Source organism: Stenotrophomonas sp. EMP41, assembly GCF_047495535.1.
Classification (GTDB): domain Bacteria; phylum Pseudomonadota; class Gammaproteobacteria; order Xanthomonadales; family Xanthomonadaceae; genus Stenotrophomonas; species Stenotrophomonas sepilia.
Genome location: NZ_CP179923.1, coordinates 2,265,206 through 2,377,936, shown reverse-complemented (window position 1 = coordinate 2,377,936; position 112,731 = coordinate 2,265,206). Strand labels below are relative to the sequence as shown.

The window sequence follows — 112,731 nt, the reverse complement described above, 5'->3', positions numbered from 1 at the left end:
CCGGGAGGGTGTTGTGGATTTCAGCTTTACCGAAGAGCAGTTGATGCTGCAGGACGTTGCGCGGCGCATCGCGCAGGAAAAGATCGCCCCCAGTGCGGAGCACCATGACCGCACCGGCGAGTTCCCGCTGGACAACATCCGCCTGCTGGGCGAGAACGGCCTGATGGGCATTGAAGTGCCGACCGAATACGGCGGTGCGGGCATGGACCCGGTTGCGTACGTGCTGGCGATGGTGGAGGTCGCCGCCGCCGACGCAGCCCATTCGACCATCATGTCGGTCAACAATTCGCTGTTCTGCAACGGCATCCTGACCCACGGTACCGAGCATCAGAAGCAGACCTACGTACGTGCCATCGCCGAAGGTACGTCCATCGGCGCGTTCGCGCTGACCGAGCCGCAGTCCGGTTCCGATGCCACCGCCATGCGCTGCCGCGCGGTGAAGCAGGCCGACGGCACCTTCGTCATCAATGGCAAGAAGAGCTGGATCACCTCCGGTCCGGTGGCCAAGTACATCGTGCTGTTCGCGATGAGCGAGCCGGACAAGGGCGCGCGCGGCATCACCGCCTTCATCATCGATACCGACAAGGCCGGTTTCGGTCGTGGCAAGACCGAGCCCAAGCTGGGCATCCGCGCCTCGGCCACCTGCGAGATCGAGTTCAACGATTACGTGGCGCAGGCCGAAGACGTGCTGGGCCAGGAAGGCGAGGGCTTCAAGATCGCCATGAGCGTGCTCGATGCCGGTCGCATCGGTATCGCTTCGCAGGCCATCGGCATCGCCCGTGCCGCCTATGAAGCGACGATCGAATACGTCAAGGAGCGCAAGGCATTCGGCGCGGCCATCGGTACCTTCCAGATGACCCAGGCCAAGATTGCCGACATGAAGTGCAAGCTGGACGCAGCGCTGCTGCTGACCCTGCGCGCGGCGTGGGTGAAGGGCCAGGGCAAGCGCTTCAGCAATGAGGCTGCCATTGCCAAGCTGACCGCCTCCGAGGCGGCAATGTGGATTACCCACCAGGCCGTGCAGATCCATGGCGGCATGGGGTATTCCAAGGAAATGCCGCTGGAGCGCTACTTCCGTGATGCCAAGATCACCGAGATCTACGAAGGTACTTCGGAGATCCAGCGCCTGGTGATCGCCCGCAACGAAACCGGGCTGCGCTGAGTCGCCTGGCCGCGCCGCCGCAATGGCGGCGCGGCGGTAGGTCCACGCCATGCGTGGATGATGGTCATCCGGATGACGTCATTGCCGTTGGCCTGCGGAGACGCATGCTGCTCTAATGCAGTCCGTTTCTTCGAGGATGACGACGTGATCTATCGCGGTTGGGGAATCATGACGCTGGTGACGCCGATTGCAGCGATCCTGCTGCTGGCGTATTTCTTCCCGCACGAAGGCCCCAAGGGCAACATCCCGCTCTCGCAGGTGTTGCTGGGTGCTGGCATTGGCGCGGCGGTGAATGTGCTGCTGGGCCTGTGGCTCAACCGGGCACCCCGGCAGAAGGGCGAAGTGGCGCCCCATCATTTCTTCTTTGTGCCCATGCAGTGGGCTGCACTGGTAATCGTGGCAGTGTGCGTGGTGGTCGCGCTGTTGCGCTGAGACGTGACTCGAACAGCGCCAACCCAGGTTGACGGATATTGGCCATGCCGTTGTTCCGGTAGATGCCAACCTTGGTTGGCATGAATTTGACTGTGGCAAGAAAAAGGCCCCGGATCGCTCCGGGGCCTTTTCGTTCTCAGCGCACCGCCGGATCAACGATCCGGACGGTGTGCGGCATCCGCGTCGCGCTGGCGTTCCATGAACTCCTTGGACGGTTCGTCCAGCTTGTCGCCGAGCATGCGGCGCACGACGACGAAGAACACCGGGATCATCAGCAGGCCGAGCAGGGTGGCGAACAGCATGCCGCCGATCACGCCGGTACCGATGGCGTGGCGGGAGTTGGCGCCGGCACCGGTGGAGATCGCCATCGGGATCACGCCCATGATGAACGCGAACGACGTCATCAGGATCGGGCGGAAACGCAGGCGCGCCGCTTCGATGGTGGCATCACGCAGGTTCTTGCCTGCTGCGCGCTGCTCCACCGCGAATTCCACGATCAGGATCGCGTTCTTCGCCGCCAGGCCGATCACGGTGATCAGGCCGATCTTGAAGAACAGATCGTTGGGCAGGCCGCGCAGCATCGACAGGCCGAGGGCACCCAGCACGCCCAGCGGCACCACCAGCAGCACCGCCACCGGGATCGACCAGCTTTCATACAGGGCGGCCAGGCACAGGAACACCACCACGATGGACAGCACCAGCAGCAGGGTCGCAGCGTTGCCGGCCAGGATTTCCTGGTAGGACATGCCCGACCAGTCGTAGCCGAAGCCGGCCGGCAGGTCGTCGTTGACGATGCCTTCCATGGTCTGCATCGCCTCACCCGAGCTGGTGCCGGGTGCCTGCGAACCGACGATGTTGATCGCCGAGTAGCCGTTGTAGCGGCTCAGTGACGGCGGCGCCGACACCCATTCGGACTTGACCACCGTGTTGAGCGGGATCATCGCGTTGGTGCCATCGGCGTTCTGGGTCAGGGTGGAGGGGCTGTAGAAGCTCTTCAGCGATTCCTGGCCGGTGCGGTACGGGCCATCGGCCTGCATGGTCACGCGCTTGATGCGGCCCTCGTAGAAGAAGTCGTTGACGTACACCGGGGCCAGCATCAGCTGGATGGTGCTGTACACGTCCGACACCGACATGCCCATCGACTGCGCCTGCACGCGGTCCACGTGCAGCTGCAGCTGCGGCGCGTTCTCCAGACCGTTGGGGCGCACGCCAACCAGGTGGTCCGGCTTCTGCGCGGCCTGGCCGAGCAGGATGTTGCGGGCCTGGGTCAACTGTTCGTAGCCGGCACCGCTACGGTCCTGCAGCCACATGTCAAAGCCACCGAACTGGCCGAGGCCCTGCACGGTGGGCAGGTTGACCACGAAGATCTGCGCTTCCTTGATGCCGTAGAACGCGCCGTTCATGTTCTGGATGAACTCGGGCGCGGTGAACTTGCGTTCCTCCCACGGCTTCAGGCGGATGAAGCCCATGCCCACGTTCTCGCCGGAACCGACGAAGCTGAAGCCGGCCACCTGCAGCATGCCTTCATAGCCATCCTGCTTTTCCAGGATGCCACGCATCTGCGCGAACACTTCGTTGGTCTGGCCCTTGGTCGAGCCCGGCGGCAGCTGCACGATCGCCAGCGCATAGCCCTGGTCTTCTTCCGGCAGGAAGCTGCCCGGCATGCGGGTGAACAGGAATCCACACAGCGCGGTCAGCACCACGAACAGGATCATCCAGCGCGGCGCATGGCGCACCGCAGAGGTGATGTGGCCCACATAGGTGTGGCTGATCTTGTCGTAGTACTTGTTGAAGGTGCGGTAGACGATGTTCGGGTTGTCGTTGTGCGTCGGCTTGAGGAAGGTCGCGCACAGCGCCGGGGTGAAGCCCAGCGCCAGGAACGCCGAGAATGCCATCGAGATGGCGATGGTCAGCGCGAACTGCTTGTAGATCTCACCGGCGGCACCGCCCTGCAGGGCGGAGGGGATGAACACCGCGGCCAGCACGACGGTGATCGCCACCACCGCACCGGTGATCTGGGTCATCGCCTTCTGCGTGGCCGGCTTGGGCGCCAGGCCCTCCTCGGTCATGATGCGTTCGACGTTCTCGATCACCACGATCGCGTCGTCGACCACGATGCCGATGGCCAGCACCATCGCGAACAGGGTCAGCTGGTTGATCGTGAAGCCGATCATCCACATGCCCAGGAAGGTACCAAGCAGGGCGACGGGGATGACCAGGGTCGGGATCAGGGTCGCGCGGAAGTTCTGCAGGAAGATCAGCATCACCAGGAACACCAGCAAGACCGCTTCAAACAGGGTCTTGACCACTTCTTGGATCGAGATCTTGACGAAGGTGGTGCTGTCGTACGGCGAGAACCAGGTAACCCCGGCCGGGAAGCTGGGCTGCAGCTCGTCCATCTTGGCGCGCACCGCTTCGGCCACGTTCAGGGCGTTGGCGCCCGGCAGCAGCTGGATGGCGAAGGCGCCGGTCGGCTTGCCGTTGTACTGGGTGTCGAAACCGTAGTTGTTGGCACCGAAGGCAACGCGGGCGATGTCCTTCAGCAGCACGCGCGAACCGTCAGCATTGGCGCGCAGGATGATGTTCTCGAACTCCTGCGGGGAGCTGAAGCGGCCTTCGGCCGAGACCGTGGCGGTGAAGTGCTGGTCTTCCGGCGACGGGTCCGAACCCAGTGCGCCGGCGGCGAACTGCACGTTCTGTGCACGCACCGCGGCCAGCACCTGGCTGGCCGACAGGCCGTAGCCCTGCATCTTTTCCGGGTTCAGCCAGATGTTCATGGCGTACTCGGAACCGAACTGCTGCGTGCTGCCGACGCCGGGGATGCGCGAGACCTGGTCGAGCACGCGCGAACCGACGATGTCGTTCAGGGCGTCACGGTTGATGGTCGGGGTGTCGGACTGCAGCGCCACCACCATCAGGAAGCCGGCGTTGGCCTTGGCCACCACCACGCCCTGCTGGGTCACTTCCGATGGCAGGCGTGGCGTGGCCAGCGAGACCTTGTTCTGCACCTGCACCTGGGCGATGTCCGGATCGGTACCGGTCTCGAAGGTCAGGGTGATCTGTGCACGGCCGTTGGAGGCGGACGAGGAGCTGAAGTACAGCAGGTGATCGATACCGGTCAGCTGCTGCTCGATCACCTGGGTGACCGACTTTTCCGTGGTATCGGCACTGGCGCCCGGGTAGGTCGCCGAGACGGTGACCTGCGGCGGGGCGATGTTGGGATAGGACTCCACGCCCAGGTTGAGGATCGCGATCACGCCGCTGAGCGAGATCAGGATCGCTACCACCCAGGCGAAGACTGGATGCTCGATGAAAAATTTAGGCATGACGGAAGGTTCCCGTTACTGCTTGTTCGAATCGGTGGCGGCCGGCTTGGCCGCATCGGCCTGCTCGGGCTTGGCCGCGTCGGCCGGTGCCTTGCCTGCAGCCGGTGCAGCGCCCGCCGGGGCGGCGCCGCCTGCGGCCGGCTTGCCGTTGGCGTCCTGGCCCGGGGTCCACGGCTTGGCCACCGCCGGTGCACCTTCCTTGACCTTCTGCACGCCGGCCACGATCACCTTGTCACCAGCGGCGAGGCCGTCGCTGACCAGCCAGTTGCCGTTCTGCGCGCCATCGGTCTTCACGTTCTTGCGCACGACCTTGCCGTCGGCGCCGACCACCATCACGTAGCCGCCGGTGGTATCGCGCAGCAGGGCCTGCTGCGGCACCAGGAAGGCGTTGTTGCGCTCGCCCAGGTTGGCCTGGAAGCTGACGAAGGCGCCCGGCAGCAGGATCTGCTGCGGGTTCGGCAGCAGCGCGCGCAGCGACACGGCGCCGGTGGCCGGGTCGACCGTGGTCGAGGAGAAGTCCAGCGTGCCCGGCTCGCTGTAGGTGCTGCCATCGGCCAGCTTCACGGCCACCGTGGCCTTGCCGTCGCCGGACAGCGCCAGCGCGCCCTTGGCCTGCTGCGCACGCAGCTGGGTCAGCTCGTCCACGCTCAACGAGAAGTTGACGTACAGCGGGTCGAGCTGGTCGACGGTGGTCAGCAGGGTCACATCGCCCTGGCCCACCAGCGCGCCCTCGGTGACCTGCTGCTTGTTGGCCACGCCACTGATCGGCGCGGTCACTTCGGCATAGCCGAGGTTGATCCGCGAGGAGGTCACTGCCGCTTCGGCCTGCTTGACCGCGGCCAGCGCGGTGCGCTCGGCCGATTCGGCGTTGTCCAGGTCGGACTTGGAGACGAACTGCTGCGGGGCCAGCGAGCGTGCGCGGTCGGCGGCGACCTTGGCGTTGGCGTAGGTCGCGCGGGCCGAGGCCAGCTGGGCCTCGGAGGCGTTGAGCGAGGCACGCAGCGGCGCCGGGTCGATCAGGAACAGGGTCTGGCCCTGCTTGACCTGCGAGCCTTCCTGGTAGACGCGCTTGAGCAGCACGCCGGGCACGCGTGCGCGGACGTCGGCGCTGCGGAACGGCGACAGGCGGCCGACCAGCTCGCGCTGCAGCGGCAGGGTCTGCGGCTTGGCGTCGATCACGCCCACCTCCGGCGGCGGGGGCGTCTGCTGTTCCGGCTTCTTGCAGGCAGCCAGCGCGACAGCAACGGCGCACGTCAAGGCAAGGGTGCGGAGTGGGGCGGTCATCAGGAGGAACTCCGGGGTTGGTTTGTAGACGGGGCCGGCGACGGCTGAGGCGCGAAGGCGCGCAGGAAGCTGTCGACGGAGAACTCTGCCCAGCGCCGACGCAAGACCGCGTCATCACGATGGGGGGTATGGAAGCGCTGTTTGTCGAAATCCTGACCGGCGATCATGCTCAGCAGCAGTTCGGCCATGAAGTGCGGGTCGTCATGCCGGAGCTGGCCCTGCATGCAAACGGTTTCAATCCATTCAGCAAGATGAAGCGTCAGTGCGCCGGCGCCATGCCGGTACAGCGTACGCGCCTCTTCGGGAAACTGGGCCGCGTCGGCGGCGATCAGCCGGCAGGCCTGGCCCACGTGCGGTTGGTTGAAGTGCTCCAGGAAGTCGGTGGCGAACTGGAGCAGGCTGGCACGCAGGTCGTCACTGCGGAGTGCACGAACCATGGCCCCGGTGGCGTGGCCGACGTGGCGCTGCATTACCCGGCGCAGCAGTTGCTGCTTGCTGCCATAGCGCGAGTAGAGGGTCTGCTTCGAACAGCCGGCATGCTGGGCCACCGCGTCCATGCTCATCTGCATGCCCTGCTGGGCCAGCAGTTCGCGTACGGCGTCGAACACACGCTCATCGCGTGCATCGAGGGCAACGGGGAGGTAGGCCGGGTTCACGCGGTGGACTATACCGTCCAGTTCAGGATTGTGGAATCGCATCGGCGTCGCCGCGTGTGTCTTCCGGTAACACGTTTTGCCGATCCTGTCGGCAGTGCCGAAACAGGCGCCAGCACCATACCGGTGCGAACTGAATAGGCGTTTAAACCGCAGCAAACCCGAATCTGCTTATTCCGTCCTGCAGCAAGGCCTTTTCGTGCGGTAGGGCTACAATTTCATTTTCCCAACTGAGCAAGCGCATCGCTCTGCCATGAAACCGCAAAAAACCGCAGCCAAGACCGTGAAAAACAAGACGAAACCAGCAGAGTCGGAGGTCGCAGTGACCGCTGGTTTCTCCCTGGAGCCGGTGTACACGGCCTTGCGCAAGCGCTACCCCGCGGCCGCACAGGCCGAAGCAGTGGCTTTCGCCACTGACTTCTACAAGCGCATGGAGTCGGACGAGTTCCCGCACCACAGCGCTGAAGAGTGGGCCGCTCTCGCGGCTGAGACGCTGGAATTCGCCCGGGCCCGCAAGGCTGGCAAGGCCAACGTCCGCGTGTTCAATCCGACCGCGAAGGCCAACGGTTGGGAATCGCCGCATACCGTGCTGCAGATCGTCAACGACGACATGCCGTTCCTGGTCGATACCGTCACCATGTCGCTGGCCGAACAGGGCGTGGGTGTCCACGTGCTGGGCCATCCGGTGCTGCGCTTCACCCGCGACAAGGCCGGCAAGCTGGTCAAGGTCGGCGAGGGTGATGCCGAGTCGGTGATGCTGCTGGAAATCGACCGCCAGCCGGCCGATGCGATGGCTGCCATCGAGCAGGCCATCAACAAGGCGCTGGATGAAGTGCGTGCGATCGTGCGCGACTGGCAGCCGATGAAGGACAAGGCGCTGGCACTGGCCGACGACCTGGGCAGCCGCCAGCTGCCGGTCGACGACGCGTCGCGCAAGGAAGCACAGGAGTTCCTGCGCTGGGCCGCCGACAACCACTTCACCTTCTTCGGCTACCGCGAGTACCGCGTCGAGAAGCAGGGCAAGGAAGAGGTGCTGGCGCCGCTGAACGACACCGGCCTGGGCCTGATGCGCGGCAAGGACAAGTCCGCCGCCCGTCCGGTCAAGACCCTGGCCGCGCAGGGCCTCAACACCACGTCCGGGCTGAAGGACGCGCTGATCCTGACCAAGACCAATGCCCGTTCGCGCGTGCACCGCGCCGGTTACATGGACTACATCGGCGTGCTGGAGTTCGACGCCAAGGGCAAGATCATCGGCGAGCAGCGCTTCCTCGGCCTGTTCACCTCCAGCGCCTACAACCGCCGCCCGTGGGAAATCCCGCTGGTGCGCCAGCGCCACGAGCACGTGATGAAGCAGTCGGGCCTGGCCCCGGCCAGCCACAGCGGCAAGGCCCTGCGCCACATCCTGGAAACCCTGCCGCGCGAAGAGCTGTTCCAGTCCAGCGAGGACGAACTGTTCCGCACCGCGATGGGCGTGCTGGGCCTGCAGGAGCGCGTGCGCAGCCGTCTGTTCCTGCGCCGCGACAAGTACAGCCGTTTCATCTCCGCGCTGGTCTACCTGCCGCGCGAGCGCTTCAACACCGACGTGCGCCTGCGCATCGAAGCGATGCTCAAGGACGCGCTGCACGGCGAGTACGTCGACAGCTCGGTGGTGCTGGGCGAATCGCCGCTGGCCCAGGTGCACCTGATCGTGCGCCCGAAGCCGGGTGAAATGCTCGACGTCGATACCGCCGAACTGGAGCAGAAGCTGGCCCAGGTGCTGCGCAACTGGCAGGACGACCTGCGCGAGGCGCTGGTGGCCCGCCATGGCGAGACCGAAGGCCTGCGCATTGCCGCCCGCATCGGCAAGGCGCTACCGGCCGGTTACATCGAAGACAACAGCACCGCCGTTGCCGCCAATGATGTCAGCCAGCTCGACGCGCTGACCGGCCCGGACGACCTGCGCCTGAGCCTGCAGGCCGTGCCGCGCGAGGGCGGCGATGGCCTGCGCCTGAAGCTGTATCGCCAGCTGGACGACATCCCGCTGTCGGACGCGCTGCCGATGATGGAAAACATGGGCCTGCGCGTGATCGCCGAACGTCCGTACCGCCTGTCGGTCGACAACGCGCCGGTGTACGTGCAGGACTTCGAGGTCGAGTCGACCGCTGGCGCGATCGATGCCGCCAGTGTCGATGAAGCCTTCGGCGAGACCTTCGCCCGCGTTTGGCACGGCGACGCCGAGAACGACGGCTTCAACCGCCTGGTGCTGGCAGCTGGCCTGCACTGGCGCCAGGTCGCCATGCTGCGTGGCTACTGCAAGTACCTGCTGCAGACCGGCGTGCCGTTCTCGCAGGCCTACGTGGAAGGTACTTTCGCGCGTTACCCGCTGCTGGCCCGCCTGCTGGTCGAACTGTTCGAGGCCCGCTTCGATCCGGCCACCGGCCATGAGAGCAAGGACGACATCGCGGCCGGGCAGGCCCAGCTGAAGGCCCACTTCGATGTGCTGGCCGCTGGCGACGATGCCACCCTGAAGGTGCTCAAGAGCGTGGTCGATGCCCGCAAGGGCGACCGCGACGCGCAGATGCAGGCAGCGCGCGATGCGCTGCTGAAGCTGATGGATCGCGTGTCCAGCCTGGACGAGGACCGCATCCTGCGCTCGTTCATGGGCGTGATCGACGCGACCCTGCGTACCAGCTACTACCAGACCGATGCCAACGGCCAGCACGGCCATGTCATCAGCTTCAAGTTCGATTCGGCGCTGGTGCCGGACCTGCCGAAGCCGCGCCCGTACCGCGAGATCTTCGTGTACGGTCCGCGCGTGGAAGGTACCCACCTGCGCTTTGGTGCGGTTGCGCGTGGCGGCCTGCGCTGGTCGGACCGTCGCGAAGACTTCCGCACCGAAGTGCTGGGCCTGGTCAAGGCACAGATGGTCAAGAACACCGTCATCGTGCCGGTCGGCGCGAAGGGTGGCTTCTTCGCCAAGACCCCGCCGGTGAACGGCGATCGCGATGCGATCTTTGCCAATGGCGTGGCCTGCTACAAGCTGTTCATCCAGGGCCTGCTGGACATCACCGACAACATCGTCAACAACAAGATCGTGCCGCCGCTGGATGTCGTGCGCCACGACATGGATGATCCGTACCTGGTGGTGGCCGCGGACAAGGGCACGGCGACCTTCTCCGACATCGCCAACGGCCTGGCCATCGCGCACGGCTTCTGGATGGGCGATGCGTTCGCCTCCGGTGGTTCGGTCGGTTACGACCACAAGGGCATGGGCATCACCGCGCGCGGCGCGTGGGAATCGGTCAAGCGCCACTTCCGTGCGCTGGGTCGTGACAGCCAGAGCCAGGACTTCACTGCGGTCGGCGTCGGCGACATGTCCGGCGACGTGTTCGGCAACGGCATGCTGCTGTCGCGCCATATCCGCCTGGTCGCTGCGTTCGACCACCGCCACATCTTCCTGGACCCGAATCCGGATGCGGCCACGTCGTTCATCGAGCGTGAGCGCCTGTTCACCCTGCCGCGTTCGAGCTGGGCGGACTACGACACCAAGCTGATCAGCAAGGGCGGCGGCGTGTACCCGCGCAGCCTGAAGTCGATCGAGATCACCCCGCAGGTGCGTGAAGCGCTGGGCCTGGACGAGAACGTCAAGGCGCTGTCGCCGAACGATCTGATGAGCGCGATCCTGAAGGCTCCGGTCGACCTGTTGTGGAATGGCGGCATCGGTACCTACGTCAAGGCCACCAGCGAGCAGCACAGCGATGTCGGCGACCGCGCCAACAACGCGCTGCGCGTGAACGGTGGCGAGCTGCGCTGCAAGGTGGTGGGCGAGGGCGGCAACCTGGGCATGACCCAGCTGGGCCGCATCGAAGCCGCGCAGGCCGGCGTGCTGCTCAACACCGACTTCATCGACAACTCGGCCGGCGTCGATACCTCCGACCACGAAGTCAACATCAAGATCCTGCTCAACGATGTGGTGCGGGCCAAGAAGCTGACCGTCGAGCAGCGCAACAAGCTGCTGGCGTCGATGACCGATGAAGTCGCCGAGCTGGTGCTCAACGACAACTACCGCCAGAACCAGGCGCTGAGCCTGATGGAGCGGATGGCGGTCAAGCGCCTGGGGTCCAAGCAGCACTTCATCCGCACCCTGGAACAGCAGGGCCTGCTCGACCGCCAGATCGAGTTCCTGCCGTCCGACGCCGAGCTGTCGCAGCGCAAGGCACGCGGCCAGGGCCTGACCCGTCCGGAACTGTCGGTGCTGCTGTCCTACTCCAAGCTGGTGGCGTTCAACCAGCTGCTGGATTCGGATATTCCGGAAGACCCGTACCTGTCCAAGGAGCTGCAGCGCTACTTCCCGACCCCGCTGCAGAAGAAGTACGCCGACGCGATGGAGCGTCACCGCCTGAAGCGCGAAATCATCGCCACGGCTGTGACCAACCAGACCATCAACCGCATGGGCGCCACCTTCCTGATGCGCATGCAGGAAGACACCGGCCGTTCCATCGCCGAGGTTGCCAAGGCGTACACCATCAGCCGCGAAACGCTGGATGCGCGCGCGTTGTGGGCGCAGATCGACGCGCTCGACGGCAAGGTGCCCGAGTCGGTGCAGATCGATGCGCTGGAAGTGATCTGGAAGCTGCAGCGCTCGTTCGTGCGCTGGCTGCTGTCGCGCCCGGGCGCGATGCCGGGCATCACCGAAGCGGTCAACCGCTACCAGGGCCCGTTCAACGACATCCGCGTTGCCTCGGGCGTGCTGCCGGATTCGCAGCGTCCGACCTACGAAGCCCTGGTGGCCGAGTGGAAGGAAAAGGGCCTGCCGTCCGCGCTGGCGCAGCAGCTGGCCGAACTGCACTTCCTGGAGCCGGCGTTCGACATCATCGAACTGGCCCGCACCCGCAAGCTGAAGCCGGTGGACGTGTCCAAGGTCCACTTCCGCCTGGGCGATGCCCTGCAGCTGCCGTGGCTGTTCGAGCAGGTGGACGCGTTGGAGGTCAACGGTCGTTGGCACGCGGTGGCGCGTGGCGTGCTGCGTGACGAGCTGGCAGCCAACCACCGCAACCTGGCCGGGCAGGTGCTGGGCACCAAGGGCAACAGTGCCGAGGCCAAGGTCGCTGCCTGGATGGGCCGCGACGACAACAGCCTGCGCTTCACCCTGGCGATGCTGGCCGAACTGGCCGAGCAGAAGACCCTGGACTACCCGACCGTCTCGGTCGCGGTGCAGCGCCTGGGCCAGCTGGCCGCGCATGGTGCGTAAGTGAAGTAGTGCCAGGCCATGCCTGGCATGCGTGAACCGGAACGGCCCCGCGAAAGCGGGGCCGTTCTGTTTCTGCCCTTGATCTTTGCGACCACCTGACCCGACGCCGGCCGTGAACCTGCCAGGTGGATGACCGGCATATCCGCCGGGACCGTGAGCGCCATGGATGGCGCGATCGAGCCCCCAGGGATGGGTTTACGGCGTGTCCCGGCGGATATGCCGGTCATCCGCCCCACGGGGTCCAACTCCCGGCGCTCGGTTATGCTCTCCATCAAACCCACCCGGATCCACCGATGAGCGACACCCCCCGCATCGCTTTCCTGGCCAGCACCACCGAACCTGCACAGATGGCCCGCGCGGCGATGATCTCGCGTTATGGCGATCACGCGCCCGAGCAGGCCGACGTACTGTGCCCGCTGGGTGGCGACGGTTTCATGCTGCAGACCCTGCACCGGCACGGGCACCTGGGCAAGCCCGTGTTCGGCATGAAGCTGGGCACCGTCGGTTTCCTGATGAACCAGTACCGCGGCGACGATGACGTGCAGGCCCGCATTGCGCGTGCCGAACCGGCCAACCTGCGCCCGCTGGAAATGGTGGCGCTGACCGAGTCCGGCACCAGCACCGGGTCGCTGGCCTACAACGATGTCTCGCTGCTTCGGCAGACCCGGCAGGCGGCCCATATCGGCATCGACCTCAACGGCCAGGAGCGGGTGGCCGAGCTGATCGGTGACGGCGTGCTGGTGGCCACCCCGGCCGGCAGTACCGCCTACAATTATTCCGCGCACGGCCCGGTGTTGCCGCTGGGGTCGCATACCATCGCGCTGACGCCGCTGGCCCCGTATCGGCCGCGACGCTGGCGCGGGGCGATCCTCAAGGCCGACACGGAAGTGCGCTTCCGCGTGCTCGATCCCTACAAGCGTCCGGTCAGCGTCACCGCTGACTCGCACGAGACCCGCGATGTGGTCGAGGTGACCATCCGCGAGTCGAGGGACCGTCGTGTGACCCTGCTGTTCGACCCGGAGCACAATCTGGAAGACCGGATCCTGAGCGAACAGTTCGTTTTTTGAGGACAATAGGCGGCCGGCCCCGCCGACCGCTTGAAGGACCCCCACCGATGGGCGACAACTCCCCCCGTTTGCTGACCGTTGCGGTGACCTCGCGCGCGCTGTTCGACCTCGAGGAAAGCCATGCGCTGTTCGAGAGCGATGGCGTGGCGGCCTATGCCGAGTTCCAGCGCCAGCATGAGGACGACATCCTCGGCCCCGGCGTGGCCTTTCCCGTGGTGCGCAAGCTGCTGGCACTGAACCAGGGCGCCAGCCCGGAGAACCCGCGGGTCGAGGTGATCCTGCTGTCGCGCAACTCGGCCGATACCGGCCTGCGCATCTTCAACTCGATCCAGCATTACGGCCTGGGCATCATCCGTGCGACGTTCACCGCTGGCGAGCCGACCTGGCCGTATGTGAAGCCGTTCGGTACCGACCTGTTCCTGTCGGCCAACCCGGAATCGGTGCGCAGCGCGCTGCGCCATGGCATCGCGGCGGCGACCATCCTGCCCAAGCCACCGGGTGAGACCGCTGCGGCAGCGGCCGACCAGATCGATACCGGCCGCCCGGCCGGCCAGTTGCGCATTGCCTTCGACGGTGACGCAGTGATCTTCGGTGACGAGAGTGAGCGCATTTCGCGCGAGCAGGGCGTGGAAGCCTTTGGCCGCCATGAACGCGAACGCGCCCGCGAGCCGCTCAGTGGCGGCCCCTTCCGCGGCTTCCTGTCGGCCCTGCACACGCTGCAGGAAGTGTTCCCGGCGGGCGACAGCGCGCCGATCCGTACCGCACTGGTGACCGCGCGTTCGGCCCCGGCGCACGAGCGGGTGATCCGCACCCTGCGGGAGTGGGGCGTGCGCCTGGACGAAGCGCTGTTCCTCGGCGGCCGCCACAAGGGGCCGTTCCTGCAGGCCTTCGGTGCCGACATCTTCTTCGATGATTCGCAGCACAACATCGACAGCGCCCGCGCGCACGTGGCTGCCGGCCACGTACCGCACGGCGTCGCCAACGAGGGATAGGGCGGATTCGACCGGTAGGTGCCAACCGTTGGTTGGCGCTGCCGTCAGGCCACGGGTCCGATCAAGGGCTGCCCGACATTCCCAGCTGCAGGTCCACCACCTTCCAGCGCAGGCCCTGCGGCTCCAGCACCACCTTCAACGGCGGCTGGCCGGGGCCGCGATCGACATCGATCACGAAGCGGTCGAATGACTCGAAATGATGTTCGGCATTCTTCAACGGCCGCGCCGGTTCAGTCGCGCCGAAGGCGTCGCCACCCTGCAGTTCATTACGGCCACGCTTCCACAGCACGTGGCCCTGCAGCATCGCGCCGATCCCGGTCGGGGTCACCATGGTTTCCACCGCGGCGCCCCCGAGCTGGTCGCCGAGGCCGTAGAGGAGGGCACCGAACGGGCTGGCCGCCACGTCCGGCCCCGCCTGGCGCACCAGGTAATCATTGAGCTGCGCACGCAGGCTGCTGCGCACGCGCGGGAAATCCACGTAACGCTCCAGGCGCGCGGTGTCGCGCTGTTCGATGGCCTTGGACAGGCCGTTGACGGTCAGGTACGGGCCGCCGAACCACCAGGCTACCAAGGCCAGGACCAGCAGCACCACAAGCGCGGAGAGTTTCTTCATGGCGACCAGACTGCCGCAACCGCGGCAGTACCGGGTGAAGACTTACTGACTGGGCGAACCCTGTCCGTCGCCGAAGGCGTCCACCAGCTGTCGGCGCTCGGTCGGACCCAGCGCCTCCACGCGTGTTGCCAGCACCTCGTCCAGGCTGCCGATGCGGGTGGTGCCGAGGATGCCGCTGGCCACGCCGGGATGCCCCAATGCATAGGCGAAGGCGGTCTGGGCCGGACGCTGGCTGCGGATCGCGGCCACTGCCCGGCGCATCTGGCGGGCACTGCGCATCAGCTGGCGGCTGCTGGGCTTCAGCCAGGCGCGCGCCAGGTACCAGCCATCGGCCAGTCGTGGCAGGCGCGGGCGTGCGGGCAGCAGGTGGCCCTGCGCCAGCACGGTCCCGGCCAGCACGCCGATGCCCACCGCCTGCAACTGGTCGATCAGCGGTTCGCGGTCCTGCTGCAGGGCGTTGTAGTCCAGCAGCACCACATCGAAGGCGCCGGGATGGGCGATCATCCAGCGCAGGGTCGAGGCCGAGTGGGTGTTGATGCCGGTGTGCCGGATCAACCCGCGCTCGCGCAGGCGCTGCAGCGCGGCCAGCAGATCGTCGTTGATGTCGTGCTCGCTGGCGCCATGCAGCTGGTAGATGTCCAGGTGATCCAGGCCGAGGTTGCGCAGCGACGCCTCGCAGCTGGCGGTGATGGCCGCGGGCGAGAAGTTGCGTTGCTCGGCACCGCTGATGCCGGCCTGGCCGGTCAGCGTGCCGCCCTTGCTTGAGATCACCAGTGAATCGCGCGGGTACTGCTTCAGCAACGGGCGCAGGATGCGGCCCAGGCGCGGCTCGGCATGGAAGCCGGAATAGTTGTGACCCGTATCGAGCAGATTCACGCCATGGGCGAGCGCATGTTCGACCACGGCGGCCGCGTCATGCTCCGGGAAGCGGCGATGGCCCCAGAAGCCGGAGCAGCCCAGGCCGATCGGTGAAACGGCCAGGCCGGTGCGGCCGAGCACGCGCCGCTGGCGGGCCAGCGGAAGATCCTGCGACATCAGAACTCCAGATCCAGCGCGGCGCACAGGTAATCGACGAACGGACCGAGCGCGGCCAGGTCCTTGCCCAGCGTGGACAGCAGGCGTGGGCCGGTCATGGTGGCGTCGTCCAGCGAGCGCCACATCACCCAGTTGCGGTGCTTGAGGTCGTCGATGAACTCGAAGTCGGCCGGGAAGCCACGTGGGGGGCGCACCAGCTTCTCGCTCTCCTCGAAATCGAAGCGCTTGCGCAGGGCCGGCGCATGCGCGGCGGCCTTCCAGCTGCCCGGGTTGTCGAGGATGAAGTGGCGCACGCGGCGCTGGGTTTCCGGTTCCGGATGCCACAGGCCGGCGCCGACGAAGCTCTCGCCGGGTTGCAGGTGCACATAGAAAGACGGCGCGGCCACCTCTCGGCGGCGCTCATGGAACAGGCGCGCACCCTGCCAGGTTTTGTACGGTGACTTGTCGTTGGAAAAGCGCGCGTCACGGTGGATGCGGAACAGCGAGCCGCCGACGCCGCGGGTATCGGCGCGGAAGTGTTCGCTGACCTCGGCCAATGCCGGCTGCAGGTCACCCAGCAGGCGCAGGAACGGCTGCCGGACGTGGTCTTCATACTGTTGGCGGTGGTCGTTGAACCAGGTCTTGTCGTTGTGCCGCGCCAGGCTGCGCAGGAACCTGAAACTGGCGTCCGAGAAATAGGTGCTCACAGCGTCTCCTGCAGGTGCTGGCCCCAGTCGCGCAGCGATTGCAGCAGGGCCTGGCGCCGCGCGTCGCCGGGTGCCTCGGCGGCCAGTGCATCAAGCTGTTGCTGGTACTGGGGCAGGTTGAGTTCGCCCAGGCCGCCGTCGCCGAGCAGGCGCTGGCGGCGGTAATCCTGCCAGCGCTGGCGTTCAGCCGGCGCGAGGCTGCCGGGATGGTTGCGTGCGCGGTAGCGGAACAGCAGTTCGGGCAGGCGCGGGTCGCGGAAGCGCCCTTCCAGCGCGGCCAGCTGCTCCGGCGCGGTGGTGCGTGCCAGCGCGAGCAGCGGCTTGTCGCCGTTGCCGAGGAATCCGTCGTACAGCGAGGCATCGACATCGGCCACGGTCGCGACGCGGGGCTGGTTGTAGACCTGGCGTGCCTTCTCGGCCAGCTGTGGAGCGAACGCGCGCAGCCGTTCCACCTTGGCTTCGATCGCGGCCACGTCCAGGCCGAGGCGCGCATGGTCATCGGCGCGCAGGTGGTTCCATGCGATCAGTGCCGGCACCTTGTTCAGGTGCACTTCCTTCAGCGGCACGCGTGCCACGCCTTCGGGCAGCTCGCTGGCCCGCATGTACAGGCGCTGTGCGATCACCTCGGCCGGCAGCTCCAGCAGGTCGTCGATCTCGCCTTCCAGGTCGAACACGATGACCCGGTTGTTGATGGTCGGGTGCACGGCCAAGGGCAGAACCGGTGCGGCGCACAGGCGGCTGGCAGGGTAGCGCATGGAAATGTGCATTACCGGCTTCATCGCGGCCACGTCCAGCAGGCCGCCGACGAAGCGCTTGTCGCGCAGCTTCAGCGCGTACTCCCACAGGCGCGGCTGCGACTGCTTGAACAGCCGTGCCATGCCGATGGTGGCGCGCACGTCTGACAGCGCTTCGTGCGCATCGCCTTCGCGCACGTTGTTGGCCTCGGCCAGGTGCTCGAGCTTGAACGAGGTGGCGCCGTCTTCGCGCAGCGGCCACTGGATGCCGTCCGGGCGCATCGCGCGCATCAGCCGCAGCATGTCCAGCAGGTCCCAGCGCGAATTGCCGTTGCGCCACTCGCGCTCATAGGGATCGTGGAAGTTGCGGAACAGCCCGTAGCGGACGAACTCATCGTCGAAGCGCAGCGTGTTGTATCCCAGCGCGCAGGTGCCGGGGCGCGACAGCTGCTCGTTGATGCGGTCGAAGGCCTCGGCCTCGCTGATGCCCTCGGCCAGCGCCTGCTGCGGGGTGATGCCGGTGACCAGGGTGGCCATCGGCGAGGGCAGCAGGTCATCGGCCGGCCGCACGAAGAAGCTGACCGGCGTGTCGATCTCGTTGAGATCGGCATCGGTGCGGATCGCGGCGAACTGCGAGATGCGGGTGCGCCGCGGGTCCTGGCCGAAGGTTTCCAGGTCGTAGAACAGGAAGCTGTCGGCCATCAGTGCGCGCCCTCCAGGACCGGCAGCTGCGCGTGGATCTGCGCTTCCAGCGCGGCCCAGTCGATGTGGTCCAGGGAATCATGGCCGGTGGTGGCGGCCACCAGCATGTCGCGCTGCAGTTCGGTGCGGCGCAGCGCCTCGGCGTACGGTGTGTGCAGGAAGGTGACCATCGTGTAATGCGGCACGAAGCGGGTCGGCCAGCGCCGCTGCAGTTCCTGCTCCAGCTCGCGTTGCAGCAGGAATGCGGGGTCGGCCACGCGGTCGCGCATCTCCAGGTAGTTTTCCAGCGCCATCTGCTGGATGGCACGTGCATTCGGCTTGCGCTCGGCTTCGAACGCGGCGAACGCACCTTGCAGGTCATCCGCGTCCATCAGGTGGCGGGCCAGTGCGACGCAGTCCTCGAACGCGCAGTTCATGCCCTGGCCGTGGAACGGCACCATCGCGTGGGCGGCATCGCCGATCAGCACGGCGCGCCCCTGCTGGTGCCAGCGCTCCAGGGTGAGCGTGCCAAGCAGGCCCGGCGGGTGTTGCTCCCAGTCGGCGCGCAGGTTGGGGATCAGCGGCAGCGCATCGGCGAATTCGCGCGCGAACAACGCCTCGGCCTGCGCACCGGTATTGACCGTCGCGAAGCTGGGATCGCCCTGGTTGGGCAGGAACAGGGTGACGGTGAAGGTGCCTTCGTGGTTGGGCAGGGCGATGCACATGTAGTGGCCACGGGGCCAGATATGCAGTGCGTTGCGCTCGATGCGGAAGCCGCCGTCGGCGGCCGGCGGGATCTCCAGCTCCTTGTAAGAGTGGTCGAGGAAGGCGATGTCCTCGCCCAGCGGCGCGCGCCGGTTCATCGCCGCGCGCAGCGCCGACCCTGCGCCGTCGGCACCGATCAGGGTATCGAAGTGGATGTCGTGCGGACTGTCGTCGCGATCATCGATGAAGCGCGCATGGCCGGCATCGAAATCGACCGTGTGCAGGCGGCGGTGGAAGTGCACGGTGGCGCCGGCCCGTTCGGCCAGCTCCAGCAGCGTGATGTTCAGGTCACGGCGGTGGATCGACCAGATCACCTCGCTGTCGTCGCGGCCATAGCGCTGCAGCTGCGGTTCGCCGTCGCGTGGATGCACCATGCGTCCGCGCATCATCACCGCGCGCGCCATCACCTCGTCTTCCACGCCGGCCTGGCGCAGGGCGTTGCGCCCACGCTCGGCCAGCGCCAGGTTGATCGAACGACCGCTCTCGTAGTCGGCAATGCGGGGATCGCCACGGCGTTCGTACAGGGTGATGCGCCAGCCTTGCCGTGACAGCAGGATGGCGAGCAGAGACCCGGCAAGGCCGGCACCGATAATGCTCAACGAGCGGGAGGCGTGTGCGATCAACGAACTGTCCAGCAGCAGGGGAGGGGCTGGCTTACAGGCCGGCCCAGGCTTCCACTTCCTCGACGAAATGGTGCACGTCCAGGTAGCGGTTGTAGAGCGGGGTGGGCGAGATGCGGATCACGTCAGGCTCGCGCCAGTCGCCGAGCACGCCGATGCCGCGCAGGTGCTCGAACAGTGCACGGCCGCGCTCGCGGCCACCGATCACGCGCAGCGACAACTGGCAGCCGCGGCGCTGCGGATCGGCCGGGGTAATGATGTCCAGCACCTGCGGCAGGCGTGCGCGGACCAGTGCTTCGAGCAGGCCGGTCAGCGCCAGCGATTTGCTGCGCAGCGCCTCCATGCCGGCTCGCTCGAACAGGTCCAGCGAGGCGCGCAACGGTGCCAGCCCCAGAATGGGCGGATTGCTCAGCTGCCACCCTTCGGCACCGATGGCCGGGGTGAACTGCGGTGCCATCTGGAAACGGGTGGCTTCCTCATGGCCCCACCAGCCAGCGAATCGGGGCAGGGTGGTGTCGCGATGGTGGCGCTCGTGCACGAAGGCGCCGGCAACCGCGCCCGGGCCGCTGTTGAGGTATTTGTAATGGCACCACACCGCAAAGTCCGGCGCCACGTCATGCAGGCGCAGCGGCAGGTTGCCCACCGAATGCGCCAGGTCGAAACCGATGCGCGCCCCCTGCAGGCGTGCGGCGCGGGTGATTGCATCGAGGTCGAAGGCCTGGCCGGTGCGGTACTGCACGCCGGGCCACAGCACCAGCGCCAGGCGCGGGCCGTGCTCGGCGATGGCGCGTTCGATCGCGGCCAGCGAAATCGTGCCGTTGGCTTCGTCCGGCTGCACTTCCACCAGACACTCGGCCGGGTCGAAACCATGGAAGCGGATCTGAGCTTCCACCGCGTGGCGGTCGGTCGGGAATGCGCCGGCTTCCATCAGGATCACCGGGCGCTGCGTGGTCGGCCGGTAGAAGCTGACCATCATCAGATGCAGGTTCACGCTCAGCGTGTTCATCGCCACCACTTCGCTGGGCAGCGCACCGACCACGCGGGCCAGCTGCGCGCTCACCAGGCGGTGGTAGGACAGCCACTGGGTAGGGCCGGTGAAGTGGCCTTCCACCGCCAGCTCGCCCCACTGCTTCATCACTTCCTGCACCGCGGCCTGAGCGCCACGCGGCTGCAGGCCCAGCGAGTTGCCGACGAAGTAGGTCTGCTCGCCGCCGCCATGGCGCGGAATCAGGAATTCGTTACGCATCGGACGCAGCGGATCGGCGGCGTCCAGGGCGATGGCGTGGGTGCGGCTGAGCAGGTCGGACATGGTCGGGCAACAGGCTGCAACGGGACCGCCAGTGTAGCGCTTGGCACGGCGGGACCGACGCCCGGAATGCCTGCGTACCGCTATAGCTGTAGAGCCGAGCCCGTGCTCGGCTTCGCGGCCCGGCAGCCGAGCATGGGCTCGGCTCTACAGGGGCGGGTGGTCAGCCCGCCGCCGGCACCGGCAGCGGATCCACGTGCCCGCACTGGCTGCAGGTACGCAGTTCCAGGCTGGCGTGGTAGCGCGCAAACACCTTGGGCAGGTCGGTTTCGATGTTCTGCAGCGGGAAATACTCTTCGTGCAGCTTGTGGTTGCAGCGCTCGCAGTGCCAGATCACGCCGTCCATCTCATGCGGCAGCCGCTTGCGCTCGACCACCAGGCCGATGCCCCCGGGCGGGCGCCGCGGCGAGTGCGGCACCTTCGCCGGCAACAGGAAGATCTCGCCGGCGCGGATCGGAATGTCGCGTACCGCGCCGTCCTCCTGCACCTTCAGCACCATCTCGCCTTCGAGCTGGTAGAACCACTCGGGGCCTTCGTCGTAGTGGTAGTCGGTACGCGAGTTCGGCCCGCCGACCACCATCACGATGAAATCGCCGTTGTCGATCATCTTGTTGCCCACCGGCGGCTTCAGCAGGTGGCGGTTCTCTTCGATCCAGGCGTGCAGGTTGATCGGCGGAGCGAGCATGGTGGTCATCCGTGGGGGATCAGTCGCGACGGCCCTTGCGCGGCACGAAGGACAGCGCTTTTTCATACGCTGGCTGCAGCTCTTCCAGCGAACCGACGTCGATGCCCATTTCACGCACGCGACCGTCCTTCAGGCTGTACACCCAGCCATGCACCATCAGCTTCTGGCCGCGGGCCCAGGCGTCCAGCACGATGGTCGAGCGACAGAGGTTGGCGACCTGCTCGATCACGTTCAGCTCGCACAGGCGGGCGTGCTTGAGTTCATCGTCTTCGATCGCGTCGAGGATGCCCTGGTGCTTCTGCACCACGTCACCGACATGGCGCAGCCAGTTGTCGGCCAGGCCGACGCGGGTGTTGTGCAGGCAGGCATGCACGCCGCCGCAGCCGTAGTGGCCGACGATCAGGATGTGCTTGACCTTCAGCTGGTCCACTGCGTACTGCACCACGCTCAGGCAGTTGAGGTCGGTGTGGGCGACCACGTTGGCGACGTTGCGGTGCACGAACACTTCGCCCGGCGCCATGCCGATGATCTGGTTGGCCGGCACGCGCGAATCCGAGCAGCCGATCCACAGGTACTCGGGATGCTGCTGCTTGGCCAGCTGGTGGAAGAACTCGGGGTCCTCCTTCTCGATGCGGTCGGCCCAGTCGCGGTTGTTCTGCAGCAGCTTGTGGATGTCTTTCATGTTCGGGTCCCTGGCGTCGGGTGGGGGCGCACCGCAGCCATCCGGCTGCGACGTCGCGGGAATCTGGGGTGTTCAGCCGCTGCGGGCGGCCTGTTCGCGGTGCCAGCGCATCCACTGCGCCAACTCGGTGGAGGAAGGGGTGCCCAGCTGTTCCAGTTCGGCGACCACGGCGCGCTGGTTGGCGTCGGGATGGTTCTGGCTCAGCTTCAGCTTCAGCTGCACGTGTTCGACCTGGAAACGGAAGCCGACGATGGCACGCAGTTCCGGGCCATGCTCGGCACGCGTGGCATCGAACCGCCAGGCCTGGCCAACGCTGGCTTCGAAGTGGTCGCTGATCGCACCGACCAGCCCGGCCAGCGCATCGGCATCGTCGAACGTGTGCAGCTGCCCGCGCAGCTCGGCAGCCGCATAGTTCCAGGTCGGCACCCGCGCAGCAGGCTCCTTGTCCGGGTACCAGCTGGCCGAAACATAGCCGTGCGGTCCATCGACCAGCACCTTGGCGGTGCCGCGGTGGCGCGACTGCGGGTTGGCGCGGGCCCAATGCCCGCACAGTTCGATGCGATCGCCGTCACGCCGGTACAGCACCGGCATCCGGGTCAGCTCCGGCAGGCCATCGCCGCCGGTCGTGAGCACGGTGACGAACGGGTCTCGTGCCAGCAGGCGGTCCAGCCAGAGCAGGTCGGTTTCGGCGAAGGCGCGTGGAGTGAACATGCCTGGATCAGGCGCGCGCGCCCAGCGACTGGATCATGCGGCCGCGCAGGCCCTCGTCGCTGTCGGCCTGCGGCGGCTGCACTTCGTGCAGGCTGAAGCCGCGCACCAGCGCGTCTTCCTCGTCCAGGCCGTCATACTCGACGAATTCGGCGTCGAACAGCTGCGAACGGGCGGTGTCTTCGCTGTCATAGCTCAGCGTGTTGCCATCGCTGTCGAGCACCTCAGCGGTGCCGGCCGGGCGAACGCGCAGGCGCGCCCAGATCAGGGTGTTGCCGAGGCTGGCCAGCCACCAGCTGTCGCGCGAGGCGGAAATGTCATTCATGGGGGTTACCAGAGCGAGGCCAGCCAGAGCAGGGCGGCCATGCCCAGTCCGGCCAGCAGGGTCAGCAGCGAAACCCAGGCCGGCGTCGCCAGCCCGGACAGCGAGCGGTCCGGCTGCTGGCGATAGTCGCGGCGCAGCAGCCAGGCCAGGGCATCGGGCTTGAGGAAGGCGCCGCTGCCGAAGCGCTCGGCGAGCGCCGGATGGCGGTCGCGCACGTGCACCAGGGTCAGCGGCCAGAAGATCACGAAGGCACTGAACCCGGCCACTGCAACGCCGACGAAACACAGGGCGAAGAACAGGGTCATGGGAGTCGTACCTCCGTGGTCGTGTGGGGCTTAGAAGTCCGCGCTGCCCGGGGCGCGCGGGTAGGGGATCGCGTCGCGGATGTTGGACAGCCCGCAGACGTACACCACCAGGCGTTCGAAGCCCAGGCCGAAGCCGGCGTGCGGCACCGAGCCATAGCGGCGGAAGTCGCGGTACCAGCTGTAGTGCTCGCGATCCAGGCCGAACTGGGCCATGCGCGCGTCCAGCACGTCCAGGCGCTCTTCGCGCTGGCTGCCACCGATGATCTCGCCGATGCCCGGGGCCAGCACGTCCATCGCGGCAACGGTCTTGCCGTCGTCGTTCAGGCGCATGTAGAAGGCCTTGATGTGCTCCGGATAGTTGGTCACCACCACTGGGCGGCCGACGTGTTCCTCGGTCAGCCAGCGCTCGTGCTCGGTCTGCAGGTCCAGGCCCCATTCCACCGGGAAGTCGAACTTCCTGCCGGACTTCTGCAGCAGGCTGACCGCGTCGGTGTAGTCGATGCGCTCGAACGGTGCGTTGATGAAGTCTTCCAGCTTGGTGATCGCGTTCTTGTCCACGCGCTCGGCGATGAAGGCCAGGTCGTCGCTGCGCTCGTTCAGCACGGCGCGGAACAGGTACTTCAGGAACTCTTCGGCCAGGCGTGCGTCTTCGGCTAGGTCGGCGAAGGCGATTTCCGGCTCGATCATCCAGAACTCCGCCAGATGGCGGGTGGTGTGGCTGTTCTCGGCGCGGAAGGTCGGGCCGAAGGTGTAGACCTTGCTCAGCGCCAGGCAGTAGGCCTCGACGTTCAGCTGGCCGGACACGGTCAGGAAGGTTTCCTTGCCGAAGAAGTCGCGGCTGAAGTCGATCGCGCCCTTCTCGTCACGGGGCAGGTTCACCATGTCCAGGGTGGAAACGCGGAACATCTGGCCGGCGCCTTCGGCGTCGGAGGTGGTGATGATCGGTGTGCTGATCCAGTTGAAGCCGTTCTCGTGGAAGAAGCGGTGCACGGCCTGGGCCAGGCAGTTGCGGATGCGGGTGACTGCGCCGAACAGGTTGGTGCGTGGGCGCAGGTGCGCCACTTCGCGCAGGAACTCCGGCGACATCGGCTTGGGCTGGATCGGGTAGGTGAGCGGGTCTTCGACCCAGCCGACCACTTCCAGGGCGCTGGCCTGGATCTCGAACGACTGGCCCTTGCCCTGCGACTTCACCAGGGTGCCGGTGCCGATGACCGAGCAGCCGCTGGTCAGGCGCTTGATCTCGTCGAAGTTGGCCAGGGTGTCGTTGGCCACGACCTGGATCGGGGCGAAGCAGGAGCCGTCGCTCACATTCACGAAGGCCAGATTCGCTGAACCGCGCACCGTGCGCACCCATCCGCGTACCGTGACTTCGCCGCCTTCCGGGATCTTCCCGGCAAGCGCATGTTCAACGCTGACCACCGTCATGACTTGAATCCTCTGCTGATCGACTCGATCTGTGAACACGGGAGTTTACCGGTTGCAGCGTTCTGCTTGCGAGGCATTTTTCGCAGCCACAGCTCCTTATAATGTCCCCGTACCTCTGGAGTAGCCCCATGGCCGTCAGCCTGACCCCCGTTGCCTTCGAGCGCGTGCAGCGCTTTGTCGCCCAGACCCCCGGCGCGCTGGGCCTGCGTTTCGGCGTGACCAGGACCGGCTGCTCCGGCTGGGGCCACATCACCGACCTGGCACGCGACGAGCGCGAGGGCGATACCGTGTTCGAGCAGGACGGCGTGAAGATCTATGTCGACGCCAAGAGCCTGGCGCTGGTGGACGGCACCGTGATCGACTTCGGCAAGCACGGCCTGAGCGAGACCTTCACGTTCAGCAACCCGAACGCCACCGCCGAGTGCGGCTGCGGCGAGAGCTTCACCACCGACGCCGACAAGGCCTGACGGCCGGCCGGGGCCTGATCGTTCTGGTGGCGCCCAACCCGGGTTGGCTGGGCGCTCGCCCCGGCTCAGGGCGCCAGGTGGCCCAACGGTTGCCCGGCCACCCCATCTGCGCCATAATGCGCGGCTTCCTGCCTCCCCGGCGGGAATCCTTGCCCCACCGCGGTGTCAACGGCGGGGGGCTGTCCGGCCGCAAGGCCACATCCGAAAGGTAGAAAAAACATGAGTCGTCATTACGAAATCGTGTTCATGGTCCACCCGGACCAGAGCGAGCAGGTCCCGGCCATGATCGAGCGCTACAAGTCGCTGGTCGAGAACGGCAACGGCACCATCCACCGTCTGGAAGACTGGGGCCGCCGCCAGCTGGCGTACCCGATCCAGAACCTGGTGAAGGCCCACTACGTGCTGATGAATATCGAAGCCGACCAGGCCGTTCTGAACGAACTGACCGAAAGCTTCCGCTTCAACGACGCCGTGCTGCGCAACCTGGTCATCAAGCGTGACGAGGCTGACACCGAGCAGTCGCTGATCATGAAGAGCAAGGACGAGAAGGGTGACAAGCCGGAGCGCGGTGAGCGCCGTCGTCGTGACGACGAAGAAGGCGAGTCCACCACCACCGCTGACAACGAAGCCGGCGACGACGCCGCTTCCGCCGCCTAAGGAGCCTTCCCATGTCCAAGTTCTTCCGTCGCCGCAAGTTCTGCAAGTTCACGGCTGAAGGTGTGAAGGAGATCGACTACAAGGATCTCAACACCCTGCGCCAGTACCTGACCGAGAACGGCAAGATCGTGCCGAGCCGCGTCACCGGTACCAAGTCGAAGTACCAGCGCCAGCTGGCGACCGCCGTCAAGCGCGCCCGCTTCCTGGCCCTGATCCCGTACACCGACAACCACGACGTCTGATGCCCGGCGGGGCGGCCCGGTGCCGCCCCCGCTGTGCCAGCTATTCGGACAGCCTTTGTTGCGGGGCATCGCCTCGCTAACGAATAACTTATCTGGAGCAATACCATGCAGCTGATCCTCCTGCAGAAAGTCACCAACCTCGGCAACCTGGGCGACCTGGTCGACGTGAAGCCGGGCTACGGCCGTAACTTCCTCGTGCCGCAGGGCAAGGCCGTTCCGGCCACCGAGAGCAACAAGGCCGAGTTCGAAGCCAAGCGCGCCGAATACGAAGCCAAGGCCCAGGCCATCCACGCCGAAGCTGACGCCCGCAAGGCCAAGCTGGACGGCGCGAGCGTGACCATCCCGGCCAACGCTTCGACCGAAGGCAAGCTGTACGGCTCGGTCGGCGCCCGCGAAATCGCCGATGCCTTCACCGCTGCCGGCCTGCCGGTCAGCAAGAGCGAAGTCATCCTGGGCGAAGGCGCCTTCCGCAACATCGGCGAGTACGACGTGCTGATCCACCTGCACGCCGACGTCGAGACCACCGTCAAGGTCGTCGTCGTCGCCGAAGCCTGATCCCGCGCCGCAAGGCCTGGCATCACCGCAGAACGGGCGCCCGCAAGGGTGCCCGTTTTGTTTTGGGCGATCGCCGGGTATGTAGAGTCGAGCCATGCTCGACTTGCCGTCCGTCCTGCACCACTGCTTGCTAGACAGCCTCACCCAGGAAGTAGCGTTCGAAATCTGCAAGCGCATTGGCAACGTCCATCCGTAGTTGATCGAGTTGCAGAAGTTCTCCTGCGCGATGTGCCCGTTCGATCATCATGCCGATACAGGTCGCCATATCTGCAGATACGACGGACACGAGGGCGTTCCTGTCGACGGTTTTCCAAGGCTGGCAGGCGTAGACCATATCCATGGTCAGCAGCTGCCTTTTGAGAAACAGCATCAAGCGGTCTGGTCCATCCGGTTCGAATGTCCAGATCGTCCCGGAGACCCGAAGAACGATTCCGAATTTGGTGATGGATCGAAGATAGTTCCCCTTCACATGACGCTCGAAGCAGATATTCAGTTGTCTCTGGAGCGGGGCAAAAAGGGCACCTGACGGCGAATCGCCATACTGGCCGCTGATCTGTATCTGCATGGGCGGCTCTCAAGTGGTCTGGATGACGAATCGACCGCAGTCCATCGAAGGTGAAGGAATGTTGCGATCAAGCAACAGATAACCCATTCCGCCGACCAGAATTCCTCGGTGGGTGGGTGCTGCCCGGTTCAATCGGGAGCCGTTGATCTGGAGGATGAATTCCCGTCCATCAGTGCAATCGTCCTGAAGCCAAGCGGGAATTCCGCCAATCTTGGCGATTCCGTTCTCGGCGTCATCCGGGATGGAGGCCGTGGCAGTGGTGATCAGGCGCGGATCAAAAGGGGGCGCTGCGCTGTCTGGGCCGGATTCGTGGGGTGCGTAAGCGATGACACGTCCGCCAGTCAGTAGAGCGGTTTCGATGTAGCTATCATCAAGAACGTCATAAGGCGTGAAGATTGACACGCAGAGATGCGTTTTGATGGCGACCTTCGGGGCATGCGTTTGAATGAAAGCGGCAGGCAGGCTCGCAAGATGGAGCATTGGCTTCCCATTTGCGTCGCGCGGCCAGGGGGTATCGGCAGGCAGGTACGGGGCGCCTCCCAGGAAAGCGCAGCCCAGAGCTTGGCCATAGCTTTCGAATACAAGTTCTCTATACATGGATGAGTCCTACGGTATTGAGGGTCGAGCCAGTGATGACCTGGTCTACTTCAGCCTGATGAGTCATAGCCGGCCGAGATCGGGTAACTGACTTGGCCTGTCTCTCAAGTGGTTTGAATGACAAATCGACCGCAGTCCATCGAAGGTGAAGGAATGTTGCGATCAAGCAACAGATAGCCCATCCCGCCGATCAGGATTCCTTGATGTGTCGGGGCTGCCTTATCAAGATCGAAGTCGTCGAACTGAAGGACGAACGCCTGGTCTCCCGATTCGTCATCCTGCAGCCAGTAAGGCCGTCCACCAATTTTCGAAGTTCCGTGAGGTGTTTCGCCCTCCCTCAGCGCCATCCCGGCACAAATGCGGAGTGGCCCAATCGGCGCGCAGGGAGAGTCTCTTGGTTCATTCCCAGACCAGTGAACGACCACGCGACCGCCCTGGTCCATGGCTTCTTCGAATCTCTGCTCGCCCGAGGTGATATATGGCGTGAACACCGAAATGCTCAGCCCATGCGCGATGTACAGTCCGGCGACGTGGCTTCGAATGAATGCGGCTGGAAAACTGGCCAGGTGAAGCAGTGCGTGTCCATGGAGGCTGGTTGGCCAAGGGGTACGGGCATCCAGCCAAGCGGTCCCGCCGAGCACGGGAGCGGTCATCGCGTCGTTGGCGGGGGTAAATAAAAGCGGTCGATGCATCCCCCCATCCTGCACGGCTTCTGATGTGCAGGGCTGTGCTTCGGTCCAACAATCAATAAATATCAATGACTTGCGATTTGATCGGTGGCTTGGAAATCCGTCGCCCCAGGCGCAAAGCGACATCTGGACCCATTTCAAGCGCGCTCCGAGCCGGTCATCCCGCCCGTGGAACATTCGCGCCGTTATACTCATTCCATTGTGTCACCCTTGGCTTCATTGAATTCTTTTGAAATCAATGGCTTGAGGTGCTGGCTGACCTGACATCCACAATACGGACGCCCTCTGGGCGCCTGTTGGAACCCAATCACGCCATGCGTCTTTCCACGATCAAGCTGTCCGGCTTCAAGTCGTTCGTCGATCCGACCACCCTGCACCTGCCGACCAACATGACCGGCGTGGTGGGCCCCAATGGCTGCGGCAAGTCGAACATCATCGATGCCGTGCGCTGGGTCATGGGCGAGAGTTCGGCCAGCCGCCTGCGTGGCGACTCGCTGACCGACGTGATCTTCTCCGGGTCCAATGCCCGCAAGCCGGTCTCGCAGGCCACGGTCGAGCTGATCTTCGACAATTCCGACCACACGATCTCCGGCGAGTACGCCTCGTTCAACGAAATCTCGGTCAAGCGCACGGTCAGCCGCGACGGCACCAGCAACTACTACCTCAACGGCACCAAGTGCCGTCGCCGCGACATCACCGACCTGTTCCTCGGCACCGGCCTGGGGCCGCGCAGCTACTCGATCATCGAGCAGGGCATGATCAGCCAGATCATCGAGGCGCGCCCGGAAGACCTGCGCGTCTACCTGGAAGAGGCGGCCGGCATCTCCAAGTACAAGGAGCGCCGCAAGGAGACCGAGACCCGCATCCGCCACACCCGCGAGAACCTGGACCGGCTGGGCGACCTGCGCGATGAGATCAGCAAGCAGCTGGAGCACCTCAAGCGCCAGGCCAGGCAGGCCGAGCAGTACCAGGCCCTGCAGGAAGAGCGCCGGGTCAAGGATGCCGAGTGGAAGGCCCTGGAGTTCCGCGGGCTGGACGGTCGCCTGTCGAAGCTGCGCGAAGGCCTGTCGCAGGAAGAGACCAAGCTGCAGCAGCTGATCGCCGACCAGCGCGACGCCGAGGCCCGCATCGAGACCTCGCGCGCGCGGCGCGAAGAGGCCGCCGACGCGCTGAACACCGCGCAGGCTGCGGTCTACCAGGTCGGCAGCACGCTGGCGCGCCTGGAACAGCAGATCCAGCACCAGCGCGAGCTGTCGCAGCGCCTGCACAAGGCGCGCGATGAAACCCAGCAGGCGCTGGCCGAACTGGGCCAGCACATCAGCGGCGACGAGGCCAAACTGAGGGTGCTGCGTGAGGCGGTGGAGGCCGCCACTCCGCAGCTGGAAGAACTGCAGGAAGAAAACGAGATCAAGCAGGAAAGCCTGCGCGAGGCTGAAGAGCGGCTGGCCAGCTGGCAGCAGCGCTGGGAACAGCACACCTCGCAGAGTTCGGAAGCCTCGCGCGCCGGCGATGTCGAGCGCACGCGCGTGGACTACCTGGACAAGCAGATCCTCGACGCCGACCGGCGTCGCGAGGCCCTGGCCGCCGAACGCGCAGGACTGGACGTGGACGCGCTGGAAGAAGCCTTCGAGCAGCTGCACCTGCAGCACGACAGGCAGAAGGCCGCGCTGGATGAATTGAGTGAAGACGTCGAGCTGCGCAAGCAGGGCGTGGCGGCGGTGCAGGAACAGCAGCGCAATGGCCAGAACGAACTGGCCGAACTGCGCAAGCAGGCCAACGGCCTGCGCGGTCGCCTGGCCTCGCTGGAAACCCTGCAGCAGGCCGCGCTGGGCCAGGAGCAGGGTGCAGCCGTGGCCTGGCTGAAGGCACGCGGCCTGGATTCGGCGGCGCGCGTCGGCGAACGCCTGGACGTGGATGCCGGTTGGGAAAACGCGGTGGAAAGTGCGCTCGGCCAGCTGATCGAAGGCGTGCTGGTCGATGACCCGGGCAGCCTGGTCAACGCCCTTGGCGAACTCGGCGACGGCCACATTGCGCTGGTCGCCAGCGCGGATGCCGAGGTCAAGGCTGCACCGACGTCGCTGGCCGCACGCGTGCGTGGCCCGGCGGCGATCCGTCGCCTGCTCGCGCACCTGCATGGTGCCAAGGACCTGTCCGAGGCGAAGGCCCTGCAGGCCAGCCTTCCGGAAGGCGATTCGATCATCACCCAGAGCGGCGAGCGCCTGGGCCAGGGCTGGCTGCGCGTGTCGCGCTCCGGTGCAGCCCAGCAGGGCGCGCTACTGCGCGAACGCGAGATCAACGAGCTGCGCGAGCAGATCGAGCAGCTGCAGGACCGCGAGGCCGAGCTGGAAGAACAGCTGGCCGGTTTCCGCGAGCAGCTGCAGGCGGCTGAACAGCAGCGCGAAGACGCGCAGCGCGCGCTGTACCAGGCCCACCGCGCGGTGTCCGAGCTGGCTGGCCAGCTGCAGGGCCAGCAGGGCAAGGTAGAGGCTGCACGCACGCGCATCGACCGCATCGAAGGCGAGCTGAAGCAACTGCAGGAAACGATTGAAGCCAACAACGCGCAGGCGCGCGAAGCGCGCTCGCGGTTGGAGAACGCGGTCAGCAGCATGGGTGATCTGGAGTCGACCCGGCAGCGGCTGGAGGGCGAGCGCCGCCAGCTGACCGAGGCGCGCGACCTGGCCCGCGATGCTGCCCGTGCAGTGCGCGAGCGCTCGCATTCGCTGGCCCTGACCCTGGAATCGCAGCGTGCGCAGCTGGCCTCGTTGAGCCAGGCGCTGGAGCGCATGGGCACCCAGCGCGGGCAGCTGGATTCGCGGCTGGGCGAGCTGCATTCACAGCTGGACGAAGGTGATTCGCCGGTCGAATCGTTGCAGGCCGAGCACCAGAATGCACTGGAAGAGCGCGTGCGCGCCGATCGCGTGCTGACCGAAGCGCGTACGTTGCTGGACGGCATCGACGCCGAGCTGCGCAATTACGAGCAGACCCGTCACCAGCGTGACGAACAGGCGCTGGCCCAGCGCGAGCGTATTTCGCAGCGCAAGCTGGACCAGCAGGCGCTGGTGCTGAGCGCGGACACCCTGCAGGCGGCGGTGGAAAAGGCCGGCTTCGTGCTGCAGGACGTGCTCAACGCACTGCCCGAGGATGCGCGCCTGGGCGACTGGGAGCAGGCCGTGCATCAGATCGACGCACGCATGCGCCGGCTGGAGCCGGTCAACCTTGCGGCCATCCACGAGTACGGCGAGGCTTCGCAGCGCTCGGATTACCTGGATTCGCAGCACACCGACCTGACTACGGCGCTGGAAACCCTCGAGGATGCCATCCGCAAGATCGACCGCGAGACCCGCGGCCGTTTCAAGGACACCTTCGACCGCGTCAATGCTGGCGTGCAGGCGCTGTACCCGCGCCTGTTCGGTGGCGGCCACGCCTACCTGGAGCTGACCGGTGAAGACCTGCTCGACACCGGTGTGACCATCATGGCGCGCCCGCCGGGCAAGCGCGTGTCCAGCATCTCGCTGCTGTCCGGCGGCGAGAAGGCGATGACGGCAGTGGCGCTGGTGTTCGCCATCTTCCAGCTGAACCCCGCGCCATTCTGCCTGCTGGACGAGGTGGACGCGCCGCTGGACGAAGCCAACGTCGGCCGGCTGGCCAACATGGTCAAGGAAATGAGCGAGAAGGTGCAGTTCCTGTTCGTCAGCCACAACAAGGCGACGATGGAGGCCGCGCACCAGCTCTCGGGCGTGACCATGCGTGAACCGGGCGTCAGCCGCCTGGTCAGCGTGGACCTGGAAGAAGCCGCGCGATTGGCGGGCGCGGCCTGACGTGCCATCCTAGTTACCTGAATGAACTAGCCGGAGAACCTATCGAATGTCCGACACGGCACTGTTGCGCATCGGCATCCTGGCCGCCGGCCTGCTGTTGATCGCCGCGATCTTCCTGTTTGGCCGTCCGAAGAAGAAGCCCCAGGGACGCCGCGTGGAAAGCGCGGAACCGGCCAGCGGCGAGCGCCGCGAACCGGTATTGGGCGAGGACGGCGTTGTCGTGGCCGATGGCCGCGTCGAACCGGGCATGGGCACGGAAGGCGAACAGGCCGAACTCGGCCTGGGTGATACCGACCCGGGCGCCAGCGATCTCGGCAAGCGCGCCACCCAGGATTTCGACAAGATCGTCTCGCTGTTCGTGGCCGCCCGTGCCGGCGAGCAGCTGCGCGGCGAAGACATCGTGGTGGCGGCCGAGAAGACCGGCCTGGTATTCGGCCACATGAACGTGTTCCACCGCCTGGTGGAAGGCCACCCCGAGCGCGGCCCGATCTTCTCGATGGCCAGCATCATGAAGCCAGGCAGCTTCGACATGGCCAACATCCGTGCCATGGAAACCCCGGCCATCGCCTTCTTCCTGACCCTGCCGGCGCCGCTGACCGCGCTTGATGCCTGGGAGAAGATGCTGCCGACCGTGCAGCGCATGGCCGAGCTGCTCGATGGCGTGGTGCTGGATGACAGCCGCAATGCCCTGGGCCGCCAGCGCATCGCGCACATCCGCGACGAGCTGCGTGCCTACGACCGCCAGCACCAGGCACCGCCGCTGACCAAGACCCCGCGCTGGTAAAGCCTGTTGTGCCGGCCAACGGTCGGCACCCACCCCGGTAGATCCACGCCATGCGTGGATCGGGTCTACGCCGGTACGCCGGCCACCTTGGCGAACGCACGGCGGAATGCGGCCATCTCGTCTTCGGTGCCGACGGTCACGCGCACGCGCTGTGGCCAGATCGGCCAGCTGCGGCCAATGATCACGCCGTTGTCCGCCATCGCCCTGGCAAAGGCGGCACCGTCGCGCTGCACATCCACCACGAAGCAGTTCGCTTCCGACGGCACGCAGCTGAAACCACGCTTGCCCAGCCACGCGATGGTGGCCTGCCGCACCTTGGCATTCTGCAGGCGGCGCTGCGCGATCAACTGGGTATCGTGCAGGCTGGCCAGTGCGGCGGCCAGTGCCGGCACGGGCAGGGGGTTGTCACCCAGGCTGGCCAGTTCGCGCAGGCGGTCGGGATGTGCGGCTGCCACGCCCAGGCGCAGGCCGGCCATGCCGTACAGTTTGGAAAACGTGCGCAGCACGATCAGGTCGTCGCGCTGCGTCACCTGGGTGATCAGGCTGGCCTGCTCGCTGTACTGCAGGTAGGCCTCGTCGACCAGCACGCGGGTGGAGGCGGGCTTGTGGGCCAGCAGCCAGGCGAGCTCATCCGGTGGGCTGATCGAACCGGTCGGGTTGTTCGGGTTGCACACGTACAGCAGCCCGGTCGGGCGCGCGTGCGCGGCGGCGACCATTGCACGCAGGTCATGTGCGCCGTCGTCGCGCAGCGGCACTTTCTGCACGTGCGCACCATGTGCGGCAGCGACCTCGCCCAGGGTCTCGAAGGTGGGGTCGGCCACCACCAGTCCCGCCTGCGGGCCGGTCCACAACGTGGCGGCGCGGTTCAACGGTTCGCTCGAGCCCGGATAGAGGCGCACATGGTCGGCCGGGATACGGGCCTGCTCGATGAAGGCATCGCGCACCTGTGCCGCCAGGGCGAAGCGGTAGCGGCCGCAGCTGGCGATGCTGTCGCGCGCCGCCTGCTGGGCAGCGGGGGAGGGGCCGTAGGGGCATTCGTTGAAGTTCAGGAGTACCGCGCCTTCGGCAGGGGCCGCACCGACGGTGGCCGCGGATTGGGCCTGGCCACGCAGCGGCAGGCCGCTGCCGGCGACGGCAAGGCTGGCACCGGCCAGCTGCAGGAAGCGTCTACGGGAGTCAGGCAGGGTCATGGGCAGGATTCCGATGGGGCCGTCGCACGCTAGCGCCGACGTGAGCGGGCGGCAAGGTGCTTTTTGTGGCGTCGAGCCATGCTCGACTACAGACGTGCCAACCAAGGTTGGCACCTACCGGAGCGGGGAGTGCCCGTCGAGCACGCTCGACGCTGCAAGGGCGGGGCGTTACAGGGCCTGACGGCCGGGCGCGGTAGAATCCCCGGCCATCCCAGAACCACCGGATTCCGATGAGCCCCAGCCCCGCCGAACGCGCCGAAGATCTCCGCCGGCAGATCGCCCAGGCCAACCGCGCCTACCACGAGCTGGACGCGCCGGAGATCGCCGACGTCGACTACGACCGGATGGTGCGCGAGCTGGAAGCACTGGAGCGCGAACATCCCGAACTGGCCCGGGCCGACAGCCCGACCCAGCAGGTCGGTGCGCGTCCTTCCGGCCGCTTCGCCGAGGTGCGCCATGCGGTGCCGATGCTGTCGCTGTCCAATGCGTTCAGCGACGAGGAAGTGGCTGACTTCGTGCGCCGCATTGACGAACGCCTGGGCCGTCGCAGCCTGCAGTTCTCGGCTGAGCCGAAGATGGACGGCCTGGCGATCAGCCTGCGTTACGAGGATGGTCATTTCGTGCTCGGCGCGACCCGCGGTGATGGCAGCACCGGCGAGGACGTGACCGCCAATCTGCGCGAGATCAGCGACATTCCCAAGCGCCTGCACGGCAAGGACTGGCCGGACGTGCTGGAGGTGCGCGGCGAGGTGTACATGGCCCGCGCCGATTTCGAGGCCTACAACGAACGGGCGCGCCTGCACGGCGGCAAGGTGCTGGCCAACCCGCGCAACGCGGCGGCCGGGTCGCTGCGCCAGCTCGACCCGAAGATCAGTGCGCAGCGCAGGTTGAGCTTCTTTGCCTACGGTACCGGTGAAGTGCAGGGCGGCGAGCTGCCCGATACCCATTCGGGCACGCTGGCCCAGCTCGGCGCCTGGGGTTTCCCGGTCAGTGCGCTGTGCAAGGTGGTGGAAGGCACGGATGGTCTGCTCGGCTACTACCGCGATATCGGCGAGCGCCGCGACGGCCTGCCGTTCGATATCGACGGCGTGGTCTACAAGCTCGATGACCGTGCCGGCCAGCAGGCGATGGGCTTCGTCTCGCGCGCACCGCGCTGGGCCATCGCGCACAAGTTCCCGGCGCAGGAGCAGAGCACGACGGTGGAGGCGATCGAGATCCAGATAGGCCGCACCGGTGCGGCCACACCGGTCGCGCGGCTGGCACCGGTGGCCGTGGCCGGCGTGATCGTGTCCAATGCCACGCTGCACAACGCCGACCAGATCGCACGCCTCGACGTGCGCATCGGCGACAGCGTGATCGTGCGCCGCGCCGGCGACGTGATCCCGGAAGTGGTCAGCGTCATCCTCGACCGGCGCCCGCAGGGCACCACGCCCTGGCAGATGCCGACGCGCTGCCCGGTGTGCGGCTCGGAGATCGTGCGCGAGGAAGGAGCGGCCGCATGGCGCTGCTCGGGTGAGCTGTCCTGTCCGGCGCAGCGCAAGGAAGCCATTGCCCATTTCGCTTCGCGCCGCGCGATGGACATCGACGGCCTGGGCGACAAATACATTGAAACCCTGGTCGACGCCGGCATCGTCAAGAGCGTGGCCGACCTGTACCGGCTCAGTCGTGACCAGCTGCTGCACCTGAAGCTGGTGCTGGACGCTGAAGATCCCTCGGCGCTGGCCGCCGCACTGAAGCTGCACCTGCCGGCCGAAGGCAGTGGCGCGGTGCTCAATGCGGTGCTCAGGCTGGACGGCAACGATCCGGGCTGGCGCGCGCAGGCGCTGGCGCAGCCGGCCCGGTTCGAGTGGAACACGAAGAAGATCGCCACCAAGTGGGCCGACAACCTGATCGCGGCCATCGACGCCAGTCGTGCCGCCACGCTGGAACGGCTGCTGTTCGCGCTGGGCATCGAGCACGTGGGCGAGAGCACGGCCAAGGCACTGGCGCAGTGGTTCGGTGACCTGGAACTGATCCGCCACCTGCCGTGGCCCTTGTTCAAGCGCGTGCCGGACATCGGTGGCGAAGTGGCGCGGTCGCTCGGCCACTTCTTCGAACAGCAGGGCAACCAGCAGGCCATCGATGACCTGCTGCAGGTCGGCCAGGTCCGCATCAGCGATGTGCACGCGCCCAGCGCCAGGCTGCGCGAGGGGCTGGATCTGGCGCAGCTGTTGGTCGAATCAGAGATTCCCGGCATCACCCGCCTGCGCGCGGAAAAACTGGTGGCCGCGTTGCCCGGTGCGCAGGCGGTGCTCGACGCCGAGCATGGGCAGTTCGTCAACGCCGGCCTGCCGGACGACACTGCGCGCGGTCTGGCCGACTGGCTCGATGCCGATGGCCATGGCGCGATGCTGCTGGCAGCCGAGAAGGCGATGCAGCAGATCCTGGCCAAGGCACCGGCGCTGGCCGAGATCGTGGCCGGCCCGCTGGATGGGCAGACCGTGGTGCTGACCGGCACCCTGGCCCAGCTCACCCGCGATGCCGCCAAGGAGCGCCTGGAAGCGCTGGGTGCCAAGGTCTCCGGCAGCGTCTCGAAGAAGACCAGCTTCGTGGTGGCCGGTACCGAGGCCGGCTCCAAGCTGGACAAGGCGCAATCGCTGGGCGTGCCGGTATGGGACGAAGACCGCCTGCTGGCTTATCTGGCCGAACACGAGTGACGATCCCGCCGGGTGTCACCGCGCCCGGCATGAAACACAAAGGAACACCGATGCAGACCGCCCCGCTGGATTTCCGCCTGGCCACCCGTGCCGACGAGGAGTTGTTGATCGCGCTGATGCGCGAGTTCTACGCCGAAGACAGGATCGACTTCGATGACGCGCGCGTGCGTCGCGGCGTGGGCGCGCTGCTGGCCGATCCGCGCAATGGCGAAGTGCTGTTGTGGCTGGACGAGGCGGGCGAGGTGGTCGGCTATGCGGTGATCGCGATGGGCTTCAGCCTGGAGCAGGGCGGCCACTTCATGCTGCTGGACGAGCTGTACCTGAGCCATCGCGCGCGCGGTCGTGGCCGCGGCAAGCAGGCGCTGGCCATCTGCGAACAGCGCGCTCGCGGTCGTGGCGTCAGCCGCCTGCGCCTGGAAGTGAACCACCACAACGAACTGGCACGCCGCCTGTACCTGGCCAGCGGCTACATCGACGATACGCGCGATCTGCTGACCCTGCCGCTCGACCATCCGCGCCCGGAGGGCATCCTGTGAGCGAGGCCCTGCTGCGCGCGCTGCAGCAGCGCGCCGCGCTCAATGCGCTGGTGCGCCGCTTCTTTGCAGAGCGCGATGTGCTCGAGGTGGAGACGCCGATCCTGTCGGTCGCGGGCAACACCGAGCCGAACATCGACAGCTTCCATACCGACTTCACCGGGCATGTCGATGCCGGCGGACGCCGCCGCTGGCTGCGCACCTCGCCGGAGTATCCGCTCAAGCGCCTGCTCGCTGCCGGCGTGGGCGACTGTTACGAATTGGGCCGGGTGTTCCGCAATGGCGAGGCCGGTGGTCGCCACAACCCGGAATTCACCATGCTGGAATGGTATCGGGTCGGTTGGGACCACCATCGGCTGGTACAGGAAACCGCCGAGCTGATCGGACAGGCGCTGGCCCTGGTGGGACGCCGTGCGACCCTGCGCGTGCTGAGTTACCGCGAGCTGTTCCAGCAGCACCTTGGCGTGGATCCGTTCGAGGCGGATGAGTCCGCGCTGCGTGCCGCGTTGGGCGAGGTGCACATTGACCCGGTCGGATTGACCCGTGATGACTGGCTCGACCTGCTGATGACCCATCGTATCCAGCCGCATTTCGATGACGCGGTCATGACCGTGGTGCATGACTGGCCAGCCAGCCAGGCCGCGCTGGCACGCATCCGCGCCGGCACGCCGCCGCTGGCCGAGCGTTTCGAGCTGTACCTGGGTGTAGTGGAACTGGCCAACGGCTATCACGAACTGAACGACGCCGACGAGCAGCGTGCCCGCTTCCAGCGCGACCAGCAGCGCCGCCACGAACGTGGGCAGGTGCAGCCGCCACTGGATGAAGCGCTGCTGGCGGCGTTGCCAGCGTTGCCGGCCTGTGCCGGCGTGGCGCTGGGGGTCGACCGCCTGCTGATGGCGATGAACCGCACACCGCGCATTGCAGATGTGTTGGCCTACGACTTCGCCCACGCGTGACCATCACGCGTTGCTGAACATCCCAGGCTGAACGAAACGCGGGTTCTGCGCGCTTGCGTCGGTAAGCGGGATGATGCTTTTATCACGGCCAATGCCGGACACTGGCATGCAGTTCATCCATTCCTGCTGGGGAAGGCTTTGGTCAAGTGGTTTGCGGTTGTCGCTGCACCGATGTACTCCATTGCGCTCTGGGGTGCCTGGCTGCCGTCGCCGGCGTCGGCCCAGCAGGTGGGCTACGACGATGAAGTGGTGACCTGCGAGTCCCGCGACATGGGCTGGGTGCACTGCGATATTGATGTGGCCAACGGCGTCGATCTGGTGCGCCAGCTGTCCAGCAACAGCTGCATCCGCGGCAGCGAGTGGGGCACCGACCGCAGCGGCGTGTGGGTCACCCTGGGCTGCCGCGCCGAGTTCCGTGCGCGCCGTGCGCAGGGTACGGCACCTGCGGCAACGGAAGGCAAGCGCCTGGTGCGCCGCGTGGTGCGCTGCGAATCCAATGGCCGTCCGCAGAGTTGCCCGGTACGCCTGGATGGCGCGCCGGTGCGCCTGCTTCGCCAGTTGTCGGTGCTGCCGTGCCGGGAAGGCCAGGGATGGGGCTACAAGCGCAATGAAGTCTGGACCAGCCGTGGCTGCCAGGGCGATTTCGAGGTGGCCGACGAGGACGGCCGCTTCGTCGATGTGCCGCGCCGCCTGACCTGCGAATCGAAGTCGAAGAAGCGCCGCTTCTGCGGCGCGAGCATCTCGGTGGGTGCTGTGGTCTCCGAGCAGCTGTCCAGCACGCCCTGCGAGGAAGGCAGCACCTGGGGCTGGAACCGCAACGGGATCTGGGTGGACGGCGGCTGCCGCGCCGAATTCTCGGTGAATTGAGCCGGGGCAGGCTCCAACCACGCGGGGCGTGGCCCTACAATGGGCCCATGAACACTGCCTCCGACATCGACTACGCCCGTTACGACCACATCCGCCCGATCCTGTGGACCGGCGATGCCTTGCAACTGCTGGACCAGCGCAAGCTGCCGTTCGTGGTCGAGCACGTGGTCTGCCATGACAGTGACGAGGTTGCCAGCGCCATCCACGCGCTGACCGTGCGTGGCGCGCCGGCGATCGGCATTGCCGCTGCCTGGGGCGTGGTGCTGGCCGCGCGCGAGGTGCAGGCCGCAGACGGTGCGCACGCGCTGCAGCAGCTGGAACCGGCACTGCAGCGCCTGAACGCATCGCGCCCCACTGCGGTCAATCTGGCCTGGGCGCTGGCACGCATGCGCCGTTGCCTGAACGCTGCCGGCGCCGACTGGAAGGCGTCGCTGGAGTCCGAAGCGCAGGCCATCGCCGAGGAAGACCTGGCGGCCAACCGCCACATGGGCGCACTGGGCGCTGGCCTGATCGAGGCCGGCAGCGGTGTGCTGACCCACTGCAATACCGGCTCGCTGGCCACCGCCGGCTTCGGTACCGCGCTGGGCGTCATTCGCGCCGGCATGGCCCAGCACCGCATCGCCCGCGTGTTCGCCGGCGAGACCCGGCCGTGGCTGCAGGGGGCACGCCTGACCGTGTGGGAGCTGCAGCAGGACGGTATCGATGCCACCCTGATCGCCGACTCGGCGGCCTCGCACCTGATGAAGACCGGTGCCGTGCAGTGGGTGATCGTGGGCGCAGACCGCATCTGCGCCAATGGTGATACCGCCAACAAGATCGGCACCTACCAACTGGCCATTGCCGCGCGCCACCACGGCGTGAAGTTCATGGTGGTGGCGCCGTCCTCGACCGTGGACATGGAAACCGTGGACGGCAGCCAGATCGAGATCGAGCAGCGCGACCCGGGTGAGCTGTATGGCGTGGGCGGTACCCGCACCGTGGCCGAAGGGATCGCCGCCTGGAACCCGGTGTTCGACGTCACCCCGGGCGAGCTGATCGACGCCATCGTGACCGAGCGCGGGGTGATCCTGAACCCGACCGCCGAGAACATGCGCGCCGCCTTCGGCGGCTGAGGCGCAGGGGAGGGTGGCGCGACCGCCGCCCCGGTAGTGCCGGCCGCTGGCCGGCAACTCCCTAAGTTCCTGATTTGTGCCGGTAAAATCCCCGTAAAGGGAGGCGGAAAACGGCCTGTTGTGGTAGTATCCACAGGTTGAATCGAGGTTCCGGCGCGACCGCCCACGGGCGAATGCGCCGGACTGGACCGCTACCAGACAACGGAACCCGAATGGCAGAAACCGCCAAGGAAATCATCCAGGTCAACCTGGAAGACGAGATGCGCAAGAGCTACCTCGATTACGCCATGAGCGTGATCGTGGGCCGCGCGCTGCCGGATGCGCGCGACGGCCTCAAGCCGGTGCATCGCCGCGTGCTGTACGCGATGAACGAGCTCAACGCGCACAGCAACAAGCCCTACTTCAAGTCGGCGCGTATCGTCGGTGACGTCATCGGTAAGTACCACCCGCATGGCGATCAGTCGGTGTACGACACGCTGGTGCGCCTGGCACAGCCGTTCTCGCTGCGCTACATGCTGGTCGATGGCCAGGGTAACTTCGGCTCCATCGACGGCGACTCCGCCGCGGCCATGCGATACACCGAAGCGCGCATGTCGCGCCTCGCGCACGAGCTGATGGCGGACATCGACAAGGAAACCGTCGACTTCCAGCCCAACTACGACGAAAAGGAACTGGAGCCGACGGTCATGCCGACCCGGTTCCCGAACCTGCTGGTCAACGGCTCGGCCGGTATCGCGGTGGGCATGGCGACCAACATCCCGCCGCACAACCTGAGCGAATCGATCAACGCCTGCATTGCGCTGATCGACAACCCGGAGATCGACGTCGACGGCCTGATGGAGTACATCCCGGGCCCGGATTTCCCGACCGCCGGCATCATCAACGGCACCGCCGGCATCGTCGCCGGCTACCGCACCGGCCGTGGCCGCGTGCGCATCCGTGCCAAGGCCGATATCGAAGTGGCCGACAACGGCCGCGAATCGATCATCGTCACTGAAATTCCTTACCAGGTGAACAAGGCGCGTCTGATCGAAAAGATCGCCGAGCTGGTCAAGGAAAAGAAGATCGAAGGCATCAGCGAGCTGCGCGATGAGTCCGACAAGGACGGCATGCGCATCTACATCGAGATCAAGCGCGGCGAATCTGCCGAGGTTGTGCTGAACAACCTGTACCAGCAGACCCAGATGGAATCGGTGTTCGGCATCAACATGGTGGCGCTGGTCGACGGCCGCCCGCAGTTGATGAATCTGAAGCAGATGCTGGAGGCGTTCGTCCGCCACCGTCGCGAAGTGGTCACCCGCCGCACCGTGTTCGAGCTGCGCAAGGCGCGCGCCCGTGCCCACGTGCTGGAAGGCCTGACCGTCGCGCTGGCCAACATCGACGAGATGATCGAACTGATCAAGACCTCGCCGAACCCGAACGAAGCCCGCGAGCGCATGCTGGCGCGCGTGTGGGAGCCGGGCCTGGTCGGTGCGATGCTGGGTGCCGCCGGTGCCGAAGCCTCGCGCCCGGAAGACCTGCCCAAGGGCGTCGGCCTGGTCGAGGGCGGCTACCAGCTGACCGAGATCCAGGCCACCCAGATCCTGGAAATGCGCCTGCACCGCCTGACCGGGCTGGAGCAGGACCGCCTGACCGACGAGTACAAGCAACTGCTGGAAGTGATCGCCGGGCTGATCCACATCCTGGAAGATCCCGACCGCCTGCTGCAGGTGATCCGCGAGGAGCTGGTCAACGTCAAGGCCGAGTTCGGCGACGAACGTCGCACCGAAATCCGCCACAGCGAAGAAGACCTGGACATCCTGGACCTGATCGCGCCGGAAGACGTGGTGGTCACCGTGTCCCACGCCGGCTACGTGAAGCGCCAGCCGGTCAGCGTGTACCGCGCGCAGCGCCGCGGCGGCCGTGGCCGCAGTGCGGCGGCGACCAAGGAAGAGGATTTCATCGAACAGCTGTGGCTGGTCAACACGCACGATACGCTGCTGACCTTCACCAGTTCGGGCAAGGTGTTCTGGCTGCCGGTCTACCAGCTGCCGGAAGCGGGTTCCAACGCCCGTGGCCGTCCGATCATCAACTGGATTCCGCTGGAACCGGGCGAACGCGTGCAGGCCGTGCTGCCGGTGCGCGAGTACGCCGACGGCCAGTTTGTGTTCTTCGCTACGAAGAACGGTACGGTCAAGAAGACCCCGCTGGGCGAGTTCGCCTTCCGTCTGGCCCGCGGCAAGATCGCGATCAACCTCGATGAGGGCGATGCCCTGGTCGGCGTCGGCCTGACCGATGGCCAGCGCGACATCCTGCTGTTCGCCTCCAACGGCAAGACCGTGCGCTTCGGCGAGGACAAAGTCCGCTCGATGGGCCGTACCGCAACTGGCGTGCGTGGCATCAAGATGCCGGCCGGCGAGGAAGTGGTCAGCCTGATCGTGGCCGAAAGTGCCGGTGGCATCGAGGACGAGAACGAGGACGACAACGGTGTCGAGGAAGCCGCCGCCACGGGCGATGCGGTGATTGACGGTGCCGATGACAGCAGCGTGCAGTACATCCTGACCGCCACCGAGAACGGCTACGGCAAGCGAACTCCGCTGCCGGACTACCCGCGCAAGGGCCGTGGCACGCAGGGTGTGATCGGCATCCAGACCACCGAGCGCAACGGCAAGCTGGTCGCCGCAGTACTGATGGGCTCCCGCGACGAAGTCCTGCTGATCTCCGACGGCGGTACGCTGGTGCGTACGCGTGGCTCGGAAATCAGCCGCGTCGGCCGCAACACCCAGGGCGTGACCCTGATCCGCCTGTCCAAGGACGAGAAGCTGCAGGCGGTGGAGCGCATGGATGCCTCGATCGACGAGGACGAGGACGAGGTGGCAGTCGCCGCCCCGGCCACGACCGACAGCGCCCCGGCTGCGGCCAGCAGCGAGGACGCCGCACAGGAGTGATCCTGCCGCGAGCTTGAGGCACCCGACGACGCCGGCCCTGTGCCGGCGTTGTCGTATCCGGATGCCACGCATACGCGCGCGCTTCACGCAGGCGGTGGGATAACGGCGCATGCTGCCCCCGGAGATCGACGATGTCCGCCACGCCGCAGTCCGCTCCTGCTCCCGTCCGCGCCTCCCGGCATCCTCTCGTTACCGTGCTGTCGCTGCTGCTGGTCGTGCTCGGCCTGGTCATCGGCGGGCTCGGCGCGTGGCTGCTCAGCCTGGGCGGGTCGGCGTACTACGCCATCGCCGGGGCCGGCCTTCTGGCCAGTGGCCTGTTGTTGTTCGGCAATCGCCGCAGCGGCGCGCTGCTGTATGCGCTGGTGTTCGTCGGCACGCTGCTGTGGACCTGGTGGGAATCGGGCAGCGACTACTGGCGCTGGGTGCCGCGGCTGGGCCTGGTGACCGCGCTCGGCATCGTGCTGGCGCTGCTCGCGCCGACCCTTCGCGAACCGGTTTCAAAGCGCCTGTCGCGCAGCGTGGCGGGCGTCCTGATGCTGGTGTTCGTCGCTGCCTTCGGGTTGGCGTTCGCACCGCATGGTGAAGTGGACGGGCACCAGCCGTTCCCGGAAGGCGCAGTCAGTGCCGGGCTGGAACCCACGCGGGATACCACCGGCCTGCAACCGGCCGACCAGCCTGCCGAGGGAGACTGGCCGGCGTGGGGCCGCAGCAATGCTGCCACCCGTTATTCGCCGCTGCAGCAGATCACCCCGGCCAACGTGGGCACGTTGCAGCTGGCCTGGCAGTTCCGCACCGGTGACCTGCCGAAGAAGCGCTGGGGTGCGGAAACCACGCCGCTGAAGATCGGCGACCGCCTGTACCTGTGCACTGCCCGTAACCGCCTGATCGCGCTCGACGCCGCCAGTGGCAAGGAAGTGTGGCGCTTCGATCCGAAGGTGAAGGACGCTTCGATCCCGTACACCGCCGCCTGCCGCGGCGTGAGCTACTACGAGCAACCGGCGACGCCGATCCTGGCCGATGCCACGCTGGCCGATGCCGCGGCCGATCTGGCGTTGCCCGAGCCGCCGCCCAGCGTGAGCCGCCGCGCCGCGCCGGGCAGCCGTCCGGCCTGCTGGGCACGCATCATCGAAGGCACGCTGGACGGGCGCATCATTGCAGTGGATGCAGACAGCGGCCGTCCCTGCGCCAACTTCGGCAACAACGGCCAGGTCGACATCACCCTGGGCATGGGCGAGGTCCCGCCGGGCTATGTTTCGATCACCTCGCCACCGGCGATCGTGCGTGGGGTGATCGTCACTGGTCACCAGGTGCTGGATGGGCAGCGCCGCGATGCACCGTCGGGCGTGATCCAGGCCTACGATGCGATCACCGGCAAGCTGCGCTGGGCATGGGACATGGACCAGCCTGAACGCAGCGGCCTGCCGCCGCATGGGCAGACCTACACGCGCGGCACGCCGAACATGTGGACCACGGCCACCGGTGATGAGGCGCTGGGGTTGGTCTATCTGCCGCTGGGCAATTCCGCAGGCGACTACTGGAGCGGCTCGCGTACCGAAAGCCAGAACCGCTATTCGACATCGCTGGTGGCCCTTGATGTGGCCACCGGCAAGCCGGCCTGGCATTTCCAGGCCGTGCGCAAGGACGTGTGGGACTACGACCTGGGTTCGCAGGCCAGCCTGATCGATTACCCGACGGCGGCGGGCAAGGTGCCGGCGATCCTGTTGCCGACCAAGCAGGGGGACCTCTATATCCTCGACCGCCGCACCGGCCAGCTGCTGACCGCTGCCGAAGAGCGCAAGGTACCGGTGGGTGGGGTCGAGCCCGAGCAGCGTTCACCCACCCAGCTGTTCTCGCTGTACCACACCCTGCGTCGCGAGCATGACCTGACCGAGCTCGACATGTGGGGCATCACCCCGATCGACCAGCTGGTCTGCCGCATCCAATTCCGCAAGGCGTATTACGAAGGTTTCTACACGCCGCCGAGCAGCGAGCGCCATTCCATCGAGTATCCCGGCTACAACGGCGGCTCGGACTGGGGCAGCGTGTCCATCGACACGCGACGCGGCGTGATCGTGGCCAACTACAACGATATGCCCAACTACAACCGGCTGGTGCCACGTGCGGAGGCGGACCGCAAGGGCTGGGTGCCCCGTGAACAGGTGCGCGCCGACAAGGGGAGGGGCGAGGGGGCCGGCGACCCGCAGGTCGGCACGCCGTACGCTATCGACGTCAACGCAGGCTGGCGCCTGCCGTTCACCGGCCTGCTGTGCAAGCAGCCGCCCTATGGCGGCATCCGTGCCATCGACCTGCGCACCGGCAAGCTGCTGTGGGATCGGCCATTTGGCAGTGCGCGCGGCAATGGTCCGTTCGGCATCCGTTCCGGCCTGCCGATCGAGATCGGCACGCCGAACAACGGTGGTTCGGTGGTGACCGCGAGCGGACTGATCTTCATCGCTGCGGCCACCGATGACCTGCTGCGCGCCATCGACCTGAAGACCGGCAAGGAGCTGTGGCATGCCAAGCTGCCCGCGGGCGGGCAGGCCACGCCGATGGTGTATGAACAGGACGGACGCCAGTTCGTGGTGATCATGGCCGGCGGCCATCATTTCATGGAAACCCCGAACGGCGATTACGTGATGGCCTTCGCCCTGCCGAACTAGCGATCGCCAGCCTGAACACGCACGCGGGGCTGTGACCGCTGTCGCTGAAGTTGCGCTGGCGACCGGGCAGCATCCATCATCGGAACAGGACGGGGCCGGCCAACGCCCCCAGGGAAGGAAACGCATGCTGAACTCTGAACGCCTGCCGGGGCGTGCCACCCGGTTGCTGGCAGGACTGCTTCTGCTTGGCCCCTGCCTGTGGGCAAGCGCGCAGGCGTCGCCCCAGCCCGCCGCACGCAAGGTGCCCAGCGGTGCCGAACTGATCGCAGGCGATGCGCGCTATCTGAGCCCCGCCCATGCGCCCTGCATGGCGGCCGCAGGCACCGCGCTGGACGCCCGTCGCCGTTGTGCCGACGCTGAATTCAAGGTGCACGACGATGCACTCAATGCCGCCTACAGCGCGGCGCGCGCCACACTGACCGCCAGTGATCAGCAGGTGCTGCGCGATCTGCAGCGGCAATGGCTGCGCCAGCGCGACAGCCGTTGCCCGGAAGGCGGCACGGCCGTTGCCCAGCTGGATTCACAGCAATGCCGCACGCACATGACCCTGCTGCGTGCCCGCCAGTTGCAGGGCGGCGGTGCGGCGGCGCTGGTGGCGGAAGCCAAGGCGGCCCCGGCGCCGGCGCAGGCCGCTGTGCATACCGCCGATGCCGCGCCCGACAAGCAGGGCAGGATCGTCCTGCGGCCCGGCGAGGGCAGGCTCACACCGGCACTGCAGGTGGTCTTCCAGGTGACCGATTGCAGCCGCACCGACAACGTGACGACCTGCCAGGTGCGGAGCATGGGCGTGACCCGTGGTGGGCGCAACGTGGTGGTCACGGACGTGCAGCCGCGCCTGACCCGCGCCGGCACCGGTGCCCAGGGCGCGACCGCCGTGCTGCTGACCGTTTCGGATTTCAATGGTGATGGCGTGCCGGACCTGCAGGTGTGGCAGGACAACAGCGGTGTCTACAACGTTCCGGTGCATGCGTTCTACCTGTTCGATCCCAAGCGCAACCGCTATGTGCGTGCCAAGGCGTTGGAAGCGGCCATCGGTGGGCGCGACATCGACCATATCGACAATGGGCGGTTCGTGCTTCGCGCGAAGGTCAGCCCGTGCGAGCGCGAGGACAAGGTCATCGAGCTGCGCGGAACCGAGCCGCGCACGCTGCTGCAGCGCCGCTATGACACCTGCAGGGGCGAAGCCCCTACCGAATCGGACCTGCTGAAGTAGGTCTTCCCCGACGAACGGATGCGTTCCGGAACTGGAGAGCTGAAGGATGAGCGAAGGCTATGGAAAAGGCGGGGTGGGCTTCGGCCTGACCCGGGACCAGTCGGTCCAGATGATCGTGCGTACCTGCATCGACAACGGCATTACCGACCATCGGCAGATTGCCTATGTGCTGGCCACGGCGCAGCACGAGTCGCGTGATTTCGCCGCGCCCGAGGAAGACTGGGGCAGGAAGCAGGCGGTGGATCTGCGCTACTTCGGCGGCGAGGAGTACTTCGGCCGGGGCTTTGCCCACCTCACCCACGTCAACAACTACGAGCGGCTGGGCGAGGCGCTGGGAATGGGCCGCGAGCTGGTCGAGCATCCGGAACGGGCTGCCCAGGCAGACATCGCCACCAAGGTGCTGGTGGTGGGGATGCGCGACGGCCTGTTCGGTGCGCGGCTGTCCGACAACGTCAACGCCAACCATGCCGACTACCGGCAGGCGCGGGCCTCGGTCAATGGCGGTGAGCTGAACAACGGCAGTCCCTATCCAGACGCCATCGCCGCACGGGCCACTGAATGGGAATCCCAGGTTGCCGGCCTGGTCCAGCGTGTGCAGCAACCAGGCTTCCAGATGCCGGTGCCGACCCCCCAGGCGCCCACCGGGGCGATGGACCTGCACCGGGGTGACGCCAACCAGCACGTGCTGGAAGCGCAGCAGTACCTGCAGCGCATGGACATCCGCAACAACGCCAATGCCGCGATCAAGCCCGACGGTGATTTCGGCGCCTCCACCGAGCAGGCCGTGCGCCGCTTCCAGACCGAGCGGGGTATCAGCCCGGCCAATGGCCGCATCGACGATGCGCTGCTGGAACGCATGCGCAGCGACACGCTGGCGGTCGATCCGGACTTCAAGCGCCGGACGGTGACCGACCTGACCGGCCCGCTGGCCGACGGCAACCTGGGCCCCGGTGAGAAGGGCGAGCCGGTGTTCGAAATGCGCCGGCAGCTGGAGGCGTTGGGGTACCTGACCGAACCGAACCCACGTGCCGAACGCGATGCGCGCACGTTTGATGCCGGCATGCAGGCGGCCATGCGCAACTTCCAGCAGGACTATGGCCTGCCGCTGCGCCCCGGCGGCGTCATCGACGCGGATGCGCGCCGGCAGTTGAACGATGCCGCCGTCGCTCGCGAGCATGCGCCGACCACCGAGTTCGACCGCGCGGAGAACTGGCCGCCGCAGCGTCCGCCCTATACGCGGGCGGAGTTCCAGCCGGAGCAGGTGCAGGCGCGGCAGCAGGCAGCGGCGAATGCACCGGTCGCTGGTCCGGCCGCGTCGGAGCCCGCACCGCAGCCCAATGGCGTGGGATCGATTTCGCCCAAGGACGCAGCGCTGTTCGAGCGCATCCGCCAGGGGGTACCTGGCACCATCGGCGACGAGCACGTCATGCAGGCAGTGCTGGAGTCCAAGCGCAACGGCATCGATGATGCCGCGCGCGTCGACCGGGTGATGATGGCTGGAGATCGCCTGTGGGTTGCCGGGTTGATTCCCGGTGAGCGCGCCAGTGTGGATACGGCACAACCCGCGCGCTCCATGGAGGAAACGGTGAATGATCTGGCCGGTGACAACCGGCAGCGCGAGCACCAGCTCGCCCTCGAAAGCCGCCAGCATGAGAACCGCGGGCCTTCAATGGCCTGAGCCTGCGGCAGCGACGTGCCCGCTGTGGGCCCGTCGCTACCGGCAGGGTGTTTACAGCGTCACCACCACTTTACCGATCTGTTCGTTCGATTCCAGGTAGCGGTGGGCGTCCTGGATCTGTGCGAAGGGGAACACCTTCGCGATCTTCGGCGCCAGCGTGCCCTTGTCCAGGCCATCGACGATGAACGCCTTGGCACGCGCCAGCGCGGCATCGTCGGAGACGATTTCAGAGTACAGGTAGCCCTTCAGCGTCAGCGACTTGCCCAGCACGTTGAACAACGGGAACGGGGTGGGTTCGCTGCTCAGCGCGCCGTATTCCAGCAGGATGCCGCCACGGGCCATTGCCTCGGTCAGCGGCACGAACTGCGGGCCACCGATCGGGTCGAACACCACGCGGGCGCCGGCACCGCCGGTGATGCGCGCCACTTCGGCTGCCAGGTCCTGCTCCTGGGTGGCGATGACATGGGCGGCACCGGCATCGAGCAACGCCTGGCGCTTGCGCGAGCCACGGGTCACCGCAATCGGCGTGGCACCCACTGCATTGGCGATCTGGATCGCGGCCAGGCCGACGCTGCTGCTGGCAGCGGTGATGATGACGAAATCCCCGGCGGCCAGCTGCGCCTGCTCCAGTAGTGCGCCCCACGCGGTGACGTACTGCATCCACACCGCAGCCGCCGTTTCGAAGCCCAGCGCCTGCGGGTGCTTGACCGCCAGTCGTGCCGGCACGTTGGCCAGCTCGCCGTAGGTGCCCCAGCGGGCGATATCCAGCGGCGGCACCACGCTCACCGCATCGCCAGCAGCGAATCCGCTCACGGCACTGCCGACCGCCTCGATCATGCCGGCCGCTTCATAGCCCAGCCGGCTGGGGAACTGCGCCTCCTGCAGGTAGGCGCCGTTGCGGAACATCACCTCGGCACGGTTCAGGCCGATGGCCTTGACCCGGATCTGGACCTCGTCGGCAGCGGGGGCGGGAACGTCGATATCGTCGATGCGCAGCACATCGGCGCTGCCATATTCGTGGATGCGGACAACCTGGCTCATGGGGGACTCCGAGGAAGGGCCGACGAGGGCGCCGGCGAAAGGGTGAGCGCTACTGTGCGCGTAGTCTGCAACCACAATAAGGGGTAATCTGGCGTTTCATTGAAAAACAATTGTTTGCAATGGACCTGATCGTTCCCCTGCGGACCTTCGCCAAGGTGGCCGAGGTCGGCTCCTTCGCCGCCGCTGCCGAGGCATTGGACCTGTCGCCGCAGCTGGTCGGCAAGCACATCCAGGCGCTGGAGCATCACCTGGGCGTGCGCCTGCTCAACCGCACCACGCGCAAGCAGAGCCTGACCGACTTCGGTCAGGCCTATCTGGCGCGGGCACGGGTGATCCTGGAGGAAGTGGAGGGCGCCGAGCAATTGGCGGAAGTGGCGCGTGGGCGGCCGATGGGACGCCTTCGCATCAGCGCACCGGTCACCTTCGGCGTGCACGCACTGGGCCCGGCGGTGGTGGTCTACATGCAGCAGTACCCGGACGTGCAGGTCGATCTGAATCTGTCCAACAGCCTGGTGGACATCGTCGAGGACGGCTACGACCTGGTATTCCGCACTGGCGATCTGGCCGACAGCGGGCTGGTGGCGCGGCGGTTGGGGCCGTATCCACTGGTCCTGTGCGCCTCGCCGGACTATCTGGCTTCGCGCCCGGCCATCACCCATCCCAATGACCTGAGCCGGCACGAGTGCCTGGGCTTTGCGCATTCGATCATCCGCACGCGCTGGAGTTTCCGCGATGCCGGTGGCAGCGTGCTGACCGTGCCGGTGTCCAGCCGCTTCATGGTCAATCAGGCCGAGCCGCTGCTGACAGCGGCCGTGGGTGGTCTGGGATTGATCCTGCAGCCCTACGAAATGCTTGCCGCCGCGCTGGCGCGTGGTGAGCTGGTGGAAGTGCTCCCGGACTACGTGCCGGTGTCGACGTGGATCAACCTGGTGTACCCGCGCGACCGCCAGCTGACGCCCAAGCTGCGCAGTTTCCTGGACTTCTGCGTGGCACGCTTCAGCGAGCAGACGATGGCACGGCGATAGCACGGCATCGGTTGGCATTCCTGCGACTGCCTGCGAAGGATCGCCCTGAGACGATTGGCCGGTTGCCGCTGCGTAGCGCGCGCTTGCTGCTGGGGCTGGCGGCATTGCTGTTCGCCGCCAACGTGATTGCGCAGCAGACGCCTGCGCAGGCGCTGGCCGCGTGGGAAGTGCAGGGGCGAGCGGACGGCCTGGCGCGACCGGATATCGAATGCCAGGATTTCCTGCAGGCGATGGGCCGGAAGCCTGCGGGCCTGGAATACAGCGGCTGCAGCCAGGACGACGCGTCCTGCATCAAACCCATGCAGGCCCACTACCGCGTTCCAGGTGCCCAGGCAGTGAAGGTGGAAGCCTATCTGCGCGAGACCTTTGTCATGCCTGTATTGCGCTACGTTGCGGCTGGAGCAATGGCGCGCCGTACTACTGGCGCGACGGCCCGGATGCGGTGAGGTGCCAGATCGGCATGGGCGTGGAATCGCTGCCGCATGAGCGGGGCGATTGGCATCGCATCGAGGCGTTCATCGTCACGGTTGAGGTGCTGCGGCAGAGTCCCTGGCGTGGATGCAGCGGGCGGTTCCATGATCTAGGATGCGCCCAGGGATACCCGCAAAGGAACTGCCATGAAGGCTGTTGGATGCCTGCTGCTCTGCAAAGTACTGGCCTGTTCGGTGCTGATGACGCTTTGGGCTGTTCCGGCAGTGGGCGCCCCCTCCAGCGTGCGTGCACATCCGCGTGCGCAGGACGCCATCGGTGACTGGCTTGCGGCCTTCAATGCGGGCAGCCTCGAGGGGTTGCAGGCATTCGCCGATAGATACGCGAAGAAGCAAGGCAGCGGTCCCAAGGACTATCTCGAATTCCGCGAAAGCACAGGCCCCTTGCGCGTACTCGAATCAACCGAGAGTGCACCCGGCCAAGCGAAGCTGCTGGTGATGGGCCAGATGAACGAACGCGCGATGTGGGTGACCGCCGTCATGGACCCGGCCAATCCGTCGCACCTGATGCAGTTCCAGATCGAGGGCACTGAAACGCCGGACAAGCACAAGCCGGCACGGGTTGCATTGCCTGCCCTGATCGCCGACGTCACAGCAAAGCTGGAGGCGCTGCGGGCACAGGATGCGCTGTCGGGCGCGTTGCAGGTGGCACAGAATGGGAAGGTGCTGCTGGACTGGCGCGGTGGTGATGCCGATCGCAGCACTGGAATTGCAGTGGGCGTGGAGACGCAGTTCCGCCTTGCGTCCTCCAACAAGATGTTCACCGCCGTGGCCATCCTGCAGCTGGTGCAGGATGGCAGGCTCAGTCTCGATGACACGATCGGCAAGCACTTGCCGGACTATCCGAACAAGGCTGTCGCCAACAGCGTGACCGTGCGCGAGTTGCTGTCACACACCAGTGGCCTGGGGGACTTCTTTGGCGATGATTTCGAACAGTATTCCGCGTCCCTGAAGACGCTGGATGACTACGTGCAGCGCTTCGCCAGGGATGCGCCGCAGTTCACGCCAGGCAGCCAGGACAGCTACTCCAACTATGGCTTCATCGTATTGGGACGCATCGTCGAGGCGGTATCGGGGCAGTCGTACTACGCATATGTGGAGGAGCACATCCTGCACCCGGTGGGCATGACCGGCACCGGCTTCGAGCCGGAAACAGTGAGCGTTCCACAGCGTGCCGTCGCTTACACGAAGCACGATGGGCAATGGGTCCGTGAAACGAAGTCGCTGCCCTGGCGCGGCATGTCGGCCGGTGGTGGCTACAGCACGGTGGCCGATATGGTGAAATTCGCCGAGGCACTGCAAGGCGGGAAGCTGGTTTCACCTGCATTGCTGCAGCAGGCCACAACGGCGCAGAACCACAAGGGCTGGTATGGCTTTGGTTTCGTGGTGCAGGGCGAGGGCAGGGAGCATCAGTACGGCCACGAAGGCGGTGCGCCCGGATCGAACAGTGCCATCGTAGTGCTGCCGGCGCAGGGCTATGTGATCGTTGGCCTGGCCAATGTCGATCCGGATGCGATCGGTAATGTGGTCAACTACGTCGCGCGAAGGTTGCCACTGTGAACGCGGCAGGTGCCGTTCATTCCGGTACCCGCACCATCTTCGTCATCAGGTGTTCCACCACACCCGCCGGATCGGCAGTGCGGCCGACATGCGTGCTCGACATCTGCACAACCGAACTGCGCTTGGCGGTGAGGAAATGAAAGCGGGCGCGCGCCGGCAACTGCGCGATCGGTCCGGCGCTGGCGTCGCCACGGCAGATGGCCACGATCGCGTCCAGCCATGGTTGCAATGCATCCTGATCAAGCGCTGGCGCGAAGGCACGCAGGCGCGCAGGATCAATCTCGATGGCCGCTTCCAGATGGCGCGCGCCAGGGCAGGAGACGATCACCCCGACGTTGATGAATTCCTCGCGTTCCACCCGCGGTACCACGCGGATGACCGCATAGTCATACGTGTGCAGCGTGGGCACGGATGGCCTCCTGCACGAACACCGCACGCACTTTCAGGCGGTGCTTGAGATAGTTGATGTAGCCCTGGCGGTAAGCCTGCGGGCTGTCGAACGCCGGCTCGTCCACCAGCCAGCTGTCCGGCACCAGGCCGACGATGCGCTCGATCTCGGCATCGGTCAGGCGCGCAGCCAGTTCTGCATCCACATCGGCGATGCGGCTGGCGAACGACAACAGCACGTGGTCGCGGATCAGCACGAACGGTTTCTCGCAGGCATCGCCGGCGCTGGCCCAGTCGTGGTGGAAATACATGGCCGCGCCGTGGTCGATCAGGTACAGCTTGCGGTGCCATACCATCAGGTTGGGGTTGCGGGTGGTGCGATCGACATTGCTGGTGAACGCATCGAACCAGACGATGCGCGAGGCCAGGTCGGCGTCCACTGGCATCGCTGCAGGGTCGTAGTTGATTGCACCCGGCAGGTAGTCCAGGCCCAGGTTCAGGCCCTCGCTGGCACGGATCAGCTCCTGGATCTCCGGGTCGGGTTCGGTGCGGGCGAACTCGCGATCCAGCCCGACGAACAGGATTTCCGGAATCGGCAGGCCCAGCGTGCGTGCCATCTCACCGGCGATCAGCTCGGCGATCAACGCCTTCGGGCCCTGGCCGGCACCACGGAATTTCAGTACGACCATGCCGTCATCGTCGGTCTCGACGACGGCGGGCAGTGAGCCGCCTTCGCGTAGCGGGGTGATGTAGCGGAGGGCATGTACGGTGCGCATGGACGCATTCTAGCGTGGGTGCAGGCAGAACCCGGTGGCCCGATCGGGCGGACTCGGCCTTCACCTGTCCGTTCCGTCTGCGGTGGCAGCATCGGTGTCACGAACCCTCGGGTTCCGGGCGTGCTGGCGCTCCCATGCGGGTGCTTCAGCCGGGCATGTGCCCCGGTGCTGGCGATGCGCGCACTGCGAAGCGGAAACCTCATCCACGATGTCCTGCAGGCTACGGAGGTGCACCGATGAGCGACGAATTCATTCCCATGCTGCCGCCCTTGGACGACGCCAAGGTGGAAGAAATGATCGGCAAGGTCGTGCTGGTCGGCGTCACCCGCTATGGCGGCGACGGCCAGGTGCAGGGGCTGGAGCAGTACGCCGGCACTGTGCTGCGCATCAGTGCCGACGAAGGCGTGGTACTGGCTGACGAGAATGACGGCCATGAGCGCTATCTGCCGCCGATGCTCGACCAGTACCTCCCCGCCGAACCGGGGGAGTACTGCATGCGCAGCAGCGGCATGATCGTGGTCGACCCGGACTACCTGGCGACCTGGGACCTGCACGCGCAACAGTAGTGCCAGGCTGGGCCTGGCAAAGCTGGAACGGCTGCCGGACTGTCACTTTGCCCCATCCGGCCACTAGTCCTTCCGGCCCATTCACGACATCCCCTGCGGTGCTAGATTCGGGTCCATGCCCGATTCCGGGTACCCATTCACACCTAGGGGATAAGGATGCTCATCCGTCGAACCTCTCTGGCGGCGGCCGTTGCCGTTGCCACCGTCGGCCTGCTGGCCACTGGCCCGGCGCTTGCCGACTACGCGAAACCGCCGGAGCACCTGCTCAAGGTGCTGAAGGCGCCGCCGCCGCCGACGCCGAACGTGGCCCCGGGCGGCCAGCGCCTGCTGCTGACCACCGCGCAGACCTACCCGTCAATCAGCCGCGTCGCCCAGCCTTACCTGAAGCTGGCCGGCGTGCGCCTGGAGCCGAAGAACCGCAGTCGCCATGACACCCCCGGTGGCTACGGCATTCCGGCCTGCGTGGCCGACTTCACCCTGGTCGACATCGGCAGCGGCAAGGAGACCAAGGTCAACCTGCCGCAGGGCTGCGCCACCGGCGCGTTGTGGTCGGCCGATGGCAGCCACTTCGCCTTCCAGAATGCGGTCGATACCAGCGTGCAGCTGTGGGTGGGCGATGCGGCCACCGGGCAGGTGAAGCAGGTGCCGAATGTGCAGCTGAACCCGATCTTCGGCTACACCGTGCAGTGGCTGGGCGGCAGCCAGAACCTGCTGGTGAAACTGGTACCGGCCAACCAGGGCCCGGCACCGTCCAACGGCGGCGTGCCGACCGGCCCGGATGCACAGGAGTCGCTGGGCAGCAGTGGCGAGAGCAGCACCTACGAAGCCCGCGACACGCTGACCAGCGTGCATGACGAGAAGCTGTTCGCTTATTACGGCGCCTCGCAGCTGGCCGTGGTCGACACCGCCGCCAACAGCGTGCGCCGGGTCGGGCAGCCGGCACTGTTCAGCGAAGTCAGCGCCGCGCCCGATGGCGTGCACGTGCTGACCGAATCGATCAAGGCGCCGTACTCTCATGCGGTGACCTACCAGCGCTTCGCCAACGATGTGGCCGTGCTGGACATCAGCAATGGCCGCAGCACGCTGATCGCCAGCCTGCCGCTGGCCGACCGCGTGCCGGTGCACGGTGTACCGGAAGGCCCGCGCGGTTTCGACTGGCGTGCCACCGATCCGGCCACCCTGGTCTATGCCGAAGCGCTGGACAAGGGCGACTGGAAGGTCAACGTGCCGCATCGCGATCGGGTGCTGATGCTGAAGGCGCCGTTCAACGGCAAGCCGGTCGAGATCACCCGCACCGCACAGCGCTTCGAAGGCTACGCGTGGACCGCCGATCCGGCCGTGGCGTTCCAGTTCGAGAACGACGAGAACCGCCACTGGATGCAGACCCGCATCGTCGATGTGGACCAGCCGAAGACGGAAGGCCGCCTGCTGTGGGACATGTCCAGCGATGAGCTGTACGGCAACCCCGGCAACCTGGTATTCACCCGCCTGCCGAATGGCGCGCAGGTCGTGCGTCAGGACGGCAACCACGTGTTCCTGAGTGGCCGTGGCGCGTCGCCGCAGGGCGACCGTCCGTTCCTGGACCGCCTCGACCTGGGTACGCTGAAGAGCGAGCGCCTGTTCCGCAGCAGTGCCGATGCCTACGAACAGTTCCTCGGTTTCAGCAGCACGCCGGGCCGTTATCTGACCTGGCACCAGTCGGTGATCGATCCGCCGAACGCCTTCATCCGCCAGCAGGGTGAGGCGGTGGCCGATGCGAAGGCCGGTGAGGCACAGTTCGCGTCCACCGCGACGGTGCTGACCAAACTGGTCGACCCGACCCCGGAAGTGCGCCAGATCAAGAAGCAGCTGGTGACCTACAAGCGTGCCGATGGCGTGGACCTGTCGTTCACCCTGTACACGCCGCCGGGCTACAAGCAAGGCCAGCGCGTGCCGGCGATCCTGTACGCCTATCCTGCCGACTTCGCCAACGCCGCGCAGGCGGGGCAGGTATCCGGTTCGCAGCAGACCTTCACCCGCCTGCAGCCGTACCGCCTGATGCTGCTGGCCGGCTACGCGATCATCGACAATGCCTCGTTCCCGATCGTGGGTGACCCGAAGAATGCCTACGACACCTACCTGGAGCAGCTGGAAGCCGATGCCAAGGCCGCAGTGGACAAGGCGGTGGACATGGGCGTGGTCGATCGCAACCGCATCGGCGTCACCGGCCACAGCCATGGCGGCCTGATGACCGCCAACCTGATCGCCCATACCAACCTGTTCAAGGCTGGCGTGGCGACCAGCGGTTCGTACAACAAGACCTTCACCCCGTTCGGCTTCCAGAACGAGCGTCGATCGGTCTGGCAGGCCCAGGATGTCTACCTGAAGGCGTCGCCGTTCTTCTACGCCGACAAGATCAAGCTGCCGCTGCTGCTGGTCCACGGCGAGGACGACGCCAACCCGGGCACCGAGCCGTTCCAGTCGCGCAAGCTCTACCAGGCAATCCGAGGCAACGGCGGCATCACGCGGCTGGTGATGCTGCCGAACGAACCGCACTGGTACACCGCGCTGGAATCGAACGAGCAGCTGGTGGCGGAAATGCTGAACTGGTTCGATACCTACGTGAAGAACGCCAAGTAAGGGAACAGGAAGGCCGCCTCAGGGCGGCCTTCCTGCATGCTGTAGAGCCGAGCCCGTGCTCGGCTGCCGTTCGCCTGTAAATGGATTGAGGTGCTCTGCATTCAACTGTGGAGACTCGGTAACGGCGTGTTACCGGCACATTCCTGCGTCATGCAAATGGGCTAGGCTGAGGCTGTGTGCTCGTTCCAGGTCGGTGCAATGAAAGCCATCTTCCTCGCTGCAGTGCTGTCGTTGGCCCTGGTCGTCACTGCTCATGCAGAAGCGCTTGTTCGACGGACCTAAGCTGGCCCACTACCGCGAGGCCAACGCACGCGTGCCGGCCAAGCAAGCCGGTGTGTCACGCATGTTTTTCACGGCAATTACATTGCTTAGCTATGGGGCGAGAAGGATCCCTCCACCTTCTTCACCAGCAGTGGCTACCTCAATAGCGGCATCAGCGGGCACGCCAATCCGCAGCAACTGCTACGTTTCCGCCAGGTCATCATCGCGCTGCAGCCGGAAGTGGTGGTCATCCCTGCTAGCAGCAGTGAGATCGCTGGCAGCACTGGGCGCAGCACGCAGGAGATGATCGAAGGCAACCATGCACAGCATGGTCGAGCTGGCCTGCACACGGCATCCGTGTGGCGCTGGCAATGCGACCGGCGGCTTGCACCGCCACGGAATGATGGCTTCCGGACTGCCGTAGCGCTCAGACTTGCGCAAAGCTGACCAGGCGGCATCGATTTGAGACCTCCCTGTGCAGCTTCATTAGGCCGCATTTGGAAAACATAGATAAATGTGTGGCGGGCTTTCCCATGGAGACCATGCATATTTCCCATTCGACTGATCGTGGCGGGGAACACAGCCAAGAGGGATCTATTGCCGGATGCGCCTCGGAAAATTTGTGGCGGAGCTGGCCTAGGTAGTCCTCGTTGGACCCAAAGAACAGTTCCACGGTTCTGCGAACCTGTTCGTAGAGATGACTCATTCCGGCAGCGGAGCTCGGATTCTTGACGAAGTAGAGAATTTTCTTGTCTATGTCCAAGAAGTCGCAGAATTCGAACTTTGACTGACCTCCCCCGTACATCAAATTTCTGGCGTCCATATGGACGAAATTTGGTGATGAGGAGCAGCAATGTGTATTGTAATCTTTCTCGATATCTATGCCATTCCATGCAGGGGGTGGCTGGCTCGGAGCGCTGAGTGTGGCCAGGAAATCAATGATTCGTTTTTGAAGGTTGGGTGATGCTATGTACCACTTTCCTGAGAAGGTGACGAAGTGTCCGTCTCTTCTTGATGTGTCAAACGAAAAGCAGTCGCGTGGAGAGATGCTTGTTCTCTTAATGGATGTTGATGAGTCGACTACGCTGATTGATGGCCTTTTTGCTAGTTCCAGCGTGGGAGGCGCTCCCTTTAGGGAGCTCAGCCAAGCCGCGTAGTTGAGTGTCCACGCTTTGGCGTGGTTTTTTTTGTTCCATTTCTCGTAGGTAAAAAACAGATCCTGATCAATCGTCTCCAAGCTTATGGGGGGTCCCATTGTCAGTGTCGGGTTGGCTGCTCTCATGTCAGCCTCCAGTGAGAGCTCTAGGTCATCTATGTCTTTACTGTTTGTCACGGCGATCAAGTTATCAATATCAGGAAATTTTCTTTGATATCCCAGGCCCTGTTTTTTGCATAGCAAATGAAGGGCTTTGCCAAGGCGCTCAATTGGAATGTCAAACCTGATTGGTGCGCCGCCACGGACGTTGCCCGAGATCAGTTTGTGTCGACTTTCGCCTTCCACTGAAAAGACCAAGTCTCGATCACTTTCGAAGTTGAAACTTCCGAGACTGGAGGTGGTTGGGGATCTCTCAACCTGCCGGTGCCTCTTTGCAAGGACTTGCTCGAGACGGATCTGCTTCAGATCATCAACCTCGATTAGGTTGAGGCATGCTCGGCGGCCGAAGTCATCGTGGTACCAGTCTGTCTGAAGTCTCATCCAAGCGTGACCGAAAGTGATCAGTACTATTCTCTTCGCAATGCGGAGTTTGATCAGGCCGGCCGCAGTTTGTGAGAAGAGTTGCTCAGAAGGTGGATGGGATAGCAGTTCGGTTTCAACGGTTTGAGCCCAGCCGGGTTGCCTCTTCGGTGATGGGATTGGATAGAACGTCCCTTCAAGAGGTGGCTTTAACGGCACTGACTCGGGCAGTGATCGCAGGAACTCAAATACATCCGGAGTGGCGTCTCTTCTGATGAGAAATGCGGTTACGGAAATCCGAGTCATAAATGCTGTTTATCGATCCGATTGCTGGATTATTGTTTGTGGATTTAATTCTTTCAAGCGGATTGACCTAGGATTTGCTGTATTTCAGGGATGAGGCATGCTTTGGCAAGCATGTTCTTCCGCAGAAATTTCACTGAAGCCATTGATTTTCGGTGGTTTTCATGTGGTGGGCGATGGTCGGCGGAGTGCTTTTTGAGCCCAGGCGGGTCTACAGCAATCCTTAGGCTATCTCCGGGCAGGTATTCGATGCAGAGTTGCGGAAGTACGATCAGGTCTGACGATGGCGGCTGTTTCCAACAAGGTGGTCGAGGCTTTGGCGCACGCCGGGGCCAAGCGCAGCCCAGTGTTGGTTACCGAACTTTACTCACGCGCGGGGCCGTGGACATTGACGTGGTCGACCGCAACCGCTTTGCAGAAGCCGCCTCAGGGCGGCCTTCCTACATCCTGTAGAGCCGAGCCCGTGCTCGGCTGCCGTTCGCCTGTAAACGGATTGAGGTGCTCTGCATTCAACTGTGGAGACTCGGTAACGACGTGTTACCGGCACATTCCTGCGTCATGCCAATAGGCTAGGCTCAGGCTGTGTGCTCGTTCCAGATCGGTGCAATGAAAGCCATCTTCCTCGCTGCAGTGCTGTCGTTGGCCTCGATCCCAACGGCCTATTCTCAAGCGTTGCCCACAGAGCTGACGCAGCTGGGCATCGTCGCCGGCATGCCCTACGCCAAGGCCAAGCGCCTGATGGATGCGGCAGGGTGGCAGGCGAGTCCGGTTCAGGGCGCGCTTGAGTCACTCGAGGGCTTTCCGGAAGTCGGATGCCAGAAGGGCGGAAAGCAGTGTGCGACCACCTTCAGAAAGGACGGTCAACAGATCGCGGTGCGCCTGGGCACCACCCTGGCAGGGCAGCCGTTCGTGCAGGGCGCGGACTGAGCGCGCCCGTTGCGCTCAGGCAAGCGGTAACCGGTCCTGCGCGCGTGACAGCCGGTCATGCAGGTCACGCACATGCTCGGCCTTGGCATGCACCCGGGCGGTGTCGCCGAAGCTGCGCAGGTAGGTGCACGCAGCAAAGCCGGCACTCTTCTTTTCATAGTCGGCAATCCAGGCCAACCGGTCCGGGTTGTTGGCTTGTTCGGCTGACCACGCGGCCACCGGCGGCCGGATGCGATAACGCAGACCGACGCGCCACGGCTTCGGTGTCAGCCGTGCACGGAAGCAATGCTGCAACCGGCACATGCGCGCGTAGAGCGGATCGGTACCCAGCGCCTTGAAGAAATCCTGCGGCAGCGTGTCTTCGGGTGAGAACGTGGCATGCATCGCCAGCACGCGCAGCCCGGCCGGCGTACGGTAGGCACGCAGGTGCCAATCGGGGTGCTGTGCGCTGAAGGCCTCCACGCGCTTCAACGCAAGTCCTTCAACGCCGCCGGCGGCGGCCAGGCGTTGCTTCCGCCGCATCAGCACTGCCGCGTTGACCAGCAGCACTGCCGCCACGCCCAGGACCAGGCCCAGCAGCCAGTGCCAGAGCAGGGTGCCGATGACTGCACCGGCAAGCAGCACGACCGCAGCGACGATCGCCGGTATCACGCAACCGGCTGGTGGCTGCGCATGGTCGATGTCGGCAAACAGCACGTCGGGGCTGTTGAGGCACAACGCGCCGTAGCTGTTGCGGGTGATGATGACATCGCCATCGCGCTGCACGATCTGCTCGCGGATTGGCACACCCTCCACGCCATAGTTGCTGCGGATTTCTCGACGCGGCAGCGCCTGGCCGGCGAGGATCGCGTTGAGTGCCTCGTTGGCGCGGCGGTCGGCATGCGCCTGCGCCTCTGCAGGGCCCTCGTCGGACCAGCCGAAGCGGCGCACGACCACCGGCCGGCCACGAAAACGGGCCTGCAGGCGGGCTTCGGCCCAGTACGCGGGAACGATCATCATCGTGCGGTGCTCCATCATCCATGGCAGGTGCCTGAGTGAGTCTGGCACAGCCCCGAAGGGCCTGCATGTGCCCGCTGCGGTGGCCGGGCCGGAGTGATAGATTGCGCGCTTCGCATGCACTCCACCAGGGACGGAGCGATGTCCAGTTTCCCGCGTTGCCTGCTTGCCCTGGCCTGTGCCGGGGCGGTCGGCGCGGCGTCGGCGGCTACCCCGCCGGGGCCGCAGATCCTCACCACAGATGCCAGCCGCTTCTACGCGCTCTACGACAGCGCCGGTGGCAAGCCCAGCGTTGCCCAGCTGGCCGCTTACCTGGCCGAAGGCAGTCCGGGCCTGGGTGAACTGGCGAAGGCGCGCCGGGTCACGCCCGAACGCATGGCCGAAGCCATTGCCAGCCAGCCCGGGGTGTATGCGCAGGGCCGCAGCTGCCTGGCGGAGCTGCCGGCGGTCAAGCAGCGCCTGGTGCAGGTGTTTGGCAATCTGCAGGCGATCTATCCGCAGGCCGCGTTCCCGCCGGTGACCCTCGCGGTCGGCCGTGGCCGGCCGGTCGGGTTGACCTCGAAGAGTGGGGTGATCATCGGCCTGGAAGCGCTGTGTGCAGCCGATTTCATGAATCCCAACGTGCAGGACCGTTTCGTGCACGTGATCGCGCACGAGTACGTGCACATCCAGCAGACCGGCCTGATCGATTTCGAGCCCGGCGACCCGCATGCGACGGTGCTGCGTGTTTCGCTGGGCGAAGGCATCGCCGAATTCATCGCCGAGTTGATTTCCGGCAACGTCGGCAACAGTCGCCATGCGGCGTGGACGCGCGGCCGCGAGGTCCATATTGAAAGCGCCTTTGCGCTGGATGTGGACAGTACCGATCTGTCGCCGTGGCTGTACAACTACAAGCCCGGTTCGCAGGAGCCCTATGACCTTGGGTACTGGGTGGGCTACCGCATCGCCAAGGCCTATTACCTGCAGGCCAAGGACAAGCGCGATGCGGTGCGTGCGCTGATCCAGCAGGACAACCCGAAGGCAATCCTGGCTGCCAGTGGCTGGACGCCCGGCATGTGGATGCCGGCCAACGTGACCGGCGTGGCCGCGCCGTCGGCGGCACGTTGAACGCAGGCCGGGGCGCTAGACTGCCGCCCTGAACCGGGAGAGTCTCCATGCGTATTCCTGTTGTGCTTGCCGGAACGTTGGCCATCGCCTTCGGCATCGGCGTGACCGTTCCGGCCGTGGCCGCCGAATCGGGCGCGGTCAATCCGTTGCTGCTCAAACCTGTAGAGCAGCTGCGCCCTGATGAGATTCGTTTCATGCAGCAGCGCCTGGCCGATTGGCCGCAGCTGCAGCACTATCGTGAAGCCAACGCACGACTGCCTGCCGCCGTACCGGGGCAACCACGCGTGGTGTTCTTCGGTGACTCGATCACCGAAGGCTGGGGCAGGGAAGGCAGCGCGGCGTTCTTTCCCGGCAAGGGCTGGCTCAACCGCGGCATCAGTGGCCAGACCACGGCGCAGATGCTGGTGCGGTTCCCGCAGGACGTGCTGGCACTGAAGCCGCAGGTGGTGGTGATCCTGGCCGGCACCAACGACATTGCCGGCAACACCGGCCCGTCCACGCAGGCGATGATTGAAGACAACCTGCACGCGATGGTGGACCTGGCACGCGCGCATGGCATCGCCGTGGTGCTGGCATCGGTGCTGCCGGTCAGCGAGTACCCATGGATGCGGGGCATCACGCCTGCGCCGAAGGTGCGCGCGTTGAATCATGCACTGAAGCGCTATGCCGAGGCGCAGCAGCTGGTCTATCTGGACTACTACACGCCGATGGCCAATGCCGCCGGCGGATTGGATCCGCAGCTGGCCGAGGATGGCGTGCATCCCACCGCAAAGGGCTATTCGGTGATGGCACCGTTGGCGGAGGACGCAATCAGGCGCGCAATGGCGCCGGAGTAGGCACAGCGCCGCAATGCACAGCATCCAGCCCGTCGAGGTAAAGTGGCCCGAAGCCGGCCACGCAGCGTGGCCTCCAGGGACGATGGGGTGGGTGATGCGGAAGGGAATCCAGGGATGGCTGCGCCGCAGCGGCGCAACGATGGCACTGCTGCTGGCGGCCGTGCCGGCGTTCAGTGCAGACACGGCAGCGCCTTCGCCGCTGACGCGTGAGCCGGTGGCCGGAGTTTCACTGGCCGAATGGACCGCCCGCTGGTGGCGCTGGACCGACAGCCTGGGCGGCGCGCCCTATCTCGACCCGGATGGACGAGTCTGCGATCTGGGCCAGGAGGGCCCGGTCTGGAACCTGGCCGGCACCAATGGCCGTTTCCGGCCACATCGCGAATGCGTGGTGCCAGCGGGCAAGTACCTGTTGCTGCCGATCATCAACATGGCGCAGTTCCAGACAGACGAGCAGGTGCCCTGCAAAGAGCTCCAGGCAGGAGCGGCGGTCAACAACGATTACCTGATCAGTGCGGTGGTGCTGCTGGATGGCCAACCCCTGGGCGACATGCGCATGCATCGGGTCCGCAGCGAAGGCTGCTTCCGCATGGATGCCGATGACGCAGACTCACGGCTGGCCGCCGCCGACGGTTACTGGGTGATGCTCAAGCCGTTGCCGCCGGGCCGGCATACCCTCAGCGTGGGCGCCAACTACGGCGTGCCGGAGGGTGGCGCGTACAGCCGCATGCGGCAGTCCTTCGAGTACGTGCTGCACGTGGGAGGGCGCACCCAGGTCGTATCGCGCGAACTGCACGCGGTGCCGCTGGCCGCCCCCTGAAGCTCAGGCATCGTCCTGCTTCAACGCCGCATCGGCCGCCAGCAGCGCCTCGGCGGCTGCACTGAGCGGCGGCGAGGGCGGGGCAACCACGCCGATCGCCTCCATCATCTTCGGCATGCCCAGGAACTGGCGCGCGCGACGGTCGTAGATGCCGGTGACCAGCAGCGCACGGGTGGCGATCTTCTGCTCGGGTCCGATCAGCACGCGCTGCTCCATGATGCCGCGCGAGCCGACCCAGCCCACCAGGCGCGTTTCCAGGGTGAAGCGCTGGAACGGCTTCAGCTCGCGACGGAACTGGATGGTGCCGGCACCGACGATCGGTGCCCACTTCTCGCGCAGTGCCACCCGGCCCAGACCCATGCGCAGGATCAGGTCCAGCCGGCCCAGGTCGAAGATGTTCCAGTAGCGGCCGTTGGTCATGTGTAGGTTGCTGTCCAGGTCGTTGGGCAGTACCCGGAACTGCAGCCGCGAGACCCCGAACGGCGCCTGCAGCTTCGGCCGGAACAGGCTGCACAGCAGCAGGTGGAGCAGGCGGAACCAGAGATTCATGGCTATGACGACTGTTATAGAATCGCCGGTACGCTAATCTATGACGATTGTCTTAGCAAGGAGCCCGCCGTGAGCCCGCGACCCTCTGATGCGCCACAACGGGTGATGGATGCCGCAGCACAGATGCTGGCGCGGGTGGGCCTCAATGCCACCAGTATCCGTGAGGTGACCAAGCTGGCTGAGGCGCCGTTGGGTTCCACCTACCATCACTTTCCCGGCGGCAAGCAGGAGCTGCTGGCGCGCGCCACCCACATGGCCGGCGACAAGGTGGAGGTGCTGCTGATGGAGCTGCTGGAGGGTGGGGCGGTGCAGGGCCTGCAGCAGTTCCTGGCGATCTGGCGCGAGCGTCTGCTGCGCTCAGAATTCCGCGCCGGCTGCCCGGTGCTGGCCGCTGCCGTGGAGGAACCGGTCGAGGCGGTTCCCAGCCAACCGCGCGCGGCCGCCGCAGCGGTGTTCATGCGCTGGCAGGGGCATCTGGCCGCAGCCTTCATTGCCGACGGCCACCAACCTGCTGTGGCGGATGGGCTGGCCAGCCTGGTGATCGCCAGCGTGGAAGGCGCCGTGGCAATGTGCCGCGCACTGCAGGACATTGCCCCGTTCGACCAGGTCGCAGCGCAGTTGCTGAAGGCCGCCGCGCCACCTGCGCGCTAGAATGCAACCGAACGCGCTACTGCGTGCCCGGCAAGGATGTCCGCATGTTGCACCACCTATCCCTCGGCGTTCGTGACCTTGATATCGCAGGCCGCTTTTATGACGCCGCGCTCGCCGCACTCGGGTACCGCCGGGTGTTCGAGGACGAGACCGCGATCGGCTATGGGGTGGTCGATGATGAAGACGCGTTGTGCCTGAAGCTGCGTGATGACGCCGCAGCGCCGGGCCCCGGCTTCCACCTGGCGTTCGCTGCAGCGTCCGCAGCGGCGGTGGATGCCTTCCACGCAGCAGCCATGGCCAACGGGGGCGCTGACAATGGTGCGCCCGGACTGCGCCCCGATTATGGTGACTTCTACTACGCCGCGTTCGTGGTCGACCCCGAGGGCCATCGCATCGAGGCGGTGACCAAGGCGCGGCCGGCGTGAAGCAGCCGGGCATTCCGGCGCCAGCCCGCTGAAGCTGCCAATCGCATGCCGTAGCGCGGCATGGCCCATACCGGGCTGGCGATCGGCCAGCGCCCGTCCGGCCCTGGTACTCCCCAAGCCGTAGAGGCACGCGCAGTTTTCGATCCTGCCCGGCTCTGCGCTATGATCCGCCGGGGGCCTCGGAACGTGGCCCGGCATCAACCAACCCTGACAAGGACAAGCGCATGGATGTCGCTGCACGCAGGAACAGGACGTTGTTTCGTTGGATCATGGCGGCACTGCTGGCGGTACTGATGCCGTTTGCAGCGCTGGCACAGCCCGCAGCCGGGCAGGCCGATGGCGCCGACGCCGCCACTGCCGCGGATGAGGCGCAATGTCGCGCCTGCACTTATGAGCGCATCGGGCCCAAAGTCGATATCGGGCTGGTTGCACTGGTGTCGCTGCTGGTGGTGGGTCTGCTGATCGCAGCGTCGCGGGAATGGGGCACCACGTCGCAGCGCTGGACCTGCCGCACGCTGGCTTTGTTGCTGGTGGGCATCGGCCTGGCGTTGTTGTGGTGGGCTGGCAGCGTCGTCTACCTGGGCTACAACCCGTGGCAGGAAATGGCCGCCCCCGGCGATGGTTCCCTTGCCTCGACACTGCTCAACACCTCACCGAAGTGGCTGGCGGCGCTGGTGTTGATTGGTTTCGCGCCTTCCATCTGGAAGCGCAGCGAACGCTTGCCGGCGTGGCGTATCGGCTGACCCTGGAACGATGGCGCCGGATCACGCCCGGCGCCGCCTGCTGCGATCAGTCAAAGCGCCAGCGCACGCCCGCATAGACGCCACGGCCTTCACCCGGGGTCGAGCGGGCGACATCCCTGCCGGCATCGTCGTAGCCCGGCGTGACTGTGGCCGCGTAGTGGCGGTTGCCGATGTTGCGCATCTCGGCCCAGGCCTGCCAGCGGCCACCGGGTGCGTCGTAGCCGATGCGGCTGCCGAAGATCACATGGCTGTCGGCCCAGTAGCTGTTGGCATAGTCCACGGCAATGCGCGAGGCGTATTCGGTATTGAGCGCAGCGTACAGGCCGGACGCATGATCGAAGCGCAGCTCGGCCTGGTAGGTGTGGCGCGGCAGGCCGGGCAGGCGGTTGCTGCCGAAACGCGCGTCGTGGCGGTAGCGGAAATCGCTGAAGGTGTAGGCCTGGCGCAGCGACAGGCGGCCCGGTGCAGCCTGCCACAGCGTGCTGTCCAATCCGGCCTCGATGCCGCGGTGAACGGTGGGGCTGGCGTTGTTTTCTGCGATGAACAGGTTCGGCACCGGTTGCAGTTCCACGCTAAGCAGCTCGTGATTCACATGCGCGTAGTAGCCGGTCAATTCCCAGCGACCCACCGCCGCATCACCGCGCGCGCCCAGTTCCAGCGTCGTAGCTGTCTGGTTCTGCATCGGCACCGGCGCGCGCTGGCGGCCGGTAGACGGGCCATTGCCCGGCCCGAAGTACTGGTTCGAACCCCAGATCATCGACCACGGATGTGGCGCCTCCACCGAGCGGCTGAGGTTGCCGAACCACTGCGTCTGCGCGCTGTGCTGCCAGGTGAAGCCCAGCCGCGGCGCGTAGTCCCAGTCGCGGTCGCGCAGGCGGCCGCCGCTGCTCGGCCAGGTCACCTGAACATCGCGGCGGGTGTTGATCAGTGCCAGCCCAGCCTGCATGCGCAGGCGGTCATTGAAGGCGAGGGTGTTGCTGACGTGCAGTGTGCTGTCGGTGCCGTGGTGGCGGAAGTCACGCGTGCGCGTGCCGGCGGCATAGCCGTTGCTGGCAAAGCGCAGCGACTCGCGCACGTCGGCATCCAGGTCGTGGGTGACGCGCAGGCCGACCGTGGTTTCGCTGTCCAGGCCGAACAGCCTGTGGCGGCGGCGGTAGTCCAGCGTGGCGTTGAGGTTGGCGTAGTCCAGCTGCTGCCGGTACAGGCTCTCGTTCAAGTCCATCGGGTAGGTGTGGTAGACCAGCCCGGCCTGCAGCGAGGAGTCCTCATCGATCTGCAGCGTGGTGACGTTTCCCACCCAGGTGCTGCCCGGCTGCGGGCGATGCGCATCGATGGCCAGGTTGGCCGCGTTCGCGGCGCGCGGATCGTTGCGGATCTGATCGCGGGTCAGGCGGCCGGGCGTTTCATGATTGGTTTCGCGATAGCGCACGAAAAAGCGCGTCTGCAGGTCGGGGGTGATCTGCCAGCCGATGTTGGCCATCGCACCCTTGCCGTCGCCGCGCGCATGGCGCTGGTAACCGTCGAATTCGGTATCGGTGTAGGCCATGAAGTAGTCGACATCGCCGCTGACGCCACCCCAGCTGAGGCCACGCTTCTGATAGCCACGGCTGCCGGCTTCGTAATGCAGCTGCACGCCCGCCGAATCGCGACCGCTGCGGCTGACGTAGTCGATGGCACCACCCAGCGCGAGCGCGCCGCGCTCGAAGCCGTTGGCGCCGCGCAGGACTTCCACGCGCGACAACCACAGCGGTTCCAGCAGCTCGTATGGCGTGCCGCCCGGGCCGGTCAGTGGCAGACCGTCGATCGACACCGCAATGCCCGAGGCATGCGCGCCCGGGCCCCGGTTGATGCCCGAGCCACGGATCGAGATCTTGGTGCCTTCGTTGCCCGGCGACTGCGCGCTGATGCCCGGCTGGAAGGCCAGCACATCCGCACTGGTGGACAGTCGGCTGTCGGCCTTGGCCACGTCGATGACGTTGCTGGCGCCGGCTACGCGCTTCAGCGTCTCGCGCGCCTGCGCGCTGGCATCGGCGGCAGCGGTGACCTGCACGGCATCGAGGGTGGTGGCCTGCGGGGCGGCGGCGGCGGTGGAAGCCAGGGCGAGGGAAACAGCCAGGAACAGCAGCGACGGGTGAGGGCGGTACGACGGAAGCGACATGCGGGAATGCTGTAAACCACGAAAGTGGCGCGCAAGTTAACAGGTCGGCGACCCCGCGTCACCAGCCGGCGGCGTATGGGCTGCCCGCCGTGTCCTGTAGAGCCGAGCCCACGCTCGGCCATCCTGCGCAGCGCGGGTTGTCTGCCATCGCGGCGAAGAGCAGCCGAGCATGGGCTCGCCTCTACAGCAGGGTTCATGGCGAGGGCTTCGCCAGCGTCTTCGACTTTGCGTAGAACTGATCAGCTGCTTCCTTCTCGCCCAATGCCGCATGACATTCGGCCAGGCTGTCCCACGCATTGGCCGAATCCGGATACAGCTCGCTGTTGAGGGCGAATACCTTCAACGCCCTGCGTGCACCCAGGCTCTGGCGGATGGCATAGCCGCTGGCGTTGATCGCACGTTCCAGCTCGCTGCCCGTCACCCGGTTGTTATCGCGCAACCAGCTGCGTATCGCCTGGGCGGCGCCTGCATCATCATCCAGCGCATACGCGACCAGCCGCTCGGACAGCACCGCGTGCGGAAATTCCTGCGGCGCCGCGACCGCCATCGTGCTCTCCACCAAGGTGCTGGACCAGACATTGCGGGCGCTGCCGTTGGTCAGGTACACGAACACCCAGTAGCCGTCGGCCAGCGTGCCCTTGTAGGCGAGCCGCGCACGTACACGGGTGCCGCCATCATGGCCGACCTGGGTGTAGCCGTCGCTGCGGGTGGTATCCCAGCCAGTGGAGAAGAAATTGCTGCCGCCACCGCTCAGTTTCTGCGACTGCCAGAGCTTTTCCAGGGTCGCCGTGCGCACCAGCTTGCCGGTCGCCAGCGCCTGCAGGAAACGGTGCATGTCGCCCACGGTGGTCTGCAGGTCGGCATGCCCCCAGCCGTAGTTGGGCCAGGGATCTTCATTGGCAGGCTGCAGTTGGCCAGCCTTGCCGATGTACGGCACCGCCGCGCGACGGGCCGGCACGCGGGCAACGCCCCACGAGGTGCTGGTCATCTTCAGCGGCTGCAGGATGCGTTCGCGTGCGATGGCCGGGTAGGGCCTGCGGTAATGCGCTTCAAGCAGCGCCGTCAGCACCAGGTAGTTGGCCTGCGTGTACTGCACGCGGCTGCCGGTGGCGAACTGCATCGGTGCGGCGGCGGCCACCTTCAACGCAGCCGCAAGATCGGGGGCTACTTCGGCATAGCCCTTGCTGACCCAGCGGTTGTCCACGCGGTCGTAGTACTCGGCGATTCCGGAGCTGTGGTTGAGAAAGTCGCGTACGTGGATCGCCTGCCATGCGGTCGGCAGGTCCGGCACATAGCGGCTGGCCGGCGCATCAGGATCCACCTTGCCCTGATCGACCAATTGCATCACCAGCGTGCTGGTCAGCAGCTTGGCCATCGACTGCGCGGCGAAGATCGTATCGACAGTGGCAGGCGCATGGGTGGCGGGGTCACGTTCGCCGCTGGCGCCCTGGTACAGCACCTGACCGTTGCGGGCGACCAGTACGGCTTGGCCGGCGATGCCGTAGCGTTCGCGGTTGGCCTGCAGCTGGGCGTCGAGCCGGGTAGAGAGAGCGGTGGGGACGTCACGCGCCGAAGCAGGCGGAATCACCCATAGCGTGCAGAGCAATGCGGCAGCGAGCGTGCGGTACATCGCGGTGATCCATCAGCGGTGATGGCGCATGTTGGTGACGACGGAAGAGCGGGTCAAGGGCACCGATTCCCGCATCAGGGAGAGCCGGCCAGCGGCCGGCACTACCACACGTTCCGGTAGTGCCGGCCGCTGGCCGGCACCCCTGCGATCAGCCCAGGATCCCCGGCAGATCCAGTCCCTTTTCCTTCGCGCAGTCGATCGCGATTTCATACCCCGCATCCGCATGGCGCATCACGCCGGTGGCCGGGTCGTTCCACAGCACGCGGCCAATCCGCTTGGCGGCCGCCTCGGTGCCATCGCAGACGATCACCATGCCGGCGTGCTGCGAGAAGCCCATGCCGACGCCGCCACCGTGGTGCAGCGATACCCAGGTCGCGCCGCTGGCGGTGTTGAGCAGGGCGTTCAGCAGCGGCCAGTCGGAGACCGCATCGGAGCCGTCGGCCATCGCTTCGGTTTCGCGGTTCGGCGAGGCGACGCTGCCACTGTCCAGGTGGTCGCGCCCGATCACCACCGGCGCCTTCAGTTCGCCGTTGGCGACCATCTCGTTGAACGCCAGGCCGAGTCGATCACGATCACCCAGGCCGACCCAGCAGATGCGCGCCGGCAGGCCCTGGAACTTGATCTTCTCGGCCGCCATGTCCAGCCAGCGGTGCAGGTGCGGGTTGTCCGGAATCAGTTCCTTCACCTTGGCATCGGTCCTGGCGATGTCTTCCGGGTCGCCGCTCAGCGCCGCCCAACGGAACGGGCCGATGCCACGGCAGAACAGCGGGCGGATGTAGGCCGGCACGAAACCGGGGAAGTCGAAGGCATTGGCCACGCCTTCTTCCAGCGCCATCTGCCGCAGGTTGTTGCCGTAGTCCACGGTCGGCACGCCCAGCGCGTGGAAGCCGAGCATGGCGCGGATGTGGTTGGCCATCGAAGCACGCGCTGCCTTTTCCACTTCCTTCGGCGCAGAGACACGCTTCTCATCCCACTGTTCGACCGTCCAGCCCTGCGGCAGGTAGCCGTTCACCGGGTCGTGCGCGGAGGTCTGGTCGGTCAGCAGGTCCGGCTTCACGCCGCGCCTGAGCAGTTCGGCCAGTACGTCGGCAACGTTGCCGAGCAGGCCCACCGATTTCGGCGTGCCGGCCTTGCACGACTCGTCGATCAAGCGCAGCGCTTCGTCCAGATTGTCGGTCCAGGTGTCCAGGTAGCCGGTGCGCAGGCGCATGTCGATGCTGCTCTTGCGGCACTCGACGGCCAGGCAGGAGGCGCCGGCCATCACGGCAGCCAGCGGCTGTGCGCCGCCCATGCCGCCGAGGCCGCCGGTGAACAGCCACTTGCCGGTCAGGTCGCCACCGAAGTGCTGGCGGCCCATTTCCACGAAAGTCTCGTAGGTGCCCTGCACGATGCCCTGGGCGCCGATGTAGATCCAGCTGCCGGCGGTCATCTGGCCGTACATGGCCAGGCCCTTCTTATCCAGCTCGTTGAAGTGGTCCCAGTTGGCCCAGCGCGGCACCAGGTTGGAATTGGCGATCAGTACGCGCGGTGCATCGGCGTGGGTGCGGAACACGCCCACTGGCTTGCCCGACTGCACCAGCAGGGTCTGGTCATCGTCCAGGCGCTTGAGCGTTTCGACAATGGCATCGAAGCTTTCCCAGTCGCGCGCGGCGCGGCCGATGCCGCCGTACACCACCAGTTCCTGCGGGCGTTCGGCCACGTCCGGGTGCAGGTTGTTCATCAGCATGCGCAACGGCGCTTCAGTCAGCCAGCTCTTGGCGTTGAGCGTGGTGCCGGTCGGCGCGGCGAGGGTGCGGGACGGGTCGTTGCGGGTCATGCGGCGCTCCGGTTCGTAGCGAATTCAAGGCAGGCGTTGAGCACCTGCGCCAGGGTATGGCGCAGCGGTGCGGCGTGGTCGGGGTCGAGCGGGGTGGGCCAGCTGTGTTCGTCCACCTGGTCCGGCAGGGGCTCGTGCATGTAGCCACGGCAGGCCAACTCCATCTGCAGGCTGTGCACACCGCCGGCGATGTTGCTGTAGTGGCGGGTGATCCAGCCGCCCTTGAAACGGCCGTTGCGCACCTGGCTCATGCCACTGATCTTCAGCAGGTTCTCCACCACGTCGCTCAAGGCGTTGTCGCAGGACGTGTCCGGTGCACCGGAGGGGCCAGCGGTGCCCAAATTGAACTGCGGCAGCTCACCGTCGAACAGGTGCGGGATGTGCGAGCGGATCGAGTGCGCGTCGTACACCACCACGGTGCCGTGGCGCGCACGCAGGCGCGCGATCTGCGCAGCCAAGGCATCGTGGTAGGGCAGGAAATAGGTGTCGCGGCGACGCGCGATCTCCGCGTCGTCCGGTTCGCGCCCGGCGTGGTACAGCGGCTGGTTGTCGAAGGTGGTCAGCGGGCACAGGCCGGTGGTGTTCTGGCCCGGGTACAGCGACACGCCACTGGGATCACGGTTGAGGTCGATCACCGAACGCGAGATCGCCGAGCGCACCGTGGTCGCGCCCATGCCGCGCACGAAGTCGTACAGCTCGTGTACCCACCAGTCGGCATCGCGACGGGCCAGCCACGGCGAGTGGTAGTCGCCGATCAGGTCGTGCGGCAGCTCGCTGCCGGTATGCGGGAAGCTGACGATGAGGGGGGCATCGCCCTCGTGCACCGTCGGCCATTCGGGATGGGCACTCATGCCCGTGGTTCCACAGTCGGCAACAGATCGGCAAGGCCCTGCGCCAGCGCGCCGCTGCGCACCAGATTCGTGGCGGTCACCATGTCCGGATGGAAGTAGCGGTCTTCTTCCAGTGTCGGCACCTGCGCACGCAGGGTGGCGCGCACGCTTTCCAGCGCGGCACTGGAGCGCAGCGGGCCGTGGAAGTCGCAGCCCTGTGCGGCGGCCAGCAGTTCGATACCGATCACGTTGGCGGCATTCTCGGCCATCTGCATCAGGCGGCGTGCGCCGTGCGCGGCCATCGACACATGGTCTTCCTGGTTGGCCGAGGTCGGGATTGAATCAACGCTGGCCGGGTAGGCCCGCTGCTTGTTTTCCGAGACCAGCGCCGCGGCAGTCACCTGCGGAATCATGAAGCCGGAATTCAGGCCCGGGCGCGGGGTCAGGAACGCCGGCAGGCCGGACAGCGCCGGGTCCACCAGCATCGCCAGGCGGCGCTCGCTGATCGAACCGATCTCGCACACCGCCATCGCCAGCATGTCGGCCGCGAAGGCCACCGGCTCTGCGTGGAAGTTGCCACCGGACAACGCTTCGCCGGTATCGGTGAACACCAGCGGATTGTCAGAGACGCCGTTGGCTTCGATTTCCAGCGTGGTCGCGGCCTGGCGCAGGATGTCCAGCGCCGCGCCCATGACCTGCGGCTGGCAGCGCAGGCAGTACGGATCCTGCACGCGCACGTCGTTGTCACGGTGCGATTCGCGGATCTCCGAGCCCTGCATCAGCGCGCGCAGCGTCGCGGCGGTGGCGATCTGCCCGCGCTGGCCGCGGATGGCGTGGATGCGCGGATCGAACGGCGTGTCCGAGCCCTTGGCCGCTTCCACCGACAGCGCGCCGGTGACCAATGCGGCCTGGAACACGGTCTCGATCTCGAACAGGCCGGCCAGCGCGTAGGCGGTGGAGAACTGCGTGCCATTGAGCAGCGCAAGGCCTTCCTTCGCGCCCAGTTCGATCGGCTGCAGGCCGGCACGTGCCAGCGCATCGACCGCCGGCACGCGCTCGTCACCGATGAAGGCTTCGCCCACGCCCAGCATCACGCTGGCCAGGTGCGAGAGCGGCGCCAGATCGCCCGAGGCACCCACCGAGCCTTGTGCCGGCACTACGGGCAATACGCCCTTGACCAGCATCGCTTCGAGCAGCAGCAGGGTTTCCTCGCGAACGCCCGATGCGCCCTGCGCCAGGCTGACCAGCTTCAGCGCCATCATCAACCGCACCACGCTGGCCGGCATCGGCTCGCCCACGCCGGCGGCATGCGAGAGCACGATGTTCCGCTGCAGGGTGGCCAGGTCTTCGCGCTCGATGCGCACGCTGGCCAGCTTGCCGAAGCCGGTGTTGATGCCATACACCGGTGCGCCCTTGGCCACGATGGCGGCCACCGCCGCAGCGCTGGCGCGCACCACCGGCAGCGCGGCCGGGTCCAGTGCAAGCGGCGCACCGCGATAGACCTGCCGCCACTGGGCGAGAGTGACATGGCCGGGGCGAAGAACCAGGGTGTTGCTCATGCGTTGCTCCAGGAGGCAGGCAGGTCGGGCTGCCCGCGCACCACGCGCGCGTGCAGCGGGTTGAATCCAATGCGATAGACCAGGTCGGCGGGCGCATCGATGTCCCAGATCGCCAGGTCGCAGTCCAGGCCCACGGCCAGGCGGCCGATGCGCTCGCCGTGGCCCAGTGCGCGCGCCGCTTCACGGGTGAAGCCGGCGATGCACTCGTCCACGGTCAGGCGGAACAGGGTGGCGCCCATGTTCATCGCCAGCAGCGGGCTGGTCAGCGGCGAAGTGCCCGGGTTGCTGTCGGTGGCCAGCGCCAGCGGCACGCCGGCTGCACGCAACGCCGCGATCGGCGGCAGGGTGGTATCGCGGGTGAAATAGAAGGCGCCGGGCAGCAGCACGGCGACGGTACCGGCAGCGGCCATCGCGGCGATCCCGGCATCGTCCAGATGTTCGATATGGTCGGCCGACAGTGCACCGAAGCTGGCCGCCAGTTCGGCACCGTGCTGGTTGCTCAGCTGTTCGGCGTGGATCTTCACCGCCAGTCCGTTCGCGCGGGCGGCCTCGAACACCTGCCGCGCCTGCGCGGGCGAGAACGCGATGTTCTCGCAGAACACGTCCACCGCTTCGGCCAGGCCTTCGGCGGCGACGGCCGGAATCATCACCTCGCACACCTCGTCGATGTATTCCTGCGCCTCGCGGCCCGGCGGAGTCGCGTGCGCGCCAAGGAAGGTGGTGACCACGTTGACCCGGCATTGCTCGCCCAGCGCGCCCGCAACCTGCAGTTGCTTGCGTTCGTCGGCCAGGGTCAGGCCGTAGCCGGACTTGATCTCGAGGGTGGTTACGCCCTCGGCGCGCATCGCCAGCAACCGTGGCCGGCTTTCGCGGGCCAGCTGTTCCGGCGTCGCGGCGCGGGTGGCGCGCACGGTGGAGACGATGCCGCCGCCGGCACGGGCGATCTCGGCATAGCTCACGCCCTGCAGACGCTGCTCGAATTCGTTGGCGCGGTTGCCGGCGTAGACCAGGTGGGTGTGGCAGTCGATCAGGCCCGGCGAAATCCAGCGGCCTTCGCCATCGATGCGGGTGGTCGGCTGCAGGTGGGCATCGCTGCCGGCCGCGCCGACATGGACGATGCGCCCGTCGGCGCAGGCCAGGACGCCATCGCGGATGACACCCAGCCCTTCGCCGTCGAGGGTGATCAGGTGGACGTTGGACCAGAGGGTATCGACGTGCATGGCATCCACAACGCGGCTGTGCTTATATGTCTATACAATATAGGCGTCCATTTCGGGTTGTCCAGTCATGTCCGATTCGCGTTCCCCGCACTCTTTCCATGCCGCCCACGCCCTGCTGGGCGAAGGCTGGGCCCGTGATGTCCGCCTGCAGGTACAGGACGGTCGTATTGCGGCGATCAGTACGGGGCAGGGCGCCCAGCACGGCGACACCCGGGTCGGCATCCTGGTGCCGGGCCTGCCCAACCTGCACAGCCACGCGTTTCAGCGTGGCATGGCCGGCCTGACCGAGATCGGCGGCGGTGACGGTGACAGCTTCTGGAGCTGGCGCGAGCTGATGTACCGCTTCCTGGCCCATCTGCGCCCGGACGCGGTGCAGGCCATCGCCGCCCAGGCCTATATGGAAATGCTGGAAGGCGGCTTCACTCGCGTCGGCGAGTTCCATTACCTGCACCACGATGCCGACGGCCGCGCCTATGCCAATCGTGCCGAGATGAGTGCACGGATTGTCGCCGCCGCCGACCAGACCGGTATCGGCCTGACCCTGCTGCCGGTGTTCTATGCCCATGCCGATTTCGGCGGGGCGCCGCCGAACCCCGCGCAGCGACGCCTGATCCACGACGTGGACGGCTTCGCGCAGCTGCTGGATGCCGCAAAGCCGGCATTGGCCACGCTGCCTGACGCGGTGCTCGGCATCGCCCCGCACAGCCTGCGCGCGGTCACCGGCGAAGAACTGAGTGCGTTGCTGCCGCTCACCGATGGCCCGGTGCACATCCATATCGCCGAGCAGGTGCGCGAAGTCGAGGCCTGCCTGGCCTGGAGCGGCCAGCGCCCGGTGCAGTGGCTGTACGACCACGCGCCGGTGGATGCGCGCTGGTGCCTGGTGCATGCCACCCACATCACCGATGACGAGCGCGCGGCCATCGCCGCCAGCCAGGCCGTGGCCGGTCTGTGCCCGATCACCGAGGCCAACCTGGGCGACGGCCTGTTCCCGATGCAGGCGTTCGCGCGCGAGGGCGGTCGCTTCGGTGTCGGTTCCGATTCCAATGTGCTGATCGATGCGGCCGAAGAACTGCGCCTGCTTGAGTACGGCCAACGCCTGACCCTGCGCGGGCGCAATGTGCTGGCCCCGGATGCCACCCGCAGCACCGGTCGCTTCCTGTTTGAAGGCGCCCTGCACGGTGGCGCACAAGCCCTGGGCGTGGCCGCTGGCCTGCAGATCGGTGCCAGTGCCGACCTGGTCGAACTGGACGCCGCGCACCCGGCGCTGCAGGCGCGACAGGACGACGCATGGCTTGACAGCTGGGTGTTCGCCGCACGTAATGGCGCGCTGCGATCGGTCTGGCGCCATGGCCGCCAGTGCGTGGCCGAGGGCCGCCACCTGCAGCGCGAGGCGATCACCACCGCCTTCGCCGCCGCCCTGCGCGGCGTGCTGGGCTGATCGCCTCCGCCACCGGGACCTCATTACGTGAAGGCAAGCAAGTCCGCCACGCTCAACCAGCGTATCCGCAGCGATCTGGAAAGCCGCATCCTCAGCGGAGAGTGGGCGCCGGGCTTCCGTATTCCGTACGAGCACGAGCTGATGGAGCAGTACGGATGCTCGCGGATGACGGTGAACAAGGTGCTGACCGCACTGGCCGAGAGCGGCATGATCGAGCGCCGCCGTCGCGCCGGTTCATTCGTGGCGCGTCAGCCGCCGCACCTGGAGCAGGTGGCGCTGGAGATTCCGGATATCGCGATGGAGGTTGGCTCGCGCGGCCACCAGTACGCCTATCGCCTGCTGCAGCGCGACCTGCGCCTTGCCGATGCCGGCAATGCCGGTGAAGTCGAGCTGGCCGGGCCGGAAAACCTGCTGGCGATGCGCTGCCTGCACCTGGCCGATGGTCGCCCGCTGGCGCTGGAGCATCGCCTGATCAGCCCGGTGGGGGTGCCCGAGGTACTGGAAGTCGATTTCAGTACCACCGCGCCGGGCAGCTGGCTGCTGCAGAACGTGTCCTGGACGCGCGCGCAGCATCGCATCAGTGCCTGGGGTGCGGACACCGCCACGGCCAGGCTGCTGGACGTGAAGCCGGGCACCGCCTGCCTGGTGATCGAGCGCCTGACCTGGCGTGGCGATCAGCCGATCACCCGCGTGCGCCAGGTATTCCTCGGCGACGCGTGGGACCTGGTCGCGCGCTTTGCGCCAGGGGCACGCTAGGGGTTCCATCCACGCATGGCGTGGATCTACTGGTCCGGAACGGCTGTCGTCTTGAACTCTGTTGGTGCGTGTGTACGATGTGTATCGTCCCTGCATGAAGAGCAGGGACCTCATCCGGGATCTGAAGGCGGCAGGTTGGACCTGTTGCAGGATTCGTGGATCCCATCATGTATTCGTGCACCCGCAGCGGCCTCACATCATCACCGTGCCTCACCCCAGAAAGGATCTGGGCAAGGGGCTGGTGCTGGCGCTGCGGAAGCTGGCAGGACTGACGTAGGAGGTCCCATGCGCTATCCAGTCTTGATTGAGGCGGGCGATGAACGCACCGCGTGGGGTGTCATCGTTCCCGATCTGCCGGGGTGCTTCTCGGCAGCCGACACGCTTGACGATGCACTCAGCGCGGCCGAGGAGTCTGCGCTTGCCTGGATCGATGCGGCCCTGGATGAGGGGCGCTCGATTCCCAGTCCTTCTGCGCCACAGAAGATCGTCGCCGAGGCTCCCAGTGGTACGGCCTGGATTCTTGCCTACATCTGCATTGATCCATCTCTGCTGGACGACACCATCGAGCGGGTCAACATCAGCCTGCCGCGTCGCATCCTGGCCAGGCTGGATGCGCAGGCCAGGGCGGCCGGCGAATCCCGCTCCAGTTACATCGCCCATCTCGCAGCATTGGGCTGAGCGGGCGCCTTGTAGAGCTCAGCCCATGGTCGGCTGCTGTTCGCGCGTTGCGCGATGAGTCGAGCGTGGCTCGACTCTGCAAAGGCATCCACGCATGGCGTGGATCTACCAGAGATTCGTGTGTCGGGATTCAGTAGATCCACGCCATGCGTGGATGCTGCCCCATCAATACGTGGCGCACTGCCGCCAGCGTACCGGCTCATCCACGCCGGGCCGGGCATTGAGCTGGATGCGCACGTTGCGAAGGGCGGGGTAGTGCAGCACTTCCTCGCAGACCAGCGGCCAGACCTTTTCCAGTTCACCGGTGCGGTTGATCGCCAGCGTCTGCCGGGTCAGCCAGACACCGCTGGCGATGCCGGGCTTGCCGGCCAGGGCGCGCGCCAGATCGGCTTGGAAGCGCTCCAGCGTGGCGGCATCCGGATTGGGATTGCTGCGCGCGTCGGCCGCCGGGGCGACGGCAGGCGCGGGAGCGGGGGCGGCCGGGAGCACTGCCGCGATGCCAGCAGGTTCCGCCGCGGGCGCGGGCGAAGGCGTCGCCACCACCGGTGCCGCAGCAACCGGCGCGGCCTCGTCCACACGCAGGCCCTGCAGGCCCAGGCCAACCAGCAGCCCCAGCGTTGCCGAACCCAGTGCGGCGATGGCGATGCGGCGCAGCGCTTCGTGCCGGGCGCTGGCGCGCACGCGCGCTTCGATGTCGCCGGGCAGGTAAGGCTGCAGCAACGGCCACAGGCGCGGGCCGTCGAGCACTTCAACCGCCTGCTTCTCGGCGGCGCTGCGGCCGTCGCGCTCGATGCGGCCTTCAGTCAGCAGCACGCCGCCCTTGGCCCCGGCCAGACGCGCGGCCGCACCCAGCTCGTTCACCGCGGCGGTGCCGATGCGGTAGGCCAGGCCATGCTTGCACGACACCAGCCAGTGGTTGGGGCCATCGCTGAGCATGAAATCGCTGCTTGGCTCGCGGGCTTCTTCCGCCGGATCGATCAGCTCACGCAGGCCGCGCTGTTCGCGCAGCATGCGCTTGACCAGAACCGAGAATTCGCGCCAATGCATGCCCGCCAGGGCCTGCAGGCCGAGCTGCATCTCCTTCTGTCGCCGCTTGACCCACCACAGATAGACAACGGCCAGGGAACAGCTAAGCAGGGCCGACAGCAGGGCCAGGATCCAGGGGAGCATGCAGGAGTAGGGCGGAAGGGGCGAAAGCGGAGAACGACAGTGTAAAGGTCGCGGTGCCTGGCCGGGTCAGGAGGTTCCTGACAGAAAGCGTGATGGAGCGCGCAGATCGGCGCACAGCGGGCACGAAAAACCCGCCAATCCTGAAGCCGTGAGGGGAGGGAACAAACGGCAGCCGAAGCGATTGGCGGGTTGCTCGCGATTGTCAATCAAATTTTATTGCATTGCAACAATCGTGGTCAGGGCACGCTGTCCGGCGACTGATGGCTGCCCGGAGCAGGGGCGTCGGCGCCGGACGCGGCGCGGTTTTCCAGCTTGGCCAGGCGCGCGTGCAGGGCATCGATGCGCGCCTCCAGCGCGGTCACTTCATCGGCGGTGGGTACATGCAGGCGCTTGAGTACGCCCTGCACCTGGTCATCGAAGGCCTTCTCCACCTTGTTCCAGGTGCCGGAGGCCTTCTCGCGGGCCTCGTCCAGCGAGGTCTCGACATTGTCACGCCAGCCCGGGCCCTGGTCGCCGTTGCGTTCACGGCGGCGGGCTTCCCAGGCTTCGCCTTCCTTCACCAGGCCATCGAAGAAGCGGCTGCCCTCGGCCTGGGCGCGACCCAGCGCACCCAACCCGGCCAGCCAGACCTGCTGGGCCGAATCGCTCAGCTTGCGCGAGAAGCGCTCGGCCTGGTCACTGAAAGAGGCATCGTCGTTGCGGCGGTCGTCGTTCTCATAGTGGTTCATCGCACTTCCCGTGGGAGTTGGGCCTGCCCCCGAGAGTAGCGCGCAGCGGCGTTGCACGGCCGTGACGGCCGCCGCCGGGATTCAGCCCAGCTTTTCCTTCAGCACACGCTGGATCTCGCCCTCGACCATGCCCTTCATCGCCGACAGCAGGAAACCCAGCTTGGCGGTTACGCGCACGGCGCCCGGCTGCAGTTCGATCGCACCGTCCACGCCGCTGCCGGAGAAGTTCAGTACGTCGGCGGTCCAGGACGACTTCAGGCCAAAGCGCTCGGACAGCTTGGCAGCGACCTGTTCGATCGCGGCGCGCGCCTGTGCATCGGGCAGGGCGTGGGCGTGGCGGACATCGATGGTGGACATGCAGGCTCCTGGCGCAGGGCGGGGTTGATCGAAGAGGGCAAGCATTGTGCGCATCAAGGGCCGCCGCGCCAAGCACTCATCGTGGGTTCTTCTTCGTTGGCGACCAACCTGCTAGGCTGCGCCGCGTGCAGAACCTGCTTGTTCACTTCAGTCAACAACAACAGCCCGACCAGCCCTTGCGGCCCGGGGTGCAGCGCATCGTGCGCCAGGCCAACGGCAGCGTGCGGCTCGGAGATCCCGGCCACGGCGCACTGCTGCTGGCCCAGTTCTGCATGGATGATCGCGGCCTCTGGCTGCAGGTCGGCAACGGCATCCGCGGCGTCCACGTCAACGGTCGCCCGGTACGCCGGATGGCCCTGCTGCGTGCAGGCGATGCGGTGTATGTGGATGGCGTGGAGATGCTCCTGCAGGGCGAGGTCGAAAGCCTGCTGCAGGCGCCTGCGCCGAAAACCGAAGGTGGCAGCGACGAGCAGCAGCGGCTGCTGCGCGGTGTCGGCGGCCTCCATCATGGCCGCAGCTTCACCCTGTCGCGGGCCCGCCTGATCGGGCGTGGCAACGAGGCCGACATCGCCATCGATGACCCGGCTTTTGCCGAGCAGCATGCCCGCGTGGAAGTGCACGGCGAACGCGTGCTGCTGCGCGACCTCGGCAGTGCCGACGGCACCCGCGTCAATGGCGTGGCCGTGCGCCATTGCTGGCTGCAGGCCGGCGACCAGGTGGTGTTTGATGGCCAGCACCGTTTCGTGCTGGAAGTGCCGCATGATCCGCGCCGGCGGTCGTTGCCGGTCGAGGACGAGTCGGGCGAGGACGTGGAACAGGCGCCGGTGCTGCCGGCTGCGCCGCGCAGGGTGCGGCGCTGGCCCTGGCTGCTGGTCAGTGCGCTGCTGCTGGCCGCGCTGCTCAGCCTGCTGCTCTGGTTCGGCGCGCGCTGACGGTAGTGCCGGCCGCTGGCCGGCAACCGCCGCCCCGAATCCGTTAGGTTGCCGGCCAGCGGCCGGCACTACCTGGTCGCGTTGCCGATGGATTCCAATGAAACCAAATTTCCCTTGCCGCACAAGGCCGCAAGGCTGGTGCACTGCGGCATACTAGGGGTCTTGCCCCACAGGTGTGACATGACGCGCGCGTTCAACTTCAGTGCCGGCCCTGCGACCTTGCCGGAATCGGTCCTGCGCCAGGCGCAGGCGGAAATGCTGGACTGGCACGGGTCCGGCGCTTCGATCGTGGAAATGAGCCATCGCGGCGCGGAATTCATGTCCGTGGCCGCCGAGGCCGAGGCCGATCTGCGTCGCCTGCTCGATATCCCGGAAGACTATGCGGTGCTGTTCCTGTCCGGTGGTGCCACCACCCAGCAGGCGTTGATCCCGCTCAATTTCGCCGCCCCGGGCCAGCGTGCCGACTACGTGGTCAGTGGCCACTGGGGCAAGACCGCGGTCAAGCAGGCCGGTGTCTACGTGGACGTCAACATCGCCGCCAGCAGCGAGGCCGATGGCTATCGCACGCTGCCGGCGCGTGCCGACTGGCAGCTCTCGCCCAATGCCGCCTACGTGCACATCACCGCCAACGAGACCATCCACGGCGTCGAGTTCCGTGATGTGCCCGATACCGGCAATGTGCCGCTGGTGGCCGACTTCAGCTCGTCCATTGCCAGCGAGCCGCTGGACGTGCGCCGCTACGGCGTGATCTATGCCGGTGCGCAGAAAAACCTGGGTCCGGTCGGCATCGCGGTGATGATCATCCGCCGCGACCTGCTGGAGCGCAGTGGCCAGCCGCGCGCGGACATCTTCGATTACCGCTCGCATGTCGCCCGCGATTCGATGCTCAACACTCCGCCGACCTGGAACTGGTACCTGGCCGGCCTGGTGTTCAAGTGGATGCTGGCCGAGGGTGGCGTGACCGAGTTCGCCAGGCGCAATGCCGCCAAGGCCGCGCTGGTGTACGGCGCCATCGACGGCTCCGGCGGCTTCTACCGCAATGAGGTTGCACACGCGGCCCGTTCGCGGATGAACATCCCGTTCTTCCTGCCCAACGCCGATCTCGATGCCCGTTTCGTGGCCGAGGCCAAGGCCGCAGGCCTGCTGGCGCTGAAGGGCCACAAAGTCGTCGGTGGTATCCGTGCCTCGCTGTACAACGCCATGCCGCTGGCCGGGGCCGAGGCGCTGGTCGCCTTCATGGCCGATTTCCAGCAGCGTCACGGCTGAGCAATGAACGGCGCGCACCGTCGGGTGCGTGCCCCGCAACAGGGAATTCCGATGGCAAGCAGCAAATCCAGCAAGAAGGCGCCGAAGAAGGCCGAACCGGCCAAGGACAGCGTGCCCACCAAGGCGAAGGGCAAGGCCAAGGCCACCTCCAACCCGGCGCCCACGTTGGCGCCGCTGGCGCTGGCCGATGTGCGCTCCAAGATCGATCAGATCGACCGCGACATCCAGAGCCTGATCGCCGAACGCGCGCGCTTCGCCCACCAGGTCGGCAAGGCCAAGGGCAAGCTGGCCGCTGCCGTCGACTACTACCGCCCCGAGCGCGAAGCGCAGGTGCTGCGCATGGTGGTGGACCGCAACGAAGGCCCGCTCAGCGACGAGCTGCTGGTGCATGTCTATCGCGAGATCATGTCGGCCTGCCTGGCCCAGCAGGAGCCGCTGAAGATCGGCTACCTCGGCCCGGAAGGCACCTTCAGCCAGCAGGCGGTGCTCAAGCACTTCGGCCGCTCCGCGCTGGGCCTGCCGATGGCCAGCATCGAGGAAGTGTTCCAGGAAGTGGAAGCGGGCAACGCCGATTTCGGCGTGGTGCCGGTGGAAAATTCCGGGCAGGGCACCATCCAGATCACCCTGGACATGTTCCTGACCTCCAACCTGAAGATCTGTGGCGAAGTGGAACTGCGCGTGCAGCAGTTCCTGATGTCGCGCAGCGGCCGCATCGAGGACATCGAGCGCATCTACGCGCATCCGCAGTCGTTCATGCAGACCTCGGCCTGGCTGCGCGCCAACCTGCCGAAGGCCGAGAAGATCCCGGTGTCGAGCAACGCCGAAGGCGCGCGCCGTGCGCGCAACGCCGACGACGCGGCGGCCATCGGCGGCGAGAGTGCCGGCCACGTGTACGGGCTGAAGAAGGTGGTCACCAAGCCGATCCAGAACGATGCCGACAACACCACCCGCTTCCTGGTGGTGGGTCGCAACATTTTCCCGACCTCCGGCCACGACCGCACCTCGGTGCTGGTGTTCATCCATGACAAGCCCGGTGCGCTGTTCGACGTGCTCAGCCCGTTCGCCCGCCACGGCATCAGCATGAACCGCATCGAATCGCGGCCGTCACATCACGGCAAGTGGGAGTACGGTTTCTTCATCGACCTGGCCGGCCACATCGACGACGCGCCGATGCAGGCCGCGCTGGCCGAACTGGAAGCGCACTCGGCGCAGATCAAGGTGCTGGGCTCCTATCCGGTGGCCGTGCCCTGAGTGCTGCTGCGGCGGCAACAGCCGCCGCTCCCTGATGCATCGCCGGCGCTGCCGGTGTTTACGGAATGATCGAACGATGAGCAACGCGCAACACTGGATTGCCCGCAAGGGCCAGCCGCTGCAGGGCAGCCTGACCATTCCCGGCGACAAGTCGGTCTCGCACCGCTCGGTGATGTTCGCCGCGCTGGCCGATGGCACCTCGCATATCGAGGGCTTCCTGGAAGGCGAGGATACCCGTGCCACGGCGCGCATCTTCAGTCAGCTGGGTGTGCGCATCGAAACGCCCAGCCCGTCGCAGCGCGTCGTGCACGGCGTCGGCATCGATGGCCTGAAGGCGCCGGATGCACCGCTGGATTGCGGCAATGCCGGTACCGGCATGCGCCTGCTGGCTGGCCTGCTGGCGGGGCAGTCGTTCGACTGCACGCTGATCGGCGATGAATCGCTGTCCGGCCGCCCGATGCGCCGCGTCACCGGCCCGCTGTCGCAGATGGGCGCAAGGATCGATACCCAGGACGACGGCACACCGCCGCTGCACGTGCATGGTGGCCAGACGCTGCACGGCATCGATTTCGCCTCGCCGGTGGCCAGCGCGCAGGTCAAGTCGGCGGTGCTGCTGGCCGGGCTGTATGCGCAGGGCGAAACCTGCGTGACCGAACCGCACCCGACCCGCGACTACACCGAGCGCATGTTGTCCGCGTTCGGCGTGGACATCGCGTTTTCGCCGGGCAAGGCCCGCCTGCGCGGTGGCCAGCGCCTGCGCGCCACCGATATCGTGGTGCCCGCCGATTTCTCTTCGGCCGCGTTCTACCTGGTCGCCGCCAGCATCATTCCCGGCTCCGAGCTGCGCCTGAAGCAGGTCGGCCTGAATCCGCGCCGCACCGGCCTGCTGCACGCGCTGCGCCTGATGGGAGCGGACATCACCGAAGAGAACCCGGCCGAGCAGGGCGGTGAGCCGGTGGCGGACCTGGTGGTGCGCTACGCCCCGTTGAAGGGTGCACGCATTCCGGAAACGCTGGTGCCGGACATGATCGACGAGTTCCCAGCGCTGTTCGTGGCGGCCGCGGCCGCCGAGGGCCAGACCGTGGTGAGCGGTGCTGCCGAACTGCGGGTAAAGGAATCCGATCGTCTTGCCGCGATGGCCACTGGCCTGCGCGCGCTGGGCATGCAGGTGGACGAAACTGAGGATGGCGCCACCCTGCACGGCGGGGTTCGGCTGGGGAGTGGCACCATCGAAAGCCACGGCGACCATCGCATCGCCATGGCATTCGCCATTGCCGGCCAGATCAGTGATGGCGAAGTGCGTATCAATGACATCGCCAACGTCGCGACGTCCTTCCCGGACTTCGACGGCCTGGCGCGCAGCGCCGGCTTCAACCTGGCCTGACCGGCCGATCAGGTTTTCCGGTAGGTGCCAACCTTGGTTGGCACGCTTCTCCGCAACGCATAAAAGGACGGAGGCCGAAGCCTCCGTCTAAACATCACGAACCCCTCGTCCGCGATCAACGCTGTCCGGTACGGAAATCCACCGGGACCCGCACCACACTGGCCACCGCACGGCCTTCGTGCATCGCCGGCTGGAACTTCCAGTTCTGCACGGCGCTCAGCACCGCGCGATCCAGGTCACGGCTGCGCTCGCCGCTGCGCGAAACAATCGCAGCATTGGTCACCTGGCCGCGGGCATCGACATTCAGGCTGGCGATCACGCTGCCCTGCACGCCATTGCGCAGCGCGGCAGCGGGGTAGGTCGGCTTGCTGTTGCCTGCCAGCGGGCGCGCCTCGCGATTGCGTACGGCAGGGGTGGCCTTGCGCTGGTTGCCGGCCGCTGCGGCCTGGCGGGCCGCAGGCTGCTGTACGTCGGCGACCGGCGCCTGCTCGGGGGCGGGCAGCATGCGCTCGCCGACCGGTGCCGGCGCCACGTCTTCCTGGTTCGAGTGACGCAGCCAGAGCAGCGCGGCAGCAAACATCGCCACGATCAGCGCGATCCACATCCAGGGTGACGTGGGCTTGTGCTGTTCGCTGGCATCGCGCTGCAGCTGCGGCGAATGAAGGTCTTCGTGGGTGGTGGCGGTCATCGCGAACTCCTTCCGTCAATTGGACGATGGGGGAGAGTGTTGCGCGAGCCAGCGGCGTGAAGTGTCAGCGTTGCGTCAACGCGACCGGCAGGGTTCAGTTTGCCTGCCGGGAAACGTTCAGTTACTGGGTCTTGAAGTCGAACGGCACTTCAATGCTGCCCGGTACGGCCTGGCCGTTGCTCTGTGCCGGGGTGAAACGCCAGCGGCGCACCGCTTCGGTCGCGGCACGGTCGAGCTCGCGTGAGCCGCTGCGCTGGATCACCGTGGCATTGTTCGGATAGCCGGTGGCATCCACATCCACGCGCACCACCACGCTGCCGGTCTCGCCGGCGCGCAGCGCGGCGGCCGGGTAGGCCGGCGGTGGCGACTGGCCGGCAATCGGCATCGGCTGGCTGTTGCCCGTGGCAGCCGGCGCGGGAGCCGGTGCGGCCGGGGCCGCTTCGGCGACGGGCGCCGGCGGTGGCGGCGGGGTTTCGACCAGCTTCGGGGCTTCCTCCTCGACCGGGGCCGGCTTGGCATCGGGCATGTCGCTGGAACCGGCGGCCGCCGCCAGCGGTTCGGGCAGCGGTTCCACCTGCGCCGTCTCCTGCGGGGTCTGTGCGGCCGGGTCGGCGCGGAAGAATTCCTTGTCGCGACCGGTGAACCAGACCAGCACGAACAACAGCACGCCCACGCCGAAGGCGATGCCCGCGATCTTCAGGGCGTTGCGCGGGATATGCACGGTAAACGACTTGGCGGACGGCGAACGGGGTGCAGACATGGACCGGACCAGTACGGAATGCCCCGATTCTGCCACGGCGGGAATGAACCGGGCGGCAGAAATCCGTATAACAAGCGATAATCCCATCCCTGATACCCACCACGACACCTGCCATGCTTGATCCAGCCCTGCTCCGCCACCAGCCCGCCGACCTCGCCGAACGCCTGCGCACCAGCCGTGGCTTCGAGCTCGACGTGTCTGCCCTGGAGTCCCTGGAGGCGGATCGCAAGAGCATCCAGGTGCGGACCCAGGAGCTGCAGAGCCTGCGCAACAGCCGTTCCAAGGCCATCGGCCAGGCCAAGGCCAAGGGCGAGGACGTGTCGGCCATCATGGCCGAGGTCGCTGCCTTCGCCGACGAGTTGAAGGCCTCGGAAGTGGCGCTGGACGAGCTGCGCGAGAAGATCGAAGCGATCTCGATGGGCATCCCGAACCTGCCGGCCGATGACGTGCCGGCCGGGGCCGACGAGAACGACAACGTGGAGCAGGCGCGCTGGGGTACCCCGCGCCAGTTCGACTTCAAGGTGCTCGACCACGTCGAACTGGGCGCCCGCAATGGCTGGCTGGACGGCGAGACCGCGGCCAAGCTGTCCGGTTCGCGCTTCACCGTCCTGCGCGGCCCGATCGCGCGCCTGCACCGCGCCCTGGCCCAGTTCATGGTCGACCTGCACACCAGCGAGCACGGCTACGAGGAAACCAACGTGCCGCTGCTGGTCAACGCCGATTCGCTGCGCGGCACCAGCCAGCTGCCGAAGTTCGAGGACGACCTGTTCAAGACCGCCGTGGGCGACTCCACGCGTTACCTGATCCCGACCTCGGAAGTGCCGCTGACCAACATCGTGCGCGACGAGATCGTCGACGCCGAGCGCCTGCCGCTGCGCATGACCGCCCACTCGATGTGCTTCCGTGCCGAGGCTGGCAGCGGCGGCCGCGACGTGCGCGGCATGATCCGCCAGCACCAGTTCGAGAAGGTCGAGCTGGTCTCGATCAGCCGCCCGGAAGACAGCGAGGCCGAGCACCAGCGCATGACCCGCTGCGCCGAAGTGGTGCTGGAAAAGCTGGGCCTGCCGTACCGCAAGGTGCTGCTGTGCACCGGCGACATGGGCTTCTCGGCGGTGAAGACCTACGACCTGGAAGTCTGGCTGCCGTCGCAGGAAACCTACCGCGAGATTTCCTCGTGCTCGAATTGTGGTGATTTCCAGGCTCGCCGCATGCAGGCGCGCTGGCGCAACCCGGCCACCGGCAAGCCGGAACTGGCGCACACGCTGAACGGCTCGGGCGTGGCCGTCGGCCGCGCGATGATCGCGGTGATGGAGAACTACCAGAACGCCGACGGCAGCATCACCGTGCCGGAGGCCCTGCGCCCGTACATGGGGGGCCTGGAAACCATTGGCTGACAGCCGGCGCTTCGCGCTGCCGCCCGAGCATAGGCTCGGGCGCTACCGGGTTTATGCTGCCCGCAGCTTCTCCAGCGGTACCCATCCCGGTTCGCCGGTCTCCGGCACGCACCACGCCCAACCATTGAGGGTGCGCAGCCCGCGCAAGATCTGCCCGGGGTCCACATCCAGCTCCCGCGCGCAGTAATCCTCCGTGGCATAGGCGTCACCCTGCGCATTGCGACCGATCACCGGCGCCGGCACGAAACCGGGCTGCTGCCCTTCGGCTTGGCACAGGAACCAGTCTTCCCAGCCCTCCGGGCCTTCATAACGTTCGCCCACCACCAGCGCCTGGCCACGGCGCAGGGTGATCGGGTGCGGAAATTCGCTGCGGTGCGCAGCCGTCACGATGTAGTCCATGGCCCCAGCCTAACGCGCCCACAAAAAACGGCCCCGCAAAGCGGGGCCGCCAGGGTGGGCCGGGATGGGGGAGGGGATCCCGGCCCGCGCTCAGCGCCCAGACGAGGAGAGAGGGGCGCCGAACGTTGGAACGCTTTACGCCGCGACGGCTTCGGCCAATTCGTGCGACGGCAGTGCCGCCAGAGCACCGGCGATGGCGTCTTCACGGTGCTGCGGCGAGTAGGCGATGCCTTCGGCGCGCACGAACTCGACCTCGTTGATGCCCATGAAGGCGAACACCTGGCGCAGGAACGGCTCCTGGAAGTCGGCCGGCGAGTCGGTGTAGATGCCGCCACGGCTGCTGGCGATGATCACGCGCTTGCCACCAGCCAGGCCCACCGGGCCGTTCTCGGTGTACTTGAAGGTGCGGCCGGCCACGGCCACGCGGTCGATCCAGGCCTTCAGCGTGGACGGAATGCTGAAGTTGTACATCGGCGCGCCGATCACCACGATGTCGGCCTCCAGGAACTGCTGCATCACCTGTTCAGCATCGGTCGCCTCGGCGGCGTCGGTCCTGGCCAGCGAGCTGCTGCGCAGGTGCGGTACCGGATTGGCGTCAAGATCGCGATAATCGACCTGCAGGCCATCGATCTGGCTGGCGAAGCGGGCGACCACGGCGGCCGACAGCTGGCGCGAGACGGAGTTGTCGCCAAGCACGCTGGCGTCGAGATGCAGAAGCTTCATGGCAGTCACCTATGTTCTGGGAGGAAGGGGCGGGGTGGCCCCGCCGACGGAGAGAACGATAGGTTGTTGCAAAGGCGGAATAAAGGTGGTTGAATGCCACGTATTGTTCTAGATATGGAACTCGGGTATGCATGACCTGAATGACCTGTACTACTTCGCGATGGTGGTCGACCATGGCGGATTCGCCGCCGCCGAGCGCGCACTGGGTATTCCCAAGTCGCGCCTGAGCCGCCGCATCAGCCAGCTGGAAACCGACCTGGGCGTACGCCTGCTGCAGCGCTCCACGCGCCGTTTCGCGGTCACCGATGTCGGCACCAGCGTGCATCGCCATGCGCAGACGATGCTGGCCGAGGCCCAGGCCGCCCGCGAAGTGGTGGACCGCCTCAGCGCGGAGCCGCGCGGCGTGGTGCGCGCCAGCGTGCCGGTGTCACTGGCGCAGATGCAGCTGCCCAAGCTGCTGCCCAAGTTCCTTGAGCAGTACCCGAAGGTGCGGCTGCAGCTGAACATCAGCAACCGCCGCGTGGACATCATCAACGAAGGCTACGATGTGGCTCTGCGCGTGCGTTCGCGCCTGGATGACGACGGCAGCCTGGTGATGCGCAGCTTCGGCCAGGTGCAGGAACTGCTGGTGGCCAGCCCCAAGTACCTGGACCGCGCCGGTCGCCCCAAGGACCCGGAAGAGCTGACCCAGCACGTCACCCTCAGCATCAGCGAAGACGAAGCCCGCCAGCGCTGGGAACTGCATGGCCCGGAAGGCGAAGTGCGCCGGGTCGACCTGCAGCCGCGCGTGGCCGGTTTCGACTTCCCGCTGCTGCAGAGCATGGTGAAGGACGGTTTCGGCATCACCATGCTGCCGGAAACCGTGTGCGCCGACGCCGTGCGCAACGGCGAGCTGGAAGTGGTGCTGCCGGACTGGTCGCTGCCGCAGGGCGTATGCCACGCCGTGTTCGCCTCGCGCCGCGGCCTGCTGCCAGCGGTGCGCGTGTTCATCGACTTCCTGGCCGAGCATCTGCCGCCGCAGCTGGAGGCCTCGCGCCTGGATTGCGGTGGCGCCTGTGAAAAGGCCAAGGAGCGGATCAAGGCCAGTGCACTGGGTGCGCTGGCGGTGGATGCCGGCTGAGAGGTCTTGAAGGCAGCGCCGGGCGATGTCCGGCGTTGCTGTTCTACGGCGAAGGCCCCACCGTGCCGGATGCGGAGGGCAGGGGCATGGTGGTCTTGGGCAAATGCCCGTCACGTGCGAGAATACGGCGCTGCCCGGGCGACCGGGACCCGATTGGAGAGATGGCCGAGCGGTTTAAGGCACCGGTCTTGAAAACCGGCGAAGGGTCAAACCTTCCGTGGGTTCGAATCCCACTCTCTCCGCCAGTTGATTCAAAGAGCCCCTGGATTCAGGGGCTTTTTCGTCTCGTCAGTCCACGCCATCGATCTGCACGCGAGCCGGGGTAGCACGGCGGCCTTGCATGAGGAGCCCGACGCCGGCCACGAGGCAGGCCGCCAGCGTTGCGATGGAGAGCGGAAGCAGGAACTCGTCACGACCGGCCGCGGCGAAGCCCACATGAATCATGGCGGTGCCGGCGCCAACTGTCCCGCACAGGCTGGCATACGCCCGCGCGGAGGGCTTGGCCAGCACAACCTGGCGATAGCCATGCAGCAGGGCGCCCACAGCGATCAGGTTGAAAGCCAGAAACCCCTGGATGCCGCCGGGAACGCCGAACATGGCCCACTCGTGCCAGAACGCTGCATCAATCTGGTGCAGGACCAACGCCAGCAGTGTTGCCAGATACCACCGTTCCATGGGGTCGTCCATTTGAATGTCGGCAAAGTCTAGCAGCCGGAGTGAGTAGTCGATCTCCGCCTGGGCGAAGCTCACGGTGACGGTGAGGGCAGTGCGCACATCGCCAGGAAAGCGCAGAGAATACGCTCACCCACGACGCCCACCCTTCGGCTTGTTATGGCACAACGGGTAACTCGAGCACGACCGGAAAGCCCCATGCGGCCCATTCCGGTCCACGAACACGCCCACCCTGCACACCGGGCAGCGCTCTTCGTGGATGGCCGCGCCTGAAATCGCGGTCACTTCCACTGCTCCGTCCTTCACCAGCTCATCCAGGAACGGCGAGTGCCTGCCCTGCAGGGTGAATATCGCAACCGATCGTCGCGCACGCGTCAGCGCGACATAGAACAGCCGCCGTTCTTCGCTCAGCGGATATGTATCGCCATCCGGCATTGCCAGCGATAGCACCGGGTCATCCGCGCGCAGGCTCGGGAAGCTGCGGTTGATCATGCCCGGCAGGATCACGTAGTCCGCCTCGCGTCCCTTCGATCGATGGGCGGTCAGGAACTCGACGTCCATCGTGCTGCCAAAGGCCCTCTTCCAATCCGAAGGCACTGCACCGCGATCCGCGCGATACCGCCCCAGAACAAAGACCGTCACGCGTCCATTGCGCCCCTGCGCCACCGCGCCTGACAACAGTTGCTGGTGCAGCTTCGAAAGGTACTGGCGAACGCCATCCTGCACCTCCTCACGCCGGTTCATCTGGAACGTCTGCAGCACCGGGCCCACTGCCGGCGCAGCAGAGCGGACCTTCTTGGCCATCTGCGCGGGGTTGCGGCTGATGAAGCGGCTGGACACATCACACAGTGCCTGCGGGCAGCGGAACGTCTGCTCCAGTTTCAGCACCTGGCCATGTCCCATCCATTCACGGAAACCGGTCATCACCGAAACGTCGGCGCCAGCGAAGCGATTGATCGACTGCCAGTCATCGCCCACCGCAAACAGATGGCGGCCCGGTTGGCTGACCAGCGCACGGCAGAGGCGCGCACGGGCGCGCGAGGCATCCTGGAATTCGTCGGCCATCACCAGATCGTAGGGTGATTCATAGTGGCCCTGTTCCAGCAACCCGGCGGCCATGTTGAGCATGTCTTCGAAATCGATGCTGCGCTCGTCAGCCAGTGCATTGTCCCAGGCCTGGAAAACCGGCCGGGCGATCTCCAGGAAGCGCCGGTAGCGTTCCTTGAACTGATCCTCGGGCATCTGCCGCAGGCGCGCCGCCATATCGTCCAGCGTCAGGCAGTTGCTCTTGGCATGCGCAATGAAGGTGCGCATCAGGCCAATCAGGTCTGCGTCCGGCATCGGCTTGGCGCCCTGATCAGGCAGCTCGCGGTCCGGGTTCGGGTCGAGTTCGACGCCAGACGCACCCAGCCGCTCGGCAAGGTGTTGCAGGGCCTGTCCACTGCGCAGGCCAAACGAGGTCGTCTCGACCAGGGCAGTGCCGCGCGCCATATGCCGCTGGCGCTTCCAGTGCATGCCTTCGCTGTAATCGGCAAAGTGCTGCGGCGGCTGGCCATCGGCATCCAGCGCGAAGTGCTCGTGATACAGCCGGGCGTCCGGGTAGTAAAAGTCTGGACGATACTGGCGGTGGGTGTCTGTCGCGGTATCGAACTCGTAGCGCCGCTCGTAGTCATACGCCACGCCGTTGTAGAACAGCCAGTCAGCGATCACGCACTCTTCCAGGCTCTTCACCCGCTCGCCCTGCAGGGTACGCATGTAGGGCGCACCATCGCGGTCGTAGCCATCGGCCATCATGTCGGCACCCAACGGCGGAAGGTCGCGTCCGAACACCAGGCGGAACATGTCCCACTGGGTGCGGAAGTGGGTCGAGCGGTCCTTCAGGTCGTCCACCAGTTCGGCCAGCTTGTTGAAGCCCAGCGTCGCGTCGATCGCCCATTCCGGGATATCAGGCTTGCGTCCCGTGGCCTTGGCGATGATGGCCAGGCCCAGGGCGTGGAAGGTCCGCGCCTCGACCACGGTGTCGCCCATGCCGAGCCGGCCGAAGCATCGCCGCGCGCGCTCCTCCAGCTCCTGGGCGGCATCCTTGTTGAAGGCGAGCATCACGATCCGTTCGGGTTCGACAAAGCCGCGGTCGATGGCATAAGCGGCCTTGGCGACCATCGTGGAGGTCTTGCCCGAGCCGGCCGCGGCCACGACCTGCACCCGGTTGTCGAAGCAGATGACCGCGCGGGCTTGTTCCTCGGTCAACGGTCTGCTCTCGACCCGGTCCAGGAAGGGCTTGGCCAGACCCAGTTCACGGGTCGCCATTGCCTCATTGGCGTTCGCCCACACGGCGGGCCAATCCAGCTGCCAGTCGTTCAGCGCGTCCAGCGCCATGCGGTGGCGGTGCGCGTGCAGGTCGTCATGCACCTCCTCGTCGAGGAACAGCTGCTCGAGCTCGGCTGGCGGGAGGGGCAGGGTGGGGCGGTCGGCCAACAGCGCCTGCTGCTGTTCGTGCGTGATCCAGCGGCGGCCGGTGGTGCCTCGGTCGGTAAGCGCATCTGCCTCGGCCAGCCACGCCTGGATCTGCGCCAGAACGCGCTCAAACAGTGCCTTGCGCCCCCGCCTGGAGCGCGCGAAAAGCACGTGCTGCACGGCAGCCGCAAGCCGGGAGCCCTGGCTGTTGGGCAGCCCATCCACGGACAGTGCCTCACCGCGCTCGGTCGTCAGTTCGACCCGGGACCAGAGTACGCCGCGAACGACCCGCACGCTGTGTTCGTTCGCCACATGCTGGCGGTACTGCCTGCCGTCGATCAAAAGCGCGAGCTGTTCGCCATCCAGCCGCAACTGCCAGTCCGGCGAGCGGGTCACACGCTGGCCCCAGCCCGAGGGGCGCCATTCCATAGACATCCAGATACTGCCTTGCGTACGTCAACGGGCGTAAAGGGCCCTTGCCGCCCCATGATAAGGCGGCTTGGCGTGGCACGTTGCGTTTTCCGGTCAGTCGCGCGCGTGAGCCAGCGATGCCATTGCACCCTCGCCGGCGCGGCAGGCGTCAGGCGTTCACATCCACAACGATGCGGCCGCGCACCTTGCCGGGAATGATCTGCTCATAGACATCCAGTACCTCGGCGAGGCCGATCTGCTGCACGGTGCTTTCCAGCTTCTGCGGGTCCAGGTCAGTTGCAAGCCGATCCCAGGCGCGCTGGCGAACCTCTTGTGGGGCATTCACCGAATCCACGCCGGCCAGGGTCACGTTGCGCAGGATGAAGGGCAGCACCGAGCCGTGCAGTGCATCGCTCTGGGCCAGGCCACAGGCGGCCACGGCACCGCGGTACTTCGTTTCGGCGATGGCATTGACCAGCGTTGGGCCGCCGGCCACATCCACCACGCCGGCCCATCGCTCGGCACTCACCGGCCGCTCGCGCGGTTCGGAAAGCTGCGCACGATCGATGATCTCGGCAGCACCCAGGTTGTGCAGATAATCAGCATGCTCCGGGCGTCCGGTGGCGGCCACCACGCGATAGCCCAGCTTCGACAGGATCGCCACCGCAATCGAGCCGACGCCGCCATTGGCGCCGGTCACCAGCACATCGCCCTTGTCGGGCGTCACGCCGGCATGTTCCAGGGCCAGCACGCACAGCATGGCGGTGTAGCCCGCGGTGCCGATGGCCATGGCGTCGCGGGTGCTCAGGTTGCCGGGAATCCGGTTGAGCCATTCGCCGCGTACGCGGGCGCGCTGGGCCAGGCCGCCGTGATGGCCCATGCTCAGGTCCCAGCCATTGAGCACGACGCGGTCGCCTGGCGTGAAGTCGGCCCTGCTGGATTCCAGCACCACGCCTGCCAGATCGATGCCGGGAATCAGCGGAAACGTCCGGATGATCGGACTCTTGCCGGTGAGCGCGAGCGCATCCTTGTAGTTGAGCGTGGAGTACTCGACCTGCACCAGGACGTCACCGTCCATCAGATTCGCCTCATCGAAATCGACCAGCTCGGTCGAAAGCTGGTTGTTCGTCTTGCCGGTCAGCAGGGCTTTGAACGTCATGGATGGCCTCACATTCATGGGATGGGGCCATGCTAGGCTCGTGCCTCTATTGCAACAAGAACGATGATTTTCCGTAGGTACTATGGTTTTCCGGAGTATGCATGCGTAGCAAGCGTTGGGATGGCAAGAGCGGGTGTGCGGTGGAAGTCACGCTGTCCGTGATCGGTGGCGTGTGGAAGCCGATCATTCTGTTTCACCTGATGACCGGCAAGCGGCGTTTCATGGAACTGACGCGGCGGGTGCCCAATGCTACCCAGTCCATGCTCACCAGCCAGCTGCGTGAACTGGAAGCCGATGGCGTGGTGATCCGCCACGTGTACCCCGAAGTGCCGCCGAAGGTGGAATACGAGCTGTCCGAGTTCGGCCGCACGCTGGTGCCGGTGCTGCTGGCGATGCGCGAGTGGGGCGAGACCTATCGCGGCCATGGAAGCACGGAAGGCGATTGCCAGAGTTGAAGACACTTTTGGCTCTGCGCGAGCGCATTCTGGATGCGCCCGCGCCTGGATGGCTCAGGCCGGCTGCGCTTTCCGGCCCTGCACCACCCGGGTGGCCAGCAGCGCCAGGGTGACCAGCCCGGAGGCGATTGCCAGCCACAACAACAGCAGGGAGTTGTCCGTTTCGCCAACGGCCATCGCCACGGACGGGTCTTTGGCGTTGTAGCGGATATCAATCTCTTCCGCCTCGTCGGTGGCACGCATCCGATTGCCAAGGTCGTTGGAGACCGCGATCTTCTCGACGCGTGATTGGCCGTCTTCGGTTTCGAACTCGACATTCAGGACGAAGTTGCTCTTTCTGCCCCTTTTCTCATCCCAATGCACCTCGGTGACGAGGCCCACTGCATCGCGCCCTTCGGCACCGTCAGTGAGGGCATGACGGTGATGGTCGTTGTAGGCGGCCACGGAAAGTGCGACCGCCACGCCGGCGGCAACAAGAATGTTGCGCCAGGAAGTGAATTCCATGATGAGCTCCTGATCCATTGAGGTCGGCGACTATAGTCATCACCTCGCGGATCTCGTACGAAAACGGTGTGGCGCAGACATTCCGTTGTGATCGGGTCGCGCTCGAATGTGCCTGTGGGCTCCTCTACGCAAGCGTTCCCGGTGTGTATCCAGCGCGGAACGCCTGTGCTCGAGCTGAAGACGGAGGCCGTGCGTATTGCGACTTTCTGCGCGACCGCCATAGCCGGTGTGTCGTGTTCGGCTTGATGTGATCCTTGCGTAGCGTGCGCAGGCAGGCGCGATATACCAACGAAGCGCGTCAGTCGGTGGGCGGTTCGCCATCTCGTGACGCAACCAGCGTAGGAACGCGTCAGCGCGGACTTTTCCTACTTTGCATCGGCGATGGAGTGCGCCCATCATCGCCGCGCCAAGGCACTCGCCCTGGCCGGGATTGGCGTCCCGAACTTACGTACCGCTACCGGTCGCGATTGCAGCCGAAGCTGCAACCGCGACAATGCACCGCCCACCGGCTCATGGTGGACGGTGCGTGGGGATCTTCCGATCCGCCGGCTTTAGCGGTACGTATCCGGCACGCCAACCCGCACCGTCCGCCACCTTGCATCTGCAGGTGGCCACATCGTGAGGTTGCCGTCATGCCCGAACGTCTTCCCGACCATCCCCGCCTGCACGCGCTGCTGGGTGCCGCCGTGCGCGATCTTCCAGCTGCCTTGGCCGAAACGCTGGAGGACGCGCTCCGCGAATCCGCCGAGTTCGTTACCCCATCGGCGTTCTTTGCACATCTGAAAGGCCACGGCAGGAACCTGCGTGCCGATGGCGAGGCCTGGAGTGAAATGTGCCTGAGCCCCGGCCGCGCCTTCGACATGGCCCTGGCGACCCGAAGCGTTTCGGGCATCACGGCGTTGACTGCGGTGCTGCACGCTGCGCATGTGGCGCGGGAGAGCGACGATCCCGCCTGCTGTCCCTCCGCCGCCGTGGTCGAGGGCCTGTTCAATGCCTGCCAGGTGCTGTCACTGCAGGTGGAGCGCTGCCTGGTTCCATGAAGGGCTGCGATGCGGTTCCTGTTCCGTTGACGCCCGGTTCCCTATAGTGGCGCTGGAACCCTGCAATGGAATGCCCATGCACGTGATGTCCCCGAGCCGTTGCCTGGCGCTTGCACTTGCCGTCGCGGCGAGTGCTGGCGCGTGTGCGCGGCCGCCATCCACCGAACACGAAAGGAATCCCGCCATGTCCGGCGCAACGCAGACCGGCCGCACGATCAACGGTCACACCTATACCGACGCCCCCGTGGACGTGAAGCTGGGGCCGAACACCTTCCGCATTCCGGCCAACTACCTGGACAGCCAGATCGCACCATGGCCGGGCGAGGGCGTGACGCTGGTCATCGAGTGGCCGGACATGAAGCCGACGGCGCCGGGTGCGCGGGCCAATCCGCGTACGAATGATTTCCGGAAGGAGATTCCCATCCGGATCAACTACGTTGATCGCGTTCCCGTTGAAACACTGCTTTCAAGGCTGTCGTCAAATGAAGCCATCACGGAGGACGGCTCTGTGGAAAGGGAGGATCCCAGGGATCGTCTCGATCAACGCGTTGCAAAGCCGCAGATCTTGGGCCTGACGCCCTATGCAATCGATGAAGCGAAGATGGTGGTGTACGCGAAGCAGTATGAGGCGCGGTACGGGAGGCCGCCTGTGCGCAATCCCGCCTACGAGAGAGACTGGTACATCGCACGGCAGGGTGACGGCCGGATCAGCTCATTCATCAAATGTGACGGCGAGGAATTCCGACGCGACGGCGTGCGGCTGGAGGGGCGCGAGGTGATCAGTGAGCCAGGGGAAGTGGCCGCGGGCTGCGTTCATTACTTCGTGGACATCGACAACAAGCTGTCCGTCAGCCTGGACTACAAGAGAGCGTTTCTGAAGGACTGGAAGCGCATGGAAGAGGCCGTCAGGGACATCATCGCGCGCACCCGGTCCAAGTGATCGGTGATTCAAGGAAGAGAAGGGGCAGGGTATGAGTGGATTGACCGAACGCGATCTAAGCATCCTTGGCAGCTATGCCAGAGACGGCAACCGCGAGCTTTACTGGAACTACCTGTCGCAACTGCCGGGAGCCGATGGATACGGGACACTGGCACTGGGTGTTGTACGCAATGACAGCCTGCCGGGACGCGTCGCGAACGCGTATGCACAAAGCTACGCAAAGACCCAGCAGGAAGAGGGATCCCGGTTTTCAAATGCACAGTTGACGGAGCGGCAATGGGAGTCCTTTGGGCAGACCCTGCTCGAAAGAGATATTGAGTTGCGGCAGCAGTGGATGAACGAGCGCCGTCCAGACCTGGCACTGAATCTTCCCGGCAAGGACGTGATGCTGGCTCACGACCGCGCATTTGAACGGCATGAACTCGATCCCAACTGCTGGACGCCGCGCGTGTTGCTGCAGGCGGCTGAGCAGAAGAGCGGTCCCGAGAAGCTGGAACAGATCTGGACCAACATGCTCAACAATGACTACGCCGGAGGCCCGCGCGTAGGCAACACCAGTGTCGATGCCATCAGCCAGATGGGATGGACGAAAGGCGGCCAGTACCTGACCCGGTTGAGCGTGCTGGAAGCCACCCAGGCACTGGAAGGGCGCTCGGCGGTCGATCCGAACGTCATCGGTGGCAACAGCTACTACGCGATGTACTTCGAAGCGGACAGGAAGTGGGCCAGTGTCAGCGCGGGTGGCGGCCACGTGTCGATGCGCGAGATTACCGACCCCGCACGCATCGCCGAGCTCAACGACGCGCGCGAGGTTCGTCTGGAGCGCCAGGAAAAACGCACCCAGTTCCACCCGGACGACCCGTACCGGACCATCACCCGCAGCCCGCTGACCGCAGCCGTGGACGATGTGCCGGATCCCGCGCAGGCACCGACCCGCCTGGCCGACATTGGTCCCGGCCACCGTGAGTACGCACTGCTGCAGCAGGTGCGCGAAGGCGTGGCCGCGATCGATGCCCGCGCCGGGCGTACCCACGACGAGAACAGCGAGCGCCTCGTGGCGAGCGTGATGGCTTTGGCCCGTCGCAACCAGCTTGAGCGCGCCGACCATGTGCTGCTGAGCACGCAGACCGCCGAGCATCCGGCCGGCCGCAACGTGTTCGTGGTGCAGGGCGAGATGAGCGATCCCGCGCATCTGCGTGCCAGCATGCCTACCGATGTTGCGGTGCAGACGCCGGTTGCACAATCCCTGCAGCAGATCGAGGCTGCCAGCCTTGAGCGCCAGCAGGCGGCCATGCAGCGCCAGCAGGATATCGATCTGCAGGCGCGCGAGAGTCACGCGATACGCATGGGGTGACCAGGCCAGGCGCCGAGCCGAGCGTGGGCACGGCGCTACAGGAGAGGCTCGTCAGAAGCTGTAAGCCGCCTGCACGTACACCCGTCGCGGCTCGCCCGGGAAATGCCCGTTGCGCTCGATGAAGCCGCTGGCCGCGTACACCTTGTCGAACAGGTTCTTGACGTTGGCCTGGAACTGCCACTGCTTCCACGTGGTCTTCCAGCTCATGTCGAATACCGTGTAAGCCTTGACCGTCTGCCCATCCAGGCTGACACGCTCGCCCACATGGTCGGCGCCGAAGCCGATGGCCGAATTGATCGACGGCAGGTCGTAACGTGTCCACAGGCCGATCTTGTTGCGTGGCGCATTCGCGAAGCGGTCGCCGGACGCATTGGTGATGCCGTTCGGTCCGGCGTCCTTCACCCGTGCGTCGTTGTAGGCGTAGGTCAGGTTCACCACCCAGCGCTCGGTCACGTCGGCCAGCAGGTCCAGTTCCATGCCCGTGCTGCGTACCAGGCCCAGCGCGGCCAGCTGGTTCACGCCGTCCCGCACTTCGCCGGTGGCCTGCACGATGTTGCTGCGGTCGATGCGGTAGGCCGCCATGTTCAGGGTCACGCGGTCGGCCAGCAGGGACTTCATGCCGACTTCCCACTGCCTGCTGCGCTCGGCGTCGAACGGGCCACCCGCTGCCGGGTTCTGGTTGGCCGCGCTCTGCGGCACGAAGCCGCTGGCGATGTTGGCATACAGGTTAACGCCGTCCCGGACGGTAAAGGTGCTGCCCAGACGCCAGCTGAGCGCGTTGCCATCCACGCTGTTGCCGCCCATGCGGTCCTCATCCTTGAAGCCATCCCAGCGCAGTCCGGCCAGCACGTGCCAGCGCGTGCCCAGCGCCAGCTCATCCTGCAGATAGCCGCCGTAGCGCTTGCTGCGGGTGGCGGTGCTGCGCCACGGCAGGGCGGCCAGGTTGTAGTCATGCCAGGTGCTCGCGCCATAGACCGGGTTGAACAGGTCGATGCCGCGCACCGGGCCGGCGCCGCGTGCCAGGTCGGCACTGTTGGCGGTCTGCGCGGTGAAGTCGGCGTCGAGCTGGTACACGTCGGCGCCGAACAGCACCTTGTGTTCGATACGGCCGGTGTTGATCCGCCATACGGCATTGCCGCTGGCGGTGAAGGCCTCGTTGTCGCGGATCTGGTTGCGCAGCTGGCGCGTCATCCATTCGGCTACGCCGTCGCGGTCACGATCAATCAGCCCCATCGGCTCGTGGTACATCTGGTGCTCGTTGTTGCCGAACCAGCGCGCAGCAATGTCCACGTCCAGCGTATCGAGCGGTGCGAAGCGGTACTGCGCCAGTGCAACCCTGGCGCGCATGTCGAGGAAGTCGCTGGCCTCGTTGTGGTTCCAGCGCCGGTCGGTCAGGAAGCTGCCGGCATCGTTCACCGGCACGCCGCGCAGGCGGTTGCCGCCCAGGTTCTGGGTGATGTCGGTGAACTGCAGCACCAGCTCGCCGGTCTGGCCAACGTCGAAGGCCAGCGAGGCGTCGCCGATCACGCTTTCGCTGTCGGCATTCCAGCGCACGCCCTGCTCGCTGTCGGCATAGAGGCCGGCGCGATAGCGGATGCTGCCGCTGGCATTCAGCGGGCCGGTGCCTTCGATCGACCCGGCGCGGAAGTCCTTGTCGCCTGCCTGCAGCTCGATGCGGCGTTCGGCCCGCGCCTTGGGCTTGCGCGTTACATAGTTGATGACGCCGCCCGCATCACCACCGCCGTACAGCGCACCGGCCGGACCCTTCAGCACTTCCACGCGTTCGATGTTGAACAGCTGCGGCACCGAGAAGCCGGCATAGGGATCACCGCGCAGGCCGTCGTAGAGCACGTTCTCCTGGCGGAAACCGCGCAGTGTGACGCCGGCATAGCTGAAGAAGCTGATGCCGCTGATGCTGCGGTACAGATCGGTGACCTGGCGCGCGGCCTGGTCGTCGATCAGCTCGCGCGGCACGACCTGGATCGACTGCGGCACCAGTTCCAACGGGGTATCGGTGCGGGTGCCGACGGCCGCATCGTTGGCGCGGTACAGGGTCTGCGCGCGGCCGCGGACTTCCACTTTGTCCAGATCCTTCGGGGCATCAGCGGAGGTCTCGGAGGCCAGTGCAGGTGTAGCCAGGGAAAGAGGCAGCACCAGGCAGAGGGCGTGCTTGAGCGGGGTTGGAAGCGGCATGAGGGGGTCGGGGCGGGCTGCAAATGAGAAATATTAGCATTTGCAACGCTTCGTGACCTATCCCCCGAGTGCGCTATGGACGCAGGCCCGGGTCGGTATATGGGGTGCCGGCCAAGGCCACCAGCACGCCGGTGCCACCGCGCACGATCAGCTGCAGCATCGCCTGGCGCGGATCCTCGCCCTCCTGCTGGCTGGCCAGTCCGTTCTGATAGGCCGCCACCATCGACGCCAGCAGCATCGCCGCACCCAGGCGTGCCTCGGCATCATCCGCCGACCGCCCGACGGCGCTGGCCATCAACTGCGCGAGGTCGTCGGCCAGCTGTGCCTGCAGCCGTCGTGCATGTGCCACCAAGGCCGGGCTGCCGGCCACCGTGGCCCAGAAGGTCGCTGCACCGGCATTGATCCGCAACAGGGGATGGCCGCTGTCGAGCAGCTCCCTCACCAGCGACTGGAAGGCGGCCAGCGGAGTCATGCCGCAGCGCGCAGTCATGCCCTCGCGCAGCAACGCCCGCGCTTCCTCGTCGCGGTCGAATACCAGGTCCTCCTTGCTGGCGAAATAGTTGAAGACTGTCTTGCGCGAGACCCCGGCGGCCTCGGCGATCTCGGACATGGACACGGCTTCGAAGCCGCGGCGGATGATCAGTTCGGTGGCGACGTCCGAAATGGTCTGTCGGGTCTCGGTCTTGCGCTGCTCGCGGCGGCCCGGAGGCGGGGTCATGGGCGGCTCACTTGTGTAAAAGTACACCGAGTGTAACATTGGCGTCGCCAGAGCGCCGCCCCGGGGCTGACAGGGAATTGCCATGTTGTACGACGTCGTCATCGCCGGGGCCGGTCCGGTCGGTCTGTTCCTGTCCGGCGAACTGGCCCGGGCCGGCTGTTCGGTCATGCTGCTGGAGCAGGCTCAGTCACCCGATTCACCCCTGAAGCGCTTGCCCTTCGGCCTGCGCGGCTTGAACGCACCCACGCTGGAGGCAATGGACCGACGCGGCCTGCTGGACGCGGTGGCCGCCCGCCAGGTGCTGAAACCGGACAAGGGCGCGCCGCCGTCCGGCACGGCCCACTGGCTGGCGCAACCTCGTCCGTTGGGAGGCCACTTCGCCGGCATTGCTTTTGCTCTGGATGACGTGGACAGCGCGCGCTGGCGTGATCGCCTGCCGACCCCGGTACCCACCCGGATGGCGGTGGAGCTGCAATCGCTCGAGGCGGTGCTGGCCGCGCATGCAGCGTCACTGGGTGTACAGATCGAGCGTGGCTGCACAGTGCAGGCGGTGCGCGCACACGAAGCACAGGTGGAGGTGCAGACCTGTCGCGGGCTGATGCGGGGCCGCTGGCTGGTCGGTTGCGACGGCGCCCGCAGCACCGTGCGCAAGCAATCGGGCTTCGTGTTCGCAGGGACCGCGCCGGAGTTCACCGGGTACACGCTGCAGGTTGAACTGGCGGACCCGTCGGTGCTCGTCCCCGGGCGTCAGTTCACCGAACACGGCATGTGCAATTTCAATCCGCCGGGCATGCTGGCGCTGGCCGATTTCGACGGTGGCGCCGGCCATCGCACGCCGCTGGACCGGCACACCGCCCAGGCGCTGCTGCGGCGTGTGTCCGGGCGAGAGGCAACGATCACGGCGTTGCATCTGGCCACCACATGGACCGATGCCGCGCGCCAGGCCACGGCCTATCGCAGCGGCCGCGTGCTGTTGGCCGGTGATGCCGCGCACATGCATTCGCCGTTGGGCGGGCAGGGGCTGAACCTCGGCATCGGCGATGCGATGAACCTGGGGTGGAAGCTGGCCGCGGTGGTGCGAGGTGATGTGGCAGAGTCGCTGTTGGACAGCTATCAGGCTGAGCGCCATCCGATCGGCGCCCAGGTGCTCGACTGGTCACGTGCGCAGGTGGCGTTGATGCGACCAAGCCCCGGGCAGCGCGCGCTGGCGGCGGTCTTCGCCGACCTGGCCGCGACCCGCGACGGCGCCACCTATCTCGCCGAGCGGTTGTGGGGCGTGGCGCAGCCACCGGTGTTCGATGGCGGCCACCCGCGGGTTGGCCGAAGCGTGCCTGACGTCCATCTGGCCGATGGCCGCCGCATGGGAGAGCTGCTGCGTGCAGGGCAGGGCGTGCTGCTGGGGCTCGATACCGGCGATTCGCTCGGTCCGATCATTGAGCGCTGGCAGCGGTCAGTCACCTGCGTGATGTCCACGGCGCGCGACACGCTGGGACTGGGCGCCGTGCTGGTCCGCCCCGACGGTATCGTCGCCTGGGCCTGCGATGCTGGCGGTGACACGTCGGGGCTGGAGCCTTCGCTGGAACGCTGGTTCGGTTCGCTGCGATGACCGCCCGCTAGGGCGACGCCACCACGGCCTGCGCGCAGCGCCCGGCTTCGGTCATCACCGAGGCCAGCTGTTTCAATGAGTAAGGCTTGCGCAGCAGGGTGAAGCCATGGCCAGGGTCCCGGGCCAGCAGTTCGCTGTAGCCGCTGGTAAGGATCACTGGAAGCCCAGGCAGGCGGCTGCGGATGGTACGGGCCAGATCCAGGCCGTTCATGCCAGGCATCACTACGTCGCTGAACACTACATCGAAGCGGGAGGCATCCCGTTCCAGCTCGACCAGGGCCTCGTCCGCATTGCGTGCAAGGACCACGCTGTAGTCGAGTTCGCGCAGGGCGCCGACGGCAAATTCGGCCACATCGACGTTGTCTTCCACCACCAGCACGCAGACACCGTGACCATGCTGCAGCCCCGGTAGCGTCGCCGGCCGTTCCGTCATTTCTCTCGCCTGCGCCAGCGGCAGGTACAGGGTGAAGCGGGTACCGGCGCCCGCCTGGCTCTGCACGTCCACCTCGCCTTCTGACTGCTTGACGAAGCCGAACACCTGGCTGAGGCCGAGGCCGGTTCCGGCGCCGACGCTCTTGGTGGTGAAGAAGGGCTCGAAGATGCGGTCGACGACGGCGGGGTCGATGCCTGCTCCGGTGTCGGTCACGCTGATCGCGGCGAAGTCGCCCTTCATCGGCGCGGCGAAGCGCACCGAAGGCACGGCGGTTACCTGCTCCACCTCGATGGTCACCCTGCCGTGTCCCTCGATCGCATCGCGCGCATTGACCGCGATGTTGATCAATGCAGTGTCCAGCTGGGTCCGGTCCAGCAGCACCGGCAACGGCGTGCCGGGCAACGTCAACGACACCTGGATGCGTGCACCCAGTACCGTGGTGATGATGTCCGAAAGCGCGTGCACGCTCTCGCAGAGATCGAAGACCTCCGGCGACAGGCTCTGGCGACGCGAGAACGCAAGCAGTTGCGCGGTCAGCCTGGTGGCGCGGTCCGAGGCTGTGGCAATGGCCTGGATGTAGCGGCGCCGGGTGTCGTCTGACGGCCACGTGTGCAGGAGCATGTCCACCGAACCGGTGATGACCTGCAGCAGGTTGTTGAAGTCGTGGGCTACACCGCCGGTGAGCTGGCCGATCGCCTCCAGCTTCTGCGACTGGCGCAGCTGCTCGCGGGCGCGAACCAGTTCCAGATGGGCCTCCCGCGCCTGCTCGGTGATCGCCGCGACCTGGCGGCTGTGCAGGTCGCGCTCGATCACCCGTTCGGTCTGCTCGCTGACCACGCACAGGATGCCGGCCACACTGCCGCAGCCGACGCGCAGCGGCGAATACGAGAACGTCCAGAATGTTTCACGCAGCGTGCCGTCGCGATCCATCATCAACGGGAGGTTCTTGAAGCTGCGGCTGGTGCCGGCGAAGGCATCGTTGACGGCCTTCGCCACGTCCGGCCATACGTCCGCCCAGACATCCTCCAGGCAATTGCCCATCGCGCCGTGCAGTTTTTCCCCCAGCAGCGGCAGGTAGGCATCATTGAAGAAGAACGCCTTGTCTTCCTTGCCCCAGGCAAGCCACAGGGGTTCTGGCGAATCCAGGATCATCGCCAGCAACATGCGAAGTTCGGCGGGTGCGCTTGCGGCAGTGGCCGAGCGGGCCCAGTCACTGTCCTGCAGCAGTCGGTAGGCGAGCTGATCAGGTGCAGAGACTGGCAGGGGAAAAGGATGCATGGCCGCCATTGGCGCAGGAAGGTGGCGCAGCATAGCCGAGCGCATGTCATGACGCTCTGCACACCGCCGGCATGAAAGGCCCCGCCACTTCGCCGTCGACGTGGCAGGGATGCACCCTTTGTCCCGCAGATTGGCGCTATCGCGACGCAGCGCGAAGGGAGGCGAAGCTGGCCCGACCGGCGGGTCTAGCCCTCACGACCTGACTGCGCGGCGAGCGCATCCCGGCCAGCCTCGGTGAGATCGATATCCCCGTCCTCTGCCTGTACCGCCCATCCGGCGGTCACCGCCCACGTTGCGGCATCGCCGCGCACCGGTTCCGCAGCGGCGATTGCCTGGAGTATTTTCCGCTGTTCCGCAGTCATTCCCACGTCGCGGCCCTCAGATACCCAGCAACGACGCCGGTTGCCAGTCCGACAGCCGGGCATGGCTGACCGGTTGATGGCAGCCGCACCCGCCGCAGCGGAACAATGCGCCACCTGGCAAGTGCACCAGATTGTCCTCACTGGCCGAGCTGGTCGATGTGCAATGCCGGCAGGTGACCGTGAGCGCGGTGATGCGCTGCACGCCCCCTGACAGATCGAACACGGCCTCGAACGCGCGAATGACAGGGAGGGCAGTGTCCGGCATCTGGATCTCGACAGGGTGGGGAGACCTCATCGTCGCGCGCCGGCTGTGATGGGTCAGTCAGCCAGGTGCATGGGCATGGTCAAGACGGCCACGGGAACCGGCAGCGCTCCCTTTCAGGGATCCTTTTTCTTTCCGCTCAGGTCCAGCGGCTTGTCACTGTTGCCGCGCTCGCTCGACCACACTTCCAGACCCCTGTTGCAACGGCTCTCGCGGGCAGCGACCTCTCGCGGCAGATCCTTCAGATGGGGTGACTCCTGGCAGGCCGGATGCATGGCGCTGTCGTCATAGGTGGCGCAGGCGCTGAGCGACGCCAGGGCGATGGCAGTGAGGGCGGCGCGGAATGAAGGCTGCAGGTTCATGGGTGGCCTCGGGTAATGCCAGGATGGCCATGGAATTCAAATCCGAGACGCCGGGCATGCACAATCGGACCCATTGCACTTGTTATTCTGTAACAAATGCGCGATGGTCTGGCCCCTGCTGGGTCAGGCGATGCAGATCATCAGCACCATGCACAGCGCCACCATCAGCACGAACACACGACGGCTCAGCGCCAGGCAGGCCAGATAGGCTGCGAGCGCCCAGGCAGCCAGCAGTGCGCAGGCCACCACCCACAGCCCGATCCCCATCATCGAATCGGCTGCCAACGCAGACAAGGCAATGGCCTTGGACAACGCCACCCCCAACACGCTGCCCAGCATGCCGGCCTGCAAGGCGATGGCATCGTGGCGGGCAGGTGCGCGAGGGTGGTGCATTGCGGGTCCGGTGCAGGCCGAGAAAACGGCGTCGGCTGCACTGTGCCCAAATGCACATCCACGAAATGTGTTCATCGCGCGCGAAGACCGCGATGAAGCCCGTTCAGTCGAACTCACCCTCGGCCGATTCCAGGCGCTGCCGGTACGCCGCGCGGTGCTGGTACAGGCGCTGGCACTCGGCCGACCTGTGGATGCGGCTGCCGGGTTCATTGGCCACCGAGTCGCACATCCGCGCGATGTGATTGTTCTCCGCCAGTTCGGTGACGAAGAACACGGCAGTGATGCCGGTGCCAAGCAGCACGACATACAGCAGACGGCTGAGCCAGCGTGACAATTTCCGCTCGAAGTGCTGCTGGATGGTCAGGTCGAAGCGGATGATGCTGAGCACGATCCAGACGATGGCGACCAGGAAGCAGAGCGTGGGCAGCAGGTCGCGCCAGATGCCTGCTTCGTAGACCGACTCGCTGTAATGGACCGCAGCCCCGGCACCTGCGATGGCAATGGCCAGCGCCCAGTTGCGGCCCAGTGAGAGCAGGTCATCGAGCAGCTTCTCGTAGTTCCTGGTTGGTCCTGCTGCCACGAGGGTTCCTTCTGCGTGTTGCGACTGGCGACGGGCTGCCGCCGATCGTGCAGATGGTGGAGCATCGATTCGGTGATGAGAAGCCTGCCCGCTCAGTATCCTCCTGCGCGTGCACCGATCCAGCGCCGGTAGCGGCGGGTTCGGCACTTTGCGGCCGCCTGTGCCAGCAGCAGTGCCCAGACGGGCGAAACACCCGGCGCCGTGGGCCGGAGCCTGCTCAGCCGCGTCAACTGGTACTTCACTGCGGCCATGTGCGCGCTGGCGGCCAATGGTTTGCTGCGCCAGTCGATGGTGCGCAGTGTCGGTACCGGGTCGCGGCCCTGCTGCCAGCGGTGTGGCAGATCCGGCTCGATCGCCAGCGCGGTGGCGATGCCGACCATGGCCACACCGCTGTCAAGTACCCGATCGGCCACGGCGCGACGGCGGATGCCACCGGTGACCATCAGCGGCATCGTTGCCACCGTGGCGATCTCACGCGCGAACTCGAGGAAGTAGGCCTCGCGGGCCAGGCTGCGCTGGTCGCGCGCGGCACCGGTCATGGCCGGTGCTTCGTAGCTGCCACCGGACAGTTCGACCAGGTCCACGCCGAGCGGCGCCAGCATTTCCACCACTGCGCGCGCATCCTCGGGCGAGAAGCCACCGCGCTGGAAATCGGCGGAATTGAGCTTCACGGCCACCGCGAACGTGGGCGGCACGGTGGCGCGCACCCCCTGCACGATCTCCAGCAGCAGGCGCGCACGGTTGTGCAGGCCGCCGCCCCAGCGGTCGTCGCGGCGGTTGGACAGCGGCGACAGGAACTGGCTGAGCAGGTAACCGTGCGCGGCATGGATCTGCACGCCACTGAACCCGGCGCGCTCGGCCAGCTCGGCGCTGCGGATGAAGCGGGCGATCACCTCTTCGATGTCCGCCTCGGTCATCGCCCGCGGCGGTGCGAACTGCCTGGACAGCGCGCCCATTTCCAGGGCGACGGCTGACGGCGCGAGTGCCGGTTGGCCGAGTGCGGCCGGCATCTGCCGCCCGGGATGGTTGATCTGCATCCACATCTGCGCGCCCCGTGAGCGTGCCGTTTCGGCCCAGGCGATGAAGCGGTCAAGGTGGCGATCATCTTCCAGTACCACGCCGCCGGGGCCGGTCATCGCGCGGCCATCGACCATCACGTTGCCGGTGATGATCAGTCCTGCGCCACCATCGGCCCAACGCTGGTAGAGCTGCAGCAGCGCAGCGGACGGCGCGTGGTCGGCGTCGGCCATGTTTTCCTCCATCGCGGCCTTGGCAATGCGGTTGCGGATGATGGCACCGGAGGGTAGTGCCAGGGGCGAGAACAGCGACATCGGACAGCTCCAAGACAGGGGAATGGCGCTACGCTAACCTTCAAGTTTTATTGAAGGTCAACAGGTCCCATGGCGAGGATTCAGGCAGATGAAGATCGGTGAGCTGGCCCGCCTCACGGGCCTCGCGGCGTCGCGCATTCGTTTCTATGAAGACGCGGGGCTGCTGGTGGTGCAGCGCCAGGCCAATGGCTACCGCGACTATCCGGAACAGGCGGTGCTGTTGCTGGAGTTGATCACGGGCGCGCAGCGTGCAGGCTTCAGCCTGGAAGAGATCCGCGCCCTGCTGCCACCGGACATGGGCCAGTGGCAGCATGAGGCGTTGATCACGATGCTGCAGCAGAAGGTGGCTGACATCGAAGCGTTGCAGCTGCGGTTGGCAGAGAGCCGGGCGCACCTGCTGGCCCTGATCGAGGACATCCAGGCGCGGCCGGACGGCATCGACTGTGCAGCCAATTCACGGCGGGTGCTGGACCGCGTGAAGCGCGGTGAGCTGGCGAGGCCGACCCTGGCGGCCGGCGATACAGCGTTGCTGCGACCGGATCGCCGTCGCCGCACAGGCAGCGACTGACGATCCGGCGCAATGTTCAGTGGCTGCCGGCGACGGCGGTCCTGCGCTTCCTGTCCAGCACCACCGCCGCGCACCACAGCAGCAGGCCGCCGATTGCGGTGGCTGCACCGACATAGCCGGTACTGGCCGGGCTGAAGCCGGCGCTGATCGCCATGCCGCCCAGCCACGGGCCGAGTGCGTTGGCAGTATTGAAAGCGGCGTGGTTGGAGGCCGCCGCCAGCGTCTGCGCTTCGCCGGCCACGTCCATCAGGCGCGTCTGCAGTACCGCCGCCAGCGCGCCCATGGTGCCGACCGTGATGATCATCGGGCCGATGGTCCACACCGACTGTGCGGCCAGCGGATACAGCAGCAGCATCACGATCGACCACAGCAGCACCACGGCGGCGGCCTTGAAATGGAACTTGTCCACCAGCCAGCCACCGGCGATGTTGCCGATGATCGCGCCGATGCCAAACACGCCCACTGCCAGCGGCATCCACGATTCGGCCACGCCGGTGACCTGCACGAGGGTGGGGGCGAGGTAGGTGAACACGCAGAACATGCCGGCGAAGCCGACCGCACCGATCGCCAGCGCCAGCCAGACCTGGGAGGTGTTGAAGGCGCGCAGTTCGCGCATCGGCGAGGTACGCACTTCGTCCGGGTCCGGCAGCAGGAAGCGCGCGATCATCGCCACCGTGGCAATGGCCAGCACGCTGACCAGGGCAAAGGCGGTGCGCCAGCTCAGCTGCTGGCCCAGCCAGGTGGTCAACGGGTTGCCGACCAGGATCGCGATCGACAGGCCCAGCAGCACCCGCGACATCGCCTGGCCGCGCTGGCCGGCAGGACTGATCGCAGCGGCCACCAGCATCGCAACGCCGAAGTAGGCGCCATGCGGCAGGCCGGCGACGAAGCGTGCCACCAGCATCGTGCCGTAGTTCGGTGCCAGCGCGCTGGCCAGGTTGCCGACCGCGTAGAAGCCCATCAGCGCCAGCAGCAGCTTGCGGCGCGGGAAGCTGGCACCCACGAAGGCGAGGATCGGGGCGCCGACCACCACGCCGATGGCGTAAGCGCTGATCAGGTGCCCGACCTGGGTTTCGGAAATCGACAGGCCGCGGCTGATCTCCAGCATCAGCCCCATGCTGGCAAATTCGCTGGTGCCGATGGCGAATCCACCCAGCGACAGGGCGAGGATGATCAGGGTGCGCTGGCGGGGCGTCAGCCGCGCAGCCAGGGAAGAGTTGGGGCTCATGCGGGGGCGCGATGGGGCGGGGGAGCCGTCCATTGTACTGCTGCACTGCAGCAGGAGCAGCAGTACTCAGGGCAAATCAGCGTTTGATCGGTGACACGCCAAACCTCCGCGTCGCCTCGCGGCCGGCTCAGATGCCCAGCGCCGCCCGGGCATGAGCGTATTTGTCGCGAAGGCGCCCTGCCGTGGTCCCGTCCAGCATCGCCAGCCGCTGTGGATCGGCGTTGTCATCCAGATCGGCGCGCTTCACTTTCAGTGCCAGCGGGTGGGCGGCAATGCGCGCGTAGTAGCTTTCCGCGTCAGGAGCTGCATCGCGGTTGAGCAGTTGCACCGCCTCGCGCAGCGGCGCCGGAAATACCTCGATCCGTGCGGCAAACGCCGGGCAGTCCTCGGCCACGTCATGCAGCCAGGCCACCACTTCGGCGTCATCGTCGCCGCGCACCGCGGCCGCCACCCGCGCCACATGGCCGATATAAGGCTGGCCGGCCTTGTCGATCTGCCCCGCGTGGGCCTCGGTGGCCAGCGTACGGGCGAGTGCTACCCAGTCCATTGCAGTCTCCTTGGATGTCCGCGCACAGTTTCGCGCAAAAGCCGCAGCGGTTGTGGATGCGCCCATGACGCTGCCACGGGCATGATGGCGGGGCAGGGGGCGCAGTGTTGCCCCGACAAGGAGGAATGCGATGCAGGAATTCAGGCATGTGCTGGAAACCCGAGGCCGCTATCAGCTGGTAGCGGTGTCCTACGAGCCGGTGTACGCTCCCGGCGATGTGGTCGGCCATGCGGTCGTCGCCGACGATGGGGATCGTCTGACCGACCTGATATCACTGGCCGAAGCGCGCCAACGCTTGCTGCAACTGGTGCGTGAAGAGGGCGAGGAGCCCGGGCTGGAAAACGAGAACCACCTGCGGAAGAAGGCGTCGCGCTGGCGCCACCGCTAGGCCGTCGCGCCGCGTGCGCATCATGGAGGATTCGGGTGTTGCCCAGTAAGAAGTATCTGCTCATCGCCATCATCACGCTGGCGACCCTGCTGCTCGGTTTCGTGTTTTCCGGCTATCTGACCCTGCTGTTCCTGGGGCTGGACACCCAGCTGTTCACCTGGAACATCTACTACCAGTACGTCCACGCCATCGGCCAACCGCAGGTCGCGCCCTTCGTGGGCAAGATCAAATGGGCTGGCTACGTGGGCTTCGGCCTGCCCCTGCTGGTGCTGCTGGTCGCCGGCCTGGTGCTGCTGCTGAAGAAGGACAAGCGCTCGCTGCACGGCGATGCACGCTTCGCCACCGGCGCCGACCTGGCCAAGCACGGCATGTTCAAGAAGACTGGCCAGAGCATCGTGGTCGGCAGCCATGGCGGCAAGCTGGTGCGCCTGGACGGCCAGCAGTTCGTGATCCTGGCCGCGCCGACCCGCTCGGGCAAGGGCGTGGGCGTGGTCATCCCGAACCTGCTGGAGTACGGCGAATCACTGGTCGTGCTGGACATCAAGCAGGAGAACTTCGACCT

At 66.3% G+C, this 112,731-nt stretch carries 102 protein-coding genes and 1 tRNA gene (1 of these 103 running past the window's edge); 51 read left to right on the top strand and 52 right to left on the bottom strand.

Annotated elements, in window-relative coordinates; all coding sequences use genetic code 11:
* The first annotated feature begins 13 nt into the window (after nt 1-13).
* Both ACMGRF_RS10935 and ACMGRF_RS10930 read left to right on the top strand, forming a co-directional pair.
* Complete coding sequence (locus tag ACMGRF_RS10935; protein ID WP_049412995.1) at nt 14-1,162, top strand: acyl-CoA dehydrogenase family protein; 1,149 nt, start codon at nt 14-16, stop codon at nt 1,160-1,162.
* 168 nt (nt 1,163-1,330) lie between these two features.
* Complete coding sequence (locus ACMGRF_RS10930; RefSeq protein WP_414485920.1) at nt 1,331-1,594, top strand: hypothetical protein; 264 nt, start codon at nt 1,331-1,333, stop codon at nt 1,592-1,594.
* A gap of 152 nt (nt 1,595-1,746) precedes the next feature.
* Here ACMGRF_RS10930 and ACMGRF_RS10925 read toward each other — a convergent pair whose 3' ends face one another.
* From ACMGRF_RS10925 to ACMGRF_RS10915, 3 genes are read right to left on the bottom strand one after another with little or no spacing between them, the layout of a single operon-like run.
* Complete coding sequence (locus ACMGRF_RS10925; protein WP_414485218.1) at nt 1,747-4,920, bottom strand: multidrug efflux RND transporter permease subunit; 3,174 nt, start codon at nt 4,918-4,920, stop codon at nt 1,747-1,749.
* 15 nt (nt 4,921-4,935) lie between these two features.
* Nucleotides 4,936-6,204 carry an efflux RND transporter periplasmic adaptor subunit gene (locus ACMGRF_RS10920; RefSeq protein WP_049415652.1) on the bottom strand — a complete coding sequence of 423 codons (1,269 nt, stop codon included), beginning with the start codon at nt 6,202-6,204 and terminating at the stop codon, nt 4,936-4,938.
* Nucleotides 6,204-6,860, bottom strand: a complete 657-nt coding sequence (locus ACMGRF_RS10915; protein WP_049415647.1) for a TetR/AcrR family transcriptional regulator — start codon at nt 6,858-6,860, stop codon at nt 6,204-6,206. Before ACMGRF_RS10915 ends, ACMGRF_RS10920 begins: the two co-directional genes overlap by 1 nt.
* Before the next feature lie 250 nt (nt 6,861-7,110).
* On the opposite strand from ACMGRF_RS10915, the gene ACMGRF_RS10910 reads away from it, so the two are divergent.
* The 3 genes from ACMGRF_RS10910 to ACMGRF_RS10900 all read left to right on the top strand — a co-directional run bounded on the left by ACMGRF_RS10910 (nt 7,111) and on the right by ACMGRF_RS10900 (nt 14,146).
* Complete coding sequence (locus ACMGRF_RS10910; RefSeq protein WP_099486652.1) at nt 7,111-12,087, top strand: NAD-glutamate dehydrogenase; 4,977 nt, start codon at nt 7,111-7,113, stop codon at nt 12,085-12,087.
* A 293-nt stretch (nt 12,088-12,380) separates the two neighbouring features.
* Nucleotides 12,381-13,154 (top strand): NAD kinase, encoded by a 774-nt coding sequence (locus ACMGRF_RS10905; RefSeq protein ID WP_049415640.1) that lies wholly within the window; start codon nt 12,381-12,383, stop codon nt 13,152-13,154.
* Nucleotides 13,155-13,201: 47 nt separating this feature from the next.
* Nucleotides 13,202-14,146, top strand: coding sequence for a 5'-nucleotidase (locus tag ACMGRF_RS10900; RefSeq protein WP_049415637.1), 945 nt, complete (start codon nt 13,202-13,204; stop codon nt 14,144-14,146).
* A gap of 61 nt (nt 14,147-14,207) precedes the next feature.
* Here ACMGRF_RS10900 and ACMGRF_RS10895 read toward each other — a convergent pair whose 3' ends face one another.
* The 12 genes from ACMGRF_RS10895 to asnS all read right to left on the bottom strand — a co-directional run bounded on the left by ACMGRF_RS10895 (nt 14,208) and on the right by asnS (nt 24,716).
* Nucleotides 14,208-14,759, bottom strand: a complete 552-nt coding sequence (locus ACMGRF_RS10895) for a DUF2939 domain-containing protein (protein ID WP_049415630.1) — start codon at nt 14,757-14,759, stop codon at nt 14,208-14,210.
* A 42-nt stretch (nt 14,760-14,801) separates the two neighbouring features.
* Entirely contained in the window at nt 14,802-15,794 is a 993-nt protein-coding gene (locus ACMGRF_RS10890; RefSeq protein ID WP_049439540.1) for an aldo/keto reductase, read from the bottom strand.
* The gene (locus ACMGRF_RS10885) at nt 15,794-16,480 is read right to left on the bottom strand and encodes a DUF2461 domain-containing protein (protein ID WP_070489082.1); all 687 of its coding nucleotides are present in this window, start codon (nt 16,478-16,480) and stop codon (nt 15,794-15,796) included. Before ACMGRF_RS10885 ends, ACMGRF_RS10890 begins: the two co-directional genes overlap by 1 nt.
* Nucleotides 16,477-17,916 carry an exodeoxyribonuclease I gene (gene sbcB / locus ACMGRF_RS10880; protein WP_099486648.1) on the bottom strand — a complete coding sequence of 480 codons (1,440 nt, stop codon included), beginning with the start codon at nt 17,914-17,916 and terminating at the stop codon, nt 16,477-16,479. Before sbcB ends, ACMGRF_RS10885 begins: the two co-directional genes overlap by 4 nt.
* The gene (locus tag ACMGRF_RS10875) at nt 17,916-19,283 is read right to left on the bottom strand and encodes an FAD-dependent oxidoreductase (RefSeq protein ID WP_049415620.1); all 1,368 of its coding nucleotides are present in this window, start codon (nt 19,281-19,283) and stop codon (nt 17,916-17,918) included. The genes sbcB and ACMGRF_RS10875 overlap by 1 nt, the downstream gene beginning before the upstream one ends.
* A 31-nt stretch (nt 19,284-19,314) precedes the next feature.
* Entirely contained in the window at nt 19,315-20,589 is a 1,275-nt protein-coding gene (gene kynU, locus ACMGRF_RS10870) for a kynureninase (RefSeq protein WP_049439545.1), read from the bottom strand.
* A gap of 160 nt (nt 20,590-20,749) precedes the next feature.
* Nucleotides 20,750-21,271, bottom strand: a complete 522-nt coding sequence (locus ACMGRF_RS10865) for a 3-hydroxyanthranilate 3,4-dioxygenase (RefSeq protein ID WP_049439577.1) — start codon at nt 21,269-21,271, stop codon at nt 20,750-20,752.
* Between the two features lie 19 nt (nt 21,272-21,290).
* Nucleotides 21,291-21,953, bottom strand: a complete 663-nt coding sequence (gene can, locus ACMGRF_RS10860) for a carbonate dehydratase (RefSeq protein ID WP_049439547.1) — start codon at nt 21,951-21,953, stop codon at nt 21,291-21,293.
* A 72-nt stretch (nt 21,954-22,025) separates the two neighbouring features.
* Nucleotides 22,026-22,664 carry an FMN-binding negative transcriptional regulator gene (locus ACMGRF_RS10855; RefSeq protein ID WP_414485217.1) on the bottom strand — a complete coding sequence of 213 codons (639 nt, stop codon included), beginning with the start codon at nt 22,662-22,664 and terminating at the stop codon, nt 22,026-22,028.
* A gap of 7 nt (nt 22,665-22,671) precedes the next feature.
* Entirely contained in the window at nt 22,672-22,986 is a 315-nt protein-coding gene (locus ACMGRF_RS10850; protein WP_262256777.1) for a hypothetical protein, read from the bottom strand.
* 5 nt (nt 22,987-22,991) lie between these two features.
* Complete coding sequence (locus tag ACMGRF_RS10845; protein ID WP_005417403.1) at nt 22,992-23,291, bottom strand: hypothetical protein; 300 nt, start codon at nt 23,289-23,291, stop codon at nt 22,992-22,994.
* Between the two features lie 30 nt (nt 23,292-23,321).
* Complete coding sequence (asnS, locus tag ACMGRF_RS10840; RefSeq protein ID WP_049415614.1) at nt 23,322-24,716, bottom strand: asparagine--tRNA ligase; 1,395 nt, start codon at nt 24,714-24,716, stop codon at nt 23,322-23,324.
* Between the two features lie 128 nt (nt 24,717-24,844).
* Between asnS and ACMGRF_RS10835 the strand changes: the two genes are divergently transcribed.
* The 4 genes from ACMGRF_RS10835 to rplI all read left to right on the top strand — a co-directional run bounded on the left by ACMGRF_RS10835 (nt 24,845) and on the right by rplI (nt 26,637).
* The gene (locus ACMGRF_RS10835) at nt 24,845-25,183 is read left to right on the top strand and encodes a HesB/IscA family protein (protein WP_019660371.1); all 339 of its coding nucleotides are present in this window, start codon (nt 24,845-24,847) and stop codon (nt 25,181-25,183) included.
* A gap of 219 nt (nt 25,184-25,402) precedes the next feature.
* Nucleotides 25,403-25,840: a 30S ribosomal protein S6 gene (gene rpsF, locus ACMGRF_RS10830; RefSeq protein WP_006452997.1), complete on the top strand. Its 438-nt coding sequence runs from the start codon at nt 25,403-25,405 to the stop codon at nt 25,838-25,840.
* Nucleotides 25,841-25,851: 11 nt separating this feature from the next.
* Nucleotides 25,852-26,082, top strand: a complete 231-nt coding sequence (gene rpsR / locus ACMGRF_RS10825; protein WP_002804494.1) for a 30S ribosomal protein S18 — start codon at nt 25,852-25,854, stop codon at nt 26,080-26,082.
* A 105-nt stretch (nt 26,083-26,187) separates the two neighbouring features.
* Nucleotides 26,188-26,637: a 50S ribosomal protein L9 gene (gene rplI, locus ACMGRF_RS10820; protein WP_043398478.1), complete on the top strand. Its 450-nt coding sequence runs from the start codon at nt 26,188-26,190 to the stop codon at nt 26,635-26,637.
* A 130-nt stretch (nt 26,638-26,767) separates the two neighbouring features.
* On the opposite strand, the gene ACMGRF_RS10815 is transcribed toward rplI, so the two are convergent.
* The 3 genes from ACMGRF_RS10815 to ACMGRF_RS10805 all read right to left on the bottom strand — a co-directional run bounded on the left by ACMGRF_RS10815 (nt 26,768) and on the right by ACMGRF_RS10805 (nt 28,491).
* Complete coding sequence (locus ACMGRF_RS10815; protein WP_049415606.1) at nt 26,768-27,202, bottom strand: hypothetical protein; 435 nt, start codon at nt 27,200-27,202, stop codon at nt 26,768-26,770.
* Nucleotides 27,203-27,211: 9 nt separating this feature from the next.
* On the bottom strand, nt 27,212-27,799 hold the full coding sequence (locus ACMGRF_RS10810) for a DUF1963 domain-containing protein (protein ID WP_080352965.1): 588 nt from the start codon (nt 27,797-27,799) through the stop codon (nt 27,212-27,214).
* Between the two features lie 104 nt (nt 27,800-27,903).
* A complete protein-coding gene (locus ACMGRF_RS10805; protein WP_134709520.1) occupies nt 27,904-28,491 on the bottom strand; it encodes a DUF1963 domain-containing protein in 588 nt (195 codons plus the stop codon).
* Nucleotides 28,492-28,802: 311 nt separating this feature from the next.
* On the opposite strand from ACMGRF_RS10805, the gene smc reads away from it, so the two are divergent.
* Nucleotides 28,803-32,306, top strand: a complete 3,504-nt coding sequence (gene smc, locus ACMGRF_RS10800; RefSeq protein ID WP_099486643.1) for a chromosome segregation protein SMC — start codon at nt 28,803-28,805, stop codon at nt 32,304-32,306.
* 46 nt (nt 32,307-32,352) lie between these two features.
* Nucleotides 32,353-33,090 (top strand): cell division protein ZipA, encoded by a 738-nt coding sequence (gene zipA / locus ACMGRF_RS10795; protein WP_014647658.1) that lies wholly within the window; start codon nt 32,353-32,355, stop codon nt 33,088-33,090.
* A gap of 65 nt (nt 33,091-33,155) precedes the next feature.
* Here zipA and ACMGRF_RS10790 read toward each other — a convergent pair whose 3' ends face one another.
* Nucleotides 33,156-34,280 carry a pyridoxal phosphate-dependent aminotransferase gene (locus tag ACMGRF_RS10790; protein WP_099542525.1) on the bottom strand — a complete coding sequence of 375 codons (1,125 nt, stop codon included), beginning with the start codon at nt 34,278-34,280 and terminating at the stop codon, nt 33,156-33,158.
* Between the two features lie 224 nt (nt 34,281-34,504).
* On the opposite strand from ACMGRF_RS10790, the gene ligA reads away from it, so the two are divergent.
* The 9 genes from ligA to ACMGRF_RS10745 all read left to right on the top strand — a co-directional run bounded on the left by ligA (nt 34,505) and on the right by ACMGRF_RS10745 (nt 48,922).
* Entirely contained in the window at nt 34,505-36,976 is a 2,472-nt protein-coding gene (gene ligA / locus ACMGRF_RS10785; RefSeq protein WP_192839731.1) for an NAD-dependent DNA ligase LigA, read from the top strand.
* A gap of 50 nt (nt 36,977-37,026) precedes the next feature.
* Nucleotides 37,027-37,512, top strand: coding sequence for a GNAT family N-acetyltransferase (locus ACMGRF_RS10780; protein ID WP_049414872.1), 486 nt, complete (start codon nt 37,027-37,029; stop codon nt 37,510-37,512).
* Nucleotides 37,509-38,465 (top strand): EF-P lysine aminoacylase EpmA, encoded by a 957-nt coding sequence (gene epmA / locus ACMGRF_RS10775; RefSeq protein ID WP_049414869.1) that lies wholly within the window; start codon nt 37,509-37,511, stop codon nt 38,463-38,465. The genes ACMGRF_RS10780 and epmA overlap by 4 nt, the downstream gene beginning before the upstream one ends.
* A gap of 138 nt (nt 38,466-38,603) precedes the next feature.
* Nucleotides 38,604-39,332, top strand: a complete 729-nt coding sequence (locus tag ACMGRF_RS10770; RefSeq protein ID WP_414485216.1) for a DUF3011 domain-containing protein — start codon at nt 38,604-38,606, stop codon at nt 39,330-39,332.
* 47 nt (nt 39,333-39,379) lie between these two features.
* The gene (gene mtnA, locus ACMGRF_RS10765) at nt 39,380-40,444 is read left to right on the top strand and encodes an S-methyl-5-thioribose-1-phosphate isomerase (protein WP_049414866.1); all 1,065 of its coding nucleotides are present in this window, start codon (nt 39,380-39,382) and stop codon (nt 40,442-40,444) included.
* 212 nt (nt 40,445-40,656) lie between these two features.
* Nucleotides 40,657-43,371: a DNA gyrase subunit A gene (gene gyrA, locus ACMGRF_RS10760; RefSeq protein ID WP_049414865.1), complete on the top strand. Its 2,715-nt coding sequence runs from the start codon at nt 40,657-40,659 to the stop codon at nt 43,369-43,371.
* 131 nt (nt 43,372-43,502) lie between these two features.
* Entirely contained in the window at nt 43,503-46,031 is a 2,529-nt protein-coding gene (locus ACMGRF_RS10755; protein WP_414485215.1) for a membrane-bound PQQ-dependent dehydrogenase, glucose/quinate/shikimate family, read from the top strand.
* Nucleotides 46,032-46,155: 124 nt separating this feature from the next.
* A complete protein-coding gene (locus tag ACMGRF_RS10750) occupies nt 46,156-47,244 on the top strand; it encodes a lysozyme inhibitor LprI family protein (protein ID WP_049439558.1) in 1,089 nt (362 codons plus the stop codon).
* A 46-nt stretch (nt 47,245-47,290) separates the two neighbouring features.
* On the top strand, nt 47,291-48,922 hold the full coding sequence (locus ACMGRF_RS10745; protein ID WP_414485214.1) for a peptidoglycan-binding protein: 1,632 nt from the start codon (nt 47,291-47,293) through the stop codon (nt 48,920-48,922).
* A gap of 51 nt (nt 48,923-48,973) precedes the next feature.
* On the opposite strand, the gene ACMGRF_RS10740 is transcribed toward ACMGRF_RS10745, so the two are convergent.
* A complete protein-coding gene (locus ACMGRF_RS10740; RefSeq protein ID WP_180880897.1) occupies nt 48,974-49,963 on the bottom strand; it encodes a zinc-dependent alcohol dehydrogenase family protein in 990 nt (329 codons plus the stop codon).
* Nucleotides 49,964-50,082: 119 nt separating this feature from the next.
* Between ACMGRF_RS10740 and ACMGRF_RS10735 the strand changes: the two genes are divergently transcribed.
* The 3 genes from ACMGRF_RS10735 to ACMGRF_RS10725 all read left to right on the top strand — a co-directional run bounded on the left by ACMGRF_RS10735 (nt 50,083) and on the right by ACMGRF_RS10725 (nt 53,036).
* Nucleotides 50,083-50,988: a LysR family transcriptional regulator gene (locus ACMGRF_RS10735; RefSeq protein ID WP_049439564.1), complete on the top strand. Its 906-nt coding sequence runs from the start codon at nt 50,083-50,085 to the stop codon at nt 50,986-50,988.
* 62 nt (nt 50,989-51,050) lie between these two features.
* Nucleotides 51,051-51,434, top strand: coding sequence for a DUF4952 domain-containing protein (locus ACMGRF_RS10730; protein ID WP_241900335.1), 384 nt, complete (start codon nt 51,051-51,053; stop codon nt 51,432-51,434).
* 171 nt (nt 51,435-51,605) lie between these two features.
* Nucleotides 51,606-53,036 carry a serine hydrolase domain-containing protein gene (locus ACMGRF_RS10725; RefSeq protein WP_134709516.1) on the top strand — a complete coding sequence of 477 codons (1,431 nt, stop codon included), beginning with the start codon at nt 51,606-51,608 and terminating at the stop codon, nt 53,034-53,036.
* A gap of 16 nt (nt 53,037-53,052) precedes the next feature.
* Here ACMGRF_RS10725 and ACMGRF_RS10720 read toward each other — a convergent pair whose 3' ends face one another.
* Together ACMGRF_RS10720 and ACMGRF_RS10715 are read right to left on the bottom strand one after the other, a co-directional pair.
* Nucleotides 53,053-53,445 carry a DUF3037 domain-containing protein gene (locus tag ACMGRF_RS10720; protein ID WP_049439568.1) on the bottom strand — a complete coding sequence of 131 codons (393 nt, stop codon included), beginning with the start codon at nt 53,443-53,445 and terminating at the stop codon, nt 53,053-53,055.
* The gene (locus ACMGRF_RS10715; RefSeq protein WP_049414860.1) at nt 53,423-54,199 is read right to left on the bottom strand and encodes a HipA family kinase; all 777 of its coding nucleotides are present in this window, start codon (nt 54,197-54,199) and stop codon (nt 53,423-53,425) included. The genes ACMGRF_RS10720 and ACMGRF_RS10715 overlap by 23 nt, the downstream gene beginning before the upstream one ends.
* Nucleotides 54,200-54,435: 236 nt before the next feature.
* Between ACMGRF_RS10715 and ACMGRF_RS10710 the strand changes: the two genes are divergently transcribed.
* Together ACMGRF_RS10710 and ACMGRF_RS10705 are read left to right on the top strand one after the other, a co-directional pair.
* The gene (locus ACMGRF_RS10710; RefSeq protein WP_049414859.1) at nt 54,436-54,765 is read left to right on the top strand and encodes a hypothetical protein; all 330 of its coding nucleotides are present in this window, start codon (nt 54,436-54,438) and stop codon (nt 54,763-54,765) included.
* Between the two features lie 156 nt (nt 54,766-54,921).
* A complete protein-coding gene (locus ACMGRF_RS10705) occupies nt 54,922-57,384 on the top strand; it encodes a S9 family peptidase (protein ID WP_099486634.1) in 2,463 nt (820 codons plus the stop codon).
* Nucleotides 57,385-58,072: 688 nt separating this feature from the next.
* On the opposite strand, the gene ACMGRF_RS10700 is transcribed toward ACMGRF_RS10705, so the two are convergent.
* Entirely contained in the window at nt 58,073-59,626 is a 1,554-nt protein-coding gene (locus ACMGRF_RS10700) for a TIGR04141 family sporadically distributed protein (RefSeq protein WP_099486631.1), read from the bottom strand.
* A gap of 603 nt (nt 59,627-60,229) precedes the next feature.
* Here ACMGRF_RS10700 and ACMGRF_RS10695 point away from each other — a divergent pair.
* Nucleotides 60,230-60,550, top strand: a complete 321-nt coding sequence (locus tag ACMGRF_RS10695; protein WP_049414665.1) for a hypothetical protein — start codon at nt 60,230-60,232, stop codon at nt 60,548-60,550.
* Between the two features lie 15 nt (nt 60,551-60,565).
* Here ACMGRF_RS10695 and ACMGRF_RS10690 read toward each other — a convergent pair whose 3' ends face one another.
* Nucleotides 60,566-61,549 carry a membrane protein gene (locus ACMGRF_RS10690; RefSeq protein WP_049414669.1) on the bottom strand — a complete coding sequence of 328 codons (984 nt, stop codon included), beginning with the start codon at nt 61,547-61,549 and terminating at the stop codon, nt 60,566-60,568.
* A gap of 138 nt (nt 61,550-61,687) precedes the next feature.
* Between ACMGRF_RS10690 and ACMGRF_RS10685 the strand changes: the two genes are divergently transcribed.
* From ACMGRF_RS10685 to ACMGRF_RS10675, 3 genes are all read left to right on the top strand, one after another.
* Complete coding sequence (locus tag ACMGRF_RS10685) at nt 61,688-62,653, top strand: DUF2268 domain-containing putative Zn-dependent protease (protein ID WP_049414664.1); 966 nt, start codon at nt 61,688-61,690, stop codon at nt 62,651-62,653.
* 47 nt (nt 62,654-62,700) lie between these two features.
* Nucleotides 62,701-63,489, top strand: a complete 789-nt coding sequence (locus tag ACMGRF_RS10680) for an SGNH/GDSL hydrolase family protein (protein WP_049414662.1) — start codon at nt 62,701-62,703, stop codon at nt 63,487-63,489.
* 94 nt (nt 63,490-63,583) lie between these two features.
* Nucleotides 63,584-64,306 carry a hypothetical protein gene (locus ACMGRF_RS10675; protein WP_262223115.1) on the top strand — a complete coding sequence of 241 codons (723 nt, stop codon included), beginning with the start codon at nt 63,584-63,586 and terminating at the stop codon, nt 64,304-64,306.
* A 3-nt stretch (nt 64,307-64,309) separates the two neighbouring features.
* On the opposite strand, the gene ACMGRF_RS10670 is transcribed toward ACMGRF_RS10675, so the two are convergent.
* Nucleotides 64,310-64,855: a thioesterase family protein gene (locus tag ACMGRF_RS10670; RefSeq protein ID WP_049414660.1), complete on the bottom strand. Its 546-nt coding sequence runs from the start codon at nt 64,853-64,855 to the stop codon at nt 64,310-64,312.
* 69 nt (nt 64,856-64,924) lie between these two features.
* On the opposite strand from ACMGRF_RS10670, the gene ACMGRF_RS10665 reads away from it, so the two are divergent.
* From ACMGRF_RS10665 to ACMGRF_RS10655, 3 genes are all read left to right on the top strand, one after another.
* Complete coding sequence (locus tag ACMGRF_RS10665) at nt 64,925-65,506, top strand: TetR/AcrR family transcriptional regulator (protein WP_049414658.1); 582 nt, start codon at nt 64,925-64,927, stop codon at nt 65,504-65,506.
* Between the two features lie 44 nt (nt 65,507-65,550).
* Nucleotides 65,551-65,931 (top strand): VOC family protein, encoded by a 381-nt coding sequence (locus ACMGRF_RS10660; protein WP_049435333.1) that lies wholly within the window; start codon nt 65,551-65,553, stop codon nt 65,929-65,931.
* Between the two features lie 224 nt (nt 65,932-66,155).
* Nucleotides 66,156-66,674 carry a hypothetical protein gene (locus ACMGRF_RS10655; protein WP_049414437.1) on the top strand — a complete coding sequence of 173 codons (519 nt, stop codon included), beginning with the start codon at nt 66,156-66,158 and terminating at the stop codon, nt 66,672-66,674.
* Between the two features lie 46 nt (nt 66,675-66,720).
* Here the strand turns inward: ACMGRF_RS10655 and ACMGRF_RS10650 are convergent, their stop codons facing one another.
* The 6 genes from ACMGRF_RS10650 to hutI all read right to left on the bottom strand — a co-directional run bounded on the left by ACMGRF_RS10650 (nt 66,721) and on the right by hutI (nt 75,887).
* A complete protein-coding gene (locus ACMGRF_RS10650; protein WP_180880891.1) occupies nt 66,721-68,832 on the bottom strand; it encodes a TonB-dependent receptor family protein in 2,112 nt (703 codons plus the stop codon).
* Nucleotides 68,833-69,025: 193 nt separating this feature from the next.
* On the bottom strand, nt 69,026-70,462 hold the full coding sequence (locus ACMGRF_RS10645; RefSeq protein WP_180880889.1) for a serine hydrolase domain-containing protein: 1,437 nt from the start codon (nt 70,460-70,462) through the stop codon (nt 69,026-69,028).
* A 148-nt stretch (nt 70,463-70,610) separates the two neighbouring features.
* Entirely contained in the window at nt 70,611-72,278 is a 1,668-nt protein-coding gene (hutU, locus tag ACMGRF_RS10640) for a urocanate hydratase (protein WP_180880718.1), read from the bottom strand.
* Complete coding sequence (hutG, locus tag ACMGRF_RS10635) at nt 72,275-73,129, bottom strand: N-formylglutamate deformylase (protein WP_414485213.1); 855 nt, start codon at nt 73,127-73,129, stop codon at nt 72,275-72,277. The genes hutU and hutG overlap by 4 nt, the downstream gene beginning before the upstream one ends.
* The gene (gene hutH, locus ACMGRF_RS10630; RefSeq protein ID WP_180880714.1) at nt 73,126-74,667 is read right to left on the bottom strand and encodes a histidine ammonia-lyase; all 1,542 of its coding nucleotides are present in this window, start codon (nt 74,665-74,667) and stop codon (nt 73,126-73,128) included. The genes hutG and hutH overlap by 4 nt, the downstream gene beginning before the upstream one ends.
* Complete coding sequence (gene hutI / locus ACMGRF_RS10625) at nt 74,664-75,887, bottom strand: imidazolonepropionase (protein WP_049414449.1); 1,224 nt, start codon at nt 75,885-75,887, stop codon at nt 74,664-74,666. The genes hutH and hutI overlap by 4 nt, the downstream gene beginning before the upstream one ends.
* Nucleotides 75,888-75,954: 67 nt before the next feature.
* Between hutI and ACMGRF_RS10620 the strand changes: the two genes are divergently transcribed.
* The 4 genes from ACMGRF_RS10620 to ACMGRF_RS10605 all read left to right on the top strand — a co-directional run bounded on the left by ACMGRF_RS10620 (nt 75,955) and on the right by ACMGRF_RS10605 (nt 78,759).
* The gene (locus ACMGRF_RS10620) at nt 75,955-77,325 is read left to right on the top strand and encodes a formimidoylglutamate deiminase (RefSeq protein WP_049414445.1); all 1,371 of its coding nucleotides are present in this window, start codon (nt 75,955-75,957) and stop codon (nt 77,323-77,325) included.
* A 27-nt stretch (nt 77,326-77,352) separates the two neighbouring features.
* Nucleotides 77,353-78,081 (top strand): histidine utilization repressor, encoded by a 729-nt coding sequence (gene hutC / locus ACMGRF_RS10615; protein ID WP_049414446.1) that lies wholly within the window; start codon nt 77,353-77,355, stop codon nt 78,079-78,081.
* A 94-nt stretch (nt 78,082-78,175) separates the two neighbouring features.
* A complete protein-coding gene (locus ACMGRF_RS10610; RefSeq protein ID WP_080352967.1) occupies nt 78,176-78,358 on the top strand; it encodes a type II toxin-antitoxin system HicA family toxin in 183 nt (60 codons plus the stop codon).
* Between the two features lie 8 nt (nt 78,359-78,366).
* A complete protein-coding gene (locus ACMGRF_RS10605) occupies nt 78,367-78,759 on the top strand; it encodes a type II toxin-antitoxin system HicB family antitoxin (protein WP_005417308.1) in 393 nt (130 codons plus the stop codon).
* Between the two features lie 165 nt (nt 78,760-78,924).
* Here the strand turns inward: ACMGRF_RS10605 and ACMGRF_RS10600 are convergent, their stop codons facing one another.
* The 3 genes from ACMGRF_RS10600 to ACMGRF_RS10590 all read right to left on the bottom strand — a co-directional run bounded on the left by ACMGRF_RS10600 (nt 78,925) and on the right by ACMGRF_RS10590 (nt 81,014).
* On the bottom strand, nt 78,925-79,929 hold the full coding sequence (locus ACMGRF_RS10600) for a restriction endonuclease (RefSeq protein ID WP_049438037.1): 1,005 nt from the start codon (nt 79,927-79,929) through the stop codon (nt 78,925-78,927).
* A 236-nt stretch (nt 79,930-80,165) separates the two neighbouring features.
* On the bottom strand, nt 80,166-80,657 hold the full coding sequence (locus ACMGRF_RS10595; protein ID WP_049438035.1) for a phasin family protein: 492 nt from the start codon (nt 80,655-80,657) through the stop codon (nt 80,166-80,168).
* A gap of 81 nt (nt 80,658-80,738) precedes the next feature.
* Nucleotides 80,739-81,014, bottom strand: coding sequence for a polyhydroxyalkanoic acid system family protein (locus tag ACMGRF_RS10590; protein WP_005417302.1), 276 nt, complete (start codon nt 81,012-81,014; stop codon nt 80,739-80,741).
* Nucleotides 81,015-81,139: 125 nt separating this feature from the next.
* On the opposite strand from ACMGRF_RS10590, the gene ACMGRF_RS10585 reads away from it, so the two are divergent.
* From ACMGRF_RS10585 to aroA, 4 genes are all read left to right on the top strand, one after another.
* Nucleotides 81,140-81,946 (top strand): FHA domain-containing protein, encoded by an 807-nt coding sequence (locus ACMGRF_RS10585; protein ID WP_049438033.1) that lies wholly within the window; start codon nt 81,140-81,142, stop codon nt 81,944-81,946.
* 180 nt (nt 81,947-82,126) lie between these two features.
* Nucleotides 82,127-83,212 (top strand): 3-phosphoserine/phosphohydroxythreonine transaminase, encoded by a 1,086-nt coding sequence (gene serC / locus ACMGRF_RS10580; protein WP_049414994.1) that lies wholly within the window; start codon nt 82,127-82,129, stop codon nt 83,210-83,212.
* 51 nt (nt 83,213-83,263) lie between these two features.
* Nucleotides 83,264-84,463, top strand: coding sequence for a prephenate dehydratase (gene pheA / locus ACMGRF_RS10575; RefSeq protein ID WP_049414995.1), 1,200 nt, complete (start codon nt 83,264-83,266; stop codon nt 84,461-84,463).
* Nucleotides 84,464-84,539: 76 nt separating this feature from the next.
* The gene (gene aroA / locus ACMGRF_RS10570; RefSeq protein WP_099486602.1) at nt 84,540-85,847 is read left to right on the top strand and encodes a 3-phosphoshikimate 1-carboxyvinyltransferase; all 1,308 of its coding nucleotides are present in this window, start codon (nt 84,540-84,542) and stop codon (nt 85,845-85,847) included.
* 115 nt (nt 85,848-85,962) lie between these two features.
* On the opposite strand, the gene ACMGRF_RS10565 is transcribed toward aroA, so the two are convergent.
* On the bottom strand, nt 85,963-86,535 hold the full coding sequence (locus ACMGRF_RS10565; RefSeq protein WP_049415000.1) for an energy transducer TonB: 573 nt from the start codon (nt 86,533-86,535) through the stop codon (nt 85,963-85,965).
* A gap of 121 nt (nt 86,536-86,656) precedes the next feature.
* Nucleotides 86,657-87,295, bottom strand: coding sequence for an energy transducer TonB (locus tag ACMGRF_RS10560; protein ID WP_049415002.1), 639 nt, complete (start codon nt 87,293-87,295; stop codon nt 86,657-86,659).
* A gap of 113 nt (nt 87,296-87,408) precedes the next feature.
* Between ACMGRF_RS10560 and serS the strand changes: the two genes are divergently transcribed.
* Nucleotides 87,409-88,689, top strand: a complete 1,281-nt coding sequence (gene serS, locus ACMGRF_RS10555) for a serine--tRNA ligase (RefSeq protein ID WP_414485212.1) — start codon at nt 87,409-87,411, stop codon at nt 88,687-88,689.
* A gap of 51 nt (nt 88,690-88,740) precedes the next feature.
* Here serS and ACMGRF_RS10550 read toward each other — a convergent pair whose 3' ends face one another.
* Together ACMGRF_RS10550 and ACMGRF_RS10545 are read right to left on the bottom strand one after the other, a co-directional pair.
* Nucleotides 88,741-89,088 (bottom strand): ligand-binding protein SH3, encoded by a 348-nt coding sequence (locus tag ACMGRF_RS10550; protein ID WP_099486598.1) that lies wholly within the window; start codon nt 89,086-89,088, stop codon nt 88,741-88,743.
* 135 nt (nt 89,089-89,223) lie between these two features.
* A complete protein-coding gene (locus tag ACMGRF_RS10545; RefSeq protein ID WP_049415010.1) occupies nt 89,224-89,811 on the bottom strand; it encodes an FMN-dependent NADH-azoreductase in 588 nt (195 codons plus the stop codon).
* Between the two features lie 127 nt (nt 89,812-89,938).
* Between ACMGRF_RS10545 and ACMGRF_RS10540 the strand changes: the two genes are divergently transcribed.
* Together ACMGRF_RS10540 and ACMGRF_RS10535 are read left to right on the top strand one after the other, a co-directional pair.
* Entirely contained in the window at nt 89,939-90,931 is a 993-nt protein-coding gene (locus tag ACMGRF_RS10540) for a LysR family transcriptional regulator (protein WP_005410175.1), read from the top strand.
* 155 nt (nt 90,932-91,086) lie between these two features.
* Nucleotides 91,087-91,176 (top strand) — tRNA-Ser (locus ACMGRF_RS10535).
* A 43-nt stretch (nt 91,177-91,219) separates the two neighbouring features.
* Here ACMGRF_RS10535 and ACMGRF_RS10530 read toward each other — a convergent pair.
* From ACMGRF_RS10530 to ACMGRF_RS10520, 3 genes are all read right to left on the bottom strand, one after another.
* Nucleotides 91,220-91,705: a DUF6713 family protein gene (locus tag ACMGRF_RS10530; protein ID WP_414485211.1), complete on the bottom strand. Its 486-nt coding sequence runs from the start codon at nt 91,703-91,705 to the stop codon at nt 91,220-91,222.
* A 27-nt stretch (nt 91,706-91,732) separates the two neighbouring features.
* Nucleotides 91,733-94,486 (bottom strand): UvrD-helicase domain-containing protein, encoded by a 2,754-nt coding sequence (locus ACMGRF_RS10525; protein ID WP_099486548.1) that lies wholly within the window; start codon nt 94,484-94,486, stop codon nt 91,733-91,735.
* Nucleotides 94,487-94,637: 151 nt separating this feature from the next.
* Nucleotides 94,638-95,627 (bottom strand): MDR family oxidoreductase, encoded by a 990-nt coding sequence (locus ACMGRF_RS10520; protein ID WP_049415016.1) that lies wholly within the window; start codon nt 95,625-95,627, stop codon nt 94,638-94,640.
* Between the two features lie 101 nt (nt 95,628-95,728).
* Here ACMGRF_RS10520 and ACMGRF_RS10515 point away from each other — a divergent pair, with 101 nt between their 5' ends.
* A complete protein-coding gene (locus tag ACMGRF_RS10515; RefSeq protein ID WP_049415019.1) occupies nt 95,729-96,082 on the top strand; it encodes a winged helix-turn-helix transcriptional regulator in 354 nt (117 codons plus the stop codon).
* A 54-nt stretch (nt 96,083-96,136) separates the two neighbouring features.
* On the opposite strand, the gene ACMGRF_RS10510 is transcribed toward ACMGRF_RS10515, so the two are convergent.
* Nucleotides 96,137-96,586: a DUF3592 domain-containing protein gene (locus ACMGRF_RS10510; protein WP_049415020.1), complete on the bottom strand. Its 450-nt coding sequence runs from the start codon at nt 96,584-96,586 to the stop codon at nt 96,137-96,139.
* 632 nt (nt 96,587-97,218) lie between these two features.
* Here ACMGRF_RS10510 and ACMGRF_RS10505 point away from each other — a divergent pair.
* The 3 genes from ACMGRF_RS10505 to ACMGRF_RS10495 all read left to right on the top strand — a co-directional run bounded on the left by ACMGRF_RS10505 (nt 97,219) and on the right by ACMGRF_RS10495 (nt 99,920).
* On the top strand, nt 97,219-97,626 hold the full coding sequence (locus tag ACMGRF_RS10505) for a hypothetical protein (protein WP_049438017.1): 408 nt from the start codon (nt 97,219-97,221) through the stop codon (nt 97,624-97,626).
* 76 nt (nt 97,627-97,702) lie between these two features.
* A complete protein-coding gene (locus ACMGRF_RS10500; protein ID WP_262223105.1) occupies nt 97,703-98,566 on the top strand; it encodes a hypothetical protein in 864 nt (287 codons plus the stop codon).
* 31 nt (nt 98,567-98,597) lie between these two features.
* A complete protein-coding gene (locus tag ACMGRF_RS10495; protein WP_414485210.1) occupies nt 98,598-99,920 on the top strand; it encodes an XVIPCD domain-containing protein in 1,323 nt (440 codons plus the stop codon).
* Nucleotides 99,921-99,971: 51 nt separating this feature from the next.
* Here the strand turns inward: ACMGRF_RS10495 and ACMGRF_RS10490 are convergent, their stop codons facing one another.
* Complete coding sequence (locus tag ACMGRF_RS10490; protein WP_414485209.1) at nt 99,972-102,113, bottom strand: TonB-dependent siderophore receptor; 2,142 nt, start codon at nt 102,111-102,113, stop codon at nt 99,972-99,974.
* 73 nt (nt 102,114-102,186) lie between these two features.
* Nucleotides 102,187-102,831, bottom strand: coding sequence for a TetR/AcrR family transcriptional regulator (locus tag ACMGRF_RS10485; protein WP_099495548.1), 645 nt, complete (start codon nt 102,829-102,831; stop codon nt 102,187-102,189).
* 82 nt (nt 102,832-102,913) lie between these two features.
* Here ACMGRF_RS10485 and ACMGRF_RS10480 point away from each other — a divergent pair, with 82 nt between their 5' ends.
* Complete coding sequence (locus ACMGRF_RS10480) at nt 102,914-104,437, top strand: FAD-dependent monooxygenase (protein ID WP_414485208.1); 1,524 nt, start codon at nt 102,914-102,916, stop codon at nt 104,435-104,437.
* A gap of 7 nt (nt 104,438-104,444) precedes the next feature.
* Here ACMGRF_RS10480 and ACMGRF_RS10475 read toward each other — a convergent pair whose 3' ends face one another.
* The 6 genes from ACMGRF_RS10475 to ACMGRF_RS10450 all read right to left on the bottom strand — a co-directional run bounded on the left by ACMGRF_RS10475 (nt 104,445) and on the right by ACMGRF_RS10450 (nt 109,438).
* Nucleotides 104,445-106,148: an ATP-binding protein gene (locus tag ACMGRF_RS10475; RefSeq protein WP_414485207.1), complete on the bottom strand. Its 1,704-nt coding sequence runs from the start codon at nt 106,146-106,148 to the stop codon at nt 104,445-104,447.
* 378 nt (nt 106,149-106,526) lie between these two features.
* A complete protein-coding gene (locus ACMGRF_RS10470) occupies nt 106,527-106,775 on the bottom strand; it encodes a hypothetical protein (RefSeq protein WP_099495593.1) in 249 nt (82 codons plus the stop codon).
* Nucleotides 106,776-106,888: 113 nt separating this feature from the next.
* On the bottom strand, nt 106,889-107,134 hold the full coding sequence (locus ACMGRF_RS10465) for a hypothetical protein (protein ID WP_099486531.1): 246 nt from the start codon (nt 107,132-107,134) through the stop codon (nt 106,889-106,891).
* Nucleotides 107,135-107,257: 123 nt separating this feature from the next.
* Nucleotides 107,258-107,527: a hypothetical protein gene (locus ACMGRF_RS10460; RefSeq protein ID WP_005417254.1), complete on the bottom strand. Its 270-nt coding sequence runs from the start codon at nt 107,525-107,527 to the stop codon at nt 107,258-107,260.
* Between the two features lie 103 nt (nt 107,528-107,630).
* Entirely contained in the window at nt 107,631-108,107 is a 477-nt protein-coding gene (locus tag ACMGRF_RS10455) for a hypothetical protein (protein ID WP_100478348.1), read from the bottom strand.
* Between the two features lie 92 nt (nt 108,108-108,199).
* A complete protein-coding gene (locus tag ACMGRF_RS10450) occupies nt 108,200-109,438 on the bottom strand; it encodes an NADH:flavin oxidoreductase/NADH oxidase family protein (RefSeq protein ID WP_414485206.1) in 1,239 nt (412 codons plus the stop codon).
* A gap of 88 nt (nt 109,439-109,526) precedes the next feature.
* On the opposite strand from ACMGRF_RS10450, the gene ACMGRF_RS10445 reads away from it, so the two are divergent.
* Nucleotides 109,527-110,006, top strand: a complete 480-nt coding sequence (locus tag ACMGRF_RS10445) for a MerR family transcriptional regulator (protein ID WP_099486527.1) — start codon at nt 109,527-109,529, stop codon at nt 110,004-110,006.
* 16 nt (nt 110,007-110,022) lie between these two features.
* On the opposite strand, the gene ACMGRF_RS10440 is transcribed toward ACMGRF_RS10445, so the two are convergent.
* Entirely contained in the window at nt 110,023-111,234 is a 1,212-nt protein-coding gene (locus ACMGRF_RS10440) for an MFS transporter (protein WP_100478346.1), read from the bottom strand.
* A gap of 127 nt (nt 111,235-111,361) precedes the next feature.
* Nucleotides 111,362-111,781 carry a phosphohydrolase gene (locus tag ACMGRF_RS10435; protein WP_414485205.1) on the bottom strand — a complete coding sequence of 140 codons (420 nt, stop codon included), beginning with the start codon at nt 111,779-111,781 and terminating at the stop codon, nt 111,362-111,364.
* Between the two features lie 130 nt (nt 111,782-111,911).
* Between ACMGRF_RS10435 and ACMGRF_RS10430 the strand changes: the two genes are divergently transcribed.
* Entirely contained in the window at nt 111,912-112,169 is a 258-nt protein-coding gene (locus ACMGRF_RS10430; protein WP_005417248.1) for a hypothetical protein, read from the top strand.
* A 35-nt stretch (nt 112,170-112,204) separates the two neighbouring features.
* Nucleotides 112,205-112,731, top strand: the 5' portion of a protein-coding gene (locus ACMGRF_RS10425) for a type IV secretory system conjugative DNA transfer family protein (RefSeq protein WP_414485204.1). Its footprint extends 1,153 nt past the window's final position; 527 of the gene's 1,680 nt are visible here — the first part of the coding sequence; it begins with the start codon at nt 112,205-112,207; its stop codon lies off the right edge, out of view.

Excerpts from the sequence above, each read along its gene's own strand:
- ACMGRF_RS10815 (WP_049415606.1), bottom strand. The coding sequence starts at position 27,202 with ATGCAGATACAGATCAGCGGCCAGTATGGCGATTCGCCGTCAGGTGCC.
- ACMGRF_RS10485 (WP_099495548.1), bottom strand. The coding sequence starts at position 102,831 with ATGACCCCGCCTCCGGGCCGCCGCGAGCAGCGCAAGACCGAGACCCGA.
- ACMGRF_RS10430 (WP_005417248.1), top strand. The coding sequence starts at position 111,912 with ATGCAGGAATTCAGGCATGTGCTGGAAACCCGAGGCCGCTATCAGCTG.
- mtnA (WP_049414866.1), top strand. The coding sequence starts at position 39,380 with ATGAACACTGCCTCCGACATCGACTACGCCCGTTACGACCACATCCGC.
- ACMGRF_RS10505 (WP_049438017.1), top strand. The coding sequence starts at position 97,219 with ATGCCCGAACGTCTTCCCGACCATCCCCGCCTGCACGCGCTGCTGGGT.
- ACMGRF_RS10475 (WP_414485207.1), bottom strand. The coding sequence starts at position 106,148 with ATGCATCCTTTTCCCCTGCCAGTCTCTGCACCTGATCAGCTCGCCTAC.
- ACMGRF_RS10595 (WP_049438035.1), bottom strand. The coding sequence starts at position 80,657 with ATGAACCACTATGAGAACGACGACCGCCGCAACGACGATGCCTCTTTC.
- ACMGRF_RS10895 (WP_049415630.1), bottom strand. The coding sequence starts at position 14,759 with ATGAAGAAACTCTCCGCGCTTGTGGTGCTGCTGGTCCTGGCCTTGGTA.
- ACMGRF_RS10900 (WP_049415637.1), top strand. The coding sequence starts at position 13,202 with ATGGGCGACAACTCCCCCCGTTTGCTGACCGTTGCGGTGACCTCGCGC.
- ACMGRF_RS10845 (WP_005417403.1), bottom strand. The coding sequence starts at position 23,291 with ATGACCCTGTTCTTCGCCCTGTGTTTCGTCGGCGTTGCAGTGGCCGGG.
- ACMGRF_RS10545 (WP_049415010.1), bottom strand. The coding sequence starts at position 89,811 with ATGAAGCTTCTGCATCTCGACGCCAGCGTGCTTGGCGACAACTCCGTC.
- ACMGRF_RS10780 (WP_049414872.1), top strand. The coding sequence starts at position 37,027 with ATGCAGACCGCCCCGCTGGATTTCCGCCTGGCCACCCGTGCCGACGAG.
- ACMGRF_RS10690 (WP_049414669.1), bottom strand. The coding sequence starts at position 61,549 with ATGATGATCGTTCCCGCGTACTGGGCCGAAGCCCGCCTGCAGGCCCGT.
- ACMGRF_RS10905 (WP_049415640.1), top strand. The coding sequence starts at position 12,381 with ATGAGCGACACCCCCCGCATCGCTTTCCTGGCCAGCACCACCGAACCT.
- ACMGRF_RS10725 (WP_134709516.1), top strand. The coding sequence starts at position 51,606 with ATGAAGGCTGTTGGATGCCTGCTGCTCTGCAAAGTACTGGCCTGTTCG.
- ACMGRF_RS10605 (WP_005417308.1), top strand. The coding sequence starts at position 78,367 with ATGCGCTATCCAGTCTTGATTGAGGCGGGCGATGAACGCACCGCGTGG.
- ACMGRF_RS10445 (WP_099486527.1), top strand. The coding sequence starts at position 109,527 with ATGAAGATCGGTGAGCTGGCCCGCCTCACGGGCCTCGCGGCGTCGCGC.
- ACMGRF_RS10680 (WP_049414662.1), top strand. The coding sequence starts at position 62,701 with ATGCGTATTCCTGTTGTGCTTGCCGGAACGTTGGCCATCGCCTTCGGC.
- ACMGRF_RS10565 (WP_049415000.1), bottom strand. The coding sequence starts at position 86,535 with ATGACCGCCACCACCCACGAAGACCTTCATTCGCCGCAGCTGCAGCGC.
- ACMGRF_RS10490 (WP_414485209.1), bottom strand. The coding sequence starts at position 102,113 with ATGCCGCTTCCAACCCCGCTCAAGCACGCCCTCTGCCTGGTGCTGCCT.
- ACMGRF_RS10560 (WP_049415002.1), bottom strand. The coding sequence starts at position 87,295 with ATGTCTGCACCCCGTTCGCCGTCCGCCAAGTCGTTTACCGTGCATATC.
- ACMGRF_RS10865 (WP_049439577.1), bottom strand. The coding sequence starts at position 21,271 with ATGCTCGCTCCGCCGATCAACCTGCACGCCTGGATCGAAGAGAACCGC.
- serS (WP_414485212.1), top strand. The coding sequence starts at position 87,409 with ATGCTTGATCCAGCCCTGCTCCGCCACCAGCCCGCCGACCTCGCCGAA.
- ACMGRF_RS10450 (WP_414485206.1), bottom strand. The coding sequence starts at position 109,438 with ATGTCGCTGTTCTCGCCCCTGGCACTACCCTCCGGTGCCATCATCCGC.
- ACMGRF_RS10550 (WP_099486598.1), bottom strand. The coding sequence starts at position 89,088 with ATGGACTACATCGTGACGGCTGCGCACCGCAGCGAATTTCCGCACCCG.
- ACMGRF_RS10525 (WP_099486548.1), bottom strand. The coding sequence starts at position 94,486 with ATGGAATGGCGCCCCTCGGGCTGGGGCCAGCGTGTGACCCGCTCGCCG.
- sbcB (WP_099486648.1), bottom strand. The coding sequence starts at position 17,916 with ATGGCCGACAGCTTCCTGTTCTACGACCTGGAAACCTTCGGCCAGGAC.
- can (WP_049439547.1), bottom strand. The coding sequence starts at position 21,953 with ATGAAAGACATCCACAAGCTGCTGCAGAACAACCGCGACTGGGCCGAC.
- ACMGRF_RS10590 (WP_005417302.1), bottom strand. The coding sequence starts at position 81,014 with ATGTCCACCATCGATGTCCGCCACGCCCACGCCCTGCCCGATGCACAG.
- ACMGRF_RS10705 (WP_099486634.1), top strand. The coding sequence starts at position 54,922 with ATGCTCATCCGTCGAACCTCTCTGGCGGCGGCCGTTGCCGTTGCCACC.
- ACMGRF_RS10735 (WP_049439564.1), top strand. The coding sequence starts at position 50,083 with ATGGACCTGATCGTTCCCCTGCGGACCTTCGCCAAGGTGGCCGAGGTC.
- rplI (WP_043398478.1), top strand. The coding sequence starts at position 26,188 with ATGCAGCTGATCCTCCTGCAGAAAGTCACCAACCTCGGCAACCTGGGC.
- ACMGRF_RS10600 (WP_049438037.1), bottom strand. The coding sequence starts at position 79,929 with ATGCTCCCCTGGATCCTGGCCCTGCTGTCGGCCCTGCTTAGCTGTTCC.
- ACMGRF_RS10740 (WP_180880897.1), bottom strand. The coding sequence starts at position 49,963 with ATGAGCCAGGTTGTCCGCATCCACGAATATGGCAGCGCCGATGTGCTG.
- ACMGRF_RS10610 (WP_080352967.1), top strand. The coding sequence starts at position 78,176 with ATGAAGAGCAGGGACCTCATCCGGGATCTGAAGGCGGCAGGTTGGACC.
- ACMGRF_RS10910 (WP_099486652.1), top strand. The coding sequence starts at position 7,111 with ATGAAACCGCAAAAAACCGCAGCCAAGACCGTGAAAAACAAGACGAAA.
- ACMGRF_RS10925 (WP_414485218.1), bottom strand. The coding sequence starts at position 4,920 with ATGCCTAAATTTTTCATCGAGCATCCAGTCTTCGCCTGGGTGGTAGCG.
- ACMGRF_RS10805 (WP_134709520.1), bottom strand. The coding sequence starts at position 28,491 with ATGCATCGACCGCTTTTATTTACCCCCGCCAACGACGCGATGACCGCT.
- ACMGRF_RS10515 (WP_049415019.1), top strand. The coding sequence starts at position 95,729 with ATGCGTAGCAAGCGTTGGGATGGCAAGAGCGGGTGTGCGGTGGAAGTC.
- ACMGRF_RS10835 (WP_019660371.1), top strand. The coding sequence starts at position 24,845 with ATGGCCGTCAGCCTGACCCCCGTTGCCTTCGAGCGCGTGCAGCGCTTT.
- hutG (WP_414485213.1), bottom strand. The coding sequence starts at position 73,129 with ATGAGTGCCCATCCCGAATGGCCGACGGTGCACGAGGGCGATGCCCCC.
- ACMGRF_RS10540 (WP_005410175.1), top strand. The coding sequence starts at position 89,939 with ATGCATGACCTGAATGACCTGTACTACTTCGCGATGGTGGTCGACCAT.
- ACMGRF_RS10655 (WP_049414437.1), top strand. The coding sequence starts at position 66,156 with ATGGATGTCGCTGCACGCAGGAACAGGACGTTGTTTCGTTGGATCATG.
- smc (WP_099486643.1), top strand. The coding sequence starts at position 28,803 with ATGCGTCTTTCCACGATCAAGCTGTCCGGCTTCAAGTCGTTCGTCGAT.
- serC (WP_049414994.1), top strand. The coding sequence starts at position 82,127 with ATGACGCGCGCGTTCAACTTCAGTGCCGGCCCTGCGACCTTGCCGGAA.
- ACMGRF_RS10460 (WP_005417254.1), bottom strand. The coding sequence starts at position 107,527 with ATGCACCACCCTCGCGCACCTGCCCGCCACGATGCCATCGCCTTGCAG.
- asnS (WP_049415614.1), bottom strand. The coding sequence starts at position 24,716 with ATGACGGTGGTCAGCGTTGAACATGCGCTTGCCGGGAAGATCCCGGAA.
- hutH (WP_180880714.1), bottom strand. The coding sequence starts at position 74,667 with ATGAGCAACACCCTGGTTCTTCGCCCCGGCCATGTCACTCTCGCCCAG.
- ACMGRF_RS10435 (WP_414485205.1), bottom strand. The coding sequence starts at position 111,781 with ATGGACTGGGTAGCACTCGCCCGTACGCTGGCCACCGAGGCCCACGCG.
- ACMGRF_RS10855 (WP_414485217.1), bottom strand. The coding sequence starts at position 22,664 with ATGTTCACTCCACGCGCCTTCGCCGAAACCGACCTGCTCTGGCTGGAC.
- ACMGRF_RS10670 (WP_049414660.1), bottom strand. The coding sequence starts at position 64,855 with ATGAATCTCTGGTTCCGCCTGCTCCACCTGCTGCTGTGCAGCCTGTTC.
- ACMGRF_RS10520 (WP_049415016.1), bottom strand. The coding sequence starts at position 95,627 with ATGACGTTCAAAGCCCTGCTGACCGGCAAGACGAACAACCAGCTTTCG.
- ACMGRF_RS10510 (WP_049415020.1), bottom strand. The coding sequence starts at position 96,586 with ATGGAATTCACTTCCTGGCGCAACATTCTTGTTGCCGCCGGCGTGGCG.
- ACMGRF_RS10695 (WP_049414665.1), top strand. The coding sequence starts at position 60,230 with ATGAAAGCCATCTTCCTCGCTGCAGTGCTGTCGTTGGCCTCGATCCCA.
- ACMGRF_RS10495 (WP_414485210.1), top strand. The coding sequence starts at position 98,598 with ATGAGTGGATTGACCGAACGCGATCTAAGCATCCTTGGCAGCTATGCC.
- ACMGRF_RS10480 (WP_414485208.1), top strand. The coding sequence starts at position 102,914 with ATGTTGTACGACGTCGTCATCGCCGGGGCCGGTCCGGTCGGTCTGTTC.
- ACMGRF_RS10645 (WP_180880889.1), bottom strand. The coding sequence starts at position 70,462 with ATGTACCGCACGCTCGCTGCCGCATTGCTCTGCACGCTATGGGTGATT.
- ACMGRF_RS10700 (WP_099486631.1), bottom strand. The coding sequence starts at position 59,626 with ATGACTCGGATTTCCGTAACCGCATTTCTCATCAGAAGAGACGCCACT.
- kynU (WP_049439545.1), bottom strand. The coding sequence starts at position 20,589 with ATGTCCGACCTGCTCAGCCGCACCCACGCCATCGCCCTGGACGCCGCC.
- ACMGRF_RS10685 (WP_049414664.1), top strand. The coding sequence starts at position 61,688 with ATGTCCAGTTTCCCGCGTTGCCTGCTTGCCCTGGCCTGTGCCGGGGCG.
- ACMGRF_RS10675 (WP_262223115.1), top strand. The coding sequence starts at position 63,584 with ATGCGGAAGGGAATCCAGGGATGGCTGCGCCGCAGCGGCGCAACGATG.
- ACMGRF_RS10500 (WP_262223105.1), top strand. The coding sequence starts at position 97,703 with ATGCACGTGATGTCCCCGAGCCGTTGCCTGGCGCTTGCACTTGCCGTC.
- zipA (WP_014647658.1), top strand. The coding sequence starts at position 32,353 with ATGTCCGACACGGCACTGTTGCGCATCGGCATCCTGGCCGCCGGCCTG.
- rpsF (WP_006452997.1), top strand. The coding sequence starts at position 25,403 with ATGAGTCGTCATTACGAAATCGTGTTCATGGTCCACCCGGACCAGAGC.
- hutI (WP_049414449.1), bottom strand. The coding sequence starts at position 75,887 with ATGCACGTCGATACCCTCTGGTCCAACGTCCACCTGATCACCCTCGAC.
- ACMGRF_RS10850 (WP_262256777.1), bottom strand. The coding sequence starts at position 22,986 with ATGAATGACATTTCCGCCTCGCGCGACAGCTGGTGGCTGGCCAGCCTC.
- ACMGRF_RS10755 (WP_414485215.1), top strand. The coding sequence starts at position 43,503 with ATGTCCGCCACGCCGCAGTCCGCTCCTGCTCCCGTCCGCGCCTCCCGG.
- aroA (WP_099486602.1), top strand. The coding sequence starts at position 84,540 with ATGAGCAACGCGCAACACTGGATTGCCCGCAAGGGCCAGCCGCTGCAG.
- ACMGRF_RS10810 (WP_080352965.1), bottom strand. The coding sequence starts at position 27,799 with ATGTATAGAGAACTTGTATTCGAAAGCTATGGCCAAGCTCTGGGCTGC.
- ACMGRF_RS10890 (WP_049439540.1), bottom strand. The coding sequence starts at position 15,794 with ATGTCGCAGGATCTTCCGCTGGCCCGCCAGCGGCGCGTGCTCGGCCGC.
- ACMGRF_RS10620 (WP_049414445.1), top strand. The coding sequence starts at position 75,955 with ATGTCCGATTCGCGTTCCCCGCACTCTTTCCATGCCGCCCACGCCCTG.
- ACMGRF_RS10710 (WP_049414859.1), top strand. The coding sequence starts at position 54,436 with ATGAGCGACGAATTCATTCCCATGCTGCCGCCCTTGGACGACGCCAAG.
- ACMGRF_RS10660 (WP_049435333.1), top strand. The coding sequence starts at position 65,551 with ATGTTGCACCACCTATCCCTCGGCGTTCGTGACCTTGATATCGCAGGC.
- ACMGRF_RS10470 (WP_099495593.1), bottom strand. The coding sequence starts at position 106,775 with ATGCCGGACACTGCCCTCCCTGTCATTCGCGCGTTCGAGGCCGTGTTC.
- ACMGRF_RS10465 (WP_099486531.1), bottom strand. The coding sequence starts at position 107,134 with ATGAACCTGCAGCCTTCATTCCGCGCCGCCCTCACTGCCATCGCCCTG.
- ACMGRF_RS10790 (WP_099542525.1), bottom strand. The coding sequence starts at position 34,280 with ATGACCCTGCCTGACTCCCGTAGACGCTTCCTGCAGCTGGCCGGTGCC.
- rpsR (WP_002804494.1), top strand. The coding sequence starts at position 25,852 with ATGTCCAAGTTCTTCCGTCGCCGCAAGTTCTGCAAGTTCACGGCTGAA.
- ACMGRF_RS10930 (WP_414485920.1), top strand. The coding sequence starts at position 1,331 with ATGACGCTGGTGACGCCGATTGCAGCGATCCTGCTGCTGGCGTATTTC.
- gyrA (WP_049414865.1), top strand. The coding sequence starts at position 40,657 with ATGGCAGAAACCGCCAAGGAAATCATCCAGGTCAACCTGGAAGACGAG.
- ACMGRF_RS10715 (WP_049414860.1), bottom strand. The coding sequence starts at position 54,199 with ATGCGCACCGTACATGCCCTCCGCTACATCACCCCGCTACGCGAAGGC.
- ACMGRF_RS10750 (WP_049439558.1), top strand. The coding sequence starts at position 46,156 with ATGCTGAACTCTGAACGCCTGCCGGGGCGTGCCACCCGGTTGCTGGCA.
- ACMGRF_RS10920 (WP_049415652.1), bottom strand. The coding sequence starts at position 6,204 with ATGACCGCCCCACTCCGCACCCTTGCCTTGACGTGCGCCGTTGCTGTC.
- hutU (WP_180880718.1), bottom strand. The coding sequence starts at position 72,278 with ATGACCCGCAACGACCCGTCCCGCACCCTCGCCGCGCCGACCGGCACC.
- ACMGRF_RS10745 (WP_414485214.1), top strand. The coding sequence starts at position 47,291 with ATGAGCGAAGGCTATGGAAAAGGCGGGGTGGGCTTCGGCCTGACCCGG.
- pheA (WP_049414995.1), top strand. The coding sequence starts at position 83,264 with ATGGCAAGCAGCAAATCCAGCAAGAAGGCGCCGAAGAAGGCCGAACCG.
- ACMGRF_RS10650 (WP_180880891.1), bottom strand. The coding sequence starts at position 68,832 with ATGTCGCTTCCGTCGTACCGCCCTCACCCGTCGCTGCTGTTCCTGGCT.
- ACMGRF_RS10440 (WP_100478346.1), bottom strand. The coding sequence starts at position 111,234 with ATGAGCCCCAACTCTTCCCTGGCTGCGCGGCTGACGCCCCGCCAGCGC.